A 111,309-nucleotide genomic window follows, 5' to 3' on the forward strand; every position below is an offset into this window, starting at 1 on the left:
GGTGACGGGTGCGCTGCATCTCGATCATGTGGAGGCGCAACTGGGCGGTGTCGAACAGCCGAGTGTGATCGTCGAGCCTTGCGCGCGCAATACTGCCGCGGCCATCGCGCTCGCGGCGAACCGCTTGCCCGAGGATGCAATCATGCTGGTGTGCCCCAGCGATCACTGGATCGGTCGCCCGGACGCCTTCGCGTCGGCTGCCGTTGCGGCTTCCCAACTGGCCTCGGAAGGCTGGCTGGTCTCGTTCGGGATTGAGGCGACCGCACCGGAGACCGGCTTTGGCTATTTGCGTCAGGGTGAAGAAATTCTCGGTGGCTCGGGTGCCAAGGGCTTTCGCACTGCCCAGTTCGTCGAAAAGCCGGATCTGGAGACCGCGCGGGCATTTCTTTCAGCTGGCGACTATGCCTGGAACGGAGGGATTTTTGCGTTCCGGGTAAAGGATTTCCTGCGCGAACTGGCAACCCATCGTCCGGATATCGACGCGGCGGTGCGCAAGGCCGTGGAGTCCGGCTGGACCGAGGGGCAACGCTTCCACCCCGACGCGGAACTCTTCGCGGCGGTGGAGAGCGAATCGGTGGACTATGCGGTCATGGAAAAGACCGCCCGCGCCGCGATGGTCCCGGCGGACATGGAATGGTCGGACATCGGCAACTGGGCGGCGCTCCATGACGCGGTGCCGCGCGACAGCGACGGCAACAGTATTCGCGGGTGCGCAGGCGAACTGGTCGATTGCCGAAATGTGCTGGTGGACAGTGACGGGCCGCGCGTGTCGGTGATCGGGCTGGAGAACGCCATCGTCGTGGTCGATGGCGACGATATCCTCATCACCACGACGGCGGGCGTGCAGAAAGTCGGAAAGCTCTCGGGAGCACGGAACCAGTAGACGCAGATGATGGACGAACCAGCGCGGCTCGGGTAGCCGTGCCGCTTTCTGTTCGCCCGCCTTTTCTTCTGCTGGCTTTCCGATCGGAGCGTTTCCCCGTGCCCGCGTTCTATCTCACTTTTCTGGCAGTTCTGCTCGCGGGGTTTGGTGCGCGGGATCAGATTACCATGGCCTCGCTGGCGCGCGTGCAGGGACAAAGGCCCGGCGTGCTGCTCACAGGGGTGGTCTGTGCTTTCCTGACCGCAGGGCTGGCCGCATGGGCGGGGCAGTGGATGCTCGGGCATCTGCCGTCACCGGCACGCGGGATATTCGCGGCGATGGCGCTGGCGATTGCCGGCGTGGAATCGCTGCTTGTCGTCCCCCGCAAATCGCTTCTGGAGCCGACATTGTCACTGGGAGCGCTGGCGCTGGTTCTCCTTGCGCAGCAGATCACCGATGCAGCGCGCTTCGTGGTGCTGGCGATGACGGTGGGAATGGCCGCGCCGCTGGTGTCGGGATTGGCGGGGGTGACGGCTGGCGCGGCGCTTGCCGTGCTGGCGTGGAGTCAGCCGGATTGGCTTTACACGCTGTCGGCCCGATGGATTCGTCGCGGCGTGGGGGCAATCCTGCTGCTTGCCGCCGCGCTGGTGGCAATCGCAAATCTCGGCATTGGGTGATCGGTAATTTCGATTGAAACAAACCCTTTTGCTTCGGGTTCTTGAGCCTAAATAGTGTGACGCATTGAACAAAGGGGAACGAGACGATGACTTCCAAGGACAACGCCCAGGGCGCGCTGGTGGACAGCCTCAACGGGCTGCTGGCCGATACGCTCGCGCTCTATATCAAGACCAAGAATTTCCACTGGCACGTCAAGGGGCCGCAGTTCCATGACCTGCACCTGCTGTTCGACGCGCAGGCGGGCCAGATCTTCGCGCTGACCGACGTCGTGGCGGAGCGCGTGCGCAAGCAGGGCGGCAAGACGCTGACCAGCCCGGATGCGGTCGTCGCCAAGACCCGCATCCAGCCGCAGGATTCCACCGACCTTGATGCGATGGCGATGGTCCGCGAACTCTATGAGGACAATCTGGCTTATGTTACGCGCCTTCGCGAAGTGAAGGAAGCTGCAGGCGAGGCGGGCGACAACGCCACCGACGGCATCGTCGATGACTGGACCGATCAGGCCGAGGAACGCGCCTGGTTCCTGCGCGAGATCATCGCCTGACAACACTGTGTCCGGTCTGGCGCGCAAGCGTTTGCGAAACCGGCTTCGCGAGATGCATGGGGAGTGCTAGGCATTCCCCATGCCCGATACCCAGATATCTACCGTCACCATCGTCGAACACGCTGACGATGCTACCATCGCCCGTTGGTTCGCCGATCGCCTGAAGCACGCGCTGGCTGCCACCGATGGCCCGATCGCGGTGACAGTGCCCGGCGGTTCCACGCCATTTCCCATTTTCGATATCCTCGCGCATGAAGATCTCGACTGGTCGCGGATTGCGGTCTGGCCCGGCGATGATCGCGTCGTCGAGGAGAGCCATCCGGCCTCCAACGTGGGCAAGATCCGCGTGCGCCTCGAACCGGTGGGGGCAGTGATCGTGCCGCTGTCCGAAGAAGCCGTTCCGCCCCATTTCACCATTGCCTGGCTGGGTATGGGCGCAGACGGGCATATCGCCTCGCTCTTTCCCAACACCGACCCGCAAGCGGACGATCCGCAGGCCGTGCGCCGTCTTACGCCCGATCCCTTGCCGCCCGAGGCGCCTTTCGACCGGGTGAGCCTGACGATCCCTTCGCTCATCGACAGTGACGAGATGATGTTCGTCATTCGCGGTGACGAAAAACGTGCGCTGTTCGACGCTGCAGTGCAGGGAGAGCACGACCTGCCCGTGTCGCGGCTTCTGAAAGCGGCTACGGGCAGGGTCACCTGCTTCTGCTGAAGGGGCAGATGCAGACGGTGCAAGGAACAGTGGAGCAGGGGCTTTGCACATTCATCGGCTACGCCCGTCGGGCGTGCCGGGCGGGAAAAGTGAAAACTGCGCTCTGTCTGTCGCAAGCTGGCTTGTGGGGCGATGATCCTTGGCGTTTAACACCGGAATGGATCATTTTCTGACGCTCCGGTTTCGTCGCGGGATTGCCCGCCTGGCCTCCATCGGCACCACTGGCGTTGTCGGGTTGGCGATGTCGCTGGGCGCTACCATGTCGCCAGCGGCTGTGCTGGCCGTTCCCAATGTGCCCAACCGCGCTCCGCCACTTCCGCCCCAGGTCGCTTGCGATCGCCCGATGATGCCAGTTGGGGGCCACGTGTTCTATATGGATCCGGCGCGTGGATCGGATAGTGGCGACGGATCGCGTGCGCATCCCTGGCGAAACTTCGGTGCTCTGGTGAGCAAGCGCAAGTTGGGTGAGCGCTTGCGTACTTCGATGCGGTTGCCGATGTTGCCGGATGGCGCGCAACCGGGTGTGTTCTACCACGAGCAGGCCAACCCTGACGCGAAGGTCGTCGGCGGCGATACGATCCTGCTGGCATCGGGCGATTATGGCGAACTCGTTCTGAACGGAATCGTCAATAAGCGCTTCATGCGCATCGCGGCCGCGCCTGGCGCCCGGCCGGTCTTCACTCGGATTGTTACGGGGTTCTCCTCGCACCTGATCCTGCAGGGGCTCGTCGTGCGAGGGCCGATGGGGCCGAAATCGACGCGTGTGCTTGTCGGTGCGGCGCCTCAGAACGAGTTCATGCCCGACAATCTGGTCTATGATCACATGGATCTGGGTGCCAGTGCCCCCATCGCCGGGCACGATCCGCAGGATTGGTACGACAATGCGCCCAACGGCGTGATGATGCGCGGCGATTGCATGACGATCAGCAACAGCCGCATCCACGATGTGCGCACGGGTGTGGGGATCATTCGCGGTCGTGACGATCAGGTTCTGAACAACCGTATCTCCGGTTTCTCCGACGATGGCATCGACTTCAGTGGCGACCGGCTGCGGATTCGCGGAAACTGGATCACTGATCACTGGAACAACAACGGCGCCCTGCATCCGGACTGCATGCAGGGGCAATCGAGCAGTTGGCACTGGCCCTATTCCGGGCTGACGATCGATCACAATGTCTGCATCGACCACACCAGCGAACGCGCGGTTCCGGACAAGGAGGTGATGCAGGGTATTTCGATGTTCGACGGCGTGTGGAAGAATATCGTCATCACCTGCAATCTGGTGCTGCCACGCGCTTACCATGGGATTGCGCTGTACGGCATGGACAACGCGCGCATCGAGAACAACGTCGTTGTCGGAATGGATGCCAAGGAGCCTTCGTGGATCATGGCGTTCTATTCGAAGGAACAGAAGGCGCCGCGTGGCGACGTGATCCGCGGCAATTGGACAACGGGGCTTCCCAATGCGGATCAGGGGAAGGCAGGCACCTTGGCGGTGCTCAAGACCGGCGAACTGCATATGAAGGATGGTGGTTCTGCTGATGAACTGTCGGTGACGATGGCGAACAACACGCTGGCGGTCTGGCCGGGCACCAAGGTCAGTGCGCATCTCGATCCCAAAGTGAAGATCGTGCGCATCGACGGTCCAGCCAAGCCGATGTCGGTGCCCGAGGCTTTGCGTCGCTATCCCCTGCCTGCCGCCTGCCAGAAAACCTGACGTGTACGATCGTCCCTGAATGTCTGAGGGCCCACTGCCCTCAGAACTCAGAACAACGAGGGTTGGTCAGGCGCACTGCCCGGAGCAGCCTCATCAGCGCCGAGCGCGGAGAGTGTCAGTCCCATCAGCCGGACCGGCTGGGGCAGGGGCATCAGTTCTGTCAGCAGGGCATGCGACAGGTCTGCGAAATCGCTGCTGGATGTGACCGGTTGCGTGACCGAGCGCGCTCGCGTGATCGTGCGGAAGTCGGCGTAGCGCAGCTTGAGCGTAATGGTGCGACCATGGGCCTCGGCACGTTCGATCCGGCCCCATACCGTCTCGATGATATCGTCGAGCGTGGCGCGCAGCGCGTCTGCGCCTGAAATATTCTGCGCGAAAGTGCGTTCGCCACCGAGTGACTTGCGCGGTCGGTTCGCGCGGACCCGGCGCAGGTCGACACCTCTGGCCGCGCGGAACAGGTAATCGGCGAAGCTCCCGAAATGGGCGCGCAGGAAAGCGAGGTCTTTCGCAGCAAGATCTGCGCCGGTTTCTATGCCGAGCCCGGCCATTTTTTCCGCACCGCGCGGGCCGACGCCGTGAAAGCGCCGCACAGGCAGTCCAGCCACGAAAGCGGCCCCTTCTCCGGGACGGATCACGCACAGGCCGTCGGGCTTGTTCTGGTCGCTGGCGAGCTTGGCGAGAAACTTGTTGTACGAGACCCCGGCGCTGGCAGTGAGCTGCGTCTCCTCGCGGATGCGGCGGCGGATTTCCTGTGCGATTCGCGTGGCCGAGCCGATGCCTTTCAGATCGTCGGTCACATCCAGAAAGGCCTCATCGAGCGAGAGCGGTTCGACGTGCGGCGTATAGTCATGGAAGATCGCACGGATCTGCTGGCTGACGGCGCGATAGACCTCGAAGCGGGGCTTGCGAAAGATCAGGTCCGGGCATTGCCGGGCGGCTCTGGTGGACGGCATGGCCGAGCGCACGCCGAACTTGCGCGCTTCGTAGCTGGCCGCGGCGACTACCCCGCGCCCCGACGATCCGCCGACCGCCACCGGCTTTCCCCGCAGCGAGGGATCGTCGCGCTGTTCGACGCTGGCGAAGAAGGCGTCCATGTCGACATGGATGATCTTGCGCAGGCCGTCAGCCTCGTCATCCTCTTCGCTGGATTGCGTTCCTGTCATGTTCTGGTTTATAGCCGTTCCTGACGGAAATGCGAGGCATCTCGAGACTCGCAACCGTCATGCAATTGATGCATTGGCACGCGCATGGAATCGCACTCTCCCCAGACCCGTAGTTTCCCCATCGGCGAATTCGAATTCGTGGCGATGATGGCCGGCTTCCAGATGCTGCAATCGCTGGCAGTGGACGTCATGCTGCCCGCGCTGGGTACGATTTCGCGCGATCTGGGCGAGACCGATCCCAATTCCCGCCAGTACATCATCGGGGTGTTCCTGATCTTCAGCGGCCTTGGCACGCTGGTGCCGGGCGCGCTGGCGGACCGTTTCGGGCGCCGCCCGGTCATTCTCGGGGCCTTGTGCGCCTATGCGGTCAGTTCGCTGGCCTGCGCGATTGCGGGCAGTTTCGAGCTGCTGCTGATCGCCCGCGCCGTGATGGGCCTGTTCGCCTCTGCCATGATGGTCATGCCGATGACGATCCTGCGTGACCGCTTCGAGGGCGACAAGATGGCGCGCACGCAGTCGCTCGTGGCGATGGTGTTCATGGTGATGCCGATGATGGCGCCGATGATCGGCCAGACGGTGCTGCTGTTCGCCAGCTGGCGCTGGATCTTCGGCATCATGGCCTCCGTCAGCGCGCTGGTGTTCCTGTGGACGATCCTGCGCCTGCCGGAGACCCTGCGCGAGGAAAACCGCCAGCCGGTGCAGATCGGCGTGATCGGGCGCAACATGGTCAAGGCCTTCACCGTGCGCGAGGCCTTCGGCTATTTCCTCGGTGCGGCTTTCGTGCAGGGCGCGCTGTTCGGCTATCTCAACAGTGCGCAGCAGCTGGTGGGTGAGCACTTCGGGATGGGCACGCTGTTCCCGGTGGTGTTCGGAACAATGGCGCTGATCATGGCGAGCACGAATTTCATCAATGCGCGCATCGTCGAGAAGTTCGGCGCGCGCCGGGTCAGCCATGCCGCGATGATGGTCTATATCGTGACCGCCGTGATCCATCTGGTGCTGGCATGGCACGGCGAAGGGTTTTGGACCTTCGCGCCGCTGATGACGATCTCGATGTGCATGATGAGCTTTATTGGTGCCAACTTCCAGGCGATCTCGCTCCAGCCTTTCGCGCGCATGGCGGGGGCTGCGGCCTCGGTCATGTCGTTCGTACGCATGGTGCTGGGCTCGGTACTGGGCGCGCTGATCGGGCAGGCCTACGATGGTTCGGCGGTGCCGATCATGGCGGCGATGGTCGTCTGTGGTTCGGTCTGCATCGGCCTGGTACTGTTTTCCGAGCGTGGGCAGCTGTTCCGACGCCTCAATCCGCCGGGGTTTTACAAGGGCAAGATCTCACCCGCGGGTATCGAAGGGGCGGAATAAAAAAGGGAGCCGGAAGGCTCCCTTTTTCGTGTGGATGACGAACTGCGCCGGGCGCAGCGTCAGACTCTGCGGCCGCGGAACAGCTGCACGAGGCCGACGACGATGGCGACCACCAGCAGGACGTGGATCAGGCCACCGGCAACGTGGAACACGACGAAGCCGAGCAGCCAGAGGACCAGCAGGATCGCGGCGATGGTGAAAAGCATGGGATTGTTCTCCTTGGCATCCTGAACACCGAAACGCACGATCCGTGCGTCAGGCTCCCGCGACAAATGCCGCTATTGCCAAAATGTTTCCAAGAACACGTAGCCTAGGTGAATTACGCGCATTTGCCTAATTGCGCGGGGGGAGAGGGCTGGTGTCGTAAAATCCGCATTCCGCGAATTTTCAACGGGACTCTCAGGCCTTGCGCACCAGTTCCAGCAGTTGCGGGCGCGAGATTGCCGGATGCGGGTGCAGGGCGGGGGGGCGGTGCCGGGCTTCGGTGAAAGCCGAGGCGACGAAACGCAGCTTCTGCATCTTCGTGGTCGTAACCCGGTGGTCCCAGGCATGGGCGCCGCGTGTCTCGACCTCGCGGGCGATTGCGCCATAGATGTTCGCGGCGGACAGGATCGCCCAGCGCTGGCGAAAGGCGAGCCGAACCGCACCGACGCGGGCCGAGGCTTCGTACTCGTAGGCAAGGGCACAGGCCCGCGCGACCTGCGGCACCAGCGCGTGGCGGTAGTGCGGCTTGGTCACTTCGCCGGGGGGAATGTCCGCTTCCACCAGCCATTCGACGGGGAGGTAGCAGCGCCCACGGGCGTCGTCTTCCCACACGTCGCGCACGATATTGCCGAGCTGGAAGGCGACGCCGAGATCGCAGGCGCGATCAAGGGTGTCATTATCCTCGGGCGAGACGCCCATCACCGCGGCCATCATCACGCCGACGGCCCCGGCGACATGGTAGCAGTAGCGCAGCATGTCGCGTTCGCTGCGCGGGCGCCAGTCGGCCGCGTCGAGCGCGAAGCCCTCGATCACGTCCGGTGCGACATCGCGCAGCAGCGGCACTTCGCGGGCGAGCACCCCGAAGGCGTCGAAGGCCGGGGTGCCGGTCGGTTCGCCCGCCAGCGCCAGTTCGGTCAGTGTGCGAATGGTCGCAAGCCGGGATTCGGGATCGAGCGTGGTGCCGACGGGGCGCGGTGCCGGGGCGCGACCGTGGTCCTGATCGTCGGCGATATCGTCGCAGGCGCGGCACCAGGCGTAGAGCAGCCAGACCTTTTCGCGGGTTTTGCGGTCGAACAGACGGCTGGCGGCGGCAAAGCTTTTTGATCCCTTGCGGATCGAGCGATGGGCCGCGCGGACAAGCGCGGCCCGGCTCGGCAGAGTGGGGCTGCTGGCAGGGATGGGAAAGCTCCGGCGTTGTTGGCGTCGTCGGCGGTAAGGTACTACAAACCGAAAGAAATCAAAGCGTGGATGGATCCATCGCGACAATCGGCGTGATCGGCGCCTGATTGCGCATCAGGTCGAGCAGCGGGGCGAGTTCGGGCGCGTCGAGGATGATCCCCTGATGCGCCGGACGCACGAAGCCAACCTCGGCCATGTGCCGGTTGAAAGCCAGCAGGCCGTCGTAGAAGCCGAAGGCGTTGAGCACGCCGATGGGCTTGGCGTGATAGCCCAGCTGCGCCCAGCTGACTGCCTCCCACAGCTCGTCCATGGTGCCGACACCGCCGGGCAGCACGATGAAGCCGTCCGACAGGCGCGTGAAGGCGGCCTTGCGCTCGTGCATATCCTTGACGATGTGCAGTTCGGTGCAGTCCCGGTTGGCGACTTCGCCGCCCTTGCCGTTCTCTCCCACAAGCGCTTCGGGGATGACGCCGATGACTTCGCCGCCCGCTTCCAGCGCGCCGCTGGCAGTCGCGCCCATGAGGCCGAGGCGGCCGCCGCCATAGACGACCCCGATGCCCTGTTCGGCCAGCGCCTTGCCGACATCGTAGGCCAGCTGGACATAGCGGGGATCGGAAGGAGTTGCGGAACCGCAATAGACGGCAAGACGCTTCATGATGGGAGTACTGCTTTCAGTTTGACGGGAGTGCCTTCGGGCATGTCGCGCATCTGGTGCGCCACCTGCCCGGTGAAGGAGATGAGCTGCGTCAGCGGCAGCTTGATAAGGCTGTTTACGTCGTAGGTGTCGTTCAGCATCGCCTCTGCGGTGCGGCTGTAGACCTCATGGGCCGTGGTGGGGCCGAGCCTTTCGCGTGCCGCCTCCACCAGTGCATCCGCGCGCCAGACCAGCTGGACTTCGGGATCTGCGAGGTACTGCTCAGCCTGTGCCTCGCTGCCAAGGCGAAGCAGTTCGCGGGTGTCGGGATCGAGGTAATGGGCCACGTTCTCGCTGTCCGCCACCACCAGATGACCCATGCGACTGACCATCAACACGGTTGCAAAATCGATGCCGGTCCAGCCCCATTCGCGCTTGAGTGTGCGTAGCAGGGCGCTCATTTCAGGTCTTCCGCGATCAGCCGCGCGGTGGCTTTGGCCGAGGCGACGACGCCCGGAATACCTGCGCCCGGATGGGTGCCCGCGCCGACCATATAGAGGTTGCGCAGCACATCGTCGCGGTTGTGCGCGCGGAACCAGGCGCTCTGCGTCAGGATCGGTTCGAGACTGAAGGCATTGCCTTTCCAGGCGTGCAGGTCGTGCTCGAAATCGAATGGGGTATAGTGGAAGCTCGTCACCAGCCGGTCGTCGAGGTCGGGGATCAGGCGGCGCTTCACTTCGTCAAGCACCCGGCGTTCCAGCTGTGGACCGACGGCTTTCCAGTCGATCGGCAGCTTGCCCAGATGCGCGACCGGCACCAGCGCGTAGAACGTGCTCTTGCCCGCAGGCGCCATCGAGGGATCGGTGACGGTCGGGTGGTGGAGATAGATCGAGAAGTCGCGCGGCAGTACGCCATGTTCGAAGATGTCGTCGAGCAGGCCCTTGTAGCGCGGGCCGAACAGGATCGAATGGTGCGGGATGCCGGGCCACTTGCCCTCGATCCCGAAGTGCACGACGAAAAGACTGGGCGAAAACCGCTTACCGGTCAGCTTCTTGGCCATCTGCTGGCCGCGCGGGGTTTCGGAAAGCAGGGTGCGGTAGGTATGGACGAGGTCGCCGTTCGAGGCGACGGCATCGAAGCGCTCGCGCCAGCCGCTGATGGTTTCCACCTCGTGCACACGGTCGCCCACGGTGTGCAGTTGCGTCACCCGATCGGCAAGGCGCAGGCGGCCGCCCAGCCGCTCGAACAGGCTGGCCATGCCCTGTGCCAGCTTGTTGGTGCCTCCCTTGGCCCACCACACGCCGCCGTCCTTTTCCAGCTTGTGGATCAGGGCATAGATCGCGCTGGTAGTCATCGGGTTGCCGCCGACCAGCAGGGTGTGGAACGAGAGCGCCTGGCGCAGATGCTCGTCCTTCACGAACGAGGAGACCATCGAATAGACCGAGCGCCACGCCTGATAGCGGGCCAGCGCGGGCGCGGCCTTGACCATCTGCGAGAAGTTCAGGAACGCCTCGGTGCCAAGGCGCACATAACCTTCGTGATAGACGCCCTCGGCATAGCGCACGAACTCGTCGTAGCCGCCCACATCCTGCGGGGCGATCCGGCTGATTTCGCGGCGCAGCGCAGGCTCGTCGTTGGAATAGTCGAAGGTGACGCCATCGGGCCAGCCAAGGCGGTAGAAGGGCGAGACCGGCATCAACTCGACATCGCGGGCGATGTCCTGATCGGTCAGCGCCCATAGCTCGCGCAGGCAGTTGGGATCAGTGATGACGGTGGGCCCGGCATCGAAGGTGAAACCCTCGCGCTCCCACACATAGGCGCGGCCACCCACCTTGTCGCGGCCCTCGACCAGCGTGGTGTCGATCCCGGCGCTCTGCAGGCGGATGGCGAGGGCAAGGCCGCCGAACCCGGCGCCGACGATGCAGGCTTTCTTCATCGCGGGACTTTCGGGCTGGGTGTACCGAGATCAGAGAGCGGAGCGCCGCCGCCCAGCAGGCTGGCGGCAGCGGCGATCACCGGCACCGGCGGGCGCCCGGACAGGACACGCAACATGTCGGCAGGCGTTGAGCGACCGGCATAGAACCGTTCGATCAGGCTTTCGGGCAGGCGATAGAATCGCTCAAGCATACGATAGCGCACGTCTGGCCGCGCGGCAGCAAAGAGCATGCGCGTTAACATCCGGTAGAAGCATCCCCGGCGCCAGTTTCGGTGCGACCATGCATGACTGAACCTTCCTAGGGCCATCCCGTCCGGGTTGTCGAGAGTGGTCAGGTAAGTAGCGAACATGACAGCGTGCGGAAACGAGTACGAGGTCAGCGGATGGGTCAGTCCGGCGCGCACGCCTGCACGGGCGGTGCCGTGTTCGTCCAGAGCATCCCAGAACGCGGGAAAGTCTCCCCTGGCGATCACCGGCAGGACACCGGTTTCCTCGTAACCGATGCGCGCGACGGGCCAGCCTTGCCTCTCGGCATAGCCGGCAATTCGGCCTCGCAGGGCGGGAAGGTCGAGGTTCGGGCTTTCCGAATAATAGGTGTCCTCCACGAAGACCTCGCGCGCGCCGAAGGGCAGGCAGTAGACGAAGCGGTAGCCGTCCAGTTGCTCGACGCGGGCGTCCATGACGACCGGGCGGGTCAGGCCGTGTGGTTGGGACAGGTGCAGCGTCTGCCCCATGAACTTCTGCCATCCGCCCGCCATGTGTGGCAGCGTGCCTGCACCGCGCGCATCGATCACGGCGCGGGCGCGCAGGACCCTGCCATCGCGCATCGTCACCGTCTGCGGCGTGATCGTGTCTACCTCGACCCCGGTCAGGATACGATCTGCCGGAAGTGCGGCACGCACCGCCGCATCAAGCCGGGTGGAGGTCACGGCGTGATAGGCTGTATGGAGCTGCCTTGTGTGTGCGGGAAAGTGGACGTCGTACCCCTCCCAGTGCGCAACGATCAGCGGCTCGATCCAGTCTCTGTTCGCAGGCGCAATATCGCTACCGAAGAACGACCAGACATGCTCTCCGCCCAGTGTTTCTCCGCGTTCCAGCAAGGTGATGGGAATATCCGGGCGTCTCGCGGCCATGGCCAGTGCAATCAGCCCGCCGGACAGGCCGCCGCCGACCACTATCAGGCCAGTTCCCTCGTTCATGTCCGCCGTTGCGCTGTCCATGCTTTTCATAATGTACGACCGGTGTGTTCACCGGGCAACTTGGCAGTCGTTGTGCGTTGCGGCATGATGCGGTGATGAAGACTTTGACGATTAGCGATGCAACGTCGGCGGACGCCGAGGCCATCGCCGCCATCTTTGCGCATTATGTGCTCGAAAGCACGGCAACTTTCGAGACGGTCCCGCCTGACGAGACAGAGATCGCCCGCCGAATCGCGGCGGTGACGGGGGACGGTTATCCGTTCGTTGTCTCGCGCGACGAAGAGGACGGGCAGATCCTCGGCTTTGCGTTCGGCACGCGCTATGCACCGCGTGTTGGCTATCGCTATGCCGTGGAGACGACGATCTATGTCCGGCCGGACTGCGTGCGCCACGGCATCGGTTCGGCGCTGCTCGATGCCGTGATCGAAAGCTGCGAGGCGCGCGGACTGCGGCAGGCCTTTGCGGTGATCGCCGAGTCCGAACCGGCTTCCGTTATCCTTCACGCGCGGCACGGGTTTCGTCCGGTGGGCACACTGGAGGGGGCGGGGTGGAAGCATGGCAAGTGGCTCGATGTCTTCATCATGCAGCGGGCTCTCGGGGCTGGGAAAGATACTCTTCCGGAAGATTGATCGCGTTTACAAACTGTTGCAGAGGCGCTGCAACCGCATGAAGGCTTGCGTGTTACTCGCAGGATGGCACCCGACCGGCAAAGGATCGGTGCCGACAAGGTAACAGGGATCGATAATGAAGACCAAACAGGCATTCCGTGTCCTTTGCGGCACCGCGCTCGCCGCCACTGCCGCGCTGGCTGCGGTTCCCGCGTTCGCCCAGTCCTCCACCACGACCGACGTATCCAGCGACGCCTCGGTAACGGCACCGGCGAAGAACGTGCTGGCGGGCAACCACGTCACGATCGGTGTGGGTGTGGCCTATACGCCGAGCTATGACGGCTCGAACAACATGAGCGTCGCGCCGTTTCCCGCGATCCAGGCGCATCTGTGGGGCATCGACGTCAACCCGCGTCCGGGCGGTGTCGCGCTCGACCTGATCCCGTCGCCCGACGACGCCAAGGTCAGCTTCAATCTCGGCCCGGTGGCTACGTATACCGGCAACCGTGCCTCGGGGATCAAGGACCCGGTGGTGCGCGCGGCGGGCAAGCTGGATGTCGGCATCAACGTGGGTGGCAACGCGGGCGTGAACTTCAACAAGCTGCTCAATCCCTATGACCAGCTGACGGTCGGCGCGGACGTGCTGTGGGACGTCAACGGTGCGTCGGGCGGCATGCAGATCAACCCGAACGTCACCTACAAGACCCCGGTCAGCAAGGCCGCGCTGGTGATCCTCAATGTCGGCGCGCGCCATGTCGATGACGACTATGCCAAGTACTATTACTCGGTGAATGCCACGCAGAGCGCCAACAGCGGGTTGCCGCTCTACAGCGCCAAGGGCGGCTGGGACAGCTGGCACACCGCGATGATCGTCGGCTACGACCTGTCGGGCGACCTGCGCGACGGCGGTTTCGAGGTGTTCCTTTTCGGCAACTACATGCGCATGCTGAACGATGCTTCGGCAACGCCCTATACCTCGATCCGCGGCAGTGCCAATAACTGGACCGGGGGTGTGGGCGTGGGTTACACGTTCTGATCCTCTTTCACGGCGGCCTTTTCCGGTGCCAGGGCATCGGGCGAGGCCGCCGCGACGATCGCCTTCAGCGCGGCGACGTGTCCTGCAAAGGCCCGCTGGCCTGCACGGGTAAAGGTTGCCCAGGTGCGCTGCCGCCCGTCCATCGGTGATTTCTTGAGCGTTACGTATCCTGCCTCGACCAGCGCGGCGAGGTGCTTGGAGAGTACCGAATCCGATACGCCCGCGATCTCGCGCAGCCGGGCGAATTCCACTTCCGTCGTCTGTGCCAGCACCGCGCCGATCTGCAATCGCGCCGGGGGGTGGAGTATCATGTCCAACTGGCTCATCGGTGCGCCTCGCCCCGCAGCTCGCGCAAGTACAGCCGCTGGAACACCACGCTCCCGGCGCCTGCCAGCAGCCCTGCGATCACCGCGATGCCCAGCCGCGTGAAGATCGAGAGCCCGCTTTCCTTCGCGTATGTCTCGGCGAATATCAGCACCAGCATCGTACCCAGCAGCGTGAAGACCAGCGGCCGCGTGGTACCGCGCCGATAGCCGTTGACGAAGGTGCCGCTGCGCGCCCGGTCGTAGCGCACCAGCAGCACGACACCAGCCATGCACATCGCCACGATCGCCCCGGTCAGCACGGTCGGCAGGCCGGGGGCCAGCACCATCGACCCCATCAGCAGCCCGAAAGCCGCGTGTCGCCAGGGCGGGCAGGCCTGCGCCTGTATGTCCGCCAGCCGGTTGCTGGCTTCCTGTGCCGAAGCGAGCGCAGCTGCCGCCGCCTGCCGATCGATCCCGTCGCTGTCCATCGTGACCTGCCTTCCCGAAATTGACTTTCCAATGTGGAAAGAGATGCGCCTCACTTTCCGATTCGGCAAGTGATAACTTTCCAATCTGGAAAGTTTATCGGTCTAAGTCATTCCGAGAGCACTTCTTGCACCCGCGCGCGCAGGGCGGGGAGCAGTTCCGCCTCGAACCATGGGTGCTTCGCCATCCACAATCGGCTGCGCCAGGCGGGATGGGGCAGCGGGATCACGCCCTCGGGCGCCTCCTGCCAGCGTGCGACGGCTTCGTTGAGGTTCCTGGCGAAGCCGCGCGGCAGGTAGCGCTTTTGCGCATATTGCCCGACCAGCAGCGTCAGGCGCACCTGCGGCATCGCGGCGAGCAGCGGCGGATGCCAGCGCGGCGCACATTCGGGGCGCGGCGGCTTGTCCCCGCCACTGGCCTTGCCGGGATAGCACAGGCCTGAGGGCATCTGCGCGATTGTCGCCACATCGTAGAACGCCGTCTTGTCGAGCCCCAGCCAGTCGCGCAGCCGGTCGCCGCTGTCATCGTCCCAGCCGATGCCGCTGGCGTGGACCCGGCTGCCCGGTGCCTGCCCGATGATGAGCATCCGCGCGCTTTCGCTTGCCGCCACGAACGGGCGTGGCGCGAACCCGAGTGCATCCTCGCACAGCGTGCAGGCGCGGATCTCGGTCATCAGGGTATCGAGCGAGGAGGTCATGGCCGGGCGAGATGGCGTCGCCCGCCTGCCGTTCGCAAGGTGGCGCCCGCAAGGTGACGCCCGGTTGACACGGTTGACACGGTCCAGAGGGAAAGTGTCACTTTGCCGCCCCAAAGTGTCACCTTGCCCGGAAAACCGCCGTTTTTGCGTGCGTACAGTGTTAACATCGGTGTCACTTTGAGGGTGGCCGGGGCGCCTTGATCTGTCACCTTGCGGAAGGCGTGATTTCGGAAGAGACAGGAGACATGCATGGCGCAATCCTACCGCAGCGAGCCAAGTGTAGGAAACCGGTTTGCCGTTGGTGGGGAGGCTGCGTCGCCTCGGACGCCTTCCCAATGCCGCTCAGCCTGAGCGGGCGACGGGGGCGGCGACGGGCGCGATGCCCTGTCCCCCCAAGTCTCGCTCCATCCAGCGCGCATCGGCGCCGTATCCCCTGACTTTGTCGGCCAGCGCCTGAGACATCGCGCCCTCCGCAAAGCCCAGCCTTCGCCAGTAGGGGGCGGCACCTTCGACCGCGATCAACTGGGCGCGCGGCAGGCCATCGCGTGCGGCCATCGCGAGGGCCTGCTCGACCAGCCGCCGCCCGATGCCCGATCCGCGTGCGGCGTCGGACACCGCAAGGTCGTGGAGGAACAGCGCGTCGGCCACACCTTGTGTCGTCAGCACCGCGCCGACCGGCGGCGGGGCGCTGTCCTGCCAGCCGTGAGCGAGGAGATAGGCGATGAGCGTGCCGTCTCGCTCGGCAGCAAGACAATAGCTGGCGGGCAGTGTCAGGCGGCTGGCAAAGGCCTCTTCTGGCTCGACCAGAAACGCTGGGTAAGCGGCCTGCTGGATCGCCAGCGCAGCGGGCAGGTGCGCCAGGGTCATCGGGCGGATCGTGATGGCGGGCTCGCTCACGCAGGCTGTTCCTGCGCGCGCAACCACCCGGTGATCGACAGGCGGGGCCGGGGCGCGCTCGGCGTGACGTAGGAGACGCTGTGCGATTGCGGCACGGCCAGCAGGTCGAGCGTGTTGAACGCAGGGGCCACGCCCTCGAAGCTGCCGTTCTCGCCGTGGAACATCAGCAATCCGCCCCATTCCGCTCGCCAGCCTGCATTGAGGCTGAGCACGAAGGCCGCGCGCCGGTCCTTGCCCGCAACGTTATCGGTATGGGCGGTCAGAAAGTCGCCGGGGGCATAGGCGCTGGCCTGCGCGTCGGCGAAGCGGATGTCCTCGTGCCCGGTAATCTGCCTGAGAAACGACAAGACCGCCTCGCTCGACATCCAGTCGGCGAAGCGGGCGAGGATGTCGGTGCTGGCCGCGCGCGCGGCCCTGCCATCGGGGACGCGGACCGTCTCGTAGCGGTACTGGAAGCCCTCGCGCGCCTGCGCATGAATGGCACCATCCAGCGCCTCGCGCTGATCCTGCGTCATGCTCTCGCGGGCAGGGCGGTCGAGTTCGTAGAGCTTGCTGCCGCTGTTGAAGACCTGTCGCCAGTCGGTGCGGGCCTCAAGATCGGTCAAAAGCCGTTGCGGGCCGTCGTCGCCGAGGAAACCGGCGATGCGTACCCGGCCATGGCGGCGGTAGACCTTGCCGAGATGTTCGGGATCGAGGGCGGGATTGAGCGTGAAATCGTTGGCGGGCATGCTCAGCCTATCTGCATCAGCGAAGATGAATAGGGCGCGACCAGCGTCTGTGCGCGGTCCCAGCCGCCGCGCAGCCACGTATCGTGCGTGTGCGGGTCGGAGGGCAGGATCACCGGCATCGTCTCGCGGCCCTCGGCGCGCAAGGCGGCGTTGGCGGGGCAGGTGAGGAGGGCGAAGGAGGGCACCTCGCTGTCCTTCCACACGCCTGCCATCGCGAACAGCGGCTGGTCGCCCGCGCCGATCCACAAGGCGCGGCGCTTGCCGTCGGCGGGCGAGGGGCGGCCCCATACCATGAAGGCGCTGGCGGGGACGAGGCAGCGGAACTCGCTGTTGCGCAAGTTGCCGATCCAGAACGGACTTTCGATGTTGCGCACGGTCAGGATGCCGCGCGCGCCGGGCTCTGCCACCGAAGGCGGCGGCGGCACGCCCCACAGGCGCGGGATCAGGCGGCGCGGAGTGCGCGTCTGTGGGCGAGGGCCTGCCACTTCCTCGCGCCCTGCCGTGATGACCGGGGCAAAGCTCATCGCCGAGACGGTTCCGCCCGCCCACGGGTCTTCGCCCGGATCGAGCCCGAAGGCGCGTCCCACGGCGCGGGCCGGGGCATCGAGGCGGTAGAGCACGGTCATATCCCGTCGGCCCTAGACGGATGCGCCGGGGCCGTCTATTCTGGCCATCCCCCGGGGAGCCAGCAAGTGGCTGAGAGTTGTGGGTATGCTCCACAAGACCCGTAGAACCTGAACCCGTTAGTACGGGCGGAGGGAGTGGAGCGACGGGTGAAGACCAATCCAGATCTGCGCCCGCAGTCCGTCTCTTGTTCCGTCCATGGAAGAAGAGAGGCATCCATGGCAGATATCAATTCCCCACTCGAAATCGCCCCCTCGGGAGAGCACTTTAACGTGACGACCGGCCCGATCCGCGGCAGTCGCAAGATCCACGTCGGCCCGTTGGGCGTCTCCATGCGTGAGATCCATCTGGAGCCGGGCAGCGGCGAGGCACCGGTGCGCGTTTACGATACCTCCGGTCCCTACACCGATCCGGCAGCGAATATCGATATTGCGGCGGGCCTTGCGCCCCGGCGTCGGGAGTGGATCGTGGCGCGCGGCGATGTCGAGGACTATGCCGCCCGCGCGGTGAAGCCGGAGGACAACGGCCAGCTTGGTCCGGACCGTTCGGGCGGCGTCCCGGCGTTCCCCAATGTCGTCAAGCGCCCCTTGCGGGCCAAGTCGGGCATGAACGTCAGCCAGATGCACTACGCGCGCCGGGGCATCATCACGCCCGAGATGGAATACGTCGCCGAGCGCGAGAACCTTGGTCGCGCTATGCTGAAAGGCCATGTGCGCGACGGTAACGACTGGGGCGCGTCGATCCCCGACTACGTGACGCCCGAATTCGTGCGCGAGGAAGTGGCGCGCGGGCGGGCGATCATCCCGTCCAACATCAACCATCCCGAAAGCGAGCCGATGGCGATCGGGCGCAACTTCCTCGTCAAGATCAACGCCAATATCGGCAACTCCGCCGTGGCATCCGACGTGGCGGCGGAAGTCGACAAGATGGTCTGGTCGATCCGCTGGGGCGCGGACACGGTGATGGACCTGTCCACCGGGCGCAACATCCACGACACGCGCGAATGGATCCTGCGCAATTCTCCCGTGCCCATCGGCACCGTCCCGATCTATCAGGCGCTGGAAAAGGTCGGCGGCATTGCCGAGGAGCTGACCTGGGAGATCTTCCGCGACACCCTGATCGAACAGGCCGAACAGGGCGTCGACTACTTCACGATCCACGCGGGCGTACGCCTGCCCTTCGTGCCGCTGGCGGCCAAGCGCGTGACCGGCATCGTCAGCCGGGGCGGCTCGATCATGGCCAAGTGGTGTCTCGCGCATCACAAGGAGAGCTTCCTCTACGAGCGCTTCGACGAGATCACCGAGATCATGAAGGCCTACGACGTCGCCTATTCGCTGGGCGACGGGCTGCGCCCCGGCTCGATCGCCGATGCCAACGACGAGGCGCAGTTCGCCGAACTCTACACGCTTGGCGAACTGACCAAGCGCGCCTGGGAACAGGACGTGCAGGTGATGATCGAAGGCCCCGGCCACGTTCCCATGCACAAGGTGAAGGAGAACATGGACAAGCAGCTGGAGGCCTGCGGCGAAGCCCCGTTCTACACCCTCGGGCCGCTCGTGACGGACATCGCGCCGGGCTATGACCACATCACCAGCGGCATCGGCGCGGCGATGATCGGTTGGTACGGCACCGCGATGCTCTGCTACGTCACCCCCAAGGAGCACCTCGGCCTGCCGGATCGCGACGACGTGAAAGTCGGCGTCGTCACCTACAAGCTGGCGGCCCACGCGGCGGACCTCGCCAAGGGGCACCCGGCGGCCAAGGTCCGCGATGATGCGCTGTCGCGCGCGCGCTTCGAATTTCGCTGGCGTGACCAGTTCAACCTCAGCCTCGATCCCGACACCGCCGAGCAGTACCACGATCAGACGCTGCCCGCCGAAGGGGCGAAATCGGCGCATTTCTGTTCGATGTGCGGGCCCAAGTTCTGCTCGATGAAGATCAGCCAGGAAGTGCGCGACTTCGCGGCTAGGCAGAACCAGCCGGTCGAGACGTTCGTGGCGGCAGGGAACGCCGAGGCGGATGCCGAGGCGGGCATGGCCGAAATGAGCCGGGTGTTCCGCGAAACCGGCAGCGAACTCTACATGGGGGCAGGCGGGCGCGAACACGACTGATCGCGTTTTCACTTCGCTTGTCTTCGCAGTTGCAGCATCGAGTGCTATGGATGCGGTCCCCCCGGAGACCGCATTCATGCCTCGACGCGATACGACCGACTGGATGAAACTGGCCAGCGACAGTTACTTGCTCTGGGCCGACTCGATGATGGTGGTGGGGCTGCGCACGGCCGAGATGATGGTCGGGCGCGGCACGGCGGCCGAAAACATGCTGATGGTCTCCGAAAAAATGCAGGCCGCTGCCGAACTCGGCGTCAAGCTGGCGAGTGGCGGCCTCGCCTCGCCCGAGGCCCACGCGCACACGGCGGTCCGGCACTATCGCCGCAAGGTCTCCGCGAACCGCCGTCGCCTGACGCGCCGGGTGAACAAGAGCGGAAAATGAGAGAGTGGCAATGACGGCGCAGGTCCATATCGGCGTCGGCGGCTGGACTTATGCGCCGTGGCGCGGCGCGTTCTATCCCGAAGGTCTGCCGCAGGCTCGCGAACTGGCGTTTCAGGGCGAGCACCTGACCGCGACCGAGATCAACGCCACCTTCTACCGCCGCCAGAGCCCCGCGAGCTTCGCCAAGTGGCGCGATGCGGTGCCCGATGGCTTCCGCTTTGCCATGAAGGGCTCGCGCTACTGCACCAATCGGCGCAATCTGGCTGAAGCGGGTGAGAGTGTCGCCAATTTCATGGCGCAGGGGCTGGTCGAACTGGGCGACAAGCTGGGGCCGATCAACTGGCAACTGGCGGTGAGCAAGAGGTTCGACGCCGACGAGATCGCCGCCTTCCTGGCGCTTTTGCCCGCGACCCACGAAGGACTGGCGATCCGCCACGCCATCGAACCGCGCCATGAAAGCTTCGACGATCCGGCCTTCTTCGACTTGTGCCGCAAGGCAGGCATTGGTGTCGTGCTGGCCGACAGTCCGACCTATCCGGCCATCGCCCCGCCGGATTCTGCGCCGGATACGGCATCCTTTGTCTACCTGCGCCTCCAGAACGCGCGCGAGGCCGTGGCGACCGGCTACCCCGAAGCCGAACTCGACCACTGGGCCAGCCGCATCGCGCGATGGAGTGCCGAAAACCGCGACGTCTTCGCCTTCTTCATCGCCGCCGACAAGATCCGCAACCCCGCCGCCGCAATGGCGCTGATTGAGCGTGTAAGCGCTTGAGGTCAGCATGGGTGGCTTTATGGGAAGCGGACTTTCGGCAAACGCCCCATTGTGGACGCTTCCTCTCCCCTGAAGGGGAGAGGGCTATGACCGCTGACCACCCATATCGGCCCTTCAGTCCTGTCGGATATCCTGCGTTGACGGGCGCAAGCCCGGTGGCCGAACATGCGCATTCCCTCTAAAGCGCTCCGATCCTCTCCCAACCGGACTTTCCTTCTCATGACCTATTCCGCTGCTGCCGAACTCGCAATCCGGGGGCGCCGTGCGGCGTTCAACCGGGCGATTGCCGAGGGGGATGCGGGTGCGATCGGGGCATTTCTGGCGCGCGACTGCGTGATGGTGACGGGCAGCGATAGCGCGGTGATTTCCGGGCGCATGGGGCAGGTGAAGGTCTGGCGGCGCGAGTTCGCCGCGAGCCCGCGAACGGTCTATGTCCGTAGCCCGGAGGAGATCACGGTCTCGGCCAGCGAGCCGGTGGCGATGGAGACCGGGCACTGGCGGGGATACGCCGCGGGAGCAGAGGATGCGGCGCTCGCCTCGGGCAGCTATGCGGCCAAGTGGCGCGATGTTGGCGGCGAGGGCGGCGGCGAATGGGTGATCGAGGCAGAAGTCTTCGTCACGCTCGCCTGAAGGCAGGTATACACCGGACGCGAAAAACCCGAAAAAGGCCGGTGCGGGCGCTTTTTCGGGTTTTCGATGTGGTCAGCCGCCGGAGGAGAGATCGGCGGCGGACCGGGCAAGCTCTCAGTCGTTGGCGGCGAGCGCGGCGGCCTTCACCTGCTCCAGCTTGAAGCGGACCGGGTGATTGTCGAACGTGCCGGTCACGACGTCGTCGCGAACGAAGAGGCGGAAGGGCTCGGCACCGTGGTTCGCGCTGCCGCGCAGGACCTGGCCTTCGCCTTCGGTTTCGACGGTGTAGGTGTACTCGACGCCATTGCGCACGAACGACTGCTTGGCGGCATCACCCTGTGCAAAGGCCGAGGTGCCGATGGCAGCGCCAGCAAGAGCGGCAACGGCGGCGGCGTACTTGAAGAAAACGGTCATCTGGCAATTCCCTGGTTTGAGAGAGCTTGCCCTTAAGCATCCTGGTATTCTTGCGATCTTATGTTCTTCTTGAGGCCAGAATAGCGATGCAAAGTGGTCGGACAAATGCATTGCAGGATTCTGCAATTGCATAAAACGCACCATCATGTCTGAGTAGTTGTCGCCATTGGATAAATCGGGATGCACTGTTCGGCGCATGGCACGAAAAAATCGCGATCGGTTCTGCGGCTGCCGCATCGCGTCTGCGCAAGTCCCACATCGTGAAACTTTACAGGCCTTTCGATTCGCGAGGGCCTTGCCTGGCCCCTGCGATCAGTGCGCGGCGCTGTGCGTCCGGCCTTCGGCGGCGAGGACATCGGCAGCGGCATCGCGCGCGCGGGACGCGGCATCGTTGGCAGCGTCGCCTGAACTGGAGGATGATGCCTGTCCGGGAGCGGCCTGACCGGGAGTGCCGCTCTGCGCCGGGCCGCTGCCGAAGGCACGGTCGAACGCGGACTGGCCCTGCTGTGCGCCGGACAGGGCTGCGGGCGGCGCGTCCACAAAGCCACGGGGCACAAAGCCGCGCGGGGCAGGCGCGGCCTGCTGGCGATAGTCGGGACGGTCGTCGTCGCTATCGTCCTGCCAGTTGTCGCCATCGTCCTGCCGCCAGTGGCCCTGACCGCGACCGCCCCACCCGCGACCGTCCATCGCTTGCGGGCCGGGCATCACGATCCAGCCGCGCTGGGCGAGCCAGCGTTCGGGGCCGGCCAGCCAGCGGCCCATGCCGAAGCCGCCCTGATCGTCGCCGTCTTCGGCGCCATTGTCGGCATAACTGCCGTCGTCGGCCCGATCATCGGCGTAACCGCGGCGCTCCCCGTCCGGATCGCCGGGATTCTGCTGCGCGTAGCCGTAATCCTGCTGCGAGAGATCGCCCTGGCCTGCCCGGTCCACGACCATGCCCTGGCTCTGCTCGCCCGGTGTCTCGCGACGCTCGGGATGCTCGGCGCGATAGGAGGTGAGCGCGGGCGTGGTGATATTGGCCAGCACGACGCCCGCCGCAATGCCGGCGCCCGCCAGCAGAACCAGTACCTTACCCGCCTTCATCTTGTGCCGTTTACCGTATGCCTGTGTGCGTTCATCGTTGCGCGCCCTAGGGACGGCAGGCTGTCGAGGCGCTGAACGGGCCTGAGAGTTGATGCCGGGTGACGCCCGATTGCTGCCGCTGCGCTTGTGGAGTATCCTGCGCCATGCTTCGCGCCGCGCTCCTTGCCGCCGCTCTTGCTGGTATTATCGCCAGCCTTGGCGCGTGCCAGCGCAGTCCGTCTGCGCAGATGCCGGGCGACCCGGACGACCATCAGCCGTGGAGCGCGATCCCCGCCGATGCCATGCTCGTCGCCAGCGGCACCGAACCGTTCTGGAGCGCACGCGTGAAGGATGGTCACCTGACGTATGCGACGCCCGAGCGCCCGCAAGGCGTAATCGTGCCGGTGTCGCGCTTTGCCGGGCGCGGCGGGGTGTCGTTCAGCGGCGAGATGGACGGGCGCGACCTGACGCTGGCGGTCGGACCGGGGCCGTGCAGCGACGGGATGTCCGATCGCCAATGGCCCTATGGCGCCACGCTGCGCCTTGGCGAGCGGGTGCTGAGCGGCTGCGCGCGAACCGGAACTAGGGCCGAAACCGAGGCGGCCAGAGCGCCCGAATCGGCGCCCTCGCGTACGCCGCTGCCCTGATGTTGCCCTGATCGTAGAGCCACCATCCGAGCCTCCCGCACGTCAGGCTGGGGAAAAATCGTGTCGTACCGGGTTGACCGCGCGCGCCTGCATGAGCACCTAGGGCGCGATGAACGACACGACACCTGACAGCCTCATCCCTTACGACGAAATCGTGCAGGAGGCCCTGCGCGCCGTGGTCGGCCGCGTGCTGGGCCAGATCGTGTCGTCGGGCGGGGTTCTGCCCGGCACCCACCACTTCTACATCACGTTCAAGACCGGTGCCCCCGGCGTCAGCGTGCCGCCGGACCTGCGCGCTCGCTTCCCCGACGAGATGACGATCGTGCTCCAGAACAAGTTCTGGGATCTGGCCGTCACCGACGAGGGCTTCACCGTCAGCCTCAGCTTCAACCAGATCCCGGCCAAGCTGGTGGTGCCGTTCTCGGCGATCACCGCCTTCGTCGATCCCGCCGTCGATTTCGGCCTGCAGTTCCAGGCCATCGTCGAGGACGAGGATGAGGAAGACCTCACCGGCACGGCGGGCAACGATGGCGAGGAACGCGACATCGCCTCGCGCATTACGCCTAGCGAGGACGGCTCGAATGTCGTCTCGGTGGACTTCGGCAAGAAGAAGTAAGGCGGGCTCCTCTCGCCCCTGGAAGAAAGACGGGCGATGTTCGGATTCGGAAAGAAGCGCGGTGAGCAGCGGACGGATAAAGCCTCCGAAGGGCGCCGTGCCGTGCGAAGCGGCCCGCGCCATGTAAAGGTGCGCGCCGCCGATCTGGAGCCGCCCGCAGGCGCGGATACCTCGCTCGAACTCGCCGGGCCGAGCCCCAACCCGCATACCAACCTTGCCATTGCCGACATCGCCCTGCGGTCGAGCACATTCCTTGCCCGCCGCGCGGTGGAGCGGGTGCTGCTGGGCAAGACGTATGCCCCGCGCAAGGCGCGCGCGATCCTGAAGGGGCGTTCGCTGCCGCAGTCGATGATCCACGGGATGATCGCGCGCACCGCGATGCGCTCGGTGCCCGGCGCGGTGCTGGTGGGCAGCGGGCTGGTGGTCAAGACGCTCTACGACCGCTCACGCGCCCGCCGCGCTGCCGCCAAGGGCGAGGCCCGCCTGTCGCGCATGGCGGCTGAGGGTGAAGACGACTGATCGAAAGCGGCGGCATCTCGGTGCCGTTAAGGCGATTTGCCCCTTGATTTGCCGCCCGCGCATCGCCATCGCTCCGTGATGGAGCACGATACCCCCATGCACGACCTTCACCCTGAGGTTCAATTGGCCGACGCCGGCCTTGCCCGTCGCGGCCTGATGTTCATCCTCTCCTCGCCGTCCGGCGCGGGCAAGACGACCATCGCGCGCAAGATGCTCCAGCACGAGACGAACCTGCGCCTCTCGGTCAGCTGTACCACCCGCGCGCCCCGGCCCGGCGAAGTGGACGGCAAGGACTATCACTTCATCTCGCAGGACCAGTTCGACCGCATGGTCGAGAACGAGGAATTCCTCGAATGGGCGCATGTCTTCGGCAAGAGCTACGGCACGCCCAAGGCCGAAGTGAAGGCGGGCATCCGCGCCGGGCATGACTATCTGTTCGACATCGACTGGCAGGGCACGCAGCAGCTGCACCAGAAGATGGAAGTGGACGTGGTGCGCGTGTTCCTGCTGCCCCCTTCCATCGACGAGCTGCGCCGCCGCCTGACCGGTCGCGGCACCGACAGTGCCGAAGTGATAGCCGACCGCATGGCCCGCGCCCAGTCCGAGATCAGCCACTGGGATGGCTACGATTACGTCGTGGTCAACGAAGACATCGACGAGTGCTTCGGCAAGGTCCGCCAGATCCTCGCCGCCGAACGCCTGCGCCGTGCCCGCCAGACGGGCCTCATCGGCTTCGTGCGGGAACTGATGGTGCCGTAGGGATAAGCTCCCTTCGGCCTAAATCGCCTCGCGGTTTAATACCTGCTTGCGAAGGCGGGCATTGCGTTGCCCTTTGCTGCTTGCCGCATTGGTATCTGGGCAAGTGCTGGTGATGCGAGTGGCGTGAATTTCGCCATGGCTCGCGCTTAGCGCCATTGTGGTTTCCTCTTCGGCACCGTGGTCGTAGCAAGGCCAGTCGATTACCGTGCCAGGATGTGCGGAGCGGGCCAGGGCTTCCCATTGCCACTGATAGAGTATCAACGGGCGTTCGGGATGCTCAGCGCTGGTCAAGGCGTGCAGGTGCGGATTGTCGCGCGTTACGCCGATTGCCACCATCACATGCTTGCCACAGGGCGCAGTATCGATCTGAAGCAGAAATTCGCCAGCAATCCCGTCATGGTCGTAATCGCGTAAGCGCATGATGGGTACGATAGGACGAGCTTTGATCACCGCGGAAGTAGGGGTGTGCTCAATGTCGTTTAGATGGCTGGGCCAATGCGGGATCATGGCCGCTGGCTTATGCTCATTGGCTAGTATTGTGCTCTCCGCGAACAAAGGCGTCAGCGGCATCCGCTCCACTGGCACGCCCGGACGCTGGCGTTCCAGCACCAGATCGCCGACTTGCGCGTAAGCAAAGCCAACGCAAGGACAAGTCATGGCGAGATCAGGGTTTGACGGGCCGCAGCTGTTATTGTCACTGGGGGCGCCGCGCCAGATCAGGTGCCAGTCCTCCTTGGCGCCGTTGACCATGAACTCACGTCGCTCGCGCACGACTTCCCTGATCGGCTGGGCCAAAAGAGGGGAGGCGATCAAGGCCACCAATGGGATCAGATAGAGCGACCGCATGATGTGAATATATCGTATCTGGTTCAGCGCCCCATCACCCCTCCCGCGTCGCCAGAAACGCGGCTTCCGCCTCGGTCGTCTCGCGGCCCAGCGCGGTGTTTCGTCCGGGGAAGCGGCCGAAGCGGGTGATCTCGTCGGCGTGGGCCTGTGCGAAGGCGAGGATCTGCGCGGTCTCGGCGTGGAGCGCGGTGTAGCGGTCGAGCGCGCGGGCCTGCACTTCGGGGTCTTCGGCGTGCATCAGCGGCAACAGGAAGAAGTGGCGCTGCGACAGTGTGAGGCGCGCCTCCATGCTCTTGTCGAGGCCGTCCAGCGCGAGGGCGAGGGCTTTCTCGTCCGAGGCGAAGGCCGCAGCCGTGCCGCGATGGATGTGGCGGGGGAACTGGTCGAGCAGCAGGATCAGCGCGAGGCGGCTGAGCGGCCCCATCGCCGCCCAGTGATCGAGCGCGCCGCCACGGGCCTCTGCCAGAAGGTCGGCGAACTGTTCGGCGACCATCGCGTCGAGATTTTCGCCGCCGCTGAACCACTGCTCCGGGCCGACGTCGCGGAACCAGAAATCGAGAACTTCGCGCGCCTTGCTGTCCATGTCGTCTTACCTTCGTGAGTCGCACCAGACCATTTCGCGTACCGTCCGGTTAAGCAAGCCTCTTGTCGGTCCGTGCGTCAGGCTCTAGGCGCGCTTTCCGAAGAGATCACCGAAATCGCAGGAGCCGACATGTCCGAACTCGAAACCGCCATCGAAGCCGCGTGGGACGCGCGCGACACCGTCACCCCCGCCAGCGCCGATGTGCGCAAGGTCGTCGACGAGGCGCTGGCGCTGATCGAGTCCGGCGCAGCCCGCGTGGCCGAGCCTGATGGCGAGGGCGGCTGGAAGGTCAACCAGTGGCTCAAGAAGGCCGTGCTGCTCTCGTTCCGCCTGAACGACAATGCGCCGGTCGCGCATGGCGCCGGTGGCGCGCCTGCGTTCGACAAGGTGCCGGTAAAGTTCGACGGCTGGGGCGAGGACGAGTTCCGCGCGGCAGGCTTCCGCGTCGTGCCGGGCGCCGTCGCACGCCGTGGCACCTACATCTCGAAGGGCGTCGTGCTGATGCCCAGCTTCGTGAACATCGGCGCCTACGTGGGCGAGGGCACCATGGTCGACACCTGGGCGACGGTCGGCTCGTGCGCGCAGATCGGCAAGAACGTCCACATCTCGGGCGGCGTCGGCATCGGCGGCGTGCTGGAGCCGCTGCAGGCAGGCCCGGTCATCATCGAGGACAACTGCTTCATCGGCGCGCGTTCGGAAGTGGCCGAAGGCGTCGTGGTGGGTGAGGGCGCGGTGCTCTCGATGGGCGTGTTCCTGGGCGCCTCGACCAAGATCGTCGACCGCGCAACCGGCGAAGTCCACATCGGCAAGGTTCCGCCCTATGCGGTGGTCGTCCCCGGCTCGATGCCCGGCAAGCCGCTGCCCGACGGCACCCCCGGCCCCTCGCTCTACTGCGCGGTGATCGTCAAGACGGTGGACGCGCAGACCCGCTCGAAGACCGGTATCAACGAGTTGCTGCGCGACTGATCGAAAACGGATACGGATGTGCGCCATGTTGGAACGCGGCGCGCATCCGGTGCGTTGAAGGAGAGAAAGGGCAGTCTGTTCAGGTGGATAACCGGACAGACGCAGAGGCCCTCAACTTCGGGAGACGCGACGCCATGACTTGGCTTGACAGAACCGGGTTCAACCAGAACCGCATGCATATCGCGCGCGACCATGCCCGCGCCGGGACCACGCCGCACGTCGTTCGCAACGTGCTGGCCTTCAGTATCGCCCTTGCGCTGATCGCGCTGGCGGTGGCCTTCATCTTCGGAAAACCGCCTGCGCGCGATGCCGTCGGTTCCGCTTCGGGCTCTACGGTGGATTCCACAGTGACAGGCGGGCAGTCGCAGTAAGCCCCGCGCTTCTCGTTGGTGGCTTTGCGCCGCACCTTGCGGTAGGCCTTACGCGTACCGGCCGAGGAGACTTGCTTGCCCCTTCCCGCAGATTTGTCCGATCGCCCAGTCGACTCCGGCGACGATCCCGAGGCGCTCATCGCCGCGCTGGGCCTGATGCCGCACCCCGAGGGTGGCTGGTATCGCGAGACCTGGCGCGCCGAGGCGGCCGAAGGCGAACGGCCCACGGCAACCGCGATCCATTTCCTGCTGGAGGCGGACCAGCGCTCGCACTGGCACCGGGTGGATGCCGCCGAGATCTGGTTCTGGCATGCCGGAAGTCCCTGCGTGCTGGAGATCGCGCCGACCGATGAGGGGCCGGTGACGCGCCATGTGCTTGGCGGTGCGGTGCTCGAGGGAGAGGCGCCGCAAGTGCTCGTCCCGACCGGCCACTGGCAGGCGACGACGCCGCATGGGGGCTGGGTACTCGTCAGCTGCGTGGTCAGTCCCGGCTTCGACTTCGCAGGTTTCGAACTCGCCGCACCGGAATGGTCGCCGGGATGAAATTGAGGATGGCGTGCCTGTGTTGCTCGCTCCGAGAAGCGATTTGTCGCTCCCAAGGCAGGACTGTCCGGAGACAGGATCGGTCGGCGGCAGGAATGGGGGGCTGCCGTTGCCCTAAAACGCCTTCGATGCAAACATAGAGCGATCGTGGGAAGCTGCTCGTCACATTCGCTGGCGAACCGCTTTGAGGGGGGAATAGGGTGGAAGTTACGGGCGTTTTAACTGCCGGGGAAAGCTCCGCCGCGATGGCCTATATCAAGGCCAGGCGAGGCTTGTCGCCAAGGCAGACCAAGATAATCCTCCTGATCTTTATGTTGGCCGTAGGCGTCCCGGTAGGGACATGGGCGTCGGGTTCATGGCTGAACGCCACGTTGTCAGTGGAGTTTGCCATGGTCGGTCTGATCATAGGGGCGCTGGTGGTCCAACGCATTTCTGGGCCCTTGATGCGCAAGGCGCTCACCGAGCGGGGTCAGGCCTACGAACAGCAACTTACCTTCCGTCTTACGCCCGAAGGCATAGTCTATGATTTGACAGACCTTATAATGACCGCCCGCTGGTCCTGCGTCACAGATCTCTATCAGACTCGGAAATATTGGGTGTTTCTAGTCCAGAGCAGCGCGATGGTGTTGCCGCGTCGCTTATTCAATTCCCGCGAGGACGAACTGAATTTCATCGCCCGAGTCATGTCGCAAATGACCGCAGCTGCGCAAGAACGGAGTCCAGACGCAACGAAACTTCTGAGGACTTAGTGAAGCCTGCCTATGTCCGCGCTGGGACGACAGGCGACTGTCTCAATCCGCTCAACCGACCTCCCGCTTCTTCCCGAACCGTCGCACAAAAACAAACACGCCCGCGCCGGGTCTGTGTCGATCCGTGCGCGGGCGGTGTCTCCTCCCTGCCTTGGCTGCAATATCGATATGAGGCCTTGTCTGGATGCACTTTCCAAAAGCCGTTCCAGGCGATCCGCCCCTGCCGCGCTGCCCCCCAGCAGTGCGACAGGGACGAATTCGCCCGCTGGGGGACGAACCCCCTTTCCGGTAAAACGAGTGTTACGGCGGGCATGGTCCGTTGGCTGGGGGTCAGCGTACTGGTTTAGTGCCCTTACCGGGATCGAAACCGCAGGTGGTTTCTACTCCCAACTCGTTCCCGAAAAGGACAGGGCAAACAGAACCAGACCGGTCTGCAGCGCTGCCAGAAGCTCTTTCATGGCCTTTCGTATCCTCTTGTCCCGAAGGGCTCGCCTTATTTTGTTTCGGCCAGTCCCCTTGTTGAGACATGATCTAGCACTGCTTATCGCGTCCACAAAGTGGAATTTTAGAGAAAATCACCTTTTTTCAGGTAGTTGCACTTGCACAATTGCTGGAGCAACTATTCAGAAAAAAGGAGTGTTCGTTCATTTCGACAATGCCCCGATTAACGTTCTGTAATAGCCGGGGTTTTTCGCTGACAATTCAAGGCAAAGGTTTGCAGGCTAACTATCGGGCTTGTGGAACGACATCGCTCTCGCTGCGTTGCGACAGCGAGGCGGAACACACTTCCAGACCACCCGAAAGGCACCAGAACATGACGACGAACACGGCATCGGCCCGCTACGAGGGGCTCGGCAAGGACGGCAAGGGCGCGATTTCGACGAAGTCCGGCGTGCTCAGCGACCAGCCCTACGGGTTCGGTACGCGATTCGAAGGCAAGCCCGGCACCAACCCCGAGGAACTGATCGCCGCCGCGCACGCCGCCTGCTTCACGATGGCGACCAGCTTCGCGCTGGCCAAGGCCGGTCACGCCGACGGTACGCTCGATACCAGTTGCACGGTGACGCTCGACAAGGACGGCGACGGCTTTGCCGTGACGAAATCGGCGCTGGTGCTGAAGGCCAGCATCCCCGGCATCACCGAGGCCGAATTTGCCGAGATCGCCGATGGCGCCAAGGCCGGGTGCCCGATCTCCAAGCTGCTGAACTGCGAAGTGACACTGGAAAAGTCGCTGGAAGGCTGATCCGGCGTGATCCGCTGAAGAGGCTGGAGAGGAACAGGGGAACGATGCGCCTGCAAGCGGCGTTCCCCTGTCGGCGTTTCATTTTCAGGCGTGATTTTCAGGAGGCGGCCCGATGGCAAGACTGCTGCGGATGACGCGGGCCGACCGCCGGGCGCGCGCGGCATTCCTGCTGACCGGCGCCATGGCAGGCGCGGTGGCGCTGGGCGTCTTCGCGGCAGGGCTGGTGCCGACGCACTCCTCGATCAGCGGTGTCGACAGCCTTGCCGGCTATCATGGCGAGAGCAGCGCAAGCGGCTCCTCCTCCGATGCGTCCTATAATGCGCAGAGCGGGCCGCCGGATGTCTTTCCACAGGGAGCGGCAACACTGCCCGATGGCTATTACGCCAGTGCCTATCCCTTCCCCGGTCGCGATGGGGCGGCGGGAGGCTCCGGAGCCGACGATATGGGTGAAGTTCCTCTCGATCCCGATCTGGCCGCGCTGTCCGATCCCCCGTCTGCGACGGTGGCCAGCGATGGGGCCAGCGATAGAGGCAGCGATGGCGGCATGGCCAGCGACGCCGCGATGGCCGCGGCAACGGTCGCGCATGCCGTGCAGGCTGCCGAAGCCGGTCTCGCGCCGGTCTCCATGCCCCCTGAAACTGGCATGCAGGCGAGCGCGCTGTAAAAAACGTCACAATCGGTGTCGCGCGCAACATTGATTCCGCGCCGCACCGCTCTATAGGCGCTTTTCATGCGTACAGGCTCGATCACCCGCAAGACTCACGAAACCGACATTGCCGTGGAGGTGAACCTCGATGGCACCGGCGCCTTTGAGGTGTCGACCGGCATCGGCTTCCTCGATCACATGATCGAGCAGTTCTCGCGTCACTCGCTTATCGACATCCGCTGCAAGGTGGCGGGCGACCTGCATGTCGACGGCCACCACACCGCCGAGGACAGCGCGATCGCCATCGGCCAGGCGATTTCCAAGGCGCTGGGCGACAAGGCGGGCATTGGCCGTTACGGCCAGGTCTATTCGCCGATGGACGAGGCGCTGGCGCGCGTCGCGCTCGACATCTCGGGGCGGCCGTGGCTGGTGTGGAAGGCCGAGTTCACGCAGGTGAAGCTGGGCGAACTGGATACCGAGCTGATCGAGCACTGGTTCCACTCGATCGCGCAGGCGGTGGGCATCACCCTGCACATCGAGCTGATCTATGGCGTGAACAACCACCATATCTGCGAAGGCATCTTCAAGGGCTTCGCCCGCGCGATGCGGCAGGCGGTCGAACTGGACCCGCGCAAGGGCGGGGCGATCCCCTCGACCAAGGGCCAGCTCGGAGGCTGACGGGACCATGGCGGACGTTCTGGCCCTGATCGATTATGGCGCGGGCAACCTGCACTCGGTCGCCAACGCGCTGCGGGCGGCGGGGGCAGAGAATGTCGCCGTGACCGCCGACCCTTCGGTGGTGCGAACCGCAGAGCGTATCGTGCTGCCCGGCGTCGGTTCGTTCGGCGCCTGCGCGGCGGGGCTCTGGGGCATTCCCGGCATGGTCGAGGCGATGACCGAGCGGGTCCATGTGGGCGGTGCGCCGTTCCTGGGCATCTGTGTGGGCATGCAACTGCTCGCCACGCGCGGGCTGGAGTTCGGCGAGACGCCGGGGCTCGGCTGGATCGCGGGCGAGGTGCGGGCGATCGAGCGGACCGATCCGGCGATCAAGATCCCGCACATGGGCTGGAACGACGTGGCGCTGGGCCGTCACGATCCCGCATCCGGCCTTATCGTGCCGGGCGAAGCCTATTTCCTGCACTCCTTCCACTACGCCCCCGACGATGGGCAGGACGTGGCGGCGATGACCGATCACGGTGGCGGCCTTGTCGCCGCCGTCGCCCGCGACAACGTGGTCGGCGTGCAGTTCCACCCGGAAAAGAGCCAGTCCTACGGGCTGTCGCTGCTCTCCCGTTTCCTCGAATGGAAGCCGTAATATCATGATCGTATTTCCCGCCATCGACCTGAAGCAGGGGCAGGTCGTGCGTCTGGCCGAAGGCGACATGGCGCGCGCCACCGTCTATGGCGACAACCCGGCTGCGCAGGCCATGCTGTTTGCCGAGGCCGGTTCGCAGTACCTCCATGTCGTCGATCTCGACGGCTCGTTCGCAGGGCGTGCGGAGAACCGCGAGGCGGTCGAAGCGATTCTTGAGGCGTTTCCCGGCCATGTTCAGCTGGGCGGCGGTATCCGCACGCGCGAGGCGGTGGAGGGCTGGTTCGACCTCGGCGTCGCACGCGTGGTCATGGGCACCGCCGCGCTGAAGGACCCGCAGTTCGTCAGGGACATGGCCGGCGAGTTTCCCGGCGGCATCGTCGTCGCGGTGGACGCGCGCGACGGCATGGTCGCGACCGAGGGCTGGGCGGATGTCTCCGATGTCTCGGTCGTCGATCTGGCGCGCCGGTTCGAGGATGCAGGCGTTGCCTCGCTGCTGTTCACCGACATCGGTCGCGACGGCATGCTGAAAGGTGCCAACATCGATGCGACCGTGGACCTTGCGCGCCGCACCGACATGCCGGTGATCGCCAGCGGCGGCGTGAAGGGCCTCGACGACATCCGCCTGCTGGCGCTTCACGCCAAGGACGGGATCGAAGGCGTCATCACCGGCCGCGCGCTCTACGATGGTCGTCTCGATCTTGCCGCCGCAATCCAGATGGCCGAGCGCGAGGGATGAACCCGCTGCACCTTCTGGGCTTCGTCGCTACGCTGGCAGTCGGCTTCCGGCTGTTCATGGTGGTGCGCGATTGTCTGGAAGGGCAGGCGCGTATCCGCACCGGCACCGGCCGGGTGATGGCGCGCTGGGACCGGCGCACGAAACCGGCAGGCTTCTGGGGCGCCACGGTGTTCCAGCTGGCGGTCGTCGCGTTCCTGCTGTTCCTGTGCATGCGGATGGTGACGGCGTGAACGACAATCGCCTTGTTGCGCTGATGGTGCTGCTGATCCTCGTACCGGGCTTCGTGATGGCCTGGAACGACTGGCGCAACGGACGCGTGCGCCTGCTGCTGTTCAGCCGGATGCGTTCGGGCATCCGCGCCGACCGTGAGAGCGATCCGCGCAAGTTCCGCCTCTATACCGCGGCCAACGTCGCCCTGATCGTGTTGGTGACGGTGGGCTGCGTGGCGCTGTTCTTCAAGCCTGTGTGAGGAAGGTGATCCCATGACCGTGCGCATCCGTGTGATCCCCTGCCTCGACGTTCGCGATGGCCGTGTGGTGAAGGGCGTGAACTTCGTCGACCTGATCGACGCGGGCGATCCCGTAGAGCAGGCGCGCGCCTATGACCGCATGGGTGCGGACGAGCTGTGCTTCCTCGACATTTCCGCCAGCCACGAAGGGCGCGGGACGCTGCTCGACGTGGTGCGCCGTACCGCCGAGGTGTGCTTCATGCCGCTGACCGTGGGCGGCGGCGTGCGCAGCGCCGAGGATGCCCGCGCGCTGCTGCTGGCAGGGGCGGACAAGGTGGCCGTGAATTCGGCGGCGGTTTCGCGCCCCGAAGTCGTCGCCGATATTGCCGCCCGGTTCGGCGCGCAGTGCATCGTCGCCTCGGTGGATGCCCGCAAGGTGGCGCCCGGCAAGTGGGAGATCTTCACCCACGGCGGCCGCAAGGCAACCGGGATCGACGCGCTGGCCCATGCGGTGAAGCTGGCCGAACTGGGCGCGGGCGAACTGCTCGTCACCTCGATGGACGGCGACGGCACCAAGGCGGGCTACGATCTGGAACTGACGCGCTTGATCGCGGACGCGGTTTCGGTGCCGGTGATCGCCAGCGGCGGCGTGGGCACGCTCGACCATCTGGTCGACGGCGTGCGCGAAGGCCATGCGAGCGCGGTGCTGGCCGCCTCGATCTTCCATTTCGGAACGCACACCGTGGCCGAGGCGCATGCGGCGCTACGCTCGGCAGGACTGCCTGCGCGCGGCTGCTGATACAGCTTTTTACCAAGCGGGAAAATCGCGGAAATCCGCGCATCTGCACGTGATTCAATCGGTTTCGGTGCTGCACCGATTCGGGACACGATAAACTGCCCTCTTGCATCGGCGGGGCGGGGAGCCGAAAGGGGCCCCGGTGGCTTCCTTAACGGGTCGTCAACCAAGTCGAAAGGTCCCCCCGCCGTGCGCTCTGCGTTGTTCTCCGTCCTGCCTCTCGCACTTGCAGCGACCCCGGCTTATGCCGCGGGTACGGTGCAACTGCCGGAACCCAGCAGCATGCTGCTGTTCGGGCTGGGCGTGGCAGGCGTGGCGATCGGCCGCCGGTTCTCGACGAAACGCTGATCGCGGCGCTGTAGCGCGGGCCGCGAAGGCGAGACGCTGATCTGACAGGACTTGACCCTTGCGTGCCTGCGCCCCATGGCTCGGCGCATGAGCACCGTTTCCTCCGCTACGCCCTCTGCTTCCGATACGCTGGCCCGGCTTGAGGCGACTGTCGCGACCCGGCTTCAGGCCGACCCGGAGTCGAGTTACGTCGCGCGGCTGAAGGCCAAGGGGCTTGCCAAGATCGCGCAGAAAGTGGGCGAGGAGGGCGTCGAGACGGTGATCGCCGCGCTTGCCGAGGATGATGCGGCGCTGGTGGGCGAGGCGGCTGACCTGGTCTTCCACCTGATGGTGCTGCTGGGCATGCGCGAGGTGCCCTTCGCGGCGGTGCTGGCCGAACTCGATCGCCGCGAAGGCGTCTCGGGTCTCGCCGAAAAGGCCGCCCGCGTTCAGGGCTGACGCCCTCAGGACCAAGATTTCCTTCGGAGACCCCCGATGCCGATCGATCCCAAGCTGCCCTACGATGACCGTAACGTCTTCGCGCTGATCCTGCGCGGCGAGCTGCCGTGCAGCAAGGTCTACGAGGACGAGTTCGCGCTCGCCTTCAACGACATCCGCCCGCAGGCGCCGGTCCATGTGCTGGTGATCCCCAAGCAGCCATATGTTTCGTGGGACGACTTCACCGCCAAGGCCGACGATACCGAGATCGCCGGGTTCATGCGGGCGGTGGGCAACGTCACGCGGCAGCTCGAACTGGACACACCGGGCTATCGCCTGATGGTGAACATGGGCGGGCACGGCCATCAGGAAGTGCCGCATCTGCATGTCCACATCTTCGGCGGACGCCCGTTCTACCAGATGATCGCCGAATAACCTCCGTAATCCCCGGTTTTCCGACGAGTCGGGGCCTGTTTTCGCCGCGATGTCGCTGCGAGCGGCTCGCAGGCGCTAGGCAGGACTGCGACGAGCCGTTAAGCATCCGGTTAGCATGACAGACCAGCCCCTGCCTCCCGGCGGCCGGATCGACGGCGGCCTCCACCGCTTCGCCCTGCGCGTCTACTATGAAGACACCGACGCGGGCGGGGTGGTCTATCACGCGAATTACATCCGCTGGTTCGAGCGCGCCCGCTCCGATCTCGTCGAACTGCTGGGCATCGACCAGCGCGCGGCGATCGAGGGGGGCGTCGGCATGTATACCGTGGCGGAGATCGCGATCCGCTATCGCGCGCCGGGCAAGCTGGGCGATGCCGTGGTGATCGAGACCAGGCCGCTCAGCGTCGGGCGGGTCGCCTGCACGCTGCACCAGATCGCGCGGCGCGGCGAAACCGTGCTGGCGGAGGCCACCGTCAAGGTCGGATTCATCTCGCTCGAAGGAAAACCCGCACGCCAGCCCGAGGCATGGCTGCGCGCCTTCGTGCAACTCGCAGAGGCCCCATCAATCGCCGACGCGCAAGACGCGCGCGGCAGGGAAGGACAGGAATGACCATCGACTTGCTCGCCGCCGCTGCCTCGCTCGGCGATACCCCCGATCACCTCAACCCGGTGAAGCTGTTCGCCGATGCCGACATCGTCGTGAAGGCGATCATGATCGCGCTGCTGCTGGCCAGCGTGTGGGTGTGGATGATCATCGTCTCGTTCAGCCTGCGCATGGGCGCCACCAAGCGCCGCTCGGATACTTACGAGGAGCAGTTCTGGGAGGCCGAGAACTTCGAGACCTTCCAGCGCAGCCGCGACAAGGACAACGTGGCGGTGGGTCGCGTCGCCGGGGCAGGGCTGGCCGAATGGCGCCGTAACGCGGGCGCCAAGGGCCTCGATCTGGAAGGCGCGCGTCAGCGCATCGCCATGGCGCTCGGCTCGTCGGTGGGCGAGGAGGCGGACGATCTGGCCAACCGCCTGAACTTCCTGGCGACCGTGGGCTCGGTGGCGCCGTTCGTGGGTCTGTTCGGCACCGTGTGGGGCATCATGAACAGCTTCTTCCAGATCGGCCAGCAGCAGAATTCCTCGCTGGCGGTGGTCGCGCCGGGCATTTCGGAGGCGCTGTTCGCCACCGCCATCGGCCTGTTCGCGGCCATTCCGGCGGTGATCGCCTACAACCGTTTCTCGCACAAGGTGAACCTGTTCGAAGCGCGGATGCAGCGCTTTGCCGACCAGTTGCAGTCGGTCCTCACGCGCCAGCTGGAGCAGCGCTGATGGCGATGGGGATGAGCGGCGGCCGGGGCGGCGGCAGGCGAGGTCGCCGCGGTGGTTCCTCGCGCGCGCCGATGGCCGAGATCAACGTCACCCCGATGGTCGACGTGATGCTGGTGCTGCTGATCATCTTCATGGTGACGGCGCCGCTGCTGAAATCCGCCGTGCCGATCGCGCTGCCCGATACGCAGGCCAAGGCGATGTCGGGCGATTCCGATGCGATCACGCTCTCGATCGACGCTGACGGCAAGCTCTATTGGGAGAACGACGTGCTGGCCTCGGGCGAGCTGGCGGACCGCCTTGCAGCCCTGCCCAAGGATGCCGAGGGCAAGCTGCCGCAAGTTACACTGCGCGCCGACAAGAGCGTCGATTACGGCACTGTTGCCAAGGTGATGGGCGAGCTGGACCATGCCGGGATCACCCAGATCTCGCTGGTGAGCAACGTCAGCGGTACAGCTGACAGCGGTGGAAGTGTCAGCGGCGGTTCAGGCGCGTAAGCTAAGGGTTCGGACGATGGCGACGACACCCGTGGCGGGCAGGAACAGGCGCAAGTGGCGCAAGGAAGAGGTCGTCGGCCTCGCGGTGGCGCTTGTGCTGCACGCAGGGCTGGTCGCGGTGATCCTGATCAAGCCCGCGACGCCGCCCAAGCCGAGCGAGCCCAAGCCGGTCGAAGTGACGATCAGCACCGATATCGCGCAGACTTCGACCTCACCCGATCCCAAGGCGCAGGCCGCGCCCGATGTCGCGCCCGCGATCGGCGAGGAAGCGGCCGATGCAGCACCTGCCGAGCCGGAACCGGTTCCCGCGCCGCCCGTGCCGACGCCGCCGCAACCGAGGCCCGAACCGCGCCCGGTGCCCAAGCCGGTCGAGAAGCCTGAGCCCAAACCGGCACCCCGGCCCGTGCCAAAGCCGGTGCCCAAGCCCGCTCCGAAACCGGTCGGGCGGCCCCAGCCTAAACCTGAGCCCAAGCCGGTCGAGAAGCCGAAGCCGACGCCCAAGCCCGCCCCCAAGCCTGCTCCTCGCCACGAGGAGAAGGCGCCATCGAAGCCTGTCGCCAAACCCGCTGCCAAGCCGGGCAAGGGCGAGGCCGAGACCAAGGGTAATGCCAAGACGCCGCCCAAGAAGGCGGGCGGCAGTCTGGTCGGCGCGGACTTCCTCAAGGGGCTGGAAGGCGCAAAGGATCCGCAGGGCAAGGGCGCGCCCGCCGCGGCGATGAGCCCGCAGGTCGCCGCCTCGCTCGGCGCCACGATCCGTCGTCAGATCAAGCCGCACTGGCAGGCGCCGCAAGGTGCCGATGCCGACAAGCTGATAACCCGTATCCGCTTCCGCCTGAACCCGGACGGCACGCTCGACGGCGCACCGCAGGTGGTCTCGACCACCGGCGTCACCGCCTCGAACAAGGCGCAGGTGGAACGTCATCAGGAGATGGCCGTTCGTGCCGTAAGGCTGGCTGCGCCGTTCAACCTGCCGTCCGAATATTATTCGACCTGGAAAACCATAACCACCGACTTCGACAGGAAACTCTCGCAATGATCCCTCTTCGCCTTATCGCGCTCGGACTTGTCGCGAGCGTCTCGACTGCCGCGCTCGCCCAGTCGGCGCCGCTGACGCCGATGCCCGTGCCCAATGCCGCGCCTGCCCAATCTGCTTCTCAGCCCGCCGCTGGTCAGGATGACGGCGGCCTGCAGGTTACTGTCTCGGACGACAGCGCCTGGGAAAACCTCGGCATCGCGATCACCGCGTTTGCAACAGATGCCGACGTGCCGACCCGGACCAACGCGGGATCGACCGCGTCGCTCGGCCGGGCGGTTTCCTCGGTGATCGCCGACGACCTGAAGAACAACGGCCTGTTCAAGCCCTCGGGGCCGCAGGGCCTGCCGGACGTGGCCTACAGCCAGGTTCAGGCGCCGACCTATCCGGTCTGGTCCTCGCGCGGGGCGGACATGCTGGTGCAGGGTTTCGTGCGCGCTGGTGCCGACGGGCAGATCACCGTGGGCTGCTATCTCTATGACGTCGCGCTCAAGCAGATGCTCTCGAAGGGCGGCTGGCAGGTCGGCCCCGAGGACTGGCGCCGGGCGGCGCACAAGTGCTCGGACATGGTCTATTCGCGCCTGTCGGGCGAGAGCCCGTTCTTCGATTCGCGCATCGCTTTCATCGCCGAGAGCGGCCCCAAGGCGCACCGTATCAAGCGTCTGGCGGTGATGGATTCGGACGGCGCGAACTTGCGCTATCTCACCAGCGGGCAGGCGCTGGCGCTGACGCCGCGCTATTCGCCGGACTATTCCAAGCTGCTCTATCTTTCGTACCTCAACGGCGAGCCGAGCATCTACGTCTATGACCTGAACACCAATACCCAGCGCCTGATCAGCCGCTCGAAGAACCCGACTTTCGCGCCGCGCTGGTCGCCCGATGGCAAGTCGATCCTCTATTCGATGGCGACGGGCGGCAACACCAACATCTATCGCGTTTCCGCCGGCGGCGGCGCGCCGGTGCAGCTCACCAACGTTCCGGGCATCTCGATCGGCGGCAGCTATTCGCCCGACGGCAGCAGGATCGTGTTCGAGAGCGACCGCTCGGGCAACCAGCAGGTCTACGTGATGAACGCGGATGGCTCTAACCAGCACCGCATCACCTTCTTCGGCGGCAGCTCGGCCACGCCCGAATGGAGCCCGCGCGGCGACCTGATCGCCTTCACCCACATCGCGGGCAACCTGCGCGTGGCGGTGATGACGCCCGAAGGTCGCGACATGCGCTACCTCACCAATTCGTGGCAGGACGAGGCGCCCACCTGGTCGCCGAACGGACGCATCGTGCAGTTCTTCCGCACTGCCAAGGGATCGAGCGACGCCACGATCTGGCAGGTCGACCTGACCGGCCGCAACGAGCGCAAGCTGCCCACGCCCGGTGGCGCTTCGGACCCGGCCTGGGGGCCGATCCGTCCCTAAGGGCTCGTCCGTAGCGGTTAAAATGCCGTCCGTATTTCTGCCCGTATGAATTTTCGTGCGACTTGACTCTGTCGCACAGTGAACAAAACTCCGGTCCTGCGCGTTCACCGTGCAGGACCGCGCCTGAGAGGAGATTGAACCATGCCTTCCCAGATTTCCGCCGTTTCGCCTGCCGCCCCTTCCGCCACCGGCATGTCGCGCCGTACCCGCCTGATCGGCATGTCGCTGATGGTGGCGGGCGCGCTGACCGTTTCGGCCTGCTCGAAGAAGCCGCCCAAGGAACTGCCGCCGCAGCCGGTCGGCCCCGAGACCTCGATGCCCGCGAACACGCAGCCTGCCTATAACGGCCCGGTCAAGGGTTCGTCGGAAGACTTCATCGCCACGATGATGGGCGCCGACACGATCTACTTCGACACCAACAATTACGATGTCGATGCCGAGGATCAGGCCGCGCTCGCCAAGCAGGCACAGTGGATGATGCAGTATCCCAACACCCACGCCACCATCGAGGGGCACTGCGACGAGCGCGGCACCCGCGACTATAACCTCGCGCTGGGTGAGCGCCGCGCGAATGCGGCCAAGAACTACCTCGTGAGCCTGGGCGTTTCGCCCGACCGTCTGACCACCGTCAGCTACGGCAAGGAGCGCCCGATCGCGCTCGGCTCGACGCCGGATGCATGGGCGAAGAACCGCCGCGCTGTGACGGTCGTGATGAACTGAAGCTCTATGGGCAATGCCCATTAGGGCATTGCCTTGCGGCACCGGCCCACGCCCCCACCCTGCCACCCGACAATAGTACCCTATGGGGTGGCAGGGTGGGGGCGTGGGCAGGTGCCGCCAAACTCGGCCAAAAGCGGATTTTACAAAACAACAGCCCGGCGTGCGATCTGCGCAAGCCGGGCTGTTGCGTGGAAGGGGTTGCGTACCAAGGCCCTGAACGCGTATCGGCGCAGGGATGAGCCGCGCAACCCGAACCAACGACTGGGGCTTTCCCCGCTGGAGGCCCTACGGCGCCTCGCGCGAGGCAGCACAGGTTCGGCTCTGCGATCGCCACGGCTGCAACGATCCGGGTGACTGCCCCGCGCCCAAGAGCCCGAACAGCCGCGATCGCTGGTATTTCTGCCAGAAGCACGCCGCCGAATACAACGCCGGGTGGGACTACTTCGCCGGCCTCGACGCCGAGGAAGCCGCCGCGCGCGAAGCGGACGAGCAGGCCGAGACGGCGGGCTACAAGGAATCGGCGCACTACGGCTGGGCGAGTTCTGGCGACGGCACCCGCAGCCGTGACGAGCTGCGCGCGCTCGAAGCGCTCGGCCTCGATCCCGATGCGGACTTCGACGCGGTGCGCAAAGCCTGGCGCACCAGGGCCAAGGAAGTCCACCCCGACGTCAAGCCCAACGACCCGGAAGCCGCCAAGGCCTTCCAGACCTACCAACTCGCCTACGAAGTCCTGCGCGCCGCCGAGGACCGGCGCGAATGGAAGGGCTGAGGGGAAAGTCGAGAAACGTTTGCAGAAAGGCTGCCGCGATCCGTTTTCTGTGTATTCTGGTATGAGATCGCTCGCTATCGCTGCCGCGCTGCTGCTCGTGACAGGCTGCTCGGACGGCTGTTCCAACACGCCGATCGAAATCGTCGATAGTCCGGATGGACTACATTCGGCGGTATTGTTTCAGCGGGACTGTGGCGCGACCACGGGGTTTTCGACACAGGTCTCTGTTGTGGCGTCTCGGCAGAGACCTCTCCACGCAGGCAATGCATTTCGCGCCGATGACGACCATGGTGCCGCTGCGATAGGCCAATGGGGCGGTTCCTGGGCGCAGGCCCAGTGGCTGGCCGCAGATCACCTGCTCGTTCGCTATGCGGCCAAATCCCGCATCTTCAAGCAAGCGGGCTATGTGGACGGCGTGCGTATAACCTACCAGTCCATTCGCCGCTGAGTGCGTTCACTCCCGCGCCATCGCCAGCAGCCCCGGCAGCGCGGGGTTGAGGCTGTCCTCGCGCCAGACGATGGCCTGCGCGATTTCGGGGGCCGCCTCCAGATCGACGAAGCGCACGCCCGCGATGCCGAGCTTGCGCACCGAGGCGGGGACGAGCGCCACGCCGAGGCCCTCGGCTACAAGGCCGACGATGGTCTGCTGCAACTGCACTTCGAGGCGCACTTCGGGCTCGCCGCCGCCGAGGCGCACGTAGTTCTCGACCGTGCGGCGCAGGGTCGGGGCGACATCGGCCAACACGGCGATCAGCGGGCGGCCGGTGAAGTGGGCGGGGGCGAGAACAGGCTCCGTGGCCAGAGGGTGATCGGCAGGTATCGCGGCAACCAGCGGTTCGCGGTGGATCGTCGCGCTGGACAGGCCGGGAAGGTGACCGGGATCGAACGTCACGCCCGCATCGAGGCGCCCCTGCGCCACATCGACGAGCAACTGCTGCGGCACCGTTTCGCGAAGGTGCAGGCGCACCAGCGGATGCGCGGCCATGTAGCGCCGGGTCAGCGCGGGGACGAGGCCGTAGGCGGCGTGCATCATGAAGCCGACCGCGAGTTCGCCGATCTCGCCCGCTTCGGCGAGCCGCGCGTTGCGGCAGGCCTCGTCGAAGGTCGCCAGCGTGCGGCGAGCGTCGGCGGCGAACTGCGCGCCCGCCGGGGTCAGGCGGGCATGGCGGGAATTGCGCTCGACCAGCCGCACACCAAGGTCCGCCTCCAGCGCGGCGATCTGGCGGCTGAGCGGCGGCTGGCTGATGTGCAGCGCGCGCGCCGCTTGCCCGAAATGCAGCGTGCGGGCGAGTTCGACGAAGTAGCGCAACTGGCGCAGCTCGATCACTGATACGTCTCCGGCATCGGTCTGGTGACAAAACGGTATTGGAATGCATCAATCCGTCCGACTACGCCACGCCGGATTTTCCGTCGTACACCTGTCTGCCTGAATAAGGGGCGCCGTTCTCTCCCATGTCCGTCCTGTTCATCGTCCTGCCGATCTTCGCGCTGATCTTCGCCGGGTGGCTGTGCCGCCGCCTCGACGTGCTCGGCCCCAACGCCACGCGTGAGCTGAACCGCTTCGTGGTCTATCTCGCGCTGCCGGCGCTGCTGCTGGACATCGTTGCGAAGGCGAGCTGGTCGCAGATCTGGCAGCCGGGCTTCGTCGGCGCTTTCGGAATCGGCGTGGCGGTGATCTTCGTTGCCACCATCGCCATCCGTCTGCGTGCGCACGGCCTTGCCGATGCCGCGGTCGACGGGCTCAACGCGGCCTATGGCAACACCGGTTACATCGGTTTCCCGCTGGCCGCCGCCGTGCTGGGCGCAGGCGGCGCGACGCCGACGCTGGTCGCCTCGATCATCACGATCTGCATCCTGTTCGCCGTCGCTATCGTGCTGATCGAGGTGGGGTTGGAAGCCTCGCAGCCGCCGCATCGGATCGCGCAGAAAGTCGCGCGGTCGCTCGCACGCAACCCGCTGGTGATCGCGCCGGTGCTGGGCGCGGTGGTGCTGGCGGTGGGGCGTGGGCTTCCGGTGCCGGTCGACAGCTTCCTCAAGCTGCTGGGCGGCGCGGCGAGTCCTTGCGCGCTGGTGGCGCTGGGGCTGTTTCTGGCGGAGAAGCGCGAGGCCAAGGGAGGGGCAGGCGGCACCGTCATCTTGCTGACCGCGCTCAAGCTGCTGGTGCAGCCGGTGCTGACCTGGTGGCTGGCGACCCGCGTGTTCACGCTGGATCCGTTTCAGGTGCGCGCCGCCGTGCTGCTCGCCGCGCTGCCGACCGGGACCGGCCCGTTCATGCTCGCCGAGTTCTATCGTCGCGAGGCGGGGCTGACCGCAAAAGTCGTGCTCGCCTCCACCGTGGTCTCGCTGTTCACGATTACCGGCTACCTCGCCTTCGGGGGATAAGGGGCGGTTAGTGGGGGTAGCCCAGAACGAAAACGGGCGCCCGAGGATATTCCCGAGCGCCCGTTTTTCATTAGCCGAGTGCCGCAGCAGCCCTTACTTGGGCGAGAGCACCATCAGCATCTGGCGGCCTTCCATGCGCGGATAGGATTCCACCTTCGCCACTTCGGCGACGTCTTCCTGCACGCGGCGCAGCAGGTTCATGCCCAGCTGCTGGTGCGAAAGCTCGCGACCGCGGAAGCGCAGGGTGACCTTCACCTTGTCGCCATCGCCGATGAAACGCACGACGTTACGCATCTTGGTGTCGTAGTCGTGGTCGTCGATGTTCGGACGCATCTTGATCTCCTTGATCTCCTGCGTCTTCTGCGTCTTGCGCGCGGCATTGGCCTTTTTCTGGGCCTCATACCGGTACTTGCCGACATCGAGGAACTTGCACACCGGCGGATCGGCGTTGGGCGAGACCTCTACGAGGTCGAGGCCGAGGTCTGCCGCCTGTTCAATCGCCTGGCGCGTGTACATGACGCCGATGTTTTCGCCGTTCTCGTCGATAACACGGACCTTGTCGGTCTGGATCATGTGATTGTAGCGCGGTCCACTCTTGACCGGTGGCGTCATCATGCGCCGGGGTGGGGGTGCTATATGCGTTCTCCTGAACTGTTGTCGTCATGCCCGAAACATGCCCGTAACGCGGACAGACTCGGGACTTTGTGGATTCGGGCGTCATTAATGCGAATCACTCCCGCTCGCCAAGCAGGAAATCGGCCTTTTCGGCCACGCCAATCGATTAATTGCCCCGGTCGGAGCCCGACCTTGGCCCAATATGGGCCTTCAGGCCGCCGCGCGCCAGAGGGGGTAGCGTAAAATCCGCGAATTTGTGGCCACCAGCGCCTCGATTTCGCGCGCGGGCTGCATGGCGGAGAGGATCGCCGGATCGCCTGCATCCATGCCGCCGGTGAGCGCGCCGAAGGCGGGCAGGATCAGCCGGGTCTCGCTGCGGACCGCGCAGGGACGCACGATCCGCCGTCCGCGCGCTGTGAGTCGCAGGCGCGGGTGAAAATGCCCGGAAAGCTCGGGCAGGGTGCTGTCCGCTTCCGCCTGATGGCGCAGGGCAAGGCCGCCGGTCAGCACTTCTTCGGCCACCGTACCGCCGATCTCTGTGGGCAGGTGCGGGTCGTGGTTGCCGGTGATCCACACCCAGTCGAGCGCGCGGGTCAGTGCGGCGAGCATGCCCGCCGCATGTGGCTCCAGCCGGGCGGGGCCATCGGCATCGTGGAAATTGTCGCCCAGTGCGTAGACCCGCCGTGCGCCGGTCAGCCGGACCGCCTCGGCCAGCCGCTCCAGCGTGACGCGGCTGTCATAGGGGGGAAGCATCTGCCCGGTGCGCGCGAAGAAGCTGCCTTTCTCCAGATGCAGGTCCGCGATCAGCAGCGCGTTCTCATGCGGCCAGTAGACTGCCCCGGCATGGCCGCCCGCCGGCACCACGAGATGCATCTCGAAGGACTGGAACGAAAAGGGAACCATGGCTTTCCCTTGCCCCAGCGGATGTGTTTTGGCAAGCGCTTCAAGGGATTCTCAAGGAACGGACATGACCGACTGGACTGGCGCTCAGACGCGCGCACGCGAATGGTTCGAGGCTTTGCGCGATTCGATCTGCGCGGCCTTCGAGGCGATCGAGCGCGAGGCCGGTTCGGACGCGCGTTTCGAATACACGCCCTGGCAGCGTGAGGACGATGGCAGCGGCGGTGAGCCCGGTGGAGGCGTGCGCGGCCTGATGAAGGGCCGAGTGTTCGAGAAAGTCGGCGTCAACGTCTCGACCGTGGGCGGCACGTTCAACCCGCAGTTCGCTGCCTCGATCAACGGTGCCTCGGTGGAGCAGCCCGATTTTACCGCGACCGGGATCAGCCTTGTCGCCCACATGGCCAATCCGCAGGTGCCTGCCGTCCACATGAACACGCGCTTCCTGACCACCACGAAGGCGTGGTTCGGCGGCGGCGCCGATCTCAACCCGCCGCTGCCGCGCGAAGAGGACACCGCCGATTTCCACGCCGCCTTCAAGGCCGCGTGCGATCCGTTTGGCGAGGATCGCTATCCGCGCTTCAAGACCTGGGCGGACGACTATTTCTACATCCCCCACCGCAAGGTCCATCGCGGTGTCGGCGGGATCTTCTACGATCACCTCGAATGCGCCGACGATGCCGGGTTCGAGGCCGAGTTCGCTTTCACCCGCGCGGTGGGTGAGACGTTCCTCGACATCTTCCCGAAGATCGTGCGGCGGCGCATGGCCGAAAGCTTCACGCCTGCCGACAAGGCGGTGCAGCTGGAATGGCGCGGGCGCTATGCCGAGTTCAATCTCGTCCACGATCGCGGCACGCTGTTCGGCCTCAAGACCGGCGGCAATATCGACGCGATCCTGATGAGCCTGCCGCCCGAAGCGACCTGGGGCTGATATTTGGGGAGCTGAGAAAAGACCGGTCATGAACGCTGCGGGAGAGGATACGGACAGACCATGAGTTGGGTGACGCGCCACGTCTGGATTGCGAAGCCGGTGGCCTTCGCCGTGCGCCAGCGCCGCCGCGTGCGCCAGAGCGAGGCCGCGTTCATCGTGCTGGCGGTGATGGTCGGCCTTGCCGCGGGCTGGACGACGAACCTGCTGCGGGCTCTCGCGCACGGGATGCAGAAGGTGCTTTACGGCGTCACCGTCAACCGGGTGAGTGCGCTGGGGGAGATACACCATCCCTGGCGGCTGATCGCGCTGCCGATCGGCGGGGTGCTGCTGGTCGGCCTCTCGCTGCTGCTGCGCCGCCGTCGCGCGCCGATCGACGTGGTCGAGGCGAACGCGATGCATGGGGGGCGCATACCCTTCGCGGATAACCTCGTGATCGCGGTGCAGACGCTGTTCTCGAACGGCGCGGGCGCTTCGGTGGGGCTGGAGGCGGCCTATGCGCAGATGGGCGGCGGCATGGGTTCGTGGCTGGGGCAGTGGTTCAACCTGCGCCGCGCGGACATGCGCATTCTGGTGGGCGCCGGCGCCGGCGCGGCCATCGGCGCGGCGTTCGGCGCCCCGATCACCGGGGCGTTCTATGCCTTCGAGATCATCATCGGCACCTATGCCCCTGCCGGGCTGGCGCCGGTCATGGCGGCCTCGCTTTCGGCCGTGTTCATTTCCAAGATCCTCGGCGCGCAGCCTTATCTGATCGCGACGACGGCGGAACGGATCATCAGCCTTCGCGAATATGCGGCCTATGCGGTGCTGGGCCTTGCCTGCGCGGGCGTCGGGATCGTCGTGATGCGGCTGGTGACATTTGCCGAGATCAACGTGCAGGGGCGCCTGAAGCTGGGGCGCTATCGTCCGCTGGTGGGCGGCGTGCTGCTGATCCCGCTGGCGCTGATCTCGCCGCAGGTGCTTTCGGCGGGGCACGGGGCGATGCACCTCAATCTGGCGATGGTGCCGCCGCTGCAGTTTCTGCTGATGATCCTCGTGCTCAAGATGCTCGCCTGCACGATTTCGCTCAGCTTCGGTTTCCGTGGCGGCCTGTTCTTCGCCTCGCTGTTCCTCGGCTCGATCACCGGGCAGATCTTTGCCGATCTGATCGAGATGCTGCCGCTGGGTATATCGCTCGACCATACCGACGCCGCGCTGGTGGGCATGGCGGCGGTCAGCGTGTCGATCGTCGGCGGCCCGATGACGCTGACGATGCTGATGCTGGAGACCACCCACGATTTCGCGCTGATGGGGCTGGTGCTGACCGCTTCGCTGATTTCCAGCGCGATCACCCGGCAGGTCTTCGGCTATTCGTTCTCGACCTGGCGCCTGCATCTGCGCGGGTCGGTGATCCGGGGGCCACGCGACATCGGCTGGATGCTGAAACTCTCGGCCGGGCGGATCATGCGCACCGACTGGAGCGCCATTCCCGGCGATATGACCCTGGCGCAGGCACGCGAGCGCATTCGCCTGGGTTCGACCAAGAAGGTCATCGTTACCGACGAGGACGGGCGCTATCTCGGCATTGCGATCACCGCTGCCGTCCACGATCCGGCGGCGGACGAGGAGGCGAGCGTGGCTTCGGTCGCGCGTCTGGAGGAGGTCACGCTGTCTCCCGCCACGGGCATCCGCGAGACGCTGGAGACGTTCGACAATGCCGGGGCGGATGAAATCGCGGTGGTCGACGGGGTGGGACGGGTGCTCGGGATCGTCACCGAAGCCCACGCCCGCCGCCGCTATTTCGAGGAAATGGAAACCTTCCAGCGCGAGCTTTACGGGGAGTCGTAAGCGGGATTTACCGTGCGTCTGTGCTGTTCCCGTCCCCGCCTTCACGCTGCTCGAAGTGCCTGTCCACCAGCATGTCGATGGCATCGACGATACGCGGCCGGGCGCGCGGATCGGCGCGCATCAGATCCTTGATATCCAGTTCGCGGTCGAGTTCGACGCCGAAGGTCTTGCCGTCGCTCCAGCACACCGCGCCGCGGATACGCAGCGAGGAGGGCAGGCGCAGGCTCACTTCCTCGCCGGCGCTGGGCATGGCGACCTGCGGGGCGATGCACATGCCGTGTGCCGAGACATTGCGGATGATGACCTCCTGCTCGGGCAGGTCGCGGCCGCTGAGCAGGGCCTTGATCAGCGTGCGCTGGCGCGGTTCGGGGGTGCGCCGCTCGCTGTCCTCGGCGCTTTCCATGCGCACGAGGGCAAGGGTCGGGTTCATCACGCCCAGCACGTCGTGAACGAAGGCATGGGTGGGCAGCGCGGCGGACAGCGTGGCGGCCAGCGGAAGGGCGGGAAGGTCGGAAGCGGCCATGAAAGTCAGGGTGTCTGCGGCATCGATCGGGCTGCGGTCCATCGAGGGGCTCCTGTGGTGGGGAAGATCGGAGGCACGGGGAGAAGCGGACTGGACCGCCCCTGAAAGGGGGACAACCACACCAGAACGTTGGGCGGCGGATGTATCTTCGGCTGTCTGCATGTTGGTCATCGAAAAACCCCCGTGGCAGGCGAGGAAGGTCTCGCCCGGACCGGATGACGATGCACCTGCACGTGTTGGGACGCTGCTAACGGGCGAACCGTTAAAATGCGTAAAGCAATCGATTAAAGGCTCCGTTTACGAACGATTGCGTGCAAAAAGTGCAATTCTGTCGCTTGCCTCTTGTCGCGGACGCAAAAATCCTGACATGCTGGCCCGTACCCATGCTGCGCCAATACGAACTCGTCGAACGCGTCCTTGAATACGCACCGGAGGCCGATGAGGGCCTTCTCAACCGTGCCTATGTCTATACCGTGCAGAAGCACGGCAGTCAGAAGCGCGCCAGCGGTGATCCCTATTTCAGCCACCCGGTCGAAGTGGCGGGCCTGATGACCGAGCTGAAGCTCGATCAGCAGACGATCATCACCGCGCTGCTCCACGATACGGTGGAGGATACCCTCGCCACCATCGACGAGATCGAGAAGCTGTTCGGGGCCGATGTCGCGCGGCTGGTCGATGGTGTCACCAAGCTCTCGAAGATCGAGGCGATGGGCGAGAACGAGCGCGCGGCGGAGAACCTGCGCAAGTTCCTGCTGGCGATGAGCGAGGACTTGCGCGTCCTGCTCGTCAAGCTGGCCGACCGCCTGCACAACATGCGCACGCTCCACTTCATCAAGAAGCCGGAGAAGCGCCAGCGCATCGCGCGTGAGACCATGGAGATCTACGCGCCGCTGGCCGAGCGCGTGGGCATGTACGAATACATGCGCGAGATGCAGATGCTCGCCTTCGAGCAGCTGGAGCCCGAAGGCTATGCCACGATCACCGGGCGCCTCGCGCAGATCCGTAGCGAGGAAGGCGGGCAGGTCGATGCCATCGCGCTTGCCATCAAGCAGGCGCTCGCCGAAGTCGGCATGAACGTCGAGGTTTCGGGGCGCGAGAAGCATCCGTACTCGATCTGGCGCAAGATGAAGGAGCGCCACGTCTCCTTCGAGCAGATCACCGACATCATGGCCTTCCGCGTGCTCGTGGACGACGAGGACGACTGTTACCGGGCGCTGGGTGTGCTGCACCGGCACTGGCAGATGATCCCCGGGCGCTTCAAGGACTACATCTCCACCCCCAAGACCAACGGTTACCAGTCGCTGCACACAGCGCTGATCTTCGAGAACTCGATGCGCATGGAAGTGCAGGTTCGCACGCGCGAGATGCATCGCCTCAACGAATACGGCCTTGCCGCGCACTGGGCCTACAAGCAGGGCGGCGTGCGTCCCGACGGGCAGGTGGGCTGGCTGCGCGACCTGATCGAGATCGTCGATTCCTCGCACGATGCCGAGGAACTGCTCGAAAACACCAAGATGGCGATCTACCAGGACCGCATCTTCGCCTTCACGCCCAAGGGCGCGCTTTACCAGTTGCCGCGTGGATCGACCGCGGTGGACTTCGCCTATGCGGTTCACACCAATCTCGGCAATGCGGCGGTCGGCGCCAAGATCAACGGGCGGCACATGCCGCTGCGCACGCGGCTGAACAACGGCGACGTGATCGAGATCATCAAGAGCGCCACGTCCGAGCCGCAGCTCTCGTGGCTGGCCTTCGTGGTCAGTGGCAAGGCCCGCGCCGCCATTCGCCGCGCGGTGCGCGCCAAGGAACGCGCCGAAGTGGCCGAGATCGGCGCAAAGCTGTTCGACGAACTGGTCGGCCACATGCCGGGCCGGATCGGCAAGAAGGCGACCCAGGGCGCGGTCGAGCGGCTGGGCCTGCGCGACGAGGAAGACCTGATGTTCGCCATCGGCTCGGCCCGCTTCACCGACCGCGAGGTGATGGAAGCGCTGATGCCCGGCAGCACCGAGCAGCTTCCCGAAATGCCCGAATGGACCCGCAGCGAACGGGCAATCTCGATCCGGGGCCTGACGCCGGGCATGGGTTTCGAGCTGGCGAAGTGCTGCCACCCGGTGCCGGGCGACCGCATCGTCGGGCTGCGCAGCCCCGATCACAAGGTGGAAGTCCACGCCATCGACTGCCCGACGCTGGCCGATCATGCCGATGCCGAATGGCTGGACCTGTCGTGGGGCGAGCGGACCACCGGAGCGGTCGGCCGCCTGCGGCTGGTGCTCTACAACCGACCCGGCACATTGGCCGAAGTGACCGAGATTCTCGCACGCTATCGCGCCAACATCGTCAACCTGCAGATGTACCAGCGCGACGATCCGTTCGGCACCTATGATGTCGAACTGGAAGTGAGCGATCTGGCGCACCTCACCCGCATCGTCGGCTCGCTGCGCGCCAGCGAAGCGGTGGCGGACGCGGAGCGACTTTAGGGAATACCCGCTTTTCCGGTTTCAGGAGGGCTTCCGGCAGATGTCGGAGGCCCTCCTTTGTGCAATCTATTGCACTTGATTCTCATTATAATGTGTAAGAGAAGCGGGGCCGTCCCAAGCCACTACACAGATGAAAGGGCATCGAACACATGCCTAGCCTGAACGATGAGATGAAGCGCTTCCTGGCCGTGCAGCTGCCGATCCAGTCGACCGTCAGCAAGGACGGGCTGCCCGATATCGGCCCCAAGCGCTCGCTGCGGGTCTATGACGATACGACGCTGATCTATAACGAGAATACCGGCGGCCAGACGCTTCAGAACTTGCGCGACGGGTCGAAGATGGCGATCGCCGTGATCGATCGCGAGGCGCTGGACGGCTATCGCTTCGTGGGTTCGCCCGAGATTTTCTCGGAAGGCGAGCCTTTCGACAAAGCCTGTGCCTTTGCCGAGACCGCTGGGATGAAGACACCGAAGTTCGCCGTGCTGATCCACATCGACGAGATCTACACGCTGCGGTCGGGGCCGACGGCAGGCACCAAGCTTCCCGCGTGAGAATGCTTGCGTAACAGCGGCGGAGAGGGAGGCTGCGGGCCTCCCTCTCCGCCGCGATGTAGTCAGGCTCTAAACATTCACGCCCTGTGCGGCGCGAACAGGATCACACCCGCGCCCAGCAGGCAAAGCGCGGCGCCCGCCAGATCCCAGCGGTCAGGGCGCACGCCCTCGGCCTGCCACAGCCACAGCAGCGCGCAAGTGATGTAGATCCCGCCGTATGCGGCGTAGGCGCGGCCCGCCTCGTCGGCATCGACGCGCGTGAGCAGCCAGGCGAACAGCGCCAGTGAAAGGCATCCCGGCACCAGCCACAGCGGCGAGCGGTCCATTCGCAACCACGCCCAGAAGGCGAAGCAGCCGCCGATTTCGGCCAGCGCGGCCAGCCCATAGATCAGGATCGAAAGCATCCCCCTGCCTGACAGGGCAGGGGGCGCTTGTCCAATTTCCAGAGCGGTTCCCGATCCGATTGAATCGGATCAACCGCTTTCGGTTTGCGGTCTGCCGCATTTTCCGAGTCATCAGGTGATTCTGCCGGATTAGAAAATGCTCTGACGGTTGAAATTCCTCACAGGAAGATCGCGAAGTTGACGAGGCCGTTCACCGCCGTGCCGACCTTCTGGTCGAACACCGGATTGTGGATCACGCTGATGCCCGGCTGGATCGACAGGCCGTGCATCACGCGGAACTCGTAACCCACGGTGTAGGTCTGCGTGCCGCTGCGCGGATAGAAGGTGTCGGTCGCCGAGGCATCGCGGGTGTCGCGGCTGTAGACGGAATCGGCGATGACGACGGACAGCATGTCGTCCGGGCGTCCGGCGAAGGGGCCTTTCACATAGGCGCGGCCTTCGTAATAGCGATAGACCTTGTCGATGCTGCCCGGCGCGCCGTTGAAGGTGGCGCCAACGTAGAGGCCCCGCGCCGGATTGTCGCCATCGGGTTGGGTGATCTGCTGGTCCACGGCGGCAAAGACCATGCCGTTGTGGCCGGTGCCGGTGCCGTCGATCCGCTGATAGTCCGACCAGTTGTAGATCCCGCCCGCGCGCGCCCAGAAGTACTTGTGGTTTGCGTCAGGATCTATCTGGTAGCCGATTTCCTGCACGGTCAGCGCCTTGGCGCCATTGACTGTAAAGGTGAGGCCCGATGGATTTTCGGTATCCTCTGCGGTGGAACCGTTGGGGCTGATGCTGCGCTGGATGCCGCTGCGGGTGTAGAGATGCTTGGTCCAGTGGATCAGGGCAAGCGCGCTGGGCGCATCGTACTGGCCATAGCTCAGGCCCGCCTCGACCGGCACTTGCGCCGAAGGACCGAGCGCACCTCCCGAAAGGCTGCCGCCCACCGTGCTGCCCATGAAATAGGTGGTGTTGGCGATATAGCCGATGTCGGTCTCGACCTTGCCGCCGAAGATCGGCTGGTGCCAGGTAAGTCCCTTGATGCGCAGGTCGCGGATGCCGTTGCGCGACTGATAGCCGTTGAGCGACCAGTCGACGCTGGCCGAAAGCTGGCCGCCTTTCAGGCCCACGCGGCCAAGGTCATAGGTCAGAATGGCGTTCTGGTTGCTCGATTGCAGCGTCACCTTCTGGCCGTTGTAGATTTGCGGTCCGTGCAGGTTTCCACCCGCCTGCGCGAAGTCGTAAGCGACGACGTTCAGGCTGTAGAGGCTGAGACCGAAGCCCGCATCCGCCAGCGCGCTGCGCCAGCCTCCTGCGTCGCGGGTCAGCGTGTTGTCGTAGGTCGGCGCGTGGGTTTCCCAGCCCTTGATCGAGAGCAGCTTGGTCATCGCCTTGAGCCGGGCTTCCTCGCTGTCCGAACTGTCGTCGGGCGAAGTGGCAGCGGTAGCGGGAACGGCATCGTCGGGCGAGGTGGCAGGCGGTTGTGCCGTCTGGCCGTCCTGCTGCGTTTCGGGCAGCGTCGGTCCGTTGGTTGGCGGTGCCTGCTCCGTCGATTGCGCGCTGGCGAGCGTGGGCAAGGCGCAGACGCCGAGCGCGATCAGTGCGGTGCCAAGGTGCAGCGCGGCGCGGGTGCATGGGCGCGAGGCGCGCGCAGGCAAAGCGGTATCACATGTCTTTTCGAGCATCTCTCAATCCCAATTGTGCGACCCGCTTCCGGTTTATGTTGCGGATGTGGCGTTGCAGCATCCGCAACACAGAAGTCAGGCTTCGGGGACTTGTCTGCCGCAAGGGCACGATCAGGACGAGAGGCTCGGCAAGTTAGCGATCACTTGCAGCAGCAAATGAATTCTGATGGCTTGATCTATTTGCAAGCGATTGTGGCTGATCGTGCGTGTCGGGCACTTCGACGTGGGGCTCATGAGCCGATAGTCTGTTCGCAGCTGCGATGGTGTTGGCCAGAAGGCAGGCGATCGTCATCGGGCCGACGCCGCCGGGGACGGGCGTGACAGCAAGGGCGTGATCCATCTCGCTCGCCGCACAATCGCCGACGATGCGCGTCCTGCCTTCGGGCGTATCGATGCGGGTGATGCCGACGTCGATCACCACCGCGCCGGGCTTCACCCAGTCGCCGCGTACGAGGCCCGGCGCGCCTGCCGCAGCCACGACGATATCGGCCCCGCGCACGATCTGCGGCAGCCCTTGCGTGGCGATATGCGTGACCGTGACGGTGCATTCGCGTTCGAGCAGCAGCATGGCGACCGGCTTGCCGACGACGTTGGACTTGCCGATCACCACTGCGTGCCTGCCCTTGAGATCGTCCAGCACGGTGTCGATCAGCATCATGCAACCCAGCGGCGTGCAGGGGACCAGCCCTTCGGAGCCTGTGGAAAGCCGCCCGACATTGACCGGATGGAAGCCGTCCACGTCCTTGTCGGGCCGGATCGCGTCGAGCACCGGCACCGGATCGAGATGCGCAGGCAGCGGCAGTTGCACCAGAACGCCGTGCACATTCGGGTCGGCGTTGAGCACGGCGATGAGCGAGAGCAGGTCCGCCTGCGATGTCTCCGCGCTCAGGCGGTGCTCGATCGAGCGGATGCCTGCCTTCGCGCATTCGGAAACCTTGCGGCGCACGTAGATCTCGCTGGGTGCATGATCGCCGACGAGAATCACCGCCAGCGCGGGCATCTGCCCGTTGCGCTGGGTGAAGGCGCTGGCCTCGGCGGCGACCTTTTGCACCAGCCCGGCGGCGATGGCGCGGCCGGGGATCAGCTTGGCCATCGTCCTGTCAGTCCCGGAAGACCACGGTGCGATGGCCGTTCAGCAGCACCCGGTCCTCAAGGTGAAGACGCACCGCTTCGGCCAGCACGCGGCGTTCGATGTCGCGACCGGTGCGCACCATGTCGTCCGGCGTGGCGGCATGGGTCACGGCCTCGACCGCCTGATGGATGATCGGGCCTTCGTCGAGATCGCCGGTGACGTAGTGCGCGGTCGCGCCGATCATCTTCACCCCGCGCGCATGGGCCTGATGATAGGGCTTGGCGCCCTTGAAGCCCGGCAGGAACGAGTGGTGGATGTTGATGCAGCGGCCCGAAAGAAATGCCGACATCTCGTCCGAAAGGATCTGCATGTAGCGTGCCAGCACCACCAGTTCGGCGCCGGTCTCGGCGATGATCTGGCGGATCTGCGCTTCCTGCTGCGGCTTGGTGTCGCGGGTGATCGGGCAGTGGTGGAAGGGCACGTCGTCGCCCAGCGAGATCGTCAGCGCCGAGCGCGGGTGATTGCTGACGATGCCGACCACCTCCATGTTCAGTTCGCCCAGCTTGCTGCGGTAGAGCAGATCGCCCAGGCAATGGTCGAACTTGCTGACCATCAGCAGCACCTTTGGCGGGCGGGCGTTGCGGCGGATCTTCCACTGCATGGCGGCAGGGCGGGCGACGACGCCAAAGCCGTCGCACAGTTCCAGCAGCGCGCTTTCCGAGGGGATGTCGAAGCCCACGCGCATGAAGAAGCGGTCGTTCGAGGGATCGTTGAACTGTGCGGCGTCGGTGATGTTCGCCCCGTGCGAGGCAAGACAGGTGGCAACCGTGGCGACGAGGCCGGGGCGGTCGTCACACTGAAGCGTCAGCGTGCAGCTTTCGCTCACGGTGCGCGTGTCGGTGGGGGCAACGGCTGGAGCAGGACGTTCGAGCGTGGCGGTCTTGGTGGTCATGGCGTGGTCTCTTTCGTCCGGGGTCAGCGCGCGCGGTGGGCGGCGATCCAGTCGACGGCCTTCTCGATGCCGCCGAAGGGGTAGAAGTGCAGATGGACAGGGCCAAGCTCGGGCACGAGGCCTGCCGAAAGCGTGTCGATCATCCGCTCCGGCCCGGCGGTGCCGATCAGCTTGCCCAGCGAAATGCCGTACTTGCCCAGCACCGAGGCCGAGGCGCCGACGCCGCAGCGCGCGGCAAAGCGCATCAACTGGCGTATACCGGCAGGGCCGGGCACGCCCAGGCCAACCGGCACCGTGATGCCCTGCGCGCGAAGCTCGCCCATCCAGCCGAGAATACGCTCGGCATCGAAGCCGAACTGGGTGACGATATGCGCGTCCATGCCGCGCGCGGCGATCGCGGCGCACTTGTCGATCAGCACCTGCCAGCGCTGCGCCTCGTCCATGTGATCGTGACCCTCGGGGTGGCCGCCGACGCCGAGGCGACGGATGCCCGCCGCCTCGAAGGCACCGGTGGCGATCACCGCGCTGCTGTCTGCGAAGGGGCCGACGGGCTCGCTCGGGTCTCCGGCGACGACGAAGCATTCGGTCACGCCTGCCTCGCCGGTGAAGCGCGCAAGGTCATCCACCAGCGCCGAGATCGAGGCGATGCGCCGGGCCGAGAAGTGCGGCATCGGCTCGAAGCCGAGATCGCGCACGGCCTTTGCCGCCAGCACGCGCGCGGCGGTATCCTCGCCCGGAAGCCAGGGCACGGCGATCGTCGTGCCTTGCGGGATGCCGGGGGCGGCTGCCTGGAGCGAGGCGATATCCTTGGCGGTCGCTTCGAGCGAGAAGCCCTCGGTCACATCGCGCAGCGGCGTCGAGGTATGCGTATCGGGTGCTGGCTGGAACATGCTGTCTGGTCCTTCCTGATCCGCCTTGTCGGGGCGCGCGGCGGCGCATCCCGAAAAGGTCGGGTGCGGCGCGGGGGCCGGGAAGGTCGCGATCGAATAAAGGCCGCCCGCGAGAAAGCCGGATGCGTAAGCTTCACAAAGGGCGCTCGCGGGCGACAGGGACAGCCGACGGGAGAGGTCGGCTGACATAACGGTAGGTAAGCGTGCGAGAGCGCGAAGCGGGAGCAGCGTTCTGTGCTGCTGCTCCCGCCCGGCTTACCTCATCACTTGCGGTAGCTGCTGCGGGCGTGGGCGCCGTAAGGCGCCGGGGCCACGGTGGCGCGAACCTCGAACTGTTCGTGCGGTTCGACCTGCGGCTTGGTCGAATTCGGGCTCTCACCCCACAGCAGCGAGACCTGCGTACCGGTGGCGGCGAATTCCTCGTCCACCACGGCGAGCGAGACGATCTTGCGCTCGTTGGCAAGATAGCCGCAGTCGAGCGAGATACCGGCAGCGGCGCCCTTCACCAGCACCTGATCCATCTGGTAGAGGCCATAGCGCGCCTTGGGCATGTTGAAGTGCTTGGCCTTGGGGCCATCGCGCCATGCCGAGGAGACCACATCGGCCATGTCGTCGGCATCCCACACCAGCGTCACCTTCTTGCGGCGCGGGCCGGTGGCAAGGCGTTCCTTCAGCGCATCGGCACCGACGAAATCGTGGTCGAACTTGACGATACGGTCATAGCCGAGGTCATGCGGGAGGACGTAGTAGTCCTCGATGTTCGCCGGGTTGTAGCTGCCGGCAAGGCTGCCGGCGCCGCGGGCGGGAAGCCACTCGCGATAGGCCTTGAGTTCGGGCTGGTTGAAGATCGCGGGCAGCGGACCCGGAACCCAGCCGGATTCGAGGTTGGCGGTGGAGTAGGCGATCGAGCCGACCAGCGTCAGGCCGAATTCCTCACCGGCGGCAAGGATCGCGTTGCGCACGGCCTCGCCTTCGCTCCACGGACCGAACATCTCGAAGCCGACCGCGCCCGCCATGCCGTGGCGCAGCGCCTGCACGCGGTGGCCGGCGATGGTGAAGTCGGTCATGCCGAAGAACTTGATCTCGGGCAGGGGCTTGCCCGTCACCTTCTCCATCAGCGCACCGGCGAGCGGGCCCTGCACTTCGTAGCGGTAGACCACCGGCGGGCGACCGCCGCGATCCATCGACTGGGGATCGCGCTCGGTGGTGACGTCCCACTTGCCCGACTGGGCGTGGTATTCCACCCAGTCCAGCGAGGTCGGACGGCCGACGAGGTTGAACAGGTTCTCCTCAAGGTAGAACAGCACGCAGTCGCCGAGGTAGTTGCCGTCGGGCGCGCAGGCCACGAACTGCTTGGCCATGCCGGGGCGGAAGTTCTCGAAGCTGTTGACCGCGAGGTGGCGCAGCATCTCGAAGGCGCCGGGGCCCTTCACGTAGTGGTCGACCATGTGGTGCGACTGGTCCATGAAGCCGACGCCCGTCAGCCACGAGGCGACTTCGCTCTGCCAGTTGGTGAACTGCCCGGAGACCGTGCCGTGGGAGAACGCGCGGCGCTGGCTGTTGCGCAGCAATTCCACCGCGCCACCGGCGCGCAGGAGGGCCATTTCAAGACTTTCGGTCTGCTGGATTGTCACGGAAACTTCCTTTTCCTCTCGGGGTCTTGTTGGTGTTCGCCTGAAGCGCCTTGTTGATTGCCTGAGCATCGCTGGGCGCAGCGGCGGGTGTGTCCCCGCAACAGATGACCCTGTGAGGGATTCGGAAAAAGGGGGCTGTACGCACCATTGGATTGCACAAAGTGCGCAAATCGAATGCGGCTTGCGTTATGGTTGGCAGGCCTCATATGCCTGTAACCTCATAACTTCGGGAGACGGACCAATGGACCGCATGAAGGCCATGGAGGCGTTCGTCGGCGCGGTGAAGCAGGGCGGGCTCGGCGCCGCCGCGCAGGAACTGGGCATTTCCCGCACGATCGTCACGCGGCATATCCAGGCGCTGGAGGCGGAACTGGGCGTGCGGCTGATGAACCGTACCACGCGCTCGCTGTCGCTGACCGAGGAGGGCCAGCGCTACTTCCATTTCGCCGACGAAATCCTGACCCGCGTCGCCGAGATGGACCGCGCGGTCAGTGCCGAGGCGGGCGAGGCGCGGGGTGAGATCGCCGTGCTCGCGCCCAAGTGGCTGCATACGCAGGCGACGCGCCTGCTGGTCGAGTTCGCCGCGCTGCACCCGCAGATCAGGCCTCGGTTGATTCTGGGCGGCATGGCGCAGACCGCCTATGGTTTCGTCGACCAGGGCTGCGAGATCGCGCTGCACACACGCCAGATCCCCGACAGCCGGATCGTGGCGCGCAAGCTGGCGGATATCCCCTACCGGCTGGTCGCATCGCCCGGCTATGTTGCGCAGCACGGCGTTCCCGCGATGCCGTCAAACCTCGACGAGCATCGCCTGCTGGTGCAGTTCAACTATCACACCTGGCAGTTCTTCCGCGACGGGCGCGAGGAGCGGTTGCAACCGGTGGGGGCACTGTCGGCGGATACCTTCTCGGTGCTGCGCGATGCCGCGCTGCAGGACATGGGGCTGGCGCTGGTGCCCGAACCACTGGTGCGCGCGGACATTGCGGCGGGGCAACTGGTCGAGGTTCTGCCCGACTGGACGCCGCTGCCGCAGACGCTGTTCGTCGCTATCGCACCGGGTGGCGGCCTGCCGGTGCGGGTGCGCCTGCTGATGGACTTCGCGCTCGACTGGTTCGCGCGCAACGGGCTGTAGAGTTCGGGTCTGTCTGGAAAATGTCGATCACGACATTTTCAGGAAGCGGCACCGGCCCCCAAAGCTTTCAGGCGCCCCCACCCTGCCACCCGACAGTAGTACCCTATGGGTGGCAGGGTGTGGGCGTGGGCCGGTGTCGCAAAAATTCTCAGCTTCCCGCGTCGATCACGAAGCTGCTGCGGGCAAGCCGTGCAGGTGAGGTCGTCGCGCCGAGCAGCGTCCAGGCGCCAAGGCTTCGCGCGGACTGCCACAGGAACGCAGGGACCGCGAGTTGCGGGCGCTGGCCTCCGGCGAAGTCGCGCCCCAGCAGGCTCTCCATCGGCGTACGCACACCGTCTCCCACTTCGAAGCGGGCAGGGGCCCCTGCGTAGAAATGCCAGACCTGCGTTGCATCGAGTTGCCCTAGCGGCAGCGGTTCGTCGCCGGAAAGCAGGTAATAGATCGAGCTGATGCTCGGACGGCTGCGGGTTTCGCTGTCGGCATGGTGCGGTGCGAACCAGCCGCAGGTCGGGTGCCGCTCCATCGCGAACAGCTCGACGATGCGTTGCAGCGGGAGGTCGTCCACGGATGAAATGGCAGTATCGGGCATGACGTTCCTTGGGCGTTCCTTGGAGCTGGGGCGGGCACCATCATGGCAAAAGATGCCTCCGGCGTCTCGCCCACGTTGCAGTGCGGCGAGATGGCAATCGCCCGAAGCGGGAAATTGATACCCTGCATTGCGACTTTGATGCCTTTGTTTTGCAGCGCTTGGTGATACCACAGAGATCGAATCAGGCAGTCGCTCACGAAGGTGGTGCCGGTTTTTGGGAAGAAGAAGCACCGCCAGCAAGGATTTGCGGTGCCGATTGATGCCGGGGCGAGCGGCATCGACTTGGGGAGGATTTTCGTGACCAAGCGTATTATCGCCGTGCATGTCAGTGCGCTCGCGCTGGCATGGGCCGGTGCGTCTCATGCCCAGACCACCACATCGCCTGCACCTGCACCATCAGAAACACCGCCTGCCACTGACGCGACGCCGCCTGCCATTGCCCCTGAAAAGGCGCAGGAAATCATAGTCACCGGCTCGCGCGTCATCACCAACGGCAACAACAGCCCGACGCCGGTCACGGTTGTCTCCACGCAGCAGGCGCTGGCGGTACAGCCCGGCACGCTGGCCGATGCGCTGAACACCATGCCGGTGTTCTCCGGCTCGCGAGGGTCGGGCTCGAATGCCTCCTCGACCGGCTCGGTCGGTGCGGGCAACGGTGCTGCGAACCAGCTGAACCTGCGCAACCTCGGCAGTCAGGAAACGCTGGTGCTGATGGACGGCAAGCGCGTGCCGCCGACGCTCATCAGCGGCATCGTCGATGTCGATTCGATCCCGCAGATGATGGTCAGCCGCGTCGATGTCGTCACCGGCGGCGCTTCTGCGGTCTATGGCTCGGACGCGGTTGCGGGCGTGGTCAACTACGTGCTCGACAAGAACCTGCAGGGTCTCAAAGTGCAGGCCGAGGGCGGCATCTCGCAGAAGGGCGATGCCGGGCACTATCAGGCGGGCGTCGCCTGGGGCACCGACCTGTTCGGCGGGCGTGGCCATTTCGAGGCAAGCTATCAATACCTCAAGCAGAACGGCATCACCCGCCGCACCGATCGCTCGTGGCTCGATCAGGCGGGCGTGACCGGGGCAGGCACGACGGCAAACCCTTATGTCAACCAGACCGGCCTGCGCCTCTCGAAGATCACCTCGGGCGGCTATATCTCGTCGGGGCCGCTGGCCGGACAGACCTTCAACGCCGATGGCTCGCTGCGGCCCTATCAGGCAGGGACGGCCACCGGAACGTCGGCGCTCGAAGTCGGCGGCGACGGCGCCTATTACGACGCCTCGCTGATCGCGCCGCTGGAGTTCAACCAGTTCTTCGGCCGCTTCGACTACGACCTGACCGACGATATCCACTTCTATGCGCAGGCGGGTGGCAACTTCAAATCGAACCAGTCCTATGCCGATAACGTGCTGCTCCAGAACGCGACGATCAGCGCGAGCAATCCGTTCCTGTCGGATGCCATCCGCAGCCAGCTGGCCGGGCAGAGCACCTTCAAGCTGAGCGAGTTGATGACTGCAGGGCCACGCCTTGGCGTCGATGCCAAGACCACGCAGATCAACCTTGCGGCGGGGCTGAACGGCAAGCTGGGCAAGTTCGACTGGAACGTCGATTACATCCACGGCTCCTCGGTGCTCAAGACCACATCGACCAACAATCTGAACTACCAGCACCTTTACGCCGCGCTCGATGCCGTGACGGACGGCAACGGCAACATCGTGTGCGCTTCGGTCGCGCAGAACCCGGATTGCGTGCCGCTTGATGTGTTCGGCGCGGGCAATGCCAGCCAGGCCGCGCTCGACTATATCCAGCAGGACACGCACTATCGCGCCGCCACGGTGCTTGACGACGTGACCGCTGCGATCAGCGGATCGCCCTTCGATACCTGGGCCGGGCCGGTGAACGTGGCGATCTCGGGCGAATGGCGGCGTCTGGCGTTCCATTCGAGCAGCGATGCGACGCCCAGCGACTATGCCGACTGCACCGGTATCCGCTATAACTGCACGCAAGGCTCGACGCTGCTGTGGCAGAACACCTTCGCACCCACCGACACGATCAGTAACACCGTGTGGGAAGGCGCGGTCGAGGCGAACGTGCCGCTGGTCAACGACCTGCCGTTCATCAAGTCCTTCGCGCTCAGCGGCGCGGCGCGCTACACCAGCTACCAGACCAGTGGTCAGTACTGGACGTGGAAGCTGGGGATCGACTGGCACATCACCGATACGCTGCGGGTGCGCGGCACGCGTTCTCGCGATATCCGGGCGCCTACGCTGAACGACCTGTTCGCGCCGACCTATATCAGCATCGTGCGGCCTACCGATACGCTGACCGGCACCTCGCCGACGGTCCCGGCCTATAACCTGTCGAACCCGAACCTGAAGGCTGAGATCGGCAATACCTTCACGATCGGTGCGGTGTGGAAGCCCTCGCCGGTGTTCGATATCGCGGTCGATTACTACCATATCAAGGTGACGAACGCGATCACGCAGCTGCAGGGCCAGACCACGCAGATCCAGCAGTTGTGCTATGCCAGCGGCGGCACGTCCCCCTATTGCGCCTTGCAGGTCCGTCCCGGCGGCTTCGATCCGAACAACCCGGACGATACCAACCCCGCCAATCAGGTGACGGCCTGGATCAGCCAGAGCATCAACCTCTCGTCGATCGAGACGATGGGTGTCGATGTCGAGGCGAACCTGCACACCTCGCTGTTCGGGCGTCGCCTGGGCGTGCGGTTCCTGGGCGCGTACCAGCCGCATATCTACTATCGCCAGCCGGGTGTGCCGACGATCGATCAGGCAGGCGCCGCTTTCGGTCAGCTGGGCGCGGCAGCGGCACCGACCGTGCGTCTGACCGGCCTTGTCCACTACGAGCCGAGCGACCAGCTTTCGGTCGATCTGATGGAGCGCTGGCGCAATCCGATGAAGCTGAGCGGTGTGCCGGGTGAGATCTGGGAAAACAACCACCTCGACTCGTTCGCTACTACCAACGTCACGCTGACCTTCAAGCCGACCGGCGTTCCCACCGGTGAGTTCTACGTCAACGTCCAGAACCTGTTCAACGCCATCCCGCCGACGGGCGGCTACACCGGCAACGGCACGCGTGCCGGATACCGCGATGGTTATGCGATCGGCGACGATGTGATCGGTCGCCAGTTCACGGCAGGCTTCCGGATGAAGTTCTGATTTCGCCTCCACCCTGGCGGAACCCTGCGAAGAGGGCGGCGCGCAGCGTCGTCCTCTTCGGCTTTTCGGCGCCTGTAGATGGTCAGGGGCGCCGGAGCGTCAGGGAAGGGCAGGAATTGGAAGGCGGCCAGCGCACTTTGGAAGTCCGCGCGCCAACGTATCCCCTACAGTCGATCAACTTCGTATAAAAAATAGCAAGGAGTCCCCCCGATGCTTTCCTCATCTCCTCTCCGGCTGGCGTTGATCGCGGCGGCAAGCGGCCCCTTGGCGCTTGGCTTGGCGTTCGGCTGCGGCGTGGCGCAGGCGGCCGATGGACCGGACCCGCTGGCCGCCGCGCTGCCGGTGCCGGCCTATGTGCCTTCGCTGGCCCAGCGCATCGCCGCGATGCCCAAGAACCTGCCCCGCGCCGAGGCTCCGCCGCTCGATGCAGCGATTGCCGCAGCGCGGGCGGCGGTGAACGCCTGTGCGGCTAAAGGCGCGCCGGTCAGCGTGCTGGTGGCGGACGTGAACGCGCAGCCGGTCGTGCTGCTTTCGGGCGATGGCGCAGGTGTGCGCTCGATGCTGATCGCGCAGACCAAGGCGAATATCGTGGCGAAGTACGGCAAGCCCTCGCTCGATGTCGCCAATCTGGCCGAAACCAACCACGACACGGCCGTCAGCGCGGTGGTCGATCCCGACATCGGCGTGTTGCGCGGCGGCGGCTTTCCGCTGATGCGTGGCAAGCACATGTTCGGCATCGTCGCGGCCTCGGGCGGATCGCTGGGTGGCGACAAGTCGCTCGACGAGCAGTGCGCGCAAGTCGCCGTCGCCATGCTGGAAGGTCGCAAGGGCTGAAAGTCCGTTTAAAAATGCCCTTCAGCGCATTTTGAAGCGGCGCCGGCCCACGCCCCCACCCTGCCACCCAACGATAGTACCTTGCGGGTGGCAGGTGGGGGCGTGGGCCGGTGCCGCTTCTGAAATCGCTCTTTCGCGATTTCTCAAACAGGCTGTTACACCGTCAACCCTGTCACACCGCCTGCGGCAAACGCACCGGTTCGGCGCTGACGTGGCGGCGGATGGTGTCGAGGAACTCGCTCTGCAGGCGGGTCGGCATCCAGTCCGCGCGGCGGGTGATGCCGATCGACGGCGCAGGTTCGATCCGCGAGAAGTGAAGCGCGCGCATCGTGTCGCGCTCGGCGGCGACCTCGTAGGAAGTCATCAGCGTCAGCCGGTCGCTGTCGCGCAGCAGGTGGCGGATGATCGGCACGCCGCAGGTGGCGAGCTGGGTGCGCGGGCCGGGCGTTCCGGCGAAGATCCGCTCGAAACAGGCGCGGCGGCTGGAGCCTTCCGTGCCGATGATCCAGTCATGCGCCATCAGTTCGGATACCGTGACCTTGCCCGCGAAGGTCAGCGGATGGCTGCGACGCCCGACGATGACATAGGGGGTCTGGGCCAGCGGTTCGCAGATGAAGTCGGGATCGGTCTGTTCGGGCAGCAGGCCGACCGCGAAATCGACTGCGCCGGTGCGCAGCGCACGCGTCATTTCCGTCGCGTTTTCGCTGATGACCCGAACGTCCGCCTGCGGATGGGTGGCGAGGAAATCGCCCAGCACCGAGGCCAGTAGCACGCTGCCGCCAAACGGCATGGCGCCGATCACCACGGGTGTCTCGCTGCCTTCGCGCGCGGCGTCCAGTTCCATCACGCCCAGTTCGATCTCGTGCATGGCAAGCCGCGCCAGCTGGCCGAAGCGGATGCCTGCCGGCCCGACGATCATGCCCGAGGCGGTGCGATAGAACAGCGAGACCTGCAGGTTGCCCTGAAGATCGCGGGCTGAACGCTGGAGCGAGGCAGGGGAAATCGCGATGACCTCGCCCGCCTGTTCGAATGAGCCGTGCTCGACCACCGCGACCAGCATGCGCAGCTGCGAGCGCGTCAGGCGGTTCATGATCGCGCGGGCATTGTCCACGTTGGTCGCGGCGCCGATCTCGACGATGGCGCGCTGGGCCTGATTGAAGAAGCGCTTCACGCGGGCGTGGAAGATCTCGCCCCATTCGTTGAGATAGCTGCCGCTTGCGCGCCGGTCGACCAGCGGTACGTCGAGCTGGGCCTCCATCTTGGCGAGGGCTTGCGTTACGGCAGGCTGCGACAGGTTGCAGGCCTCTGCGGCCTGCCGCACGCTGCGCAGGTCGCCGATCGCCTCGAACAGGCGCAACTGGCGGAAGCTGAGCGACCCGGCGCGTTCGAGACTGGTGCCCGAACCGGTGCCAGAGTGGTTGGCTGTGATCATTATTTATGTCCTCTCCTGCCGTGCAGTCTTCGCCTTTTTTATCTCCCGTTCAACCTGAAATGCATCGCATCGTTCCCGCATCTGCGAAGGTAAGGCGCGTCGACAGGTCATGAGGTGGGTATGAAATATCACGCTATTGCGCAGAAAACATGGGATTATGACGGGTATCCGGAGGTTGCTCGCAGCTGCGCAGGCCCGTTTTCAAGTACAGGTGCAATGCGGTAAACCTATTGCCGCTTGCGCGATTTCAATCGCTGCAAAATCCATATTTCAATCACATGACAGGGCGAGCGTCGGCGCACAGGTTATAAATTGCTTGTCTCCTGCGCGTGGTTCCGGCCCCGTCGCGTTGACGAAGCAGGCGGGGGTGGCGCTTAGAGAGGCGCACGCTGGCAGCCCGGATCTTGGGCGGGCTGGTGCAAGAAGGTTTCAAGGAGAGTGAGAGTGAGCCAGAAAGTTCCCCTCAAGCTGGCGATTGCCGAGCATCCGCATACCTCGGCGATCCGCAGCGGCGAGATCGAGATCGAGGGTGTCGAGCCCGAGTTCGTCACCGTCAAGCCGCAGATCGGCGCGTTCCGCCGCATGGTGCGCGATCTGGAATTCGACGTCTGCGAGCTGGCGCCGACCACCTATATCATCGCCCGCGCCTATGGCCGCCCGTTCACGGCGCTGCCGATCTTCGTGGTGCGTCGTTTCCACCATGACGGCATGCTGGTGCGCCCCGATGCGGGCATCCATCACCCCAAGGATCTGGAAGGCAAGACCGTGGGCGTGCGCGCCTATTCGGTGACGACCGGCGTGTGGATTCGCCAGGTCTTCATCGACGAATACGGCATGGACAATTCCAAGGTGAACTGGGTCGTCGATGACGAGGAGCACGTCACCGAGCTGAAGCTGCCTGCCAACGTGCGTCACACCGAAGGCGGCGTCTCGCTGGCCGACATGATGGCCAGCGGCGCGATCCAGGCGGGCGTTGAGGCAGCCGCGGGCATCGGCCGTACCGGCAGCCCGACCGGCGGCTGGCAGGAAGTCGACACCAGCATGTATCCCGACCTCATCCCCGATGCGGAAGTCGCCGAGAAGGAATACTTCGCGCGCACCGGCGTCTATCCGATGCACGGCACGATCGTCGTCAAGGACGACATTCTGGCGCAGCATCCGTGGATCGCGCGTTCGCTCAACGATGCCTTCACCCGCGCCAAGGACGAGTGGCTGGCCAAGCTGAACTCGGGCGAGGCGACCGGCAAGCAGGCGGACAAGTACCGCGCGCTGCAGGGCATCGTCGGCCCCGATCCGCTGCCCTACGGCATCGAGGAGAACCGCGCGACCATCGAGGCGCTGGAGCAGACCGCCTTCAAGCAGGGCCTCACCCCGCGCCGCATGAGCATGGAGGAACTGTTCGTCGATCCGCTCAAGGCGCCGGTGCGCGTCTGATCTTTTCGCTGCGGGAGGCGGCATGGTGTCGCCTCCCGCCGGTTTTTCTGAACGTTCACGCTATCGGTTACCTTCCTGCCCCCGTTCGTGTCGAGCGAAGTCGAGACACGCATAAGCAGCGCTAACATGTCTCGACTTCGCTCGACACGAACGGGGCGGTGTGGGGACGGGAAGTGTGCTTCGGTAGCAATCCACGGAGTCTATCATGATCATCGACTGTCACGGCCATTTCACGACCGTGCCCAAGCACTTCCGCGAATGGCGCGCCGCGCAGGTCGCGGCGGCGAACGACGAGGCTAATGCGCCCAAGATCGCCGACGCCTACGTCACCGACGACCAGATCCGCGAGGGTATCGAGGATGGCCAGCTTCGCCTCCAGCAGGAGCGCGGCGGAGACCTCACGCTGTTCTCGCCGATCGCGGGGCTGATGAGCCATCACCTCGGCAACGAGCGCACCAGCCTGGAATGGGCGACGATCTCGAACGATCTCGTCTATCGCGTCACCGAGATGTACCCGGACAACTTCGTGCCCGTGGGCATGCTGCCGCAGAGCCCCGGCGCCGCGCCGAAGAACTCGGTTCCCGAGCTGAAGCGCATCGTCAACGAACTCGGCTTCGTGGGCGTGAACATCAACCCGGACCCGACCGGTGGCTACTGGACCGGCAAGCCGTTCACCGACAAGGAATGGTATCCGCTGTTCGAGGCGCTGTGCGAGCTGGACGTGCCGGGCATGGTCCACGTCGCCGCCTCGTGCAATCCCAACTTCCACGGCACCGGCGCGCATTATCTGAATGCCGATACTTCGGTGTTCATGCAGATCCTGCAGTCGGACCTGTTCAAGGACTTTCCGACACTGCGCCTCGTGATCCCGCATGGCGGCGGCGCGGTGCCGTACCACTGGGGTCGCTATCGCGGCATGTCGCTGGAGATGATGGATCGTCCGCTGGAAGGCCTGCTCGAAAACGTGTTCTTCGACACCTGCGTCTATCATCATCCCGGCGTCGAGCTGCTGACCAAGGTGGTGCCCACCACCAATGTCCTGTTCGGTTCGGAAATGATCGGTGCCGTGCGTGGGCGCGATCCGAACACCGGTCACTATTTCGACGACACCAAGCGCTATGTTGATGCCTGCGAAGCGCTGACCGACGCCGATCGCCAGCTGATCTACGAAGACAACGCACGCCGCGTCTATCCGCGCCTCGACGCGCGCCTGAAGGCCAAGGGCCTGTAAGGGATCCGGGTGGCGGGGAGCGCGATCCAGGGCTATTCCTTGAGGGCATAAGTTATGTCTTCCGGCCCAGTTCCAACTCCCCGCCGCCTGCGTGCCCCGGCACACTGCAAGACCTGACCGAACCTCGAGTCAAACCCCTGAGAGGATGACCGGCATCGCGCATGGACGCGGCCGGCGATTGGAGCCCGACACCGATGACAGCGACGTATGTCGATATTCACCCGCATGTGATCTCGGACGACGAGACCGCCTATCCGCCCGCGCCGCTGTTCGGCAAGCGTTCGGACTGGTCGCAGGAGCGCCCGAGCACGGTCGAGACGCTGATCGCCTCGATGGACGAGGCCGGCGTCGCCAAGGCGGCCGTGGTCCATTCCTCGACCACGTATGGTTTCGATAACAGCTACGTCGTCGATGCGTGCAATCGCTATGCCGATCGCCTGATCTCGGTGGGTTCGGTCGACGTTCTGGCGCCCGATGCGGTCGAGACGATCCGCATGTGGACCGATCGCGGCCTCAAGGGCCTGCGCATCTTCACCGGCGGCAGCACCAAGGAGTTCGACGCCAGCGAGCTGGACGACGCGCGCGCCTATCCGGCGTGGGAACTGCTCGGCGAACTGGGCATCCCGATGTGCATCCAGACCGGCCCGAACGGCCTCGATGCCGTGGTCTCGCTGGCCAGGCGCTTCCCCGACGTGAACATCATCCTCGACCATCTCGGTCGCCCCGATGTGACCGACGGCGCGCCCTACGCCAAGGCGCAGAGCCTGTTCGACCTCGCGCCGATCACCTCGATCTACTTCAAGCTGACCCCGCGCATCATGGGTGACAGCACGAAGGGCGAGGCGACCCCGGAAACGCTGTTCCCCAAGTTCGTCGAAGTATTCGGCGCCGATCGCCTCGCCTGGGGTTCCAACTATCCGACCTCGCCCGGCTCGCTGGGCGAGATCAAGGCGACCGCCGAGGCGCGGCTGGCCTCGCTCGACGCGGAAGCGCGTAGCTGGATCTTCGCCAAGACCGCACAGAAGCTATACCCTGCGCTGGCCGACTGATCCCTAAGATCAAGACCAGATAAGGTCGCGGCAACGAGAATAAAGAAATTGGAGAGTGACATGGCAAGGGCAATAGAGAGCAGGGACGGGGTGGAAGCGCCCTCGTTGGCGGGTGAAGGCCTGCTCGACGATACGCCGCGCGTCAACGCGACGACCTGGGCGATCCTGATCCTGCTCGCGCTGGGGGTGATGATCGCCTACGTTGATCGCACCAGCATTTCCTCGGCGCTGGCCGAAAAGCCCTTCATCGATCACTTCGGCCTGACCGATGTCGATCGCGGCTGGGTGAACTCGGCCTTCTTCTGGTCCTATGGCCTGATCCAGATCCCGATGGGCTGGCTGGTTGACCGCTACGGTGTGAAGTTGCCCTACACCATCTGCTTCGCGCTGTGGTGCGTGGCGACCGCCGTGACCGGCGCGATCTCGACGCTGTTCGCGCTGATCGTCATGCGCATCATCGTCGGCGCGGCGGAAGCGGCGGTGATCCCCGCCAGCTATCGCTGGATTCGCGACAATTTCTCAGAAGGTTCGGCAGGTACGGCGGTTGGCGTCTTCACGGCGGGCAACAAGCTGGGCCCGGCGATCGGTGCGCCGGTCGCGGCCTGGCTGATCACCGCGCATGACTGGCGCACGATGTTCTTCGCTACCGGTATCGTCGGTATGCTGTGGCTGGTGCCGTGGGTATTCGGCGTGCGCAACGATCTGCCGCCGCCCGAAATGCGCGCCGAAGTGCGCCGCAAGGCCTCGGCCGTGACGCTGGGTGCGGTCCTTGCCAGTCCGCTGGTGTGGGGAACGCTGATCGTCAGCTTCTGCTATGGCTACTTCACGTTCTACTGCATGACCTGGATGCCTTCGTATCTGGTCGAGCAGCACGGCCTCTCGCTCAAGCAGTCGGGCCTTTACACCTTCTTCAGCTTCTCCGGCATCGCCATCGTTGCGGTGGTTGCAGGCTGGGCGGCGGACCGGATGATTGCCCGAGGCGGCAATGCCGTGTTCGTGCGCAAGGCCTTCACCGTTGCAGGGTTCGTCGGCGCGAGCACGATCCTGCTGGGCGCCTATTCGACCAACCTCGATACCGCGCTGTTCTGGAATGTGTTCTCGCTATCGTGCCTGGGGCTTGCCACTGCAAACAATCTGGCACTGTGCCGCCTGACGCTGATCCCCAAGCCCGCCGTCGGCCTCGTCACCGGCGTGCAGCAGGTGGCGACCAGCATTTCGGGCGGCGCTGCCGCGCTGATCTCGGGCTGGCTGCTTGCGGCGAGCGGCGGCTACGACCTGCCGATCCTCGTGATCGTCGCCTTCTGCGCGCTGGGCGCACTCACCACCATCTTCCTGCTGCAGCCGCGCTGGGCCCCCAAGGTCCACGCGGCAGCATAAGCATCAACGGATTCGATCCTCGACAAAGGACGCACAAGACAATGGCTAAAATCGTATTCGGAATGGCTGTCCCCCACAGCGGCATGCTGGGACAGGCACCGGAAGACTGGCTCACCAACGGTGAGCGCGACCGCAACAATCCGGCACTGTGGTACAAGGGCAAGACCTGGACCTATCCCGAACTGGAAGCCGAGCGCGGCGCCGCCTTCGAATATGGCCTGACCATGGAAGAGCGCACGGCGCGCGCCGCCAAGTGCCGCGCCGCGCTCGACGAGATGGCCGAGGCCTACAAGCGCGCCAAGGTCGACGTGTGCATCGTGCTGGGCAAGGACCAGAAGGAAATCTGGCCCGACCAGTCCCCCGCCATCACCATCTATACCGGCGAGGAAGTGCATAACGGCCCGCCGCAGCGCCCGGTCTATGCGCCCGATCACCATGTCGTCCACAAGGCGCATCCCGAGTTCGCGACCTACCTGATCGGCAAGTTTCAGGAGCAGAACTTCGATCTCAACGACCTGCAGGCCTGGCCGCAGAACACCTGGATGGAGCGCCAGCGCGGCTATGCGCCGGACTATCCGGTGGTCCCGCATGCCTACAGCTTCGTCTATCACCAGATCATGGGCGACGATGTACCGCCGCATGTGCCGGTGCTGTTCAACCTGTTCTACCCGCCCACGCAGCCCTCGATGGCGCGCTGCATCGAGTTCGGCCGCGTGCTGCGCGACGCGATCGAGGCCTGGCCCGAGGACGTGCGCGTGGCGGTGATCGCTTCGGGCGGCCTGTCGCACTTCGTCAACGACGAGGAGTTCGACCGCAACGTGATGGGGATGCTGGCCAGCTACGACTACGACGGTCTCGCCGCCATTCCCGACACCTACTACCAGTCGGGCACGTCCGAGGTGAAGATCTACTCGATCGTGATGATGGCGCTCCAGCACACCGGCGCGCAGATGAAACTGGTCGACTACGTGCCGTGCTGGCGCACCGCTGCCGGCACCGGCGAAGGGATGGGCTTCATGTACTGGAGCCCCGAAGAACAGACCGAAGCTGCCTGAAAGGCCTGACTGACATGACCGACAACCGCCTCAACGGCATCATCCGCGCCTTCGAAGCCGGCAAGCCCGCCTTCACCTGCTTCGCCAAGGTCGACAAGCTGACCGCGCAGGAAATGACCGACGCGCCTTACGATGGCGTGGTGTTCGAGATGGAGCACAACCCCTACGACGTCGCCGGGCTGGGCGATGCGCTGCAGTACATGCTCAACCGCAAGAAGATCGCGGAGAGCGGCTCGGTCGCCCCGGCGGTGACGCCGATCGCGCGCATTCCGGCGAACGGCGCAGAGATGAACCAGTTCCAGGCCAAGCAGGTGCTGGATCGCGGCGTCTACGGCGTCATCACCCCGCACGTGTCGACGGTCGAGCAGGCCTACAACATGGTCGCCTCGTGCCGTTATGCGAAGCCCACTGGCGCGGCGCTCTACGAGCCCAAGGGCATTCGCGGCGACGGCCCGGCCACTGCGGCGCGCTACTGGGGTCTGACCCAGCCCGAATACTACGCCAAGGCTGATGTCTGGCCGCTGGCTCCGCATGGCGAGCTGCTGGTGGGCATGATGTGCGAGAGCCCCGAGGCGATCGAGAACCTCGACGATATCCTGGCCAACGTGCCCGGCATCGGCTTCGTGCTGATCGGCGAGGGCGATCTTTCGCAGGCACTCGGCTATCCGCGCCAGTACGAGCACCCCGAAGTGCTCGACGCGATGCGCCGCATCGTCGAGACCTGCAAGAAGCACAACGTGGTGGTCGGCAACCCGCACACCAACGCCAAGAACGTCGAGCGCCTGATCGGCGAAGGCTATCGCTTCCTGATGTCCGCCCCTTCGCGCAGTTATGGCGTTGTCGGGCAGGGCCGCGAACTGGCGGGGTACTGAGCCATGGCCGAAGCGAACCCCAACCCCGAAGCAGGCGAGATGACCGGCGCACAGACGCTGGTCAACACGCTGGCCGACAATGGCGTCGACGTGTGTTTCGCCAATCCCGGCACGTCCGAGATGCACTTTCTGGCTGCGCTCGACAATCCGCGCATGAAAAGCGTGCTGTGCCTTTACGAAGGCGTGTGCACCGGCGCGGCGGACGGCTGGTATCGCATGAAGGAGACGCCCGCCTCCACGCTGCTGCATCTGGGGCCGGGGCTCGCGAACGGCCTGTCGAACATCCACAACGCCAAGCGTGCCTCCTCGGGCATGGTCAATATCGTGGGTGAGCATTCGGCCAGCCACCTGAAGTACGACCCGCCGCTGACCTCGGACATCGAGGGCCTTGCGCGTCCGCTCAGTCACTGGGTGCGCCGCGCCGAAAGCTCGACGACGATTGCCTGGGATACCGCCAGTGCGGTGGCGAAGGCCAGCGAGCACCCCGGCCAGATCGCCACGCTGATCCTGCCCGGCGATACCGCATGGAAGGCCGCCGGTCCCTCGAAGGTGCCGACGGGCCTTGGTCGTCCGCGCACCGCGCCCGATCAGGCGCGGGTCGATAACGTGGCGCGCGTGCTGCGCTCGGGCGAACCTGTGCTCATCATTCTGGGCAACCGCGCCACGCGCGGGCAGGCGCTGGCGCTGGCGGGCAAGGTGGCAGGCGCCACCGGCGCGCGGCTCGGCTCGCAGTTCTTCACCGCGCGTATCGAGCGCGGGGCGGGTCGCACGCCGCTGGAGCGCATCCCTTACGCGGTGCCGCAGGCACGCGCATTCCTGGCGGGCTTCAGGCACATCGTGACGGTGGAAACGAAGGAGCCGGTGGCGTTCTTCAGCTATCCCGACCAGCCCAGCCTGATGAAAGGTCCGGAGACCATCGTCCATTCCTTCGTCGAGCCCGACGAGGATTCGGCGCTTGGCTTCGAAATGCTGATCGAGGCGCTCGGCGGTTGCCGCGAGGCTGCACCGCTGGTGCAGGAACGTATCGAGGCGCCGATCCCTTCGGGCGCGCTGGGGGCCGAGACGATTGCCCATGCGCTTTCCGCCGCGCTGCCGGAAGGCGCGATCCTCGTCGACGAATCGCTCACCACCGGGCGTCAGACGATGGGCCTGACGATGGGCGCGCGTCCGCATGATCTGATCAACAACATGGGCGGCTCGATCGGCTACGGCACCCCCGTTGCCACCGGGGCCTCGCTCGCCTGTCCCGACCGGCGGACCTTCTGCATGGTGGGCGACGGATCGGCGATGTACACGATCCAGTCGCTGTGGACGCAGGCGCGCGAAGGGCTGCCGATCACCACGATCATCTTCGCCAACAACCAGTACGCGATCCTCAAGGCCGAATACACCAACATGGGTGCGGGCACGACGCCGGGGCCGCAGGCGATGGCGATGATCGACATCGACCGTCCGACGATCGACTGGGTGGCCATGGCCAGGTCCATGGGCGTGCCCGGCGTGCAGGTGGATAACGCCGGAGACTTCTACAAGGAAATGGCGCGCTCGGCCGAGATGGACGGTCCCTGCCTGATCGAAGTGAAGCTCTACTGAGAAAAGAGGGGAGAGAGTCCATGACCGATACCAATACAGACGTGCTCACTCTGCGCGCCAACGTGCAGGACTATCCGCAGACCAAGGCGCTGAAGGACGGGCGCGTCTCGTCCGAGATCGTCAAGCTCGACTTCTGCGGCCCGGAAAAGGCGCATAACGGCTTCAAGCCGATGCTGCGCGAAAACGCCTTCGACTGCGGCGAGCTGGCGATCGTCACCTATCTGCAGGCCAAGGCCTACGGCAAACCGTGGGTGATCCTGCCCGCGCCGGTCTCGGGCCGGTTCCAGCACCACTGCGCCGGGTACAACCGCGAACTCGGCCATGTCGCGCCCAAGGATATCGAGGGCAAGAAGGTGGGCGTGCGGACCTATGCGCAGACCACCGGGCTGTGGGTGCGCGGCGTGCTGCAGCACGAATACGGCGTCGATCTGAACAAGGTGACATGGATGACCGGCGGTGACGGGCACCTGCTCGAATACACCGATCCCGACAACTGCGTGCGCCTGCCCAAGGGCTCGGACATCGGCCAGATGATGCTCGATGGCGAACTGACCGCGACGCTTCAGGGTGTCGATCTGCCCAAGGATCCGCGCGTCGAGCGGCTGATCCCGGATCCCTTCAACGCCGCCAAGGACTGGTTCGCGCGTGAAGGCGTGGTGCCGATCAACCACATGTTCGTGGTCCATGAGGATCTCTCGAAGAACCGCCCCGATGTGGTGCGCGAACTCTACCGCATGATCGGCGAGACGCGCGACCTCACCGAAGGCGGGTTGCCCGATCCGTTCCCGCCGATGGGGCTTGAAGCCAACCGCAAGGGCCTGCAACTGGCCATCGACTGGGCCTACGAGCAGAAGATCATCCCTGCGCGCATGAGCGTGGACTCGCTGTTCGACGAGACCACCGGCGCGCTGGGTTAAGGGTTGAATATCGATATATTCGCAGACCGGCGAATACCGGCATCGATCCGCTCTCTTGCCCGGCGTACCTGTGGGACGATGGTGGGAGCGAGCGGATCGGTGCCGGACGGGGCCTGTTCCTTTCCGGAACATGCCTGTGGTCCATCCTGACACTGACGGGCCGGAGTTCCTCTCCGGCCCGTTTTTTCGTGTCGATCTGGCCTGCGACGCAATGACGCGCCCCGCAGGGGTTGGATGGCCTGCGGGGCGCGTCGGCCACCGGGGCCCGCGCTTGCGGGTCTGCCGGGGCGGGGGGTTATTGAGCGGCGCTGCTGGCCGAGTTGCTGCCCGAGCCGGTGCTGGCAGTCGTGGCCTTTTCGCTGCTGACGCCCAGGTTCAACGAACCGCTGGCGCCGTTGCGCGAGGCGGAGCCGCTGCCCGATCCGGTTGCGGTGGTGGTGCGCTTGCCGGTGGTGGCGCTGGCCGAGCCGTCACCGCTGCCGCTGGCCGCAGTGTCCGACGACGTGTCCGACAGCGAGCCGGCGGTATCGCGCAGCTTGCCCGTCGCGGTTTGAGCGCGCTGGGTCGTGGCGGAACGGGCATTGGAGGCCGCCGTGCGGGCGCTGGAGGCGGTGCCAGAAGCAGTATTGGCCGCGCGCGAGGTGAGTGCCGAAGTCGTGCCTGATGTGTCAGGCGCGCTGACGTTGCCCAGCAACCCGCCCGAGGCCGAGCCATTGGCGCTCGAACTCTCCGCCGAGCCGCTGGCGCTGCCAGTGCCCGAACCCGAAGCGCCGGTTTCCGAAGCCGTCGAGGTCAGCGCCGAACGCGCGCCGCTGGCGGTGTTCGCGGCGGCGCTTTTCGCGCTGGAGGTAAGACCCGAGGCATCAGGCGTCGCGGCGCTGCCCGGCAGGTCGCCCGAACCACCGGCCGCGCCGGTCGCCGATCCGCTGCCCAGCATCGAGCTGGCCGAGCCGGTCAGGTTGCCGGTTGCCGAGCGGGTGGCCGAGGTGTCCGAAGTGGTGGGTGTGGCGGTCGAGGACGAGGTGTCCGCGCTGCGGTTATGACGGGTCTTCACCGTCCTGGTGGCGCTGCCGCTCGCGTTCGACGTCACGCTGCGGCCGGTGCGGGTGACGCCGAAGGCGCCGTCGCCGTCCATGGTGCTACCGATCGAGCTGCCCATGCCGCTCAACGTGCCGCCAAAGCCGCCGCCGAGTGCTCCGCCCAATCCGCCCCCGCCAAGGCCCCCGCCGCCCAGCAACTGGGCCTGCGCCACACCGGGCACGGCGAAGATCGCCAGCGCGACAGAGGTGGTGGTGAGAATGGTGGCGAGAGTCTTCCTGTTCATCGGTGTTCTCCTTCTTGCGTCCCTGCCTCCATTTCGGGAGGCTCGGGGAAGGAACGGGTGCCGGTTTCGCTTTCATCCCTCGCTGATGCGATTTTTCGGAAATATTCGCTCAGAGCCCCGAGCGGCAAATGTTGCAGAGCACGCCGCGCCCTGTATTGCGCTGGCCCGCAAGCGCCTCGCCATCGGTCGCGCGCAGGGCTGCGTCTGCGTTCGTACCGCCCTGTCTGCGCGCGGCGATGCGCGAGGCGACCAGCGGAGCGGCATAGGAGGTGCCGCGCAATTCGATGCGGCCTCTTGTGGACACCAGCGCGCTCATGTCGGCACCGGGCGAGGCATAGTCCAGATGGGTCGCGCGACCCGCCTCGATCAGCACGCGGCCCGCACCATCGATGCCGGTGACGGCGATCACGCCGGGGTAGGAGGCGGGGTAGGCAGGGGGCGCTGCGGCGCCGTCGTTGCCTACGGCCGCAACGATCGTCATGCCGCGCTGCTGCGCTGCCGCCACCGCGCGGGCGAGCAGCGGATTGGCTGGGCCGACAAGGCTGATCGAAACCACCGGCACTGTCTCCTGCTGCATCCAGCCCAGCGCGCGGGCGATGGCGAGCGCGTTGCCGCCTGCCGGATCGCTGCCGTAGACATCGGCATCGTAGAGCCGCGCCGTGCCCGCGCCTGCCAGCAGCGAAGCAATGGCGGCGGCGTGGTCGCTGACGCGCGGGGCGCCTTGCGCGAAGCCGCGCTGGGCGACGATCCGGGGCGCGCTCTGCGGAGAGCCGCTTCCGAAGCCGCCGTCGATCACGCCCACGGTGCCGCCGCGCGGCAGGTCGGAAGGGGAGGGGCGGCTGGTCTCGTGGGAGGATGACGTGGAGGCGCCATTGCTCGTCGGCCCACCCGCCGGAAAGTGCAACTGGTCGGCGGAAATCTCGCGGCCCGGCAGCGCCTTGCGCAAGCCATCCACCGCGCGGGCCAGCGGCAGGCCTTCGGGCGTGCGCAGCCGGGCATAGGCGATGTCGAGACCGCCGAGCGTGCCGTTCTCGATCACCGTGTACCCCGCACTTTTCGCCGTCGCCAGTGCGGCGGGATCGGGATCGAGTAGCAGCACTTCGCCGCGCACGGCAGGCTGGTGGTCCTCGTCCCATTCCACGCTGTCCTTGTGCTGGCTGACGAACCGGGCAAGGCGCTGCAGCCGCGCGCGCGCCAGCGAGGTGGCATCGCGCAAGGTATGCGTCAGTGGATCGGCAAGCGGCGAGGCAAGGTCGTCGAGCGCGCCTTTCACGCCGTCGCGCACCTGCCCCAGCGCCGCGCCGGGATCGAGCGTCCCGCCGGTGGGAAGCCCGCTCACCAGTTGCGCGTGCAGCGGGGGGCCAAGCAGCGCGGCGGTCGCGATTGCGGCGGTCATCGTCGCCCATATTGCGGCGCGGCGGCGCATTTGCTTGTCCCTTTCGAAAATTCGTAGCACTCACGGATGAAACGTCATCGTCCCGCCGTTTCATCCTCAGGCAAGACAATTCGATGAGCACAGAAAGTTTCTGCGACGAACTGACCGCCCTGCTGCCGCGTCTGCGGCGGTTTGCGCGCGGCCTTACCCGCGATGCGGCAGACGCGGACGATCTGTGCCAGCAGACGATCGAGCGTGCGCTGCGTGCCTGCCGCCAGTGGCAGGAAGGCAGGCGTCTCGATGCTTGGGTGTACAGGATCATGCGTAACCAATGGATCGATGAAGCCCGCGCCAGAGGGCGCCGTGCGCAGACTTTCGTGGATGAGAGCGAAGGGCTGGCCGTGGGCACCTCGGGCGAGCCCGAGGCGGAAGTGCGGGTGGAGATGAACAATGTCGATCGCGCGCTCGACCGGCTGCCCGCGGAACAGCGCGAAGCGGTGCTGCTGGTGATGGTCGAGGGCTTCGCCTATCGCGAGGCGGCGGAAATCCTCGGCGTGCCGCAGGGAACGTTGACGTCGCGGCTGGGGCGCGGGCGCGAGGCGCTGTTGCGCGAACTGGGAGACGTGGCATGAGCGTGAGCGACAACGACCTTGCGGCCTTCGCCGATGGCGAACTGGCGCCCGACGAGGCGGATCGCGTGCGCGCCGCGCTCGCCGCCGACCCCGCGCTGGCGCAGCGGCTGGAGGCGCAGCGCAAGCTTCGCGCGATGTTGGGCGCCCATCTCGATCCGGTACTGGAAGAGCCGGTGCCGCCTGTCTGGACGGCGATGATCGAGAAGGCACGTGCCTCGAAGGGCGAGGTCGCTGCCGAACCGGAAGCCGAAGCGGCGCCGGTGATCGACTTTGCTACGGCCAAGGCGCAGCGTGAGGCACAGACCGCGCCGCCACCGCGCACCGCATGGCTGTGGCGGGCGGGACCGGCCATCGCCGCCTCGCTGGTGCTGGGCCTGTTTCTGGGCACGCAACTGGTGCCGCGCGGGCAAGTGGTCGAGCGGGGCGGGCAACTGTTCGCGGCGGGGGGCCTCAAGCGCGGGCTCGATACGCAGCTCGCCTCTGCGCAAGCGGATGGTGCGGTGCGTATCCTCACCAGCTTCCGGCGCGGTGACGGCGATTTCTGCCGCGTCTACGAGGCTTCCGCCAGCGCCGGTCTGGCCTGTCACGATCAGGGGCGCTGGGTGCTCGAACGCACGACCGGGCGTGAGGGCCGCGAAACCGGCGAATACCGGCAGGCAGGCTCTGCCGAAGCGGATCTGATGACGGCAGCGCAGGACATGGCGAAAGGCGATCCGCTCGATGCGACGGCAGAGCAGCAGGCTCGTGCGGCGGGTTGGGAAAAGTAGGATGCCGACACCAAGGCCCGCGCGGCGCTTGAGCGTTGCAAGCTGCTGATGCGTCAGCATCGCGGCAGCTTGGCATAAGGTGCGCGCATTTTTGCAATGCGCTGTGTCAATCATTGCGTTTGATCGCGCAGGGGTGTGGAGGCAACCTGTCCCCAGCATGCAACCGATGTTACCCTCTCTCCCTGCCCGGTCGACCGTCGGAGGGGACTTCTCGCAAGTCTCCTACGCGGTCGTTCCGGGGTTTCTCTTCAGGCCGGGGTTTCTCTTCAGAGAGGTTCGGGCATGACAGGTCCGGGCCATCCGCTTTCCGACACCACCCTATCCGCTGCCTCGTCGGCGCCGTTTCGCATCGCCCGCACGCGTGAGGAAATCCTGAGTGCCGCCGCCGCGCGCGGTCTTGCCATCCCTGCCGCATGCCTTGAGGGTGTGGAGGCGAACATGGCGCTGCTGGCATCGCATGCCGCCCGCCTTGCAGATGACGGGAGCCGTGTGGCGTGACCTTCACGGCAAGGCAGATCGCCAGCGCGGTTCGCGCCGGGCGGCTCAGCGCGCGCGAAGTCGTGGAGGGATGTCTTGAGCAGCTCCACGCCGGAGCCGACGATCCGCTGCGCGCCATAACGCGGGTGCTGGCCGAACGCGCGCTGGCCGAAGCCGATGCCGTCGATGCCCTGGTGGCCGAGGGGCGCGATCCGGGGCCGCTGGCCGGAGTGCCTTATGGCGTGAAGGATCTGTTCGACGTGGCGGGCCTTTCCACCACCGCGGGCTCGCGCATCCATGCCGATGCGCCTCCGGCACGCGCCGATGCCGAAGCGGTGCGGCGGATGCAGGCGGCAGGCGCGGTGCTGGTCGCCACGCTCAACATGGATGAATTCGCCTACGGCTTTGCGACCATCAACGCGCTGCACGGCACCACACGCAACCCGCATGACCCGGCGCGTCTGGCAGGCGGTTCCTCCGGCGGCTCGGCGGCGGTCGTGGCCGCAGGGCTGATACCGCTGGCGCTTGGGTCCGACACCAACGGATCGGTGCGCGTGCCTGCCAGTCTGACCGGGCTTTACGGCCTCAAGCCCAGCCACGGCGACCTGCCGCTGGCGGGCGTGTTTCCGTTCGCCGAGAGCTTCGACGATGTCGGCCCTTTTACGCGTGACGCGGGCGATATGGCGACGGTATGGAAAGTGCTCTCGCAGCGTTCCGTCCAGCAAGATCAGGCACCGCTGCGCATCGCCCGGCTGGGTGGTCGCTTCCGCGAGAATGCCGATCCCGATCAGTTGGCAGTGATCGACGCGGTGGCCTCGGGCGCACCGCTGGTCGAGCTGCCCGATGTCGCGGTGGCGCGCTCCGCCGCTTTCGTCATCACGGCTTACGAGGGTGGGCGTCTGCACGAGGCGGACCTTGCGCGCGATGCCATGGCCTTCGATCCGCAGACCCGCGACCGGCTGCTGGCAGGCGCATTGCTGCCCGACGATCTCTACCGGCGCGCGCAGGACTATCGCGCCGAATACTGCGGCCGGATCGAGGCGATCATGGCCGACTGGGACGTGCTGCTCGCGCCTGCCACGCCGTGCGCGGCGCCGCCGATCGCCGATCCGCGCATCCTCGTCGATGGCGAGCTTGTTGCGGCGCGCGCCAATCTGGGCCTGCACACGCAGCCGATCAGCTTTACCGGATTGCCATCGCTGGCTGTGCCGCTCTACCGTCCGGGCAGGTTGCCGCTGGGGCTGCAACTGGTCGGCGCGCCGCTGGGCGAGCCGGCGCTGCTACGCTTCGCGGCAGAGCTGGAATCGCAAGGGGTTATCGGGGTGACTGCGCCCAATCGCGCAGTTACGCTTGAGGTTTGAACGGGGACGGTCAGGGTATGAGCGGGGTCGAGATGGAACGGGAGGCGCACGATACGCCCTCCGCCGATTTGCACGTGCCAGCGGGTGTGCTGGAACGGCGTTTTGCGCTCTCTGCAAGAGGCACCAGCGCGCGCACCGAAGTGCTGGCGGGGATCACCACCTTCCTGACGATGTCCTACATCGTGCTGGTGAACCCGTCGATTCTGGGCACGGCGGGCATGCCGGTCGCCTCGGTGGCGGCGGCGACGTGCTTTGCCGCCGCCTTCGCCTCGATCCTGATGGGCCTTGTCGCCAACACCCCGCTGGCGCTGGCGCCGGGCATGGGCCTCAACGCCTATTTCGCCTTCACCGTGGTCCAGCAGATGCATGTGCCCTGGCCGGTGGCGCTGGGCTGCGTGCTGATCTCTGGCGTCGCGTTTCTGGTGCTGACGGTGACGGGCGTGCGCCAGATGATCGTCGCCTCCATCCCGCCCTACCTGTTCGCGGCCGTGGCGGGCGGCATCGGCCTGTTTATCGGCTTCATCGGCTTGAAGGACGCCGGCATCGTCGTCGCCAATCCGGCGACGTTCGTGGCGCTGGGCGATCTCAAGACGCCGGGACCGGCGCTTGCGCTGTTCGGGCTGGTGCTGATCGGCGCGCTTTCGGTGTGGAACGTGCGTGGCGCCATGCTGATCGGCATCGTCGCGACCACGCTGGTCGGCTGGCTGACCGGGCAGGTCGCGCTCCATGCCGAGCCTTACAGCCTTTCCGCGCTGACCGGCACGCTGTTCAAGCTGGACCTTGGCGGCGTGTTCGGGCTCACCGGCAGCCACGGCCTTGGCCTGCTCGAAATCCTCTTCGTGTTCCTGTTCGTCGATCTGTTCGACAATATCGGTACGCTGGTCGCCGTGACCAAGCGGGCGGGGCTGATGACCGCTGCGGGCAAGATCCCCGGCCTCAACCGCATCCTCATCACCGATGCGGTATCGACCATCGTCGGCTCGATGGCGGGCACCAGCACGGTGACGAGCTATGTCGAGAGCGCGGCGGGCGTGCAGGCGGGCGGGCGCACGGGCCTTACCGCCGTCGTCACCGGTCTGCTGTTCCTCGCGACGATGTTCGTGGCGCCTTATGCGCAACTGATCCCGCTGGCGGCGACCGCGCCCGCGCTGATCATCGTGGGCGGGCTGATGCTGCTGCCGCTGATCGAAGTCGAGTGGGAAGACCCGCTGAGTGCGATCCCCGCGTTCCTGACGGTGGCGATGATCCCGCTGACGTTCTCGATCGCCAACGGGCTCGCTTTCGGCATCACCGCACATGCGCTGCTCAAGCTGGTGCGCGGTCAGCTCAAGACTTCCGACTGGTTCCTGTGTCTTCTGGCGGCGCTGTTCGTCGCCCGCTTCGTCTGGATGGGAGCCGCCTGATGCGCGCCTTGATTGCCTCGCTACTGCTTGCCGCCACGGCGCCGGTCACTCTGGCTCACGCTGCGCCGGTCGCGGCCCATAGCGGCAAGCTCGACATCACGCCGCGTACGCTGGTGATGACTGCGTTCGACCCGGAGTGGAACGCGCTCGCCCCCGCGATAAGGGCGCCGCATGCCTACAGCGTCAACGGCATGACCTTCCTTGCGGGCACGCTGGAAGGCAAGCCGGTGCTGCTGATGCGCAGCGGGGTCAGCGTCGTCAACGCGGCGATGAACACCCAGCTCGCGCTCGACCGCTTCACCGTGAAGCGCATCGTGTTCTCGGGCATCGCGGGCGGTGTCGATCCGCATCTGTCGATCGGCGACGTGATCGTGCCGGACGACTGGGGGCAGTATCTGGAAGTCTCGTTCGCCCGCAAGGATGGCGAGGGCTGGCGTCCGCCCGAAGCGGTTGATCCCGCAGCGCCTGCGAGCTGGCAGTTCATGTTCCCGCGCGGGGTCCGCGTGGGCAATGCTGCCGAGGCGCCGAAGACGCATTACACCATCGCCATGGACCCGGCGCTGCTGACGCTGGCCCGCAAGGTCGCGCCCACCGTCCACATGACCCGCTGCGTCGATGGCGCCGCCAACGCCCGTGCCGACAGTGAACTGTGCCTGCCGCATGACCCGCAGGTCGTGGTCGGCGGGACCGGGGTGACGGCGGGCGTCTACGCCGACAACGCGCAGTTCCGCGAATATCTCTACACCGCGTGGCACGCCCGCGTGCTCGATATGGAGAGCGCTTCGGTGGCGCAGGTCGCCTATGCCAATGCCGTGCCCGCGATCGTGTTCCGCTCGCTGTCGGACCTTGCAGGCGGCGATGCCGATCGGAACATGGAGAACACGTTCGAGCATCTCGCCTCGGCCAATTCGGCCAAGGTCGTGCGCGCTTTCGTGGCAGCGCTTCCGAACTGACCGAAACGGATAAGACAATGACCCTGAGCACTGTCACCGCCGCTAACGGCATCGTCACTGCGCCGCATGCACTGGCCGCCAGAGCCGGGCGCGATGTGCTGGCGGATGGTGGCAACGCGGTCGAGGCCTGCGTCGCCGTGGCCGCGACGCTGGCGGTGGTCTATCCGCATATGACCGCAATCGGCGGCGACGGTTTCTGGCTGATCCGTGAGCCGGATGGCAAAGTTCACGCGATCCACGGCGTCGGCGGCGCGGCGGCGCGCGCGGACCTGTCGCTCTACGCCGGGCTGGAGAGCGTGCCATTCCGGGGACCGCTGGCGGCGAACACGGTAGCGGGCACGATCTCGGCATGGGAAGCGGCGCTGGAGACGGGCGGCGGCGCCCTGCCGCTCGCTCGCCTGCTGCGCGATGCGATTGCCTATGCCGAAGCGGGCGTGCCGGTGACGGCGGGGGCGCAGGGCATCGCCGAGGGCAAGGGCGGCGAACTACGGGGCCTGCCCGGTGCCTATGCGGCGACGTTCGAGCCTGAGGGGCGACCGCTTCGCGAAGGCGACACGCTGCGCCTGCCCGCGCTGGCGAAAACCTTGCAGCGGCTGGGCGAAGAAGGCCTCGACAGTTTCTATCGCGGGCCGCTGGCCGCCGATATCGCTGCCGATCTGGCTGAGCTGGGTTCTCCGGTTTCCGCTGCCGACCTTGCCGCGCATCGCGCGACGCGGCCCGAGCCGCTGTCAGTGGGGATCAAGGGCGCGCGGCTGTGGAACACCGCGCCGCCGACGCAAGGGTTTGCCTCGCTGCTGATCCTCGCGCTGTTCGACCGGTTACAGGCCGCAGCGCCCGATGGCTTCGATCACGTCCACGGTCTGGTCGAGGCGACCAAGCAGGCGTTCCTGCTGCGCGACCGGCATGTCGGCGATCTCGATTACACCGCGTTCGACTTTCAGGGCCTGCTTGACGATCCGGCGGCGCTCGATGCCATGGCGGCCAAGATCGCCCCGGCGCGCGCGCTGGCATGGCCGCAGCCGCCGCAGTGGGGCGACACCTGCTGGTTCGCCGCCGCCGACGCAGACGGGCGCGTCGTCTCGTGCATCCAGTCGACCTATTTCGAGTTCGGATCGGGCCTTGTGCTGCCGCGCACCGGGATCACCTGGCAGAACCGGGGCGCCTCGTTCCGGTTGGCGGAAAGCGGCTGGAACGCGCTGAAGCCGGGACGCAAGCCGTTCCACACGCTCAACCCGGCGCTGGCGACGTTCGAGGACGGGCGCGTCATGGCCTATGGCACGATGGGCGGCGAGGGCCAGCCGCAGACGCAGGCGGCGCTGTTCAGCCGTTATGCCCGTTTCGGCAGCGACCTTCAGGCAGCGATCTCGGCGCCGCGCTGGCTGCTGGGGCGGACCTGGGGCGATGTGACGACCTCGCTCAAGCTGGAGGACGGCTTTGACGAGGGGCTCTACACTGCGCTGGCCGAGGCCGGGCACGATGTCGAGCGCGTGGGAGGCCTAACCGCAACGATGGGCCATGCTGGCGCGGTCGTGCGTTTGCCGGACGGCAGCTTCGAAGGTGCGACCGATCCGCGCAGCGATGGCGAGGCGGCGGGATGGTAGACGCGCTCCCTCCCGGTGGTGCCCGCGCCGTCGTGCGCTGCGATGCGCTGAAAGTCACGCCCTATTCGGACATGGAGGGCGGGCTGTTCCGCGCCTACCTGACGCCCGCCTATGCCGCCGCGCAAGGAACTGTTGCGGACTGGATGGCCGAGGCGGGGATGACCGTGCGCCGCGATCCGGCGGCGAACCTTGTGGGCCGTTATCAGGGCGCAACGCCGGATGCGCCCGCGCTGATGATCGCCAGCCACCTCGATTCGGTGCGCGACGGCGGGGCCTACGACGGGCCGCTCGGGATCATGCTCGGCATCGAGGCGGTCGCGGCGCTGTATGCCAAGGGTCGGCGCCTGCCCTTCGCCATCGAGATCTATGCCTTCGGAGACGAGGAAGGCTCGCGCTTTCCCGCCGCGATGCTCACCAGCCGCGCGGTGGCGGGCACGCTGGAGCCAGAGGCGCTCGATCTGGCGGACAGCGCGGGCGTGTCGCTGGCCGAGGCGGGCGTCGATCTGATCGATTACCTTTCGGCCAAGCGCTCGCCCCGCGAGATTTTCGCCTATCTTGAAACGCATATCGAACAGGGTCCGGTGCTGGAGGCGGCGGGGCTTGCCGTGGGCACTGTCACCGGGATCGCCGCGCAATTGCGCTATGGCTTGAGCGTAAAGGGCATGGCCGGGCACGCGGGCACCACCGCGATGCCGTTGCGCCGCGATGCCATGGCGGGGGCTGCCGAGATGGTGCTCGCCGCCGAGCGGATCGCCCGCGCCGATGCTTCCGATCTTGTCGCGACGGTGGGCAAGCTGGAGACGCTGCCGGGCGCGGCCAACGTGATCGCAGGCGAGGTGCGCTTCACGCTCGACGTGCGTTCGGGGGATGGGGCGCGGCGCGACCGGGCAGCGCTCGATATCCTGACCGCGTTCGAGCAGGTCGCGTCGGATCGCGGCCTGACCCTCGACGTTTCGCTGATCCACGACCTTGCACCCAGTCCTTGCGACCCGGCGCTGATGGACCTGATGGATGCGGCGCTGGCCGATGCCGGGCAGCCGGTGTTCCGGCTTGTTTCGGGCGCGGGCCACGATGCCATGAACATGGCGGCGCTGTGCCCCACCGCGATGCTGTTCGTGCGTTGCCGGGGCGGGGTGAGCCATAACCCGGCAGAACATGTCGAGCCTGCCGATGCGGATATCGCGCTTCAGGTCATGCTCGGTTTTATCGACCGCCTTGGAGCGACGTATGATGCCTGATCTGGACCCCATGCTCTTCGGCGAGATCGACCCGCCCCAGCGCCTGCTGATGGGCCCCGGCCCGGTCAACGCCCACCCGCGGGTGCTGCGCGCGATGAGCGCGGACCTGCTGGGCCAGTTCGATCCCGAGATGACCGGCTACATGGAGCAGGTCATGGCGCTCTACCGCCCGATATTCGGGACACAGAACCGCTGGACGATGCTGGTTGACGGCACCGCGCGCGCCGGGATCGAGGCGGCGCTCGTCAGCCTCGTCGCGCCGGGCGATACCGTGCTGGTGGTCAACTTCGGGCGCTTCGGCCTGCTGCTGACCGAGATTCTCCAGCGCATCGGCGCGCGGATCGAGACCGTTGAAGCGCCGTGGGGCGAGACGGTGCCGATGGACGCCATCGCCGAAGCGATCCACCGTACCGCGCCGCATCTGGTGGCGACGATCCACGGCGATACCTCGACCACGATGGCGCAGCCGCTCGAAGGCTTCGGCGCGCTGTGCCGCGCGGCGGGCGCGCTGAGCTATGTCGATGCGACGGCGACGATCGGCGGCATGGAACTGGCGGCGGACCGCTGGGATGTCGATGTCGTCACCGGGGGCCTGCAGAAGTGCCTCGGCGGCCCGTCGGGCTCGGCGCCGATCACGATTTCGGATGCGGCGGCAGAGCGCATCTTCGCGCGCCGCCATGTCGAGGCGGGCATCCGCATGCCGGGCCTTGCCGACGGGCAGGGGCCGCGCATCGGCTCGAACTATTTCGACCTCGCGATGATCATGGACTACTGGTCCGAAAAGCGCCTCAATCACCACACCGAGGCGACCTCGATGCTCTATGCCGCGCGCGAATGTGCCCGCGTTGCGCTGGGCGAGGGGCTGGCGGCGCGCTATGCCCGCCATGCCAGCGCGGGCCGGGCGATGACCGCTGGCCTGCGCGCGATGGGCCTGACCGTGTTCGGCACCGATGCCACGCGCATGACCAACGTCACTGGTGTTCATATCCCTGAAGGGCTTGACGGCGAGGCGGTGCGCCGCGCCATGCGCGAGCTGTTCGAGATCGAGATCGGCACCGCATTCGGGCCGTTGCAGGGCAAGATCTGGCGGATCGGCGCGATGGGCTACAACGCGATGCGCCACAAGGGACTGGCAACGCTCGCCGCGCTGGAGGCGTGCCTGACGATGAACGGCGTGACCGTGCCGCTGGGCGAGGCGGTGCCTGCCGCCATCGCCGCCTGGGATCAGGTCGCGTGATGGAGCGCGATCTTGTCGGCTATGGCCAGACGCCGCCCGATCCGCGCTGGCCGAACGGTGCGCGGGTGGCGGTGCAGTTCGTCGTCAATTACGAGGAGGGCGCCGAGAACTCCGTCCTCAACGGCGACAAGGGCTCCGAGGCGTTTCTGTCCGAGATGGTCGGCGCGCCCAGCCACCCCGACCGGGCGATGGCGATGGAGAGCCTCTACGAATACGGCAGCCGCGCCGGGTTCTGGCGCCTGCATCGCCTGTTCACCGAACGTAGCCTCCCGGTGACGGTGTTCGGCGTCGCCAAGGCGCTGGCGATGAACCCGGAAGCCGTCGCGGCGATGCAGGCGGCGGACTGGGAGATCGCCAGCCATGGCCTTCGCTGGATCGACTATCAGTACGTGCCCGAGGACGAGGAGCGCGCGCATATCGCCGCCGCCATCGCCCTGCACGAGAAGGTGACGGGCGCGCGTCCGCTCGGCTGGTATCAGGGGCGTACTTCGCCCAACACCGCAAGGCTCGTCGCCGAAGAGGGCGGGTTCCTCTACGATGCCGACAGCTATGCCGACGATCTGCCCTACTGGGACCGGCGGTATGGGCAACCACAACTGGTCGTGCCCTACACGCTCGACGTCAACGACATGAAGATTGTCGCGCTTAACGGCTTTACCGAGGGCGAGCAGTTCTTCCGCTACTTGCGCGACACCTTCGATCAGCTTTGCGAGGAGGGCGGGCGGATGATGTCGGTCGGCCTCCATGCGCGGATCGCCGGGCGACCGGGGCGCGCCCGTGCGCTTGCGCGGTTCCTCGATCACGTCACGCAGAGCGGTGAGGCGTGGGTCGCCCGCCGCATCGACATCGCCCGCCACTGGATGGAGGTACACCCGGCATGACCATCAACGATCCCGTTCTTCTCGCAGAAGTCACCGCCGCCTTCATGGAATACGAGCGGGCGCTGATGGAGGACGACATCCCGGCGATGGATGCGCTGTTCCACGAGGCGCCGACCACCAACCGCTACGGCGTGGGCGAAGTGCTCTATGGCATCGAGGAGATCCGCGAGTTCCGCAAGGGGCGCGGGGGCTCGCCGCAGCGCAAGCTCGGCAAGGTCTCGATCGTCGTCTACGGCGATGCTTGCGCGACGGCGGATGCGGAATTCTTCCGCGAGAACAGCGAGAAGCGCGGCCGCCAGACGCAGACCTGGGTCAGGTTTCCGGAAGGCTGGAAGGTCGTCTCGGCCCATGTCAGCCTGGAGGGGAGCACACACTGATGGCGCTGTCGCACGCCGCCCTGTTCGAGCACAGCCCGTGGGTGGAAGCGCGCGCCGATGCCGCGCCGTCTTCGGGCGACCGCTGGGCGGACCTGATGGCGGTGGTCGAGGGGGCGAGCGCCGACGAGCAACTCGCGCTGATCCGTGCGCATCCCGAGCTGGCGGGCAAGGCGGCGATGGACAGGACGCTCACCGATGCCAGCGCGGCGGAGCAGGCCAGCGCCGGGCTCGACCGGCTGACGCCCGACGAGTTCGCGCGCTTTCACGAGCTGAACGCCGCCTATCGCGCGCGCTTCGACATGCCTTTCATCATCTGCGTGCGGCTGACCGACAAGGCGGGCATCCTCGCCGCGATGGAGGCGCGCCTTTCGCATACCCGCGAGGCCGAGATCGCCACTGCGCTCGACGAGATCGGCAAGATCGTGCGCCTGCGTCTTGAGGACATGCCATGAGCGAGACCCCTGCCAGCGGCCCGATCGGGCTTCCCGCGCTCGAAGCGCAACTCGCGCGCCAGCTTGCCTTGATCGGGCATGGCGGCGAGGACTGGACGCGGCCCCGCATACATCCCGAAGGGCACGTCTACGATGTGGTGATCGTCGGCGGCGGGCAGAGCGGCCTTGCCGCCGCGTTCGGCCTGCTGCGTGAGCGGGTCTCGAACATCCTCGTCATCGACGAGGGCGCCGAGGGCTTCGAGGGGCCGTGGGAGACCTATGCCCGCATGGTCACGCTGCGCACGCCCAAGGGTTTGACGCCGATGGACTTCGGCGTCCCCGCGCTGACCGTGCAGGCCTGGTACGAGGCGCAGCACGGCGCGCACGGGTGGGAGGTGCTCGACAAGATACCGCGCGGGCGTTGGATGGACTATCTGCGCTGGTATCGCCGGGTGCTGGCGCTGCCGGTGCGCAACGATACCAAGCTGTCGCGGATCGAGCCGCTGGCCGCCGAAGGCCTCCACCGCCTGCACATCGAGGGCGCCGCACCGCTGCTGGCGCGCAAGGTCGTGCTTGCCACCGGCATTCAGGGCGGCGGGGAGTGGTTTACGCCGGACTTCATCCGCGAGGGCCTGCCGCGCAAGGTCTATGCGCACACCAGCGAGCCGATCGATTTCGCGGCGATGGCGGGCAAGCGCATCGGCCTGCTAGGTGGCGGCGCCTCGGCGTTCGACAATGCCAACATGGCGCTTTCGCTGGGCGTCGGCGCGGTCGAGGTGTTCATGCGGCGCAAGGCACTGCCGCGCGTCAATCCGATCCGCTTCATGGAGCGGGTGGGCTTCACCGCGCGCTATCCCGCGCTCTCGGATGCCGAGAAGCACCGGGTGATCGGCAGTTTCCTCGGCCATAACCAGCCGCCGACCAACGACACCTTCCAGCGCGCCGCGTCATGGCCGGGCTTTGCGCTGCATCTGGGCGCGCCGTGGCTGAGCGTGGCCTATGAGGATGAGGAAGTCGTGGTGACGACGCCGCAGGGGCAGCACCGCTTCGATTTCGTGGTGCTCTCCACCGGCCTCGTCAGTGATCCGAAACTGCGTCCCGAACTGGCCGAGGTGGCCGATGCCGTCGCCTGCTGGCGCGATCGCTACACGCCGCCCGCAGGGCAGGAGAACCCGCTGATCGACGCGCATCCCTATCTCGGCCCCGGCTTCGAACTGACCGCGCGCCACGCCGCCGATGCCCCGCGCCTGCATGGCCTGTTCGCGTTCAACTATTCCGCACTCGTCAGCCTTGGTCTCTCCGCCTCGGCGCTCTCGGGGATGAAGACCGCGCTGCCTCGCCTGATCCGGGCGGTGGCCGATCAGCTGTTTCTTGATGACCGCGAGGCGCTGATCGAGGAATTCGTCGCCTATGACGAGGTGGAGTTCCTCGGCGAATGGCCCGTTGCGGTAGAGGGAGCCGCAGCATGACCAGTCTTTCCACCCACGTTCTCGACACCATGCACGGCGGCCCGGCCGAGGGTGTCGCGATCCGGCTGGAGAGTGCGGACGGCGCGCCGCTTCATATGGGGCAGACCAATGCTGACGGACGTTGCCCTGATCTGCCTGCTATCGCGCCGGGGCGCTACCGACTGGGCTTTGCCGTGGCGGACTACTTCCGCGCGCGCGGTGTCGATCTGCCCGCAGTGCCGTTCCTCGATGTGGTGAACATCGATTTCGGGGTCTCGGAAGAGGGCGGGCACTATCACGTCCCCCTGCTCGTTTCCCCTTACGCCTATTCGACCTATCGCGGGAGCTGATGTGAGTATCGCCTTCCTTCTCGACGGCGAAGAGGTGCGGATCGAGGAGGTCGATCCCACCGCGACGCTGCTCGACCATCTGCGCTACCGCCTGCGCCGCACCGGCACCAAGGAAGGCTGCGCAGAAGGCGATTGCGGGGCCTGCACGGTGCTGGTCGGCGAACCGGCAGAGGGCGACGCGATACAGTGGCGCGCGGTCAACGCCTGTATCCAGTTCCTGCCGATGCTCGACGGCAAGGCGCTGATGACGGTGGAAAGCCTGTCGAAACCCGATGCCGTGCTCAATCCCTTGCAGGTGGCGATGGCCGAGAACGGGTCTTCGCAGTGCGGCTTCTGCACGCCGGGCTTCGTGATGGCGCTGCAAGGCCGCGCGATCGGCGCGCTGGGGCACGAACTGGCACTGACGGACGGGCTGGCGGGCAACCTGTGCCGCTGCACCGGCTATGGGCCGATCCTCGCGGCGGGCAAAGCAGTGTCGGAACTGACGCAGGATGATACCGGGCTGGCCGCAAGGCTGCGCGAGCTGGGTGAGGAAGGTGCGTCGGGGCAGGCAGGCACACGGCAATGGTTCGCTCCGCGCAGCCGTGCCGCGCTGGCCGCGATCCTGGCCGAGCATCCCGAGGCGCGGATCGTCGCGGGCGCGACCGACGTGGCGCTGTGGGTCACCAAGGCCTTGCGCGATCTCGATACGCTGGTGTTCCTGGGCGATGTGGCCGAGTTGCGCACCATCAGCGAGACTGAAGCGGGCCTCACGCTGGGCGCCGCCGTGCGCCATGCCGAGGCGCATCCCGCCCTCGCCCGCCTGCACCCGGATCTTGGCGAGCTGTGGCGGCGCTTTGCCGGATTGCAGGTGCGCAGTGCCGGGACCATTGGCGGCAATATCGCCAACGGCTCGCCCATCGGCGACGGCCCGCCCGCGCTGATCGCGCTCGGCGCCACGCTGACGCTGGGCAGCGCGTCGGGCACGCGCACGATCCCGCTAGAGGACTATTTCCTCGGCTATGGAAAACAGGACCGCGCGCCGGGTGAGTTCGTCGAGAGCGTATTCATTCCGCACCCCGCGCTTGATGCGGTGATCCACATCGCCAAGCTTTCGCGCCGGTTCGACAGCGACATATCGGCGGTCTGCGGCGCTATCGCGCTGACGGTGCGAGAGGGCACGATCACCGCCGCGCGTGTGGCGTTCGGTGGCATGGCGGCGACCCCGAAGCGCGCGAGCGCCTGCGAGGCTGCGCTGACCGGCGCGCCTTTCGCGATGGCGACGATGGAGGCAGGCGCGGCGGCGCTGCACGAGGACTTCACCCCGCTCGACGATGTGCGCGGCTCGGCAGCCTATCGTCTTACAGCAGCGGGAAACCTCCTGCGACGGCTGTACTTGCGTGAACAGGGACAGGCGATCTCGGTGCTGGATGTCGAGCCATGCGAAGAGGGCGCCCCCCATGGCTGAGCGCGATCCCGCCTGGAAGGGGCTCGCCAAGCCCTCGCACCCGCACGATTCGGCAAGGCTCCATGTCGCCGGCGCGGCGCGCTATGCCGACGATCTGCCCGAACCTGCCGACATGCTGCATCTCGCCTTCGGGCAAAGCAGCGAGGCGCACGCCCGGATTGTGGCGATGGACCTTGCCGAGGTGCGCGCCGCGCCCGGTGTCGTCGCGGTCTACACCGCCGCCGACATTCCCGGCATCAACGATGTCAGCCCGGTCGCGGGCGATGATCGCCTCCTGGCCGATGGCGAGGTGATCTGCCACGGGCAGGCGCTGTTCCTCGTCGCTGCGACCACGCGCGAGGCCGCCCGCCGTGCCGCGCGTCTGGGCAAGGTCGAATACGAGGTGCTGACGCCGCTTCTCACCATTGCCGAGGCGCGCGCCGCAGGCTCGCTGATCGAGCCGGCCCAGCGCATGGCGCGCGGCGATGCCGCTGCCGCACTGGAGACCGCTCCGCGCCGCGCCTCGGGCGCTTTCGCGATGGGCGGGCAGGATCACTTCTATCTCGAAGGCCAGATCGCGCTCGCCATGCCGGGGGAGGACGGGCAGATGCATGTCGTCTCCTCCACCCAGCACCCCAGCGAGGTGCAGCATCTGGTCGCGCACATGCTGCACCTGTCCTCCGCCGATGTGACCGTGGAAGTGCGGCGCATGGGCGGCGCGTTCGGCGGCAAGGAGACGCAGGCCGCGCTCTATGCCGGAGCCGCCGCGCTGGTCGCCGCCAAGACCGGGCGTCCCGCCAAGATCCGCGCCGACCGCGACGACGACATGGTGATGACCGGCAAGCGCCACGAGTTCGAGGTCGCCTATGATGTCGGCTTCGATGACGACGGCCACCTGCTCGCGCTCTCGCTGCGGCTTGCCTCGCGCTGCGGGGCTACGGTCGATCTCTCGCCCGCGATCAATGACCGCGCGATGTTCCATGCCGACAACTGCTACTGGCTGCCCGACGTGGAGATCATTTCGGAGCGCCTCAAGACCCACACCGTCTCGGCCACCGCGTTCCGGGGCTTTGGCGGCCCGCAGGGCATGCTGGCGATCGAGCGGATCTGCGATCATGTCGCGCTGGTGCTCGGGTGCGATCCGCTCGAAGTGCGGCTGGCCAATCTCTACGGGCCGGGGCGCGAGGTGACGCCCTATGCGATGGCGATTGCCGACAATATCGCGCCTGCGCTGATCGCACAGCTTCGCCAGACCTCGGACTACGACGCGCGGCGGGCGGGCGTGCAGGCGTTTAACGCGGCGAACGCCGTGCTGAAGAAGGGCATCGCGCTGACGCCGGTGAAGTTCGGGATCAGCTTCACCACCACGCACCTCAATCAGGCGGGCGCGCTGGTGCATGTCTATGCCGACGGCTCGATCCAGGTGAACCACGGCGGCACCGAGATGGGGCAGGGCGTCTACGTCAAGGTGGCGCAGATCGTCGCGGACGTTTTCGCGGTGCCGCTTTCGCAGGTGCGGATCACCGCGACGCGCACCGACAAGGTGCCCAACACCTCGGCGACGGCGGCGAGTTCCGGCGCCGACCTCAACGGCATGGCCGCGTTCAATGCGGCGGCGGCGATCCGCGAGCGGCTGGTCGATTTCGCCGCCCGCACCTTCGGCTGCGCCCCGTCCGATGTGCTGTTCACGCCCGATGGCGTGGTAGCGGGCCGTGAGGTGCTGTCCTTCGCCGCGCTGGTCCGCAAGGCGCATGTCGGGCGCGTCTCGCTCTCCTCGACCGGGTTCTACGCGACGCCGGGCATCGAATACGATCGCGCCGCGCACAAGGGCCGTCCGTTCTACTATTTCGCCTATGGCGCGGCGGTGTCCGAAGTGGTGATCGACACATTGACGGGTGAGCATCGGGTGCTGGGGGTCGATATTCTCCACGATGTCGGCAAGTCGCTGAACCCGGTGATCGACCTTGGCCAGATCGAGGGCGGCTTCATTCAGGGGCAGGGCTGGCTGACGACAGAAGAGCTGGTGTTTGACGCCAAAGGCCACCTGCTGACGCACAGTCCCGCCACGTACAAGATTCCCACCGCCTCCGACCGGGCGCGGCGTTTTCGTATCGACCTGTGGCAGGGCGAGAATGTCGAGCCGACGATCAACCGCTCCAAGGCGGTGGGCGAGCCACCCTTCATGCTGGCGATCTCGGTGTTCTCGGCACTGACCGAAGCGGTCGCGGCGACGAACCCGGCACGTCGCGAGGTGCCTGCGCTCGATGCCCCGGCCACGCCCGAGCGTATTCTGGCCGCGATTGCGGAGCATGGTCCATGCTGACCTCGCTGATCGGCAGCCTCAACCGCCTGCGTGCCGCCGGGGCGGTCGCCGTGCCCACGGCGATGGTCTCGATCTGGGCCAGCGAAGGTTCGGCGCCGCGCGGGGGCGGCACGAGGATGCTGGTCACGGCCGAGGGGCAGGAAGGCACCATCGGCGGAGGCCAGCTGGAATATCGCGCCATCGAGCAGGCCCGCGCGCTGCTGGCGCTGCCGCCGGGGACATGGCGCGTGCAGGACTATCCGCTCGGCCCGCTGCTCGGCCAGTGCTGTGGCGGACGGGTGCGGCTGCTGGTCGAACATCTCGATCCCGCGGCGCTCGACTGGGTGCAGGATGCGGAGGCGGGCGCGTTGCTGGTGACGCAGCTTTACGAGGATCGCATCGAGCGCGGCGCCTTCAAGCGTGAGCGTGCGACGCACCAGTCCGCGCGGGGTGAGCGTCCCGGCGTCGGCACCCGGATCGTCGAACTGGTGGGTGAGCGCCCGCGTCCGTTCTACCTGTTCGGTGCAGGGCATGTCGGGCAGGCGATCGCGCGACACCTCACCGGCCTGCCGATTCAGCTGGCGTGGTTCGATACCCGTCCGGAACAGGCTCATCTCGACGGGGTGACGGTGTTGCCGGTGGAGGAGATTGCGCAGTGCGTGGCCGAGGCGCCTGCCGAGGCGGCGGTGGCGATCCTGACGCACGATCACCCGCTCGACTATCACCTGACGGTGGCGGCACTCCGTCGCGATCCGCTGGCCTTCGTTGGCCTGATCGGATCGTCGACCAAGATCGCGCGCTTCCGCTCGCGCCTGCTGGCCGATGGCGTTTCCGAAGCGGCGCTGGCGCGCCTCACTGCGCCCATCGGCCTGCCGGGGATCGTTGGCAAGGAGCCGGACGTGATCGCGATCTCGGTGGTCGCGCAACTGCTGCAATTGAGAAACCGATGACTTTGAAGGCCTTTCGCGGCGAACTGCTGTCCGTTCCCCATGATCCGCGCGACAACCCGGAGGTGGTGCGTCACGATCCCGACGGGTTGCTGGTGGTGGAGAACGGCCTCGTCGTCGCGCGCGGTGCCTATGCCGATCTCGCACCGCGCTTTGCCGAGGTGCCGGTCGAAGTGCTCCCCGGCCTCGTCATCCCCGGCATGGTCGATGCGCATGTCCACTACCCGCAGACCGACCGTATCGCCTCGCATGGCGAGCAATTGCTCGACTGGCTCGACCGGCATATCTTCCCGGCAGAGAAAGCCTTTGCCGAGCGCGCCCATGCCGATGCGGTGGCGGCGTTCTTTCTGGGCGAGCTGCTGCGCAACGGCACGACCAGCGCGCTGGTGTTCCCGACCGTCCACGAAGGCTCGGTCGATGCCTTGTTCGAGGCGGCGCTGACCCGCGACATGCGGATCGTTTCGGGCAAGGTGCTGATGGACCTCGGCCCTGAGGGCTTGCGTGATACCCCTGCCAGCGGACGGGCGGAGAGTGAGGCGCTGATCCGGCGCTGGCGCGGACGTGGACGGCTGGGTTATGCGGTGACGCCGCGCTTCGCGCTGTCGTGCAGCGATGCGCAACTGGCCGAGACGGGCGCGCTGCTGGCCGCGCACCCCGACGTACTGCTGCACACGCACCTGTCGGAGAACCGCCACGAGATCGCCGCTGTCGCCGCGCGGTTCCCCGAGGCGGCGGACTACCTCGACGTCTACGACCGCTTCGGTCTGGTCGGCCCGCGCTCGGTCTTCGCGCATGGCGTGCATCTGTCGGAGCGCGCCTGCGGGCACCTGCATGACAGCGGCGCGGGGATCGCGGTGTGCCCCAGCTCCAACCTGTTCCTCGGCTCTGGGCATTTCGACTTCGGACAGGCGGCAAGGCACGGGTTTCGCCTTGGCCTTGGCACCGATATCGGCGCGGGCACTTCGTTCTCCTTGCTTTACACGGCGGGCCTTGCCTATCAGGCGGCACTGGCGCGCGAGGATCGGATGGACCCGTTCCACGCGCTCCATCTGGCGACGGCCGGCAGTGCCTCGCTGCTGGGCATCGCCGACCGCGTGGGCGCGCTGGCCGAGGGGCAGGAGGCCGACTTCGTGGTGCTCGATCCCGCCGCCACGCCGCTGATGGCGCGGCGCACGCACGGCGCCCCCCTTGCGGACCGGCTGTTTGCCATGCAGATTCTGGGCGATGACCGCACGGTCGTCCGTACCTACCTGAGGGGCCAGCTGGCCCACCAGCGACACTGACAAAAGACGCAACGATCCATGACCATGACCGCCCCATTGACCTTCGCACTTCCTGCCGATCTCGACGCCTTCATCGTGGGGCTGCCCAAGGCCGAACTGCACCTGCATATCGAAGGCAGCCTTGAGCCCGAACTGATGTTCGCGCTGGCCGAGCGCAACTCTGTGGCGATCCCCTATGCCTCCGTGGAAGACGTGCGCGCAGCCTATGCCTTCTCCAACCTGCAGGATTTCCTCGACATCTATTACGCCGGTGCCTCGGTGCTCTTGGTGCGGCAGGACTTCCACGATCTGGCGATGGCCTATTTCGAGCGCGCCCATGCTGATGGCGTGCGCCATGCCGAACTGATGTTCGACCCGCAGACCCACACCGATCGCGGCGTGCCCTTCGCCGACGTGATCGAGGGGTTGCTTTCCGCCATGGCCGAGGCCGAGGCGCGCTTCGGGATCACATCGGCGCTGATCCTCTCGTTCCTGCGCCACCTCTCGGAAGAGGCGGCGTTCGAGACGCTGGCGATGGCCGAGCCGTGGTTGGACAGGATTGCGGCAGTGGGCCTCGATTCCTCCGAAGTCGGCCATCCGCCTGCCAAGTTCGAACGCGTGTTCGCTGCCGCGCGAGCCAAGGGCCTGAAGATCACCGCGCATGCGGGCGAGGAAGGGCCGCCGGCCTATGTCCACGAGGCGCTGGACCTGCTCGGTGTCGACCGGGTCGATCACGGCAACCGCGCACTGGAGGACGAGGCGCTGGTGGCGCGGCTGGTGGCCGAGGAGATGACGCTGACGGTATGCCCGCTGTCGAACTACAAGCTGTGCGTGGTCGATAACCTTGCCGATCACCCGCTGGACCGGATGCTGGCGCTGGGCCTGAAAGCCACGATCAATTCGGACGATCCGGCCTATTTCGGCGGTTACGTGGCGGACAACTATCGTGCGGTGGCGGCAGCACGCGGCCTTTCGCGTGAGGCGCTGGCGACCTGCGCGCGCCACTCGTTTACAGGATCGTTCCTGCCCGAGGCGGCGGTGGCGAAGCATCTCGCCGCCATCGAGGCATTTGTGTCGGAAAGCTGAGTTTTACCCCAGGCGTTCGGGCACCGAGCGGGCTTCTTCGACGATGGCGTTGCGGGTGCCCACCGATTCCCAGGGGAACACGAACCAGCGCTTGTCCTCGTCGCGGTCGATCTCCTCGCCCCACAGGTCCACCGTGGCGCGCGAGCGGGTGTTGTTGAGCACGACCGCGAAGCGCAGGTTGTCGGCATTGCAGCCCGCGCCGCTCAGCAGTTCGCGGATGTAGAGGATGGTGCCGCCCGAATCGTTGATGTCGTCGACGAACAGCAGGCGCTTGCCTTCGCCGCTCATCCCCGCGACCTTGCCCAGCAGTTCGTCGGCGAAGCCGGGAACCTTGGCGGAATGGTCGATCGAGAGCATCGGCAGTTCGAGGCCGTGCGAGATATAGACCGCCGGAACCAGCCCGCCGCGCCCCACGCCGATCACGAAGTCGGGCTTCCAGCTGTCGGCGGCGATCCGCGCGGACAGTTCGCGCACACGCGAGAGGAAGCTGTCGTAGTCGATGTAGTGGAGCTGGGGCTCGGCGGTCTGCGTCATGCGTGCGAATCCGGTACAATGGGGTGCTGTCGAAGGGTTCGATTACCGCCTGCCTGCCTTGGGGGCAATCCGCAGCTCCATCAGGCCGCTTCCATCGGACGGTGCGAGGCAGGATAGGCGAGGCGGGCAAAGCCGGTCTCGATCTCGGCCAGCGCCATCGCGGCGGCGTGCGAGGGCGTGCGGGCGCTGGCGGTACACAGCGCCAACGTCATCGGGCGCAGCACCGGGTCCGAGATGGGCGTGAACGCCAGTTCGCCGCGCTGGACTTCGGACATGACGTCGAGCGAGGTCAGTACGCCCACGCCAAGGCCTTGCCGGATCATCGAGATCAGCATCTGGATATTGTCCGAGCTGGCGCGCTGGTCCAGTTCGGCGCGGGTCGCCCCCGCGAGCACCGCGATCTGCTGGCTGACGGCAAGCGGCGCGGCGGGCATGACCAGCGGCATCCCGGTGCAGGCCGAAAAACGCGCCTCGTCGCGGCCCGCCAGCGGATGATCGGGCAGGGTCACGAAGCCCAAGCCGATCTCCACGAAGGCGCGCACCTGCAGGTCGCGGTAGCTGTCGGGCTCGAACAGGATGCCGAAATCGACCTCGCCGCTGGCAACCGCGCGGCGCACGCCGTCGTTCTCGGCCACTTTTACGCCCAGGGTAATGCCGGGATAGCGATCCTGCACCGACTGGATTGCGGCGGGCACCGCGCCCTTGGTCAGGGCATCGATCACCGCGATGTCGACATGGCCGCGTTTGAGGCCGCGCAAGTCTTCCATCTGGGCGCGCACGTCGAGCATGTTCTTCTGCCAGCGCCCTCCCGCGGCCATCATGATCTCGCCCGCCGCCGTCAGCCTGAGGCCCGTGGGCAGGCGCTCGAACAGCGGCATGCCGATCTGCGCCTCGACGTTGAGGATCTGCCGGTCGATCGCCGAGGCCGAAACGTTCAGCTCGTCGGCGGCCTTGCGGATCGAGCCGAGCCGGCCGACTGCCATGAAATAACGCAGGAAACGCGAGAACGCGGGCATCTGGGAAGGGTGCTCTCATTTTTGCAATGATGTGTCGGATTCATTGCGTTTGCGGGCAACAAGTCAAGCCCATAGTCTCCGTTTTCAGAATGAAAATAAGGCCGTCTGGCGCAGAGCCGTTTCCGAAAGGACGCTCTCACGCAAGGCGGCTGAGCGCGCGCACGCAAGGTCGACCAAAAGGTCGATCCGGCCCCGTGCGGCACAGGGAAGACCGGCGACCGGCGGCGTCAGACCGCATGGGGCCGGGGCATCGGGATGGGGTGTCGGACAGGCGCGATTGACGATGGGGCTCGTGGGAAAACCGTCCTGTCGCCTCACATGGGGGTTTGGAAAGTTATGGTGAAGCTTGGGTTTGCGCCGTCGCGTCGCGGCGCGCTGGGTCTTGTCGCGGCGATGCTGGCCGGTACGGCACTGTCGACGCCCGCGCTGGCAGAAGAGGCCGGTGCCGCAGGTGTGAACGCGCCGGTATCGTCTGATGCGGCCAGTGCCGCCGCCGTTGCTGTCACGGCAGCGCCCGCGCCCGCGCCTGCCGCTGCACCTCCTGCCGACGATGACAGCAGCGACGGCAAGGAGATCATCGTCAAGGGCTCGCTCGGCGCCCTGCCCACCATCGCCGTCAGTTCGGTGTTCGGCTTCAACAAGACCATCGCCGAAACGCCGCGTTCGGTCTCCAGCGTCACGTCCGAGCAGATGGAGCGCTTCGGGATCACCCAGATCTACGACCTCGTGTCGCAGGCGCCGGGTATCTTCACCAGCTCGTTCTTCGGTACGGGCGGTGCGCTCGACATTCGCGGCGCGCCTTCGGATGTCTATTTCCGCGGCATGCTGCGCCTCGACAATCCGGGCAACTATTCCACCCCGATCGGCGCGGCGGAGCGCATCGACATCGTGCGCGGCCCTGCCTCGGTGATCTATGGCCCGTCGAAAATCGGTGGCTACATGAACTTCGTGCCCAAGACCGCGCGCGAGGCCAACGGCGACTATTCGGACGATACCACCGGGTTCGTCAGCTACGATGGCGGCAGCTGGAGCCGCAACGTGATGAAGGCCAACGTGACCGGCCCCGGCAAGATCGGCGACCACGAGTTCGGCTACAGCATCTACGGCGAAGTCGAGCATTCGGGCAGCTACTACAACAACGTGTTCACGCATAACGCGCTGTTCTCGGCCTCGTTCGATACCGACATCACCTCGAACCTGCGCACCGAATTCGGCGCGATGTACCAGAAGTACAACTCGGTGCAGAACAGCGGCTGGAACCGCGTGACGCAGGATCTGGTCGACCACGGAACCTACATCACCGGAGAGGGCACCCAGCTCGACACCAGCGGCGACGGCAAGATCAGCCGCGAGGAAGCCGCAGCCGCCAACGGCGGGGCGGGCCTGACGTTCTACGGCAGCTATGCCTGCGGCGGCGACGATACCTCGGCGGGCTACAGCAACGCCTGCCTTCTCGCCAATCCCGATCTCAACCTGCAGAACGCGGGCACTACCCATATCAGCGGCAAGCAGACGCTGACCGGTCAGGACGACCGGCTCAACAATCGCCAGAAAACCGCCTATTTCGACCTGATCTGGACAGGGGCGGGCAACCTCCAGATCACCAACAAGATGTTCTACGACGGCGGCAAGAACCTGAACGAGAACGCCTATGGCTTCGCGCAGGCGTTCAATTCCTACGTCATGGAAGACAAGCTGGTGATCTCCGACCGGTTCGACACCAAGGCGGCGAAGATCTCGCTCCAGCTCTCGCCCTCGGTGCGCTACACCCACTTCCACTTCGCCGACGATTACGGTGTGGAACTGTGGAACCGTCCCGACATCACCGTGGGCTACGACGCCACCTCGACCCGCCTGCTGGCGACCCAGTGCGACTGCGACTATTCCGACTACGTGATCGGCCACTATACCGATTACGGTATCGCCGGGCTTGTCGATCTCGACTTCAACATGGGCCTCGATGTGATCGGCGGCATCCGGTATGACAGCGTTCACGCCAAGTCGACCGCGATCCTGTCCAAGTACGCGCCGGGCGATATCGCGGGTAACGTGGGCGACTATGGCGATGACATGACGCCGAGCGAATCCGGCACCGAGGGCGGCGTTTCGTGGAACGTCAGCGTCTCGTACAAGACGCCGGTCGGCCTGATCCCCTACTTCACCATCTCGCGCCAGAGCACGGTGGTGGCGGGCGAGGGCTCTGAACTCTATCTCGCCAACATCAAGAACGGCGCGGTGCTCGGCAAGTCCAAGCTGATGGAAGGCGGTCTCAAGGGCGAGTTCCTCGACAAGAAGCTCTATGCCGCCATTTCGGTCTACAAGCAGCAGCGCACGGCGGCGGCGGCGGAAAGCTCGCTGACCAACCAGATCCTCCAGACCAAGGGCATCGAGGCGGAAATGCGCTGGGCGGTGGATCGCCACCTGCTCGTTACCGGGGCCTTCACGCACATGAAGGTCTACAACATCGGCGCGTATAACGCCGGATACTACTTCAACTACTTCGGGGCCGAAGACATGATCGCCGCGGGGGCTGATCCGGCCCTCAGCTTCGGTGGGTCGGAGTTCGGCAATGTCTACATGGACACCAAGGGCAAGACACGCCGTCCGGGCGAGCCGACCAACGTGGCCTCGGCGACGGCGACGTATGCCTTCGACAACGGCATCGCGATCAACGGGGATCTCAGCCACGTCGACTCGGTCTATGCGGACTATGCGCAGAACATCAAGCTGCCCGCCTACTGGCTGCTCAACCTCGGAGCCTCGTACACCACCGGGCCGTGGCTGTTCCGCGCGGTGGTGAAGAACGTCAACAACGCGCGCTACTTCCGTGCGGGCGGTCAGGATCTGTTCGGCGCGGATATCGTGCTGCCGCAGCTGCCGCGCAGCTGGCAGGCGACGATCGAATACAAGTTCTGATGCAACCGGACCGGGCAGGGTGGGGGATCATCCTACCCGATCCGTTGAAGATATCGACGACATTGAAGACGAATGACAAAGGTTGATTGGATGCGCCCTTCGCGGCTTGCCTCGTTGCTGTTTCCCGTTCTGCTGACCCTGTGCGGTGTCGCTTATGCCGCGGAGCCGGACTTTTCCGTAACACCATCTGCCGACAGCATCGCCCGCGCGCAGGCGCAGATCGCGGGTTGCCGGCCGGGCGGCAACTGCACCGCGCCGCTGCCGGTCAAGGTCGTCATCATCTCGCTGTTCGAAATCGGGCAGGATACCGGCGACACGCCCGGCGAGTTCCAGCTGTGGCGCACCCGCCGCCACCTCGACATGGCGATCCCGTTTCCGCAAGGGTTCCATGACCTTGCCTATAATCCGCAAACGCAGGTGCTGGCGGTGCTGACTGGCATCGGCACCGCGCGCTCGTCCAACGCGCTGACCGCGCTGGCGCTCGACCAGCGGCTCGACGTCAGCCATGCCTACTTCCTGCTGGCAGGGATCGCCGGGATCGACCCGGAAGATGCCTCGGTCGGTTCCGCTGCCTGGGCGCGCTATCTGATCGACGGCGATCTGGCGCACGAGATCGACCCGCGCGAGGTGCCCAAGGGCTGGAAGACCGGTTACTTCCCGCGCGACGGCAAGGGGCCGGGCGATCCGGTGGTGCCCAAGCCCGATGGCGAGCTGTTCACGCTCAACCCCGGTCTCGTCGGCTGGGCCTATGGACTGACCAAAGACGTGAAGCTGCCCGACGATCCGGTGCTGGCGGCGGAGCGCAAGCGTTATGCCGCCTATCCCATGGCGCAGAAACCGCCTTTCGTGCTGGTGGGCGATCAGCTTTCGGCGATGACCTTCTGGCACGGCAAGCTGCTGAACGACTGGGCCAACGACTGGGTCCACTACTGGACGCAAGGCAAGGGCAATTTCGTGACGGCCGCGATGGAGGATACCGGCGTTGCGCAGGCGATGACCTTCGCCACGCGCACCGGCCGCGTCGATTATAACCGGCTGATGGTGCTGCGCGCGGGTTCGAACCATACGGTGCCGCCGCCGGGCGTCTCGGCCTATGACAACCTGATGGCCGAGAACGCGCATTACACCGGCCTGACGGAATCGGTCGAGAACCTCTACCGCGTCGGCTCGGTGGTGGTGGACGAACTGCTCGGCCACTGGGACCGATACGGCACCGAAACGCCGGGTGGAGAATCTGTGCAATGACCGGACATCCGCCGCACCTGTCGATCGTTTCTCCCACAGACGCCGACAGCGCGGCGGGATTCTCGTCGCGCGATCCCAACGCCTTTCCCGGCGTGATGGCGGCAATCCCGCTGGGCTTGCAGCATGTGCTGGCGATGTTCGTCAGCAATATCACGCCTGCGATCATCGTCGCGGCGGCGGCGGGCATCGGGTACGGCTCTGCGGACAGTTCGGCGATGGTCTATATGATCCAGATGGCGATGTTCTTTGCAGGCGTCGCCACGCTGCTCCAGACCGTCAGCTTTGGCCCGGTCGGCGCCCGGCTGCCGCTGGTGCAGGGGACGAGCTTTTCCTACGTGCCGATCATGGTGCCGCTGGTCGCCGGGAAGGGCGCGGGCGCGCTGGGCATGATCGCGGCGGCGGCCTTCGTGGCGGGGCTGCTTCACGCTGTGCTCAGCCAGTTCGTGGGGCGCATCCGCTTCGCGCTGCCGCCGCTGGTGACAGGGCTGGTGGTGCTGATGATCGCGTTGTCGCTGATGAAGGTCGCGGTACAATACGCGGCGGGCGGCGTGCCGCTGGAGGGCACCCCGGCCTATGGCTCAGGCATCAGCTGGTTGATGGCGGGTTGTGTGGTCGTGGTGACGATGGGCTTTGCGCTGTTCGCGCGCGGGGTGTGGAGCAGCGCGGCGGTGCTGTTCGGACTGATCGCGGGCTATGTTCTCGCGCTCGCGCTGGGCCGGGTGGACTTTGCCGCCGTGCATCAGGCGGGCTGGTTCACCGTGCCCCAGCCGCTGCATTTCGGCTGGGCGTGGTCGTGGACGGCCGTGCTGGGCTTCTGCCTCACCGGCTTCGTCTCCTCGATCGAGACCATCGGCGATGTCGATGCGATTTGCGAAGGCAATGCCGGACGCCCTGCCAGCAAGCGCGAGCTGCAGGGCGCGGTTGCTGCCGACGGGCTCGGCTCGGCGCTTGCGGCGCTGTTCGGGGGCATGCCCAACACCACCTTCAGCCAGAACGTCGGGCTGGTCGCGATCACCGGCGTCATGAGCCGCCATGTCGTGACCATCGGCGCGCTGTTCCTCGTCGCCTGCGGCCTGTTGCCCAAGGTCGGCGCGGCGATCGCAACGATCCCCATCGAAGTCTTGGGCGGCGGTGTGATCGTGATGTTCGGCATGGTCGCCTCGGCGGCGGTGGCGATGCTGGCGCAGGTTTCGTGGAGCCAGCGCAATATGCTGGTCTTCGGCATCTCGCTCTCGCTCGGCCTCGGGCTTCAGCTCGAACCCGCAGCGCTCCAGCACCTGCCCGAAACCGCGCGTATCCTGCTGACGTCTGGCATCCTCCCCGCCGCGACGCTGGCGGTGGTGCTCAACCTGTTGCTGCCACGGGAAAGAAAAGGGCAGGAATAGAGGAAAGGGCTTGGCAATTCGTTCGGGGATTGGTTGAACGCGCAAGCGTCTCGTTTCGTCGTGGCCCGTGCCTCGGGCCTTCCCCATACAAGGTCGTCCTCGTCATGCCCTCGATTTTCCCGTCCCCGCGCTTCGGTCGTGGTCTTGGCCGCCGCCCCGGTCGTCATCTGGGCCTGCTGCTCGGTGCGGCCAGCCTCGTCGCTGTCGCCCCGCCGGTGCTGGCCCAGAGCGCGCCTGCGCCTGCAGCTTCGAGCACCGCCTACGATCCGCGCTCGACCTTCGCGCCGTTCGACATGCAGCAGTCGGTCAACGTCTATCGCGGCGCCGATGGCAAGCCGGGGCCGCAGTACTGGCAGAACCGTGCGGATTACGAAATCCATGCCAAGCTCGACCCGGATGTGAAATCGCCCTCGCTGACCGGCGACGAGATCATCAGCTACACCAACAACAGCCCCGATGCGCTGGACGTGCTGTGGGTGCAGCTGGACCAGAACCTTTACAAGAAGGACAGCCGCGGCAACTACGCCAACGGTGGCCCCGGCATCGGTCGCCACGCGGGCGGATCGACCGACGGCGCCGTGCTCGACAAGGTGGAGATCGAGGTCGACGGCAAGTTCGTGCCCGTGCAGTACGTGGTCAGCGACACCCGCCTGCAGATCACCATGCCGCAGGCGCTGGCGGCGAAGGGCGGGAAGACCCGCGTGCGCATCGCCTGGCACTTCACCATTCCCGGCGAATGGGGCGGGCGCATGGCCTGGGGCATGGCCAAGGATGGCCCGATCTACGATCTGGCGCAGTGGTATCCGCGGATGGCGGTCTATGACGATATTCGCGGCTGGGATCCGCTGCCCTATCTGGCGCAGGAGTTCTACCTCGAATACGGCAACTTCGACTATTACGTGACGGTGCCTTCGACGATGCTGGTGGCAGGTTCGGGCGAGCTGGTGAACCAGTCCGAAGTGCTCACCACCACCGAGCAGGCGCGGCTGGCCAAGGCCAAGACCAGCGATGCCACGGTGATGATCCGCTCGCCGCAGGAAATCCCGGCGAAACCGTCCCTTACTGGCGCAACGAAGACCTGGCACTATCGCATGGAGAACACCCGCGACGTGGCGTTCAGCGCCTCGTCGATCTTCGCCTGGGACGCCGCGCGCATCAACCTTGGCGGCGGCAAGACCTCGCTGGCGATGTCGTTCTATCCCAAGGAAAGCGCCGGGCAGCCTGCCTGGGGCCGCTCGACCGAGTACCTCAAGGACAGCCTCCAGAACTACGCCAAGCGCTGGGCGGCCTATCCGTGGCCCTGGGCGATCAACGTGGCGGGACCGGCTTCCGGCATGGAATATCCCGGCATCCTGTTTGACGGGATCGAGGACAAGGGCAATGTCCTGTTCTTCATCACCGCGCACGAGATCGGGCATGAACTGTTCCCGATGATGGTCGGCTTCGACGAGCGCCGCAACGCGTGGATGGACGAGGGCTTCAACACCTTCATCGACGTGTACGAATCCGACGATTTCAACCACGGCGAATATGCGCCCAAGCGCGATGGCGAATATGCGCCGGGCGGCGGCAATCCGGTGGACGAGATCCAGAGCGTGCTGCTCGATCCCAACGCGCCGCCGATCCTGACGCGCGCGGATTCGATCATCGAGAAGTACCGCCACCCGGTGACGTACTTCAAGTCGGCGCTCGGCCTCGTGCTGCTGCGCGAGCAGATCCTCGGGCCCGATCGGTTCGATCCCGCGTTCCGCCGCTTCATCGCCGACTGGACGTACAAGCATCCCAAGCCCGCCGACTTCTTCCGCTTCATGGAGAGCCAGACGGGTGAGGATCTGTCGTGGTGGTGGCGCGGCTGGTACGAGAACAACTGGTCGATGGACCTGGCGGTGGATTCCATCGCCCCGGTCGATGCCAAGGATCCCTCGAAGGGCACGCGCGTCACCGTGGGTAGCCATGACAAGCTGATCATGCCTGCCACGCTGCGGGTGATGTTCTCGGACGGCACCCACACCGATTATCGCCTGCCCGCCGAAAGCTGGATCAGGAATACCGAGACCAGCGTCGTCGTGCCTGCGGGCAAGACCGTGACCGAGGCAGTGGTCGATCCCGATCACAAGATCCCTGACAAGGATCGCTCGAACGACGACAGGAAGGTCTGAAACAGGCCGGAAACATATCAGGTTCGGTGATCTTCGCGATCACCGAACCTTAATTGCCTTGATGCGTTCACTCTCCCATCGTTAAGCATGGCACCGGGGCTGAACGCCCTGATAACGACCTGGGACAACGACCGGGCGCGAGAGGAGAGAAGCATGTCGGTGGATTCATCCACATCCACACCCTATCTGGCGCAGGTGTCGGCGGGGCGCCCGTCGGACATTGTTCCGGAGCCCGAACGGACCACGGCGCTGGCCGTCGTTGCATCCTGCTTCGGCTGGGGGCTGGACCTTTTCGACCTGTTCATCCTGCTGTTCGTCGCGCCCGCTGTCGGTCAGCACTTCTTCCCCTCGCACACGCCGATGCTGTCGCTGGCGGGGGCCTATGCCTCGTTCGCGGTGACGCTGCTGATGCGCCCGCTGGGCTCGGCGCTGTTCGGCTCATATTCGGACCGTCTGGGGCGCAAGCGGGCGATGATCTTCGCGATTGCGGGCGTCGGTATCGCGACGGCCTCGTTCGGCATCCTGCCTACGGTCGAGACGATCGGCATCTGGGCGACGGTGCTGTTCCTGCTGCTGCGACTGGTGCAGGGCATCTTCGTGGGCGGCGTGGTCGCCTCGACCCATGTGCTCGGCACCGAGTCCGTGCCCGAGCGCTGGCGTGGCACCATGAGCGGCCTGATCGGCGGCGGCGGCGCGGCGATCGGCACGCTGCTGGCCTCGTTCGCCTACATGGCGATCTCGGCGCTGTTCCCCGACGAGGAATTCACCCGCATCGGCTGGCGCTTCATGTTCTTCTGCGGGCTGATCACCTCGGCCATCGGACTGGTCATGTTCCGCAAGCTGGCCGAATCGCCTCAGTTCCAGAAGGCGGCGGCCAAGCACGCGGCCAAGGGTGAGGATACGGGATCGCCGGTGCGCGCCCTTTTCGCCAGCCGCGATTACCGCAACCGCTTCTTCGTGAACCTGATGCTGTCGAGCGGCGCGGGCGCTGTCTATTACCTGACGGCGGGTTATCTGCCGACCTACCTCAAGCTGGTGAGCAAGGTCCCGGCGGCAGAGGCGTCCACGCTGATGCTGTTCGGGAGCGTGGCGGGCGCGGTCTCCTCGCTGCTGCTGGGCGAATGGAGCCAGCATATCGGGCGCAAGAAGGTGTTCCTGCTGACGGGCGTGCTCTGCCTCGTCGCCCTGCCGCTGCTGATCGTGACGATGGCGAGCGCGACCGGCTTCTCGCTGATCTGGCACGCGCTGGCGATCAGCTTCCTGGGCTCGGCGGTGTTCGGCCCGCTGATGATCTTCCTCAACGAGCGTTTCCCGGTGGAACTGCGCGCGACCGGCACCGGGCTTTCGTGGAACACCGGCTTTGCGGTCGGCGGCATCATGCCGACGTTCGTCTCGCTCTCTGCAGCAACGCCCGCGGCGATCCCGCAGGTGCTGGCGGCCTTTATCGGCGCCTTCGCGCTGCTCTATCTGGTGGGCGCGCTGATCGTGCCGGAAACGAAGGGGCGACTGAAAGGCTGATGTCCGCCGCGCCTGTTCTCATGCCGAAAGCGTCCGCCGGACCTCCGTCCCGCGGGCGCTTTCGCATCGGTGAGGCGGGGATCGGGCCCTGCGCAGGGTGACTATGCGGTAACTTGCCGAAACTGCGTGCTATTGTGTACACTGCCCATCATGGAACAGGGCGGCTATCAGGGTGGAGGAACGCCGGGTGGGCGATGGGGCTGTACCATCGCCAGCATCGTCGGCGTGCCGCTGATGGCGCTTTCGTTTCTTGTCGGCACGCTGGGGGACTGCATCCCCGAAGAGCCATGCCATCGGGGCAAAGTGTGGCCGTTGCTGTTCTTTTCGCTGTTGATCGCTGGCCTTGCGGGACTGGGAGCCAGCGCGCTCATCAACTGGCTGGTGCGCCGCTCGCGCCGCGACTGACACCCTGTGACGGAACAGGCAAAAACCGCCAGAGGAGATCGCCATGCTTTCGCACGTGACGCTGGGTGTGTCCGATATGGCGCGCGCGCGCCGGTTCTACGACCCGTTGCTGGCCGCGCTCGGGCTGGAGCGGAAGTTCGCCGATGCGCACTGGGCCGGGTGGAAATCGCCGCTGGCCGACCGTCCGCTGTTTGTCATTACCCGGCCCTTCGATGGTGCGGTGGCTTCGGTTGGCAATGGGCAGATGATCGCGCTGCTGGCTCAGACGCGTGCGGCGGTCGATGCCTGCCATGGCCTTGCGCTGGAGCACGGTGGCCGCGACGAGGGCGCGCCGGGGCTGCGGCCGCACTATCATGCGCACTACTACGGCGCCTATTTCCGCGATCCCGATGGCAACAAGCTGTGCCTGTGCTGCCACGAGCCTGAGTGACGAGCCCGGCCTGACCTTCTTAACCTTCGTTCATCGCAGATTTCATTTTGTCGCAAGCTATTGCGACCCAGTTGCAAACCTCCTTGCGATCTGGCAGCGGGGCGCAATGACGCTCGATCTTCTGCCCGCCGGAAAAACCGCGCGAATCGTCGCTGTGAACTGGTCCGCTCTGGTGGACGAGGAAGCGCGGCGGCTGCGCGCGCTCGGCATCGAGGAGGGCGCGCGGGTTTCCGTCGCCCATCGCGGCATCCTGTTCGGGCGCGATCCCATCGCGCTGACCATCGGCCGCATGAGCATCGCCCTGCGCCGTGCCCATGCCGTTGCCATGGAAGTGGAAGAACTGTGAGCGGCCAGCGCAAGATCGCCCTCGTCGGCAATCCGAACGCGGGCAAGAGCGCGCTGTTCAACGCGCTGACCGGCGCGCGCCAGAAGATCGCCAACTATCCCGGCGTCACTGTCGAGCGAAAGTCGGGGCGCCTGATGCTGCCCAGCGGTGAGCCGGTCGAGCTGACCGATCTTCCCGGCGCCTACGGCCTCGACCCGACCAGCCCCGACGAGGAGGTGACCTCCAAGGTCGTCCACGGCAGGTTCCCCGGCGAGGCCGCGCCCGATGCGCTGATCATCGTGCTCGATGCCTCGAACCTCGAACAGCATCTGGTCTTCGCGCAGGAACTGCTGGCGCTGGGCAAGCCCTCGGTCATTGCGCTCAACATGGTGGACCTTGCCGAGCGCGACGGGCTGGTGCTCGACCCGGCGGTGCTGGCGCAGGAACTGGGCGTGTCTGTGATCCCGACCGTCGCCGTGCGCCGCCGCGGCCTTGCCGAACTGGGCGAGGCGATCGCCTCGGCTCCCTCGCGCGAGGCAGGCCCCGGCCTCACCGCGCTGGGCCAGACCGAGCGCCGCGTTGTCGCGCACGCCATGGCCGATGCCGCGATCCTCTCCGAATCGCGCCGCCATCGCCTCCACGCCAAGATGGACCGGCTGCTGCTGCATCCCTGGCTTGGCCCGGTGATCCTTTTCGCATTCCTGTTCGTGATGTTCCAGGCGGTGTTCGCCTGGGCCAATCCGTTGATTGACGGGCTTCAGGGGCTTGTCGATGGGTTCTCGGCGCAAGTCACCGACGTGATGCTGCCCAGCCTGCTGCGCGATCTGCTGACCGACGGCGTGATCGCCGGTGTCGGCGCCGTGGTGGTGTTCCTGCCGCAGATCGTCATCCTCTTCGCCTTCATCCTCGCGATGGAAGCCTCGGGCTACATGGCCCGCGCCGCTTTCCTGATGGACCGGCTGATGGCCTATGTCGGCCTGTCCGGGCGCAGCTTCATCCCGCTGCTCTCCAGCTTTGCCTGCGCGATCCCCGGCATCATGGCCACGCGCTCGATCTCGGACCCCAAGGACCGGCTGACGACGATCCTGATCGCGCCCTTGATGACCTGTTCGGCGCGCCTGCCGGTCTATGCCGTGATCATCGGCGCGTTCATCCCGCACAAGAGCGTCGGCTGGGGCATCGGCCTGCAGGGACTGGTGCTGTTCGCGCTTTACGTCGCCGGTATCGTCGGCGCGTTTCTGGCCGCGCTCGTGCTGCGCCGCTCGGCGACCAAGGGCGAGGCCTCGGGCTTCATCATGGAACTGCCCAAGTACCAGA

Annotated in this window: 116 protein-coding genes and 1 riboswitch (2 of these 117 cut by a window edge); of the genes, 83 read left to right on the plus strand and 33 right to left on the minus strand. The window is 66.0% G+C overall.

The features are described from left to right. The 5 genes from AC3EC3_RS00295 to AC3EC3_RS00315 all read left to right on the plus strand — a co-directional run. On the plus strand, positions 1-883 hold the 3' portion of the coding sequence (locus AC3EC3_RS00295) for a mannose-1-phosphate guanylyltransferase (protein WP_488487750.1). Its footprint begins 170 nt before the window's first position; only the last 883 of its 1,053 coding nucleotides appear in the window; the start codon falls outside the window, past its left edge; it ends in the stop codon at positions 881-883. A 98-nt stretch (positions 884-981) separates the two neighbouring features. Next, positions 982-1,539, plus strand: a complete 558-nt coding sequence (locus AC3EC3_RS00300) for a TMEM165/GDT1 family protein (protein WP_488487751.1) — start codon at positions 982-984, stop codon at positions 1,537-1,539. Positions 1,540-1,625: 86 nt separating this feature from the next. Continuing rightward, on the plus strand, positions 1,626-2,084 hold the full coding sequence (locus tag AC3EC3_RS00305) for a Dps family protein (RefSeq protein ID WP_488487752.1): 459 nt from the start codon (positions 1,626-1,628) through the stop codon (positions 2,082-2,084). Positions 2,085-2,163: 79 nt separating this feature from the next. After that, a complete protein-coding gene (locus AC3EC3_RS00310; protein ID WP_488487753.1) occupies positions 2,164-2,799 on the plus strand; it encodes a 6-phosphogluconolactonase in 636 nt (211 codons plus the stop codon). A 445-nt stretch (positions 2,800-3,244) separates the two neighbouring features. Next, positions 3,245-4,516, plus strand: a complete 1,272-nt coding sequence (locus AC3EC3_RS00315; RefSeq protein WP_488487754.1) for a right-handed parallel beta-helix repeat-containing protein — start codon at positions 3,245-3,247, stop codon at positions 4,514-4,516. A gap of 47 nt (positions 4,517-4,563) precedes the next feature. Here AC3EC3_RS00315 and dinB read toward each other — a convergent pair whose 3' ends face one another. Then, a complete protein-coding gene (gene dinB / locus AC3EC3_RS00320; RefSeq protein ID WP_488487755.1) occupies positions 4,564-5,679 on the minus strand; it encodes a DNA polymerase IV in 1,116 nt (371 codons plus the stop codon). An 84-nt stretch (positions 5,680-5,763) separates the two neighbouring features. Between dinB and AC3EC3_RS00325 the strand changes: the two genes are divergently transcribed. Then, positions 5,764-7,041 carry a multidrug effflux MFS transporter gene (locus AC3EC3_RS00325; protein WP_488487756.1) on the plus strand — a complete coding sequence of 426 codons (1,278 nt, stop codon included), beginning with the start codon at positions 5,764-5,766 and terminating at the stop codon, positions 7,039-7,041. Positions 7,042-7,100: 59 nt separating this feature from the next. On the opposite strand, the gene AC3EC3_RS00330 is transcribed toward AC3EC3_RS00325, so the two are convergent. The 6 genes from AC3EC3_RS00330 to crtY form a co-directional block, all read right to left on the minus strand. Beyond that, positions 7,101-7,247: a lmo0937 family membrane protein gene (locus tag AC3EC3_RS00330; protein ID WP_488487757.1), complete on the minus strand. Its 147-nt coding sequence runs from the start codon at positions 7,245-7,247 to the stop codon at positions 7,101-7,103. A 193-nt stretch (positions 7,248-7,440) separates the two neighbouring features. Beyond that, entirely contained in the window at positions 7,441-8,403 is a 963-nt protein-coding gene (locus tag AC3EC3_RS00335; protein WP_488489160.1) for a phytoene/squalene synthase family protein, read from the minus strand. 79 nt (positions 8,404-8,482) lie between these two features. Further along, positions 8,483-9,079 carry an LOG family protein gene (locus tag AC3EC3_RS00340; protein WP_488487758.1) on the minus strand — a complete coding sequence of 199 codons (597 nt, stop codon included), beginning with the start codon at positions 9,077-9,079 and terminating at the stop codon, positions 8,483-8,485. Continuing rightward, entirely contained in the window at positions 9,076-9,519 is a 444-nt protein-coding gene (locus tag AC3EC3_RS00345; RefSeq protein WP_488487759.1) for a hypothetical protein, read from the minus strand. The genes AC3EC3_RS00340 and AC3EC3_RS00345 overlap by 4 nt, the downstream gene beginning before the upstream one ends. Then, the gene (locus AC3EC3_RS00350) at positions 9,516-10,994 is read right to left on the minus strand and encodes a phytoene desaturase (protein ID WP_488487760.1); all 1,479 of its coding nucleotides are present in this window, start codon (positions 10,992-10,994) and stop codon (positions 9,516-9,518) included. Before AC3EC3_RS00350 ends, AC3EC3_RS00345 begins: the two co-directional genes overlap by 4 nt. Further along, positions 10,991-12,193 (minus strand): lycopene beta-cyclase CrtY, encoded by a 1,203-nt coding sequence (gene crtY / locus AC3EC3_RS00355; RefSeq protein WP_488487761.1) that lies wholly within the window; start codon positions 12,191-12,193, stop codon positions 10,991-10,993. Before crtY ends, AC3EC3_RS00350 begins: the two co-directional genes overlap by 4 nt. Positions 12,194-12,288: 95 nt before the next feature. Here crtY and AC3EC3_RS00360 point away from each other — a divergent pair, with 95 nt between their 5' ends. After that, positions 12,289-12,822 (plus strand): GNAT family N-acetyltransferase, encoded by a 534-nt coding sequence (locus AC3EC3_RS00360; RefSeq protein ID WP_488487762.1) that lies wholly within the window; start codon positions 12,289-12,291, stop codon positions 12,820-12,822. A 115-nt stretch (positions 12,823-12,937) separates the two neighbouring features. Next, positions 12,938-13,837 (plus strand): MipA/OmpV family protein, encoded by a 900-nt coding sequence (locus tag AC3EC3_RS00365; protein WP_488487763.1) that lies wholly within the window; start codon positions 12,938-12,940, stop codon positions 13,835-13,837. Here AC3EC3_RS00365 and AC3EC3_RS00370 read toward each other — a convergent pair. The 6 genes from AC3EC3_RS00370 to AC3EC3_RS00395 form a co-directional block, all read right to left on the minus strand. Next, positions 13,825-14,163 carry a transcriptional regulator gene (locus AC3EC3_RS00370; RefSeq protein ID WP_488487764.1) on the minus strand — a complete coding sequence of 113 codons (339 nt, stop codon included), beginning with the start codon at positions 14,161-14,163 and terminating at the stop codon, positions 13,825-13,827. The genes AC3EC3_RS00365 and AC3EC3_RS00370 overlap by 13 nt on opposite strands. After that, on the minus strand, positions 14,160-14,630 hold the full coding sequence (locus AC3EC3_RS00375; protein WP_488487765.1) for a hypothetical protein: 471 nt from the start codon (positions 14,628-14,630) through the stop codon (positions 14,160-14,162). The genes AC3EC3_RS00370 and AC3EC3_RS00375 overlap by 4 nt, the downstream gene beginning before the upstream one ends. A gap of 107 nt (positions 14,631-14,737) precedes the next feature. Continuing rightward, positions 14,738-15,325: a uracil-DNA glycosylase family protein gene (locus tag AC3EC3_RS00380; protein ID WP_488487766.1), complete on the minus strand. Its 588-nt coding sequence runs from the start codon at positions 15,323-15,325 to the stop codon at positions 14,738-14,740. Between the two features lie 342 nt (positions 15,326-15,667). Further along, positions 15,668-16,222, minus strand: coding sequence for a GNAT family N-acetyltransferase (locus tag AC3EC3_RS00385; protein ID WP_488487767.1), 555 nt, complete (start codon positions 16,220-16,222; stop codon positions 15,668-15,670). After that, a complete protein-coding gene (locus tag AC3EC3_RS00390) occupies positions 16,219-16,950 on the minus strand; it encodes a 2OG-Fe(II) oxygenase (RefSeq protein ID WP_488487768.1) in 732 nt (243 codons plus the stop codon). The genes AC3EC3_RS00385 and AC3EC3_RS00390 overlap by 4 nt, the downstream gene beginning before the upstream one ends. A gap of 2 nt (positions 16,951-16,952) precedes the next feature. Then, positions 16,953-17,576, minus strand: a complete 624-nt coding sequence (locus tag AC3EC3_RS00395) for an SOS response-associated peptidase family protein (protein ID WP_488487769.1) — start codon at positions 17,574-17,576, stop codon at positions 16,953-16,955. 42 nt (positions 17,577-17,618) lie between these two features. Then, a riboswitch (TPP riboswitch) is annotated at positions 17,619-17,728 on the plus strand. Between the two features lie 64 nt (positions 17,729-17,792). On the opposite strand from AC3EC3_RS00395, the gene thiC reads away from it, so the two are divergent. From thiC to AC3EC3_RS00415, 4 genes are all read left to right on the plus strand, one after another. Then, positions 17,793-19,685, plus strand: coding sequence for a phosphomethylpyrimidine synthase ThiC (gene thiC, locus AC3EC3_RS00400; RefSeq protein WP_488487770.1), 1,893 nt, complete (start codon positions 17,793-17,795; stop codon positions 19,683-19,685). Between the two features lie 76 nt (positions 19,686-19,761). After that, positions 19,762-20,067, plus strand: coding sequence for a hypothetical protein (locus AC3EC3_RS00405; protein ID WP_488487771.1), 306 nt, complete (start codon positions 19,762-19,764; stop codon positions 20,065-20,067). 10 nt (positions 20,068-20,077) lie between these two features. Beyond that, a complete protein-coding gene (locus AC3EC3_RS00410; RefSeq protein ID WP_488487772.1) occupies positions 20,078-20,839 on the plus strand; it encodes a DUF72 domain-containing protein in 762 nt (253 codons plus the stop codon). A gap of 219 nt (positions 20,840-21,058) precedes the next feature. Further along, positions 21,059-21,469, plus strand: coding sequence for a YybH family protein (locus tag AC3EC3_RS00415; RefSeq protein ID WP_488487773.1), 411 nt, complete (start codon positions 21,059-21,061; stop codon positions 21,467-21,469). A 114-nt stretch (positions 21,470-21,583) separates the two neighbouring features. Here AC3EC3_RS00415 and AC3EC3_RS00420 read toward each other — a convergent pair whose 3' ends face one another. Then, entirely contained in the window at positions 21,584-21,883 is a 300-nt protein-coding gene (locus tag AC3EC3_RS00420; RefSeq protein WP_488487774.1) for a hypothetical protein, read from the minus strand. A 312-nt stretch (positions 21,884-22,195) separates the two neighbouring features. Next, positions 22,196-22,966 carry a hypothetical protein gene (locus AC3EC3_RS00425; protein WP_488487775.1) on the minus strand — a complete coding sequence of 257 codons (771 nt, stop codon included), beginning with the start codon at positions 22,964-22,966 and terminating at the stop codon, positions 22,196-22,198. A 143-nt stretch (positions 22,967-23,109) separates the two neighbouring features. Between AC3EC3_RS00425 and AC3EC3_RS00430 the strand changes: the two genes are divergently transcribed. The 4 genes from AC3EC3_RS00430 to gmk all read left to right on the plus strand — a co-directional run bounded on the left by AC3EC3_RS00430 (position 23,110) and on the right by gmk (position 25,486). Continuing rightward, positions 23,110-23,592 (plus strand): COG3650 family protein, encoded by a 483-nt coding sequence (locus AC3EC3_RS00430; RefSeq protein WP_488487776.1) that lies wholly within the window; start codon positions 23,110-23,112, stop codon positions 23,590-23,592. Between the two features lie 109 nt (positions 23,593-23,701). After that, on the plus strand, positions 23,702-24,208 hold the full coding sequence (locus tag AC3EC3_RS00435; protein WP_260926896.1) for an SspB family protein: 507 nt from the start codon (positions 23,702-23,704) through the stop codon (positions 24,206-24,208). A 36-nt stretch (positions 24,209-24,244) separates the two neighbouring features. After that, positions 24,245-24,727: a hypothetical protein gene (locus AC3EC3_RS00440; RefSeq protein ID WP_488487777.1), complete on the plus strand. Its 483-nt coding sequence runs from the start codon at positions 24,245-24,247 to the stop codon at positions 24,725-24,727. A gap of 96 nt (positions 24,728-24,823) precedes the next feature. Further along, a complete protein-coding gene (gmk, locus tag AC3EC3_RS00445; protein ID WP_488487778.1) occupies positions 24,824-25,486 on the plus strand; it encodes a guanylate kinase in 663 nt (220 codons plus the stop codon). A gap of 18 nt (positions 25,487-25,504) precedes the next feature. Here gmk and AC3EC3_RS00450 read toward each other — a convergent pair whose 3' ends face one another. Beyond that, a complete protein-coding gene (locus AC3EC3_RS00450) occupies positions 25,505-26,332 on the minus strand; it encodes a hypothetical protein (protein WP_488487779.1) in 828 nt (275 codons plus the stop codon). A 34-nt stretch (positions 26,333-26,366) separates the two neighbouring features. Next, on the minus strand, positions 26,367-26,915 hold the full coding sequence (locus tag AC3EC3_RS00455; protein ID WP_488487780.1) for a DUF924 family protein: 549 nt from the start codon (positions 26,913-26,915) through the stop codon (positions 26,367-26,369). 129 nt (positions 26,916-27,044) lie between these two features. On the opposite strand from AC3EC3_RS00455, the gene dapD reads away from it, so the two are divergent. From dapD to AC3EC3_RS00570, 23 genes are all read left to right on the plus strand, one after another. Next, positions 27,045-27,881, plus strand: a complete 837-nt coding sequence (gene dapD / locus AC3EC3_RS00460) for a 2,3,4,5-tetrahydropyridine-2,6-dicarboxylate N-succinyltransferase (protein ID WP_488487781.1) — start codon at positions 27,045-27,047, stop codon at positions 27,879-27,881. A 134-nt stretch (positions 27,882-28,015) separates the two neighbouring features. Continuing rightward, positions 28,016-28,252, plus strand: a complete 237-nt coding sequence (locus AC3EC3_RS00465; RefSeq protein WP_488487782.1) for a hypothetical protein — start codon at positions 28,016-28,018, stop codon at positions 28,250-28,252. A 93-nt stretch (positions 28,253-28,345) separates the two neighbouring features. Then, complete coding sequence (locus AC3EC3_RS00470; protein ID WP_488487783.1) at positions 28,346-28,795, plus strand: cupin domain-containing protein; 450 nt, start codon at positions 28,346-28,348, stop codon at positions 28,793-28,795. A 245-nt stretch (positions 28,796-29,040) separates the two neighbouring features. Next, complete coding sequence (locus tag AC3EC3_RS00475; protein ID WP_488487784.1) at positions 29,041-29,544, plus strand: YcxB family protein; 504 nt, start codon at positions 29,041-29,043, stop codon at positions 29,542-29,544. A gap of 814 nt (positions 29,545-30,358) precedes the next feature. Further along, positions 30,359-30,787 carry an OsmC family protein gene (locus tag AC3EC3_RS00480; RefSeq protein ID WP_488487785.1) on the plus strand — a complete coding sequence of 143 codons (429 nt, stop codon included), beginning with the start codon at positions 30,359-30,361 and terminating at the stop codon, positions 30,785-30,787. 112 nt (positions 30,788-30,899) lie between these two features. Next, positions 30,900-31,451, plus strand: a complete 552-nt coding sequence (locus AC3EC3_RS00485; RefSeq protein WP_488487786.1) for a hypothetical protein — start codon at positions 30,900-30,902, stop codon at positions 31,449-31,451. Between the two features lie 66 nt (positions 31,452-31,517). Next, positions 31,518-32,111, plus strand: coding sequence for an imidazoleglycerol-phosphate dehydratase HisB (gene hisB, locus AC3EC3_RS00490; protein WP_260926907.1), 594 nt, complete (start codon positions 31,518-31,520; stop codon positions 32,109-32,111). Positions 32,112-32,118: 7 nt separating this feature from the next. After that, entirely contained in the window at positions 32,119-32,748 is a 630-nt protein-coding gene (gene hisH, locus AC3EC3_RS00495; protein ID WP_488487787.1) for an imidazole glycerol phosphate synthase subunit HisH, read from the plus strand. Between the two features lie 4 nt (positions 32,749-32,752). Beyond that, a complete protein-coding gene (gene hisA, locus AC3EC3_RS00500; RefSeq protein ID WP_488487788.1) occupies positions 32,753-33,484 on the plus strand; it encodes a 1-(5-phosphoribosyl)-5-[(5-phosphoribosylamino)methylideneamino]imidazole-4-carboxamide isomerase in 732 nt (243 codons plus the stop codon). After that, a complete protein-coding gene (locus AC3EC3_RS00505) occupies positions 33,481-33,714 on the plus strand; it encodes a hypothetical protein (protein ID WP_488487789.1) in 234 nt (77 codons plus the stop codon). The genes hisA and AC3EC3_RS00505 overlap by 4 nt, the downstream gene beginning before the upstream one ends. Then, positions 33,711-33,953: a hypothetical protein gene (locus AC3EC3_RS00510; protein ID WP_488487790.1), complete on the plus strand. Its 243-nt coding sequence runs from the start codon at positions 33,711-33,713 to the stop codon at positions 33,951-33,953. Before AC3EC3_RS00505 ends, AC3EC3_RS00510 begins: the two co-directional genes overlap by 4 nt. A gap of 13 nt (positions 33,954-33,966) precedes the next feature. After that, complete coding sequence (hisF, locus tag AC3EC3_RS00515; RefSeq protein WP_488487791.1) at positions 33,967-34,731, plus strand: imidazole glycerol phosphate synthase subunit HisF; 765 nt, start codon at positions 33,967-33,969, stop codon at positions 34,729-34,731. Positions 34,732-34,917: 186 nt separating this feature from the next. Continuing rightward, on the plus strand, positions 34,918-35,076 hold the full coding sequence (locus AC3EC3_RS00520; protein ID WP_488487792.1) for a PEP-CTERM sorting domain-containing protein: 159 nt from the start codon (positions 34,918-34,920) through the stop codon (positions 35,074-35,076). Positions 35,077-35,163: 87 nt separating this feature from the next. Further along, the gene (locus AC3EC3_RS00525; protein ID WP_488487793.1) at positions 35,164-35,514 is read left to right on the plus strand and encodes a phosphoribosyl-ATP diphosphatase; all 351 of its coding nucleotides are present in this window, start codon (positions 35,164-35,166) and stop codon (positions 35,512-35,514) included. A 36-nt stretch (positions 35,515-35,550) separates the two neighbouring features. Beyond that, positions 35,551-35,928: a histidine triad nucleotide-binding protein gene (locus AC3EC3_RS00530; protein WP_488487794.1), complete on the plus strand. Its 378-nt coding sequence runs from the start codon at positions 35,551-35,553 to the stop codon at positions 35,926-35,928. Positions 35,929-36,043: 115 nt separating this feature from the next. Continuing rightward, positions 36,044-36,538 carry a YbgC/FadM family acyl-CoA thioesterase gene (locus AC3EC3_RS00535; RefSeq protein WP_260926923.1) on the plus strand — a complete coding sequence of 165 codons (495 nt, stop codon included), beginning with the start codon at positions 36,044-36,046 and terminating at the stop codon, positions 36,536-36,538. Next, entirely contained in the window at positions 36,535-37,245 is a 711-nt protein-coding gene (tolQ, locus tag AC3EC3_RS00540; RefSeq protein WP_260926925.1) for a protein TolQ, read from the plus strand. The genes AC3EC3_RS00535 and tolQ overlap by 4 nt, the downstream gene beginning before the upstream one ends. Then, the gene (locus tag AC3EC3_RS00545; RefSeq protein WP_488487795.1) at positions 37,245-37,739 is read left to right on the plus strand and encodes an ExbD/TolR family protein; all 495 of its coding nucleotides are present in this window, start codon (positions 37,245-37,247) and stop codon (positions 37,737-37,739) included. The genes tolQ and AC3EC3_RS00545 overlap by 1 nt, the downstream gene beginning before the upstream one ends. 16 nt (positions 37,740-37,755) lie before the next feature. Beyond that, positions 37,756-38,775: a hypothetical protein gene (locus AC3EC3_RS00550; protein WP_488487796.1), complete on the plus strand. Its 1,020-nt coding sequence runs from the start codon at positions 37,756-37,758 to the stop codon at positions 38,773-38,775. After that, positions 38,772-40,187, plus strand: a complete 1,416-nt coding sequence (gene tolB / locus AC3EC3_RS00555) for a Tol-Pal system beta propeller repeat protein TolB (protein ID WP_488487797.1) — start codon at positions 38,772-38,774, stop codon at positions 40,185-40,187. Before AC3EC3_RS00550 ends, tolB begins: the two co-directional genes overlap by 4 nt. A gap of 192 nt (positions 40,188-40,379) precedes the next feature. Further along, the gene (gene pal / locus AC3EC3_RS00560) at positions 40,380-40,907 is read left to right on the plus strand and encodes a peptidoglycan-associated lipoprotein Pal (RefSeq protein WP_260927829.1); all 528 of its coding nucleotides are present in this window, start codon (positions 40,380-40,382) and stop codon (positions 40,905-40,907) included. 235 nt (positions 40,908-41,142) lie between these two features. Next, positions 41,143-41,676: a J domain-containing protein gene (locus AC3EC3_RS00565; RefSeq protein WP_488487798.1), complete on the plus strand. Its 534-nt coding sequence runs from the start codon at positions 41,143-41,145 to the stop codon at positions 41,674-41,676. Between the two features lie 61 nt (positions 41,677-41,737). Next, positions 41,738-42,124, plus strand: a complete 387-nt coding sequence (locus tag AC3EC3_RS00570; protein WP_488487799.1) for a hypothetical protein — start codon at positions 41,738-41,740, stop codon at positions 42,122-42,124. A 6-nt stretch (positions 42,125-42,130) separates the two neighbouring features. On the opposite strand, the gene AC3EC3_RS00575 is transcribed toward AC3EC3_RS00570, so the two are convergent. Beyond that, positions 42,131-43,003, minus strand: coding sequence for a LysR family transcriptional regulator (locus AC3EC3_RS00575; RefSeq protein ID WP_488487800.1), 873 nt, complete (start codon positions 43,001-43,003; stop codon positions 42,131-42,133). A 125-nt stretch (positions 43,004-43,128) separates the two neighbouring features. On the opposite strand from AC3EC3_RS00575, the gene AC3EC3_RS00580 reads away from it, so the two are divergent. Further along, complete coding sequence (locus tag AC3EC3_RS00580; protein WP_488487801.1) at positions 43,129-44,058, plus strand: AEC family transporter; 930 nt, start codon at positions 43,129-43,131, stop codon at positions 44,056-44,058. Between the two features lie 93 nt (positions 44,059-44,151). On the opposite strand, the gene infC is transcribed toward AC3EC3_RS00580, so the two are convergent. Then, the gene (gene infC, locus AC3EC3_RS00585; RefSeq protein WP_260926938.1) at positions 44,152-44,673 is read right to left on the minus strand and encodes a translation initiation factor IF-3; all 522 of its coding nucleotides are present in this window, start codon (positions 44,671-44,673) and stop codon (positions 44,152-44,154) included. A gap of 210 nt (positions 44,674-44,883) precedes the next feature. Next, on the minus strand, positions 44,884-45,576 hold the full coding sequence (gene pdeM / locus AC3EC3_RS00590) for a ligase-associated DNA damage response endonuclease PdeM (RefSeq protein WP_488487802.1): 693 nt from the start codon (positions 45,574-45,576) through the stop codon (positions 44,884-44,886). Between the two features lie 64 nt (positions 45,577-45,640). Here pdeM and hemF point away from each other — a divergent pair, with 64 nt between their 5' ends. Both hemF and AC3EC3_RS00600 read left to right on the plus strand, forming a co-directional pair. Further along, on the plus strand, positions 45,641-46,501 hold the full coding sequence (gene hemF / locus AC3EC3_RS00595; protein ID WP_488487803.1) for an oxygen-dependent coproporphyrinogen oxidase: 861 nt from the start codon (positions 45,641-45,643) through the stop codon (positions 46,499-46,501). Positions 46,502-46,561: 60 nt separating this feature from the next. Next, complete coding sequence (locus AC3EC3_RS00600; RefSeq protein WP_488487804.1) at positions 46,562-48,325, plus strand: chloride channel protein; 1,764 nt, start codon at positions 46,562-46,564, stop codon at positions 48,323-48,325. A 7-nt stretch (positions 48,326-48,332) separates the two neighbouring features. Here the strand turns inward: AC3EC3_RS00600 and AC3EC3_RS00605 are convergent, their stop codons facing one another. Then, entirely contained in the window at positions 48,333-48,890 is a 558-nt protein-coding gene (locus AC3EC3_RS00605) for a PilZ domain-containing protein (RefSeq protein ID WP_488487805.1), read from the minus strand. 341 nt (positions 48,891-49,231) lie between these two features. Here AC3EC3_RS00605 and AC3EC3_RS00610 point away from each other — a divergent pair, with 341 nt between their 5' ends. Next, entirely contained in the window at positions 49,232-51,325 is a 2,094-nt protein-coding gene (locus tag AC3EC3_RS00610) for a RelA/SpoT family protein (protein WP_488487806.1), read from the plus strand. Between the two features lie 149 nt (positions 51,326-51,474). Further along, positions 51,475-51,876: a pyridoxamine 5'-phosphate oxidase family protein gene (locus AC3EC3_RS00615; protein WP_488487807.1), complete on the plus strand. Its 402-nt coding sequence runs from the start codon at positions 51,475-51,477 to the stop codon at positions 51,874-51,876. Positions 51,877-51,953: 77 nt separating this feature from the next. On the opposite strand, the gene AC3EC3_RS00620 is transcribed toward AC3EC3_RS00615, so the two are convergent. From AC3EC3_RS00620 to AC3EC3_RS00645, 6 genes are all read right to left on the minus strand, one after another. Then, positions 51,954-52,280: a YnfA family protein gene (locus AC3EC3_RS00620; RefSeq protein ID WP_488487808.1), complete on the minus strand. Its 327-nt coding sequence runs from the start codon at positions 52,278-52,280 to the stop codon at positions 51,954-51,956. 158 nt (positions 52,281-52,438) lie between these two features. Next, the gene (locus tag AC3EC3_RS00625; protein ID WP_488487809.1) at positions 52,439-53,947 is read right to left on the minus strand and encodes a carbohydrate porin; all 1,509 of its coding nucleotides are present in this window, start codon (positions 53,945-53,947) and stop codon (positions 52,439-52,441) included. Positions 53,948-54,080: 133 nt separating this feature from the next. Next, on the minus strand, positions 54,081-55,040 hold the full coding sequence (locus AC3EC3_RS00630; RefSeq protein WP_488487810.1) for a bifunctional 5,10-methylenetetrahydrofolate dehydrogenase/5,10-methenyltetrahydrofolate cyclohydrolase: 960 nt from the start codon (positions 55,038-55,040) through the stop codon (positions 54,081-54,083). A 7-nt stretch (positions 55,041-55,047) separates the two neighbouring features. After that, positions 55,048-55,905 (minus strand): formyltetrahydrofolate deformylase, encoded by an 858-nt coding sequence (purU, locus tag AC3EC3_RS00635; protein ID WP_260927831.1) that lies wholly within the window; start codon positions 55,903-55,905, stop codon positions 55,048-55,050. Positions 55,906-55,994: 89 nt separating this feature from the next. Then, the gene (locus AC3EC3_RS00640) at positions 55,995-56,861 is read right to left on the minus strand and encodes a methylenetetrahydrofolate reductase (protein WP_488487811.1); all 867 of its coding nucleotides are present in this window, start codon (positions 56,859-56,861) and stop codon (positions 55,995-55,997) included. A gap of 263 nt (positions 56,862-57,124) precedes the next feature. Beyond that, positions 57,125-58,495, minus strand: a complete 1,371-nt coding sequence (locus tag AC3EC3_RS00645) for an aminomethyl transferase family protein (protein ID WP_488487812.1) — start codon at positions 58,493-58,495, stop codon at positions 57,125-57,127. 241 nt (positions 58,496-58,736) lie between these two features. Here AC3EC3_RS00645 and AC3EC3_RS00650 point away from each other — a divergent pair, with 241 nt between their 5' ends. After that, on the plus strand, positions 58,737-59,627 hold the full coding sequence (locus AC3EC3_RS00650; RefSeq protein ID WP_488487813.1) for a LysR family transcriptional regulator: 891 nt from the start codon (positions 58,737-58,739) through the stop codon (positions 59,625-59,627). A 148-nt stretch (positions 59,628-59,775) separates the two neighbouring features. On the opposite strand, the gene AC3EC3_RS00655 is transcribed toward AC3EC3_RS00650, so the two are convergent. Continuing rightward, the gene (locus AC3EC3_RS00655) at positions 59,776-60,216 is read right to left on the minus strand and encodes a cupin domain-containing protein (RefSeq protein WP_488487814.1); all 441 of its coding nucleotides are present in this window, start codon (positions 60,214-60,216) and stop codon (positions 59,776-59,778) included. A 297-nt stretch (positions 60,217-60,513) separates the two neighbouring features. On the opposite strand from AC3EC3_RS00655, the gene AC3EC3_RS00660 reads away from it, so the two are divergent. Together AC3EC3_RS00660 and AC3EC3_RS00665 are read left to right on the plus strand one after the other, a co-directional pair. After that, the gene (locus AC3EC3_RS00660; protein ID WP_488487815.1) at positions 60,514-63,387 is read left to right on the plus strand and encodes a TonB-dependent receptor domain-containing protein; all 2,874 of its coding nucleotides are present in this window, start codon (positions 60,514-60,516) and stop codon (positions 63,385-63,387) included. A 210-nt stretch (positions 63,388-63,597) separates the two neighbouring features. After that, positions 63,598-64,221, plus strand: coding sequence for a heme-binding protein (locus tag AC3EC3_RS00665; RefSeq protein ID WP_488487816.1), 624 nt, complete (start codon positions 63,598-63,600; stop codon positions 64,219-64,221). A gap of 172 nt (positions 64,222-64,393) precedes the next feature. On the opposite strand, the gene AC3EC3_RS00670 is transcribed toward AC3EC3_RS00665, so the two are convergent. Further along, entirely contained in the window at positions 64,394-65,653 is a 1,260-nt protein-coding gene (locus tag AC3EC3_RS00670; protein WP_488487817.1) for a LysR family transcriptional regulator, read from the minus strand. A 444-nt stretch (positions 65,654-66,097) separates the two neighbouring features. On the opposite strand from AC3EC3_RS00670, the gene AC3EC3_RS00675 reads away from it, so the two are divergent. The 8 genes from AC3EC3_RS00675 (at position 66,098) to AC3EC3_RS00710 (ending at position 75,181) form a co-directional block, all read left to right on the plus strand. Further along, a complete protein-coding gene (locus AC3EC3_RS00675; protein ID WP_488487818.1) occupies positions 66,098-67,087 on the plus strand; it encodes an ABC transporter substrate-binding protein in 990 nt (329 codons plus the stop codon). Between the two features lie 205 nt (positions 67,088-67,292). Continuing rightward, positions 67,293-68,318, plus strand: a complete 1,026-nt coding sequence (locus AC3EC3_RS00680; protein WP_488487819.1) for an amidohydrolase family protein — start codon at positions 67,293-67,295, stop codon at positions 68,316-68,318. A 194-nt stretch (positions 68,319-68,512) separates the two neighbouring features. Beyond that, positions 68,513-69,367 (plus strand): amidohydrolase family protein, encoded by an 855-nt coding sequence (locus AC3EC3_RS00685; protein ID WP_488487820.1) that lies wholly within the window; start codon positions 68,513-68,515, stop codon positions 69,365-69,367. 60 nt (positions 69,368-69,427) lie between these two features. Next, the gene (locus tag AC3EC3_RS00690; RefSeq protein ID WP_488487821.1) at positions 69,428-70,744 is read left to right on the plus strand and encodes an MFS transporter; all 1,317 of its coding nucleotides are present in this window, start codon (positions 69,428-69,430) and stop codon (positions 70,742-70,744) included. Positions 70,745-70,806: 62 nt separating this feature from the next. Then, positions 70,807-71,799, plus strand: a complete 993-nt coding sequence (locus AC3EC3_RS00695; RefSeq protein WP_488487822.1) for a DODA-type extradiol aromatic ring-opening family dioxygenase — start codon at positions 70,807-70,809, stop codon at positions 71,797-71,799. A gap of 14 nt (positions 71,800-71,813) precedes the next feature. Further along, entirely contained in the window at positions 71,814-72,671 is an 858-nt protein-coding gene (locus AC3EC3_RS00700) for an HpcH/HpaI aldolase family protein (protein WP_488487823.1), read from the plus strand. Positions 72,672-72,674: 3 nt separating this feature from the next. Then, complete coding sequence (locus AC3EC3_RS00705) at positions 72,675-74,264, plus strand: acetolactate synthase large subunit (RefSeq protein WP_488487824.1); 1,590 nt, start codon at positions 72,675-72,677, stop codon at positions 74,262-74,264. Positions 74,265-74,284: 20 nt separating this feature from the next. Beyond that, positions 74,285-75,181 (plus strand): substrate-binding domain-containing protein, encoded by an 897-nt coding sequence (locus AC3EC3_RS00710; protein ID WP_488487825.1) that lies wholly within the window; start codon positions 74,285-74,287, stop codon positions 75,179-75,181. Between the two features lie 295 nt (positions 75,182-75,476). On the opposite strand, the gene AC3EC3_RS00715 is transcribed toward AC3EC3_RS00710, so the two are convergent. Both AC3EC3_RS00715 and AC3EC3_RS00720 read right to left on the minus strand, forming a co-directional pair. After that, positions 75,477-76,505, minus strand: a complete 1,029-nt coding sequence (locus AC3EC3_RS00715) for a hypothetical protein (protein ID WP_488487826.1) — start codon at positions 76,503-76,505, stop codon at positions 75,477-75,479. A 109-nt stretch (positions 76,506-76,614) separates the two neighbouring features. Further along, positions 76,615-77,901, minus strand: coding sequence for a S8 family serine peptidase (locus AC3EC3_RS00720; protein ID WP_488487827.1), 1,287 nt, complete (start codon positions 77,899-77,901; stop codon positions 76,615-76,617). Between the two features lie 113 nt (positions 77,902-78,014). Here AC3EC3_RS00720 and AC3EC3_RS00725 point away from each other — a divergent pair, with 113 nt between their 5' ends. From AC3EC3_RS00725 to AC3EC3_RS00815, 19 genes are all read left to right on the plus strand, one after another. Further along, entirely contained in the window at positions 78,015-78,512 is a 498-nt protein-coding gene (locus AC3EC3_RS00725; protein WP_488487828.1) for an RNA polymerase sigma factor, read from the plus strand. After that, positions 78,509-79,279: an anti-sigma factor gene (locus AC3EC3_RS00730; RefSeq protein WP_488487829.1), complete on the plus strand. Its 771-nt coding sequence runs from the start codon at positions 78,509-78,511 to the stop codon at positions 79,277-79,279. The genes AC3EC3_RS00725 and AC3EC3_RS00730 overlap by 4 nt, the downstream gene beginning before the upstream one ends. A gap of 282 nt (positions 79,280-79,561) precedes the next feature. Next, on the plus strand, positions 79,562-79,777 hold the full coding sequence (locus tag AC3EC3_RS00735; protein ID WP_488487830.1) for a hypothetical protein: 216 nt from the start codon (positions 79,562-79,564) through the stop codon (positions 79,775-79,777). Next, positions 79,774-81,117, plus strand: coding sequence for an AtzE family amidohydrolase (locus AC3EC3_RS00740; protein ID WP_488487831.1), 1,344 nt, complete (start codon positions 79,774-79,776; stop codon positions 81,115-81,117). Before AC3EC3_RS00735 ends, AC3EC3_RS00740 begins: the two co-directional genes overlap by 4 nt. 32 nt (positions 81,118-81,149) lie before the next feature. Then, entirely contained in the window at positions 81,150-82,520 is a 1,371-nt protein-coding gene (locus AC3EC3_RS00745; RefSeq protein WP_488489161.1) for an NCS2 family permease, read from the plus strand. Beyond that, positions 82,520-83,473, plus strand: a complete 954-nt coding sequence (locus AC3EC3_RS00750; protein WP_488487832.1) for a 5'-methylthioadenosine/S-adenosylhomocysteine nucleosidase — start codon at positions 82,520-82,522, stop codon at positions 83,471-83,473. Before AC3EC3_RS00745 ends, AC3EC3_RS00750 begins: the two co-directional genes overlap by 1 nt. A 17-nt stretch (positions 83,474-83,490) precedes the next feature. Next, entirely contained in the window at positions 83,491-85,074 is a 1,584-nt protein-coding gene (locus tag AC3EC3_RS00755; RefSeq protein ID WP_488487833.1) for a gamma-glutamyltransferase family protein, read from the plus strand. Then, entirely contained in the window at positions 85,068-86,312 is a 1,245-nt protein-coding gene (locus AC3EC3_RS00760) for an allantoate amidohydrolase (protein ID WP_488487834.1), read from the plus strand. Before AC3EC3_RS00755 ends, AC3EC3_RS00760 begins: the two co-directional genes overlap by 7 nt. After that, positions 86,305-87,549: a pyridoxal-phosphate-dependent aminotransferase family protein gene (locus AC3EC3_RS00765; protein WP_488489162.1), complete on the plus strand. Its 1,245-nt coding sequence runs from the start codon at positions 86,305-86,307 to the stop codon at positions 87,547-87,549. The genes AC3EC3_RS00760 and AC3EC3_RS00765 overlap by 8 nt, the downstream gene beginning before the upstream one ends. After that, positions 87,549-88,430 carry an allantoinase PuuE gene (gene puuE, locus AC3EC3_RS00770; protein WP_488487835.1) on the plus strand — a complete coding sequence of 294 codons (882 nt, stop codon included), beginning with the start codon at positions 87,549-87,551 and terminating at the stop codon, positions 88,428-88,430. The genes AC3EC3_RS00765 and puuE overlap by 1 nt, the downstream gene beginning before the upstream one ends. Beyond that, positions 88,427-88,807 (plus strand): oxalurate catabolism protein HpxZ, encoded by a 381-nt coding sequence (gene hpxZ, locus AC3EC3_RS00775; protein ID WP_488487836.1) that lies wholly within the window; start codon positions 88,427-88,429, stop codon positions 88,805-88,807. Before puuE ends, hpxZ begins: the two co-directional genes overlap by 4 nt. Continuing rightward, on the plus strand, positions 88,807-89,259 hold the full coding sequence (gene uraD / locus AC3EC3_RS00780) for a 2-oxo-4-hydroxy-4-carboxy-5-ureidoimidazoline decarboxylase (RefSeq protein ID WP_488487837.1): 453 nt from the start codon (positions 88,807-88,809) through the stop codon (positions 89,257-89,259). The genes hpxZ and uraD overlap by 1 nt, the downstream gene beginning before the upstream one ends. Then, positions 89,256-90,707: an FAD/NAD(P)-binding protein gene (locus AC3EC3_RS00785; protein WP_488487838.1), complete on the plus strand. Its 1,452-nt coding sequence runs from the start codon at positions 89,256-89,258 to the stop codon at positions 90,705-90,707. The genes uraD and AC3EC3_RS00785 overlap by 4 nt, the downstream gene beginning before the upstream one ends. After that, positions 90,704-91,036 (plus strand): hydroxyisourate hydrolase, encoded by a 333-nt coding sequence (gene uraH, locus AC3EC3_RS00790; protein ID WP_488487839.1) that lies wholly within the window; start codon positions 90,704-90,706, stop codon positions 91,034-91,036. Before AC3EC3_RS00785 ends, uraH begins: the two co-directional genes overlap by 4 nt. A gap of 1 nt (position 91,037) precedes the next feature. After that, on the plus strand, positions 91,038-92,483 hold the full coding sequence (xdhA, locus tag AC3EC3_RS00795; RefSeq protein ID WP_488487840.1) for a xanthine dehydrogenase small subunit: 1,446 nt from the start codon (positions 91,038-91,040) through the stop codon (positions 92,481-92,483). Beyond that, a complete protein-coding gene (gene xdhB, locus AC3EC3_RS00800) occupies positions 92,476-94,785 on the plus strand; it encodes a xanthine dehydrogenase molybdopterin binding subunit (RefSeq protein WP_488487841.1) in 2,310 nt (769 codons plus the stop codon). Before xdhA ends, xdhB begins: the two co-directional genes overlap by 8 nt. Next, positions 94,779-95,714, plus strand: a complete 936-nt coding sequence (gene xdhC, locus AC3EC3_RS00805; protein WP_488487842.1) for a xanthine dehydrogenase accessory protein XdhC — start codon at positions 94,779-94,781, stop codon at positions 95,712-95,714. Before xdhB ends, xdhC begins: the two co-directional genes overlap by 7 nt. After that, on the plus strand, positions 95,711-96,994 hold the full coding sequence (guaD, locus tag AC3EC3_RS00810) for a guanine deaminase (protein ID WP_488487843.1): 1,284 nt from the start codon (positions 95,711-95,713) through the stop codon (positions 96,992-96,994). Before xdhC ends, guaD begins: the two co-directional genes overlap by 4 nt. A gap of 18 nt (positions 96,995-97,012) precedes the next feature. Continuing rightward, entirely contained in the window at positions 97,013-98,059 is a 1,047-nt protein-coding gene (locus AC3EC3_RS00815; RefSeq protein ID WP_488487844.1) for an adenosine deaminase, read from the plus strand. Between the two features lie 3 nt (positions 98,060-98,062). Here the strand turns inward: AC3EC3_RS00815 and AC3EC3_RS00820 are convergent, their stop codons facing one another. Both AC3EC3_RS00820 and AC3EC3_RS00825 read right to left on the minus strand, forming a co-directional pair. Beyond that, entirely contained in the window at positions 98,063-98,593 is a 531-nt protein-coding gene (locus AC3EC3_RS00820; RefSeq protein ID WP_488487845.1) for a phosphoribosyltransferase, read from the minus strand. An 80-nt stretch (positions 98,594-98,673) separates the two neighbouring features. Continuing rightward, a complete protein-coding gene (locus tag AC3EC3_RS00825; RefSeq protein ID WP_260927024.1) occupies positions 98,674-99,609 on the minus strand; it encodes a LysR family transcriptional regulator in 936 nt (311 codons plus the stop codon). A 336-nt stretch (positions 99,610-99,945) separates the two neighbouring features. Here AC3EC3_RS00825 and AC3EC3_RS00830 point away from each other — a divergent pair, with 336 nt between their 5' ends. The 9 genes from AC3EC3_RS00830 to feoB form a co-directional block, all read left to right on the plus strand. Further along, the gene (locus AC3EC3_RS00830; protein WP_488487846.1) at positions 99,946-102,525 is read left to right on the plus strand and encodes a TonB-dependent siderophore receptor; all 2,580 of its coding nucleotides are present in this window, start codon (positions 99,946-99,948) and stop codon (positions 102,523-102,525) included. Positions 102,526-102,597: 72 nt separating this feature from the next. After that, complete coding sequence (locus AC3EC3_RS00835; RefSeq protein ID WP_488487847.1) at positions 102,598-103,770, plus strand: purine nucleoside permease; 1,173 nt, start codon at positions 102,598-102,600, stop codon at positions 103,768-103,770. After that, on the plus strand, positions 103,767-105,155 hold the full coding sequence (locus AC3EC3_RS00840) for a uracil-xanthine permease family protein (RefSeq protein ID WP_488487848.1): 1,389 nt from the start codon (positions 103,767-103,769) through the stop codon (positions 105,153-105,155). The genes AC3EC3_RS00835 and AC3EC3_RS00840 overlap by 4 nt, the downstream gene beginning before the upstream one ends. A gap of 104 nt (positions 105,156-105,259) precedes the next feature. Continuing rightward, the gene (locus AC3EC3_RS00845; protein WP_488487849.1) at positions 105,260-107,314 is read left to right on the plus strand and encodes a M1 family metallopeptidase; all 2,055 of its coding nucleotides are present in this window, start codon (positions 105,260-105,262) and stop codon (positions 107,312-107,314) included. A gap of 153 nt (positions 107,315-107,467) precedes the next feature. After that, positions 107,468-108,832, plus strand: coding sequence for an MFS transporter (locus tag AC3EC3_RS00850; RefSeq protein ID WP_488487850.1), 1,365 nt, complete (start codon positions 107,468-107,470; stop codon positions 108,830-108,832). A gap of 150 nt (positions 108,833-108,982) precedes the next feature. Next, on the plus strand, positions 108,983-109,237 hold the full coding sequence (locus AC3EC3_RS00855) for a hypothetical protein (RefSeq protein WP_488487851.1): 255 nt from the start codon (positions 108,983-108,985) through the stop codon (positions 109,235-109,237). A gap of 43 nt (positions 109,238-109,280) precedes the next feature. After that, positions 109,281-109,667, plus strand: coding sequence for a VOC family protein (locus AC3EC3_RS00860; protein ID WP_488487852.1), 387 nt, complete (start codon positions 109,281-109,283; stop codon positions 109,665-109,667). 106 nt (positions 109,668-109,773) lie between these two features. Continuing rightward, positions 109,774-110,013 (plus strand): FeoA family protein, encoded by a 240-nt coding sequence (locus tag AC3EC3_RS00865; RefSeq protein WP_260927036.1) that lies wholly within the window; start codon positions 109,774-109,776, stop codon positions 110,011-110,013. Further along, on the plus strand, positions 110,010-111,309 hold the 5' portion of the coding sequence (gene feoB / locus AC3EC3_RS00870) for a ferrous iron transporter B (protein ID WP_488487853.1). It continues 548 nt past the right edge of the window; only the first 1,300 of its 1,848 coding nucleotides appear in the window; it begins with the start codon at positions 110,010-110,012; the stop codon falls past the right edge of the window. The genes AC3EC3_RS00865 and feoB overlap by 4 nt, the downstream gene beginning before the upstream one ends.

The sequence above is a fragment of the Novosphingobium sp. BAM6 genome (genome assembly GCF_057784955.1).

Excerpts from the sequence above, each read along its gene's own strand:
- AC3EC3_RS00305 (WP_488487752.1), top strand. The coding sequence starts at position 1,626 with ATGACTTCCAAGGACAACGCCCAGGGCGCGCTGGTGGACAGCCTCAAC.
- AC3EC3_RS00310 (WP_488487753.1), top strand. The coding sequence starts at position 2,164 with ATGCCCGATACCCAGATATCTACCGTCACCATCGTCGAACACGCTGAC.
- dinB (WP_488487755.1), bottom strand. The coding sequence starts at position 5,679 with ATGACAGGAACGCAATCCAGCGAAGAGGATGACGAGGCTGACGGCCTG.
- AC3EC3_RS00325 (WP_488487756.1), top strand. The coding sequence starts at position 5,764 with ATGGAATCGCACTCTCCCCAGACCCGTAGTTTCCCCATCGGCGAATTC.
- AC3EC3_RS00330 (WP_488487757.1), bottom strand. The coding sequence starts at position 7,247 with ATGCTTTTCACCATCGCCGCGATCCTGCTGGTCCTCTGGCTGCTCGGC.
- AC3EC3_RS00340 (WP_488487758.1), bottom strand. The coding sequence starts at position 9,079 with ATGAAGCGTCTTGCCGTCTATTGCGGTTCCGCAACTCCTTCCGATCCC.
- AC3EC3_RS00345 (WP_488487759.1), bottom strand. The coding sequence starts at position 9,519 with ATGAGCGCCCTGCTACGCACACTCAAGCGCGAATGGGGCTGGACCGGC.
- AC3EC3_RS00350 (WP_488487760.1), bottom strand. The coding sequence starts at position 10,994 with ATGAAGAAAGCCTGCATCGTCGGCGCCGGGTTCGGCGGCCTTGCCCTC.
- crtY (WP_488487761.1), bottom strand. The coding sequence starts at position 12,193 with ATGAACGAGGGAACTGGCCTGATAGTGGTCGGCGGCGGCCTGTCCGGC.
- AC3EC3_RS00360 (WP_488487762.1), top strand. The coding sequence starts at position 12,289 with ATGAAGACTTTGACGATTAGCGATGCAACGTCGGCGGACGCCGAGGCC.
- AC3EC3_RS00365 (WP_488487763.1), top strand. The coding sequence starts at position 12,938 with ATGAAGACCAAACAGGCATTCCGTGTCCTTTGCGGCACCGCGCTCGCC.
- AC3EC3_RS00370 (WP_488487764.1), bottom strand. The coding sequence starts at position 14,163 with ATGAGCCAGTTGGACATGATACTCCACCCCCCGGCGCGATTGCAGATC.
- AC3EC3_RS00375 (WP_488487765.1), bottom strand. The coding sequence starts at position 14,630 with ATGGACAGCGACGGGATCGATCGGCAGGCGGCGGCAGCTGCGCTCGCT.
- AC3EC3_RS00380 (WP_488487766.1), bottom strand. The coding sequence starts at position 15,325 with ATGACCTCCTCGCTCGATACCCTGATGACCGAGATCCGCGCCTGCACG.
- AC3EC3_RS00390 (WP_488487768.1), bottom strand. The coding sequence starts at position 16,950 with ATGCCCGCCAACGATTTCACGCTCAATCCCGCCCTCGATCCCGAACAT.
- AC3EC3_RS00395 (WP_488487769.1), bottom strand. The coding sequence starts at position 17,576 with ATGACCGTGCTCTACCGCCTCGATGCCCCGGCCCGCGCCGTGGGACGC.
- thiC (WP_488487770.1), top strand. The coding sequence starts at position 17,793 with ATGGCAGATATCAATTCCCCACTCGAAATCGCCCCCTCGGGAGAGCAC.
- AC3EC3_RS00405 (WP_488487771.1), top strand. The coding sequence starts at position 19,762 with ATGCCTCGACGCGATACGACCGACTGGATGAAACTGGCCAGCGACAGT.
- AC3EC3_RS00410 (WP_488487772.1), top strand. The coding sequence starts at position 20,078 with ATGACGGCGCAGGTCCATATCGGCGTCGGCGGCTGGACTTATGCGCCG.
- AC3EC3_RS00415 (WP_488487773.1), top strand. The coding sequence starts at position 21,059 with ATGACCTATTCCGCTGCTGCCGAACTCGCAATCCGGGGGCGCCGTGCG.
- AC3EC3_RS00420 (WP_488487774.1), bottom strand. The coding sequence starts at position 21,883 with ATGACCGTTTTCTTCAAGTACGCCGCCGCCGTTGCCGCTCTTGCTGGC.
- AC3EC3_RS00425 (WP_488487775.1), bottom strand. The coding sequence starts at position 22,966 with ATGAAGGCGGGTAAGGTACTGGTTCTGCTGGCGGGCGCCGGCATTGCG.
- AC3EC3_RS00430 (WP_488487776.1), top strand. The coding sequence starts at position 23,110 with ATGCTTCGCGCCGCGCTCCTTGCCGCCGCTCTTGCTGGTATTATCGCC.
- AC3EC3_RS00435 (WP_260926896.1), top strand. The coding sequence starts at position 23,702 with ATGAACGACACGACACCTGACAGCCTCATCCCTTACGACGAAATCGTG.
- AC3EC3_RS00440 (WP_488487777.1), top strand. The coding sequence starts at position 24,245 with ATGTTCGGATTCGGAAAGAAGCGCGGTGAGCAGCGGACGGATAAAGCC.
- gmk (WP_488487778.1), top strand. The coding sequence starts at position 24,824 with ATGCACGACCTTCACCCTGAGGTTCAATTGGCCGACGCCGGCCTTGCC.
- AC3EC3_RS00450 (WP_488487779.1), bottom strand. The coding sequence starts at position 26,332 with ATGCGGTCGCTCTATCTGATCCCATTGGTGGCCTTGATCGCCTCCCCT.
- AC3EC3_RS00455 (WP_488487780.1), bottom strand. The coding sequence starts at position 26,915 with ATGGACAGCAAGGCGCGCGAAGTTCTCGATTTCTGGTTCCGCGACGTC.
- dapD (WP_488487781.1), top strand. The coding sequence starts at position 27,045 with ATGTCCGAACTCGAAACCGCCATCGAAGCCGCGTGGGACGCGCGCGAC.
- AC3EC3_RS00465 (WP_488487782.1), top strand. The coding sequence starts at position 28,016 with ATGACTTGGCTTGACAGAACCGGGTTCAACCAGAACCGCATGCATATC.
- AC3EC3_RS00475 (WP_488487784.1), top strand. The coding sequence starts at position 29,041 with ATGGCCTATATCAAGGCCAGGCGAGGCTTGTCGCCAAGGCAGACCAAG.
- AC3EC3_RS00480 (WP_488487785.1), top strand. The coding sequence starts at position 30,359 with ATGACGACGAACACGGCATCGGCCCGCTACGAGGGGCTCGGCAAGGAC.
- AC3EC3_RS00485 (WP_488487786.1), top strand. The coding sequence starts at position 30,900 with ATGGCAAGACTGCTGCGGATGACGCGGGCCGACCGCCGGGCGCGCGCG.
- hisB (WP_260926907.1), top strand. The coding sequence starts at position 31,518 with ATGCGTACAGGCTCGATCACCCGCAAGACTCACGAAACCGACATTGCC.
- hisH (WP_488487787.1), top strand. The coding sequence starts at position 32,119 with ATGGCGGACGTTCTGGCCCTGATCGATTATGGCGCGGGCAACCTGCAC.
- hisA (WP_488487788.1), top strand. The coding sequence starts at position 32,753 with ATGATCGTATTTCCCGCCATCGACCTGAAGCAGGGGCAGGTCGTGCGT.
- AC3EC3_RS00505 (WP_488487789.1), top strand. The coding sequence starts at position 33,481 with ATGAACCCGCTGCACCTTCTGGGCTTCGTCGCTACGCTGGCAGTCGGC.
- hisF (WP_488487791.1), top strand. The coding sequence starts at position 33,967 with ATGACCGTGCGCATCCGTGTGATCCCCTGCCTCGACGTTCGCGATGGC.
- AC3EC3_RS00525 (WP_488487793.1), top strand. The coding sequence starts at position 35,164 with ATGAGCACCGTTTCCTCCGCTACGCCCTCTGCTTCCGATACGCTGGCC.
- AC3EC3_RS00530 (WP_488487794.1), top strand. The coding sequence starts at position 35,551 with ATGCCGATCGATCCCAAGCTGCCCTACGATGACCGTAACGTCTTCGCG.
- AC3EC3_RS00535 (WP_260926923.1), top strand. The coding sequence starts at position 36,044 with ATGACAGACCAGCCCCTGCCTCCCGGCGGCCGGATCGACGGCGGCCTC.
- tolQ (WP_260926925.1), top strand. The coding sequence starts at position 36,535 with ATGACCATCGACTTGCTCGCCGCCGCTGCCTCGCTCGGCGATACCCCC.
- AC3EC3_RS00545 (WP_488487795.1), top strand. The coding sequence starts at position 37,245 with ATGGCGATGGGGATGAGCGGCGGCCGGGGCGGCGGCAGGCGAGGTCGC.
- AC3EC3_RS00550 (WP_488487796.1), top strand. The coding sequence starts at position 37,756 with ATGGCGACGACACCCGTGGCGGGCAGGAACAGGCGCAAGTGGCGCAAG.
- tolB (WP_488487797.1), top strand. The coding sequence starts at position 38,772 with ATGATCCCTCTTCGCCTTATCGCGCTCGGACTTGTCGCGAGCGTCTCG.
- pal (WP_260927829.1), top strand. The coding sequence starts at position 40,380 with ATGTCGCGCCGTACCCGCCTGATCGGCATGTCGCTGATGGTGGCGGGC.
- AC3EC3_RS00565 (WP_488487798.1), top strand. The coding sequence starts at position 41,143 with ATGAGCCGCGCAACCCGAACCAACGACTGGGGCTTTCCCCGCTGGAGG.
- AC3EC3_RS00570 (WP_488487799.1), top strand. The coding sequence starts at position 41,738 with ATGAGATCGCTCGCTATCGCTGCCGCGCTGCTGCTCGTGACAGGCTGC.
- AC3EC3_RS00580 (WP_488487801.1), top strand. The coding sequence starts at position 43,129 with ATGTCCGTCCTGTTCATCGTCCTGCCGATCTTCGCGCTGATCTTCGCC.
- infC (WP_260926938.1), bottom strand. The coding sequence starts at position 44,673 with ATGATGACGCCACCGGTCAAGAGTGGACCGCGCTACAATCACATGATC.
- pdeM (WP_488487802.1), bottom strand. The coding sequence starts at position 45,576 with ATGGTTCCCTTTTCGTTCCAGTCCTTCGAGATGCATCTCGTGGTGCCG.
- hemF (WP_488487803.1), top strand. The coding sequence starts at position 45,641 with ATGACCGACTGGACTGGCGCTCAGACGCGCGCACGCGAATGGTTCGAG.
- AC3EC3_RS00600 (WP_488487804.1), top strand. The coding sequence starts at position 46,562 with ATGAGTTGGGTGACGCGCCACGTCTGGATTGCGAAGCCGGTGGCCTTC.
- AC3EC3_RS00605 (WP_488487805.1), bottom strand. The coding sequence starts at position 48,890 with ATGGACCGCAGCCCGATCGATGCCGCAGACACCCTGACTTTCATGGCC.
- AC3EC3_RS00610 (WP_488487806.1), top strand. The coding sequence starts at position 49,232 with ATGCTGCGCCAATACGAACTCGTCGAACGCGTCCTTGAATACGCACCG.
- AC3EC3_RS00615 (WP_488487807.1), top strand. The coding sequence starts at position 51,475 with ATGCCTAGCCTGAACGATGAGATGAAGCGCTTCCTGGCCGTGCAGCTG.
- AC3EC3_RS00620 (WP_488487808.1), bottom strand. The coding sequence starts at position 52,280 with ATGCTTTCGATCCTGATCTATGGGCTGGCCGCGCTGGCCGAAATCGGC.
- AC3EC3_RS00625 (WP_488487809.1), bottom strand. The coding sequence starts at position 53,947 with ATGCTCGAAAAGACATGTGATACCGCTTTGCCTGCGCGCGCCTCGCGC.
- AC3EC3_RS00630 (WP_488487810.1), bottom strand. The coding sequence starts at position 55,040 with ATGGCCAAGCTGATCCCCGGCCGCGCCATCGCCGCCGGGCTGGTGCAA.
- AC3EC3_RS00640 (WP_488487811.1), bottom strand. The coding sequence starts at position 56,861 with ATGTTCCAGCCAGCACCCGATACGCATACCTCGACGCCGCTGCGCGAT.
- AC3EC3_RS00650 (WP_488487813.1), top strand. The coding sequence starts at position 58,737 with ATGGACCGCATGAAGGCCATGGAGGCGTTCGTCGGCGCGGTGAAGCAG.
- AC3EC3_RS00655 (WP_488487814.1), bottom strand. The coding sequence starts at position 60,216 with ATGCCCGATACTGCCATTTCATCCGTGGACGACCTCCCGCTGCAACGC.
- AC3EC3_RS00665 (WP_488487816.1), top strand. The coding sequence starts at position 63,598 with ATGCTTTCCTCATCTCCTCTCCGGCTGGCGTTGATCGCGGCGGCAAGC.
- AC3EC3_RS00670 (WP_488487817.1), bottom strand. The coding sequence starts at position 65,653 with ATGATCACAGCCAACCACTCTGGCACCGGTTCGGGCACCAGTCTCGAA.
- AC3EC3_RS00680 (WP_488487819.1), top strand. The coding sequence starts at position 67,293 with ATGATCATCGACTGTCACGGCCATTTCACGACCGTGCCCAAGCACTTC.
- AC3EC3_RS00685 (WP_488487820.1), top strand. The coding sequence starts at position 68,513 with ATGACAGCGACGTATGTCGATATTCACCCGCATGTGATCTCGGACGAC.
- AC3EC3_RS00690 (WP_488487821.1), top strand. The coding sequence starts at position 69,428 with ATGGCAAGGGCAATAGAGAGCAGGGACGGGGTGGAAGCGCCCTCGTTG.
- AC3EC3_RS00695 (WP_488487822.1), top strand. The coding sequence starts at position 70,807 with ATGGCTGTCCCCCACAGCGGCATGCTGGGACAGGCACCGGAAGACTGG.
- AC3EC3_RS00700 (WP_488487823.1), top strand. The coding sequence starts at position 71,814 with ATGACCGACAACCGCCTCAACGGCATCATCCGCGCCTTCGAAGCCGGC.
- AC3EC3_RS00705 (WP_488487824.1), top strand. The coding sequence starts at position 72,675 with ATGGCCGAAGCGAACCCCAACCCCGAAGCAGGCGAGATGACCGGCGCA.
- AC3EC3_RS00710 (WP_488487825.1), top strand. The coding sequence starts at position 74,285 with ATGACCGATACCAATACAGACGTGCTCACTCTGCGCGCCAACGTGCAG.
- AC3EC3_RS00715 (WP_488487826.1), bottom strand. The coding sequence starts at position 76,505 with ATGAACAGGAAGACTCTCGCCACCATTCTCACCACCACCTCTGTCGCG.
- AC3EC3_RS00720 (WP_488487827.1), bottom strand. The coding sequence starts at position 77,901 with ATGACCGCCGCAATCGCGACCGCCGCGCTGCTTGGCCCCCCGCTGCAC.
- AC3EC3_RS00725 (WP_488487828.1), top strand. The coding sequence starts at position 78,015 with ATGAGCACAGAAAGTTTCTGCGACGAACTGACCGCCCTGCTGCCGCGT.
- AC3EC3_RS00730 (WP_488487829.1), top strand. The coding sequence starts at position 78,509 with ATGAGCGTGAGCGACAACGACCTTGCGGCCTTCGCCGATGGCGAACTG.
- AC3EC3_RS00735 (WP_488487830.1), top strand. The coding sequence starts at position 79,562 with ATGACAGGTCCGGGCCATCCGCTTTCCGACACCACCCTATCCGCTGCC.
- AC3EC3_RS00745 (WP_488489161.1), top strand. The coding sequence starts at position 81,150 with ATGGAACGGGAGGCGCACGATACGCCCTCCGCCGATTTGCACGTGCCA.
- AC3EC3_RS00750 (WP_488487832.1), top strand. The coding sequence starts at position 82,520 with ATGCGCGCCTTGATTGCCTCGCTACTGCTTGCCGCCACGGCGCCGGTC.
- AC3EC3_RS00755 (WP_488487833.1), top strand. The coding sequence starts at position 83,491 with ATGACCCTGAGCACTGTCACCGCCGCTAACGGCATCGTCACTGCGCCG.
- AC3EC3_RS00760 (WP_488487834.1), top strand. The coding sequence starts at position 85,068 with ATGGTAGACGCGCTCCCTCCCGGTGGTGCCCGCGCCGTCGTGCGCTGC.
- AC3EC3_RS00765 (WP_488489162.1), top strand. The coding sequence starts at position 86,305 with ATGCCTGATCTGGACCCCATGCTCTTCGGCGAGATCGACCCGCCCCAG.
- puuE (WP_488487835.1), top strand. The coding sequence starts at position 87,549 with ATGGAGCGCGATCTTGTCGGCTATGGCCAGACGCCGCCCGATCCGCGC.
- hpxZ (WP_488487836.1), top strand. The coding sequence starts at position 88,427 with ATGACCATCAACGATCCCGTTCTTCTCGCAGAAGTCACCGCCGCCTTC.
- uraD (WP_488487837.1), top strand. The coding sequence starts at position 88,807 with ATGGCGCTGTCGCACGCCGCCCTGTTCGAGCACAGCCCGTGGGTGGAA.
- AC3EC3_RS00785 (WP_488487838.1), top strand. The coding sequence starts at position 89,256 with ATGAGCGAGACCCCTGCCAGCGGCCCGATCGGGCTTCCCGCGCTCGAA.
- uraH (WP_488487839.1), top strand. The coding sequence starts at position 90,704 with ATGACCAGTCTTTCCACCCACGTTCTCGACACCATGCACGGCGGCCCG.
- xdhB (WP_488487841.1), top strand. The coding sequence starts at position 92,476 with ATGGCTGAGCGCGATCCCGCCTGGAAGGGGCTCGCCAAGCCCTCGCAC.
- xdhC (WP_488487842.1), top strand. The coding sequence starts at position 94,779 with ATGCTGACCTCGCTGATCGGCAGCCTCAACCGCCTGCGTGCCGCCGGG.
- guaD (WP_488487843.1), top strand. The coding sequence starts at position 95,711 with ATGACTTTGAAGGCCTTTCGCGGCGAACTGCTGTCCGTTCCCCATGAT.
- AC3EC3_RS00815 (WP_488487844.1), top strand. The coding sequence starts at position 97,013 with ATGACCATGACCGCCCCATTGACCTTCGCACTTCCTGCCGATCTCGAC.
- AC3EC3_RS00820 (WP_488487845.1), bottom strand. The coding sequence starts at position 98,593 with ATGACGCAGACCGCCGAGCCCCAGCTCCACTACATCGACTACGACAGC.
- AC3EC3_RS00825 (WP_260927024.1), bottom strand. The coding sequence starts at position 99,609 with ATGCCCGCGTTCTCGCGTTTCCTGCGTTATTTCATGGCAGTCGGCCGG.
- AC3EC3_RS00830 (WP_488487846.1), top strand. The coding sequence starts at position 99,946 with ATGGTGAAGCTTGGGTTTGCGCCGTCGCGTCGCGGCGCGCTGGGTCTT.
- AC3EC3_RS00835 (WP_488487847.1), top strand. The coding sequence starts at position 102,598 with ATGACAAAGGTTGATTGGATGCGCCCTTCGCGGCTTGCCTCGTTGCTG.
- AC3EC3_RS00840 (WP_488487848.1), top strand. The coding sequence starts at position 103,767 with ATGACCGGACATCCGCCGCACCTGTCGATCGTTTCTCCCACAGACGCC.
- AC3EC3_RS00845 (WP_488487849.1), top strand. The coding sequence starts at position 105,260 with ATGCCCTCGATTTTCCCGTCCCCGCGCTTCGGTCGTGGTCTTGGCCGC.
- AC3EC3_RS00850 (WP_488487850.1), top strand. The coding sequence starts at position 107,468 with ATGTCGGTGGATTCATCCACATCCACACCCTATCTGGCGCAGGTGTCG.
- AC3EC3_RS00855 (WP_488487851.1), top strand. The coding sequence starts at position 108,983 with ATGGAACAGGGCGGCTATCAGGGTGGAGGAACGCCGGGTGGGCGATGG.
- AC3EC3_RS00860 (WP_488487852.1), top strand. The coding sequence starts at position 109,281 with ATGCTTTCGCACGTGACGCTGGGTGTGTCCGATATGGCGCGCGCGCGC.
- AC3EC3_RS00865 (WP_260927036.1), top strand. The coding sequence starts at position 109,774 with ATGACGCTCGATCTTCTGCCCGCCGGAAAAACCGCGCGAATCGTCGCT.